This is a genomic window from Halomonas sp. 72, from assembly GCF_052379785.1.
Lineage (GTDB): Bacteria > Pseudomonadota > Gammaproteobacteria > Pseudomonadales > Halomonadaceae > Vreelandella > Vreelandella citrativorans.
This window is the reverse complement of record NZ_JBQSYY010000007.1, coordinates 57,672-140,225: the sequence shown is the minus strand read 5'-3', so window position 1 is coordinate 140,225 and position 82,554 is coordinate 57,672. Positions and strand designations below refer to the sequence as shown.

Genomic DNA, 82,554 nt, shown 5'->3' with positions numbered 1-82,554 from the left:
AAGAATCCCCCAGATGGCTGCACATATCGTAGCGCGCGGTAACGCGCCGTGAGGAACGAGCGGCAAGGCACCCGCGAATGGCGGCGGTACGACGCCCGGATGTGCCACCGCATTCAACCCCGGCAACGCTGCGCGGCGCTTACCACGCGCTACAAGAATCCCCTCAGATGGCCGCACACATCGTAGCGCGTGGTAACGCGCCGTGAGGAACGAACGGCAAGGCACCCACGAATGGCGGCGGTACGACGCCTAAAGGCACAGAATCAACCCCGGCACCGCTGCGCTCTGCTCCCGCGGGTGCGCTTCGCTTACCACGCGCTACAAGAATCCCCTCAGATGGCGGCGGTACGACGCCTAAAGGCACATAATTAACCCCGGCAACGCTGCGCGCTGCTCCCGCGGGTGCGCTGCGCTTACCACGCGCTACGAGAATCCCCCCCAAATGGCCACATATAGTAGCGCGCGGTAACGCGCCGTGAGGAACGAGCGGCAAGGCACCCGCGAATGGCGGCGGTACGACGCCTAAAGGCACAGAATCAACCCCGGCACCGCTGCGCGCTGCTCCCGCGCCGGGCCGCCGCTGCGGGTGCGCTTCGCTTACCACGCGCTACAAGAATCCCCTCAAATGGTTGCACACCGTCGCGAGATCAAAAAACGCGCTAATAGGATGCTAGCAAGCTTTCGACAGCAAACTGAGACATCCCCATGTCATAGCGTTCTTCCAGATGAGGCTTGAGTGTCGCAATACTGCGAATGGAGTGAGTAATCTCTTTTTCTCGCTTCGCCTGATCTCTTGCCTTCTTGCAATACTCCTGTAGTTTACGCTTTCTAATCTCTGGTTTGGCATCATAAAAATGCTGATAAAAACCCGCACGTATAGGAGTAACATTAATAATATCGTCACGCTGCTCCCGCAATGTCCGCGAGTAAGATTTCAGCAATTTTAGCACCTTTTTATCATCCCCCAAGTCAGCCAAGGGTGACTCGCCGACATGCTCCTCATACATTGAAAACAGCGTGAATAGATCGTTGCTGTCTCTTGCATGAGTCGCTCGCCCCATCTGCTCGCCACGTAGCTGCTTAAGATCAGCATCCAACTCTCGGTCAGGATGCAGCAGGCGAGCTAAGCGTCGAAAGATCATATTGACAGATGACTTTCCCAGCATCGCTTGCAAGGATTGTTGACCTTCTTGCTCCTGCTCTCTTTCTTGCTGCTGCTCTTGCTGCTGATGAAAGAACTCTTCAAAAAGCTCCTCTTCCAAAGCCTCAAAGCTCTCACTGTCAATATCTTCTGAGTCCTCTTGCGCATACTGAGCACCATCATTCATGCCATCTTCATTATTATTTTGATACGCGTGCCTCTGCTCCGGCGATAGCCTACTGTTATCCATATCAACGATATGCTGAAGCACCTCCTCAAGCACTTGCCTATCACAGAAAGGATTTGCCAGAAGATCGTTTAGATTTTCTTCAATCCAGCCCATCAACTCGGCGCGTTGCCACTGGGCTAATGATTTACGCGACAAAAAGGTACCTAAATGCCGGGTTTGGTCCAGTATTGCCTCTGCCGCCTGCTCTTCTGCTGGCCCGATAACCTCTAGGCATTCTTTTTCAAAGGTTTTCAAATCATCCTCAAGCCGTTCGTTACCCGCTTTCAGCTTGACAATACGCTCCCATTCCCGATGAAGCGCTTGCTCAGGCGACTGGCCCTTCTTATTTGTCCTTGCAGCCTGCTTTTGGGTAATTAAGCTCATCCGAAGCACCTTTCTCTTTACTTTAAAATCATCGTATCTTGTCCATATTATAGAAATAATAAGCGTTACTTATAAAACAACAACCCCGCAAGCCTGGGCTTGCGGGGTTGTTGTTACTAACAGAATCAGAAGCGCGTTTAGCCGAGCAGGTGCTCAACGGCTGCGCGCTCTTCACGCAGTTCTTTCTCGGTTGCTTTCATCTTCTCTTGGCTGAATTCGTCAAGCTCAAAGCCTTGAACGATTTCATACTTGCCGCCCTGGCAACGCACCGGGTAGGAGTAGATGATACCTTCGGCGATGCCGTAGCTGCCGTCAGACGGAATCGCCATGCTGACGATACCTTTGGAACCCAGCGCCCAGTCGTGCATGTGGTCGATGGCTGAAGAGGCAGCGGAGGCGGCAGAAGACGCGCCACGTGCTTTGATGATCGCCGCACCGCGCTGTTGTACCGTCGGGATAAAGTCGTTTTCGTACCAGTCACGTTCAACCAGATCAAACGCCGCTTTACCGTCAACCTTGCACTGAGCGATATCGGGGTACTGGGTTGCGCTGTGGTTGCCCCAGATGATCATGTTTTCAACGTCGGTCACGTGCTTGCCGGTTTTCTGGGCCAGCTGCGTCAGGGCGCGGTTATGGTCCAGACGCGTCATGGCAGTGAACTGACCTCTGTCCAGGTCCGGCGCGTTGCACGAAGCAATCAGCGCGTTGGTGTTGGCCGGGTTACCCACCACCAGCACTTTAACGTCACGGCTAGCGTGATCGTTCAGCGCTTTACCTTGTACAGAGAAGATCGCGGCGTTGGCTTCCAGCAGATCTTTACGCTCCATACCCGGGCCACGCGGGCGCGCACCGACTAACAGGGCGAAGTCAGCATCTTTAAATGCAACGTTGGCATCGTCAGTGGCAACAATGTCTTGTACCAGCGGGAAGGCGCAGTCGTTGACTTCCATTACTACGCCGTTCAGCGCGTCCATTGCTTGCGGAATTTCGAGCAGCTGAAGAATGACAGGCTGATCCGGCCCCAGCATATCGCCAGCGGCGATGCGGAAAATAAGAGAGTAACTGATCTGGCCGGCACCGCCGGTAATCGCAATACGTACTGGATCTTTCATCATTGCTCCTTGGTTGGTTCGCCTTCAAATGGGTCGACAGAACTCAAGATGCCAAGATGTTATGCGCAGTCATGCAAAAACTCAATCATCCATACGGTGACTTTGCCTTCATCGGGCCTGCCAATCACTCGCTGCAAGCCGTTGGTTGCGCTATTGTATCGCTGCACCTTTTTTCTTGTTCGTGTGTCGTTGCACACAGTTGCCAGGGATAGATCCCCCTTTATGCGCAAACTTCCCTCTTCTTATATGCTGGCCAGTTTACTGGTATTGGGTCTGGTCATTTGGTTAGTGCTGGGCGATTTCCAGCGCTTTCAATCCGCGCCTCCCGAGGCACAAAGTAGCTCCGTAAGCGGTCCGCGCGTTGAAGTGATGACACTCGACAGCGTGCCCTACATCCCTCAGCAAATGGTTCAAGGCCAGCTAACCGCCGAGCGTGAGGTCACCCTGCGCGCCAACGTCGGTGGGTTTGTCGTTGAAAAACCTGTTGCCCAAGGGAGCCCTGTTGAGGCCGGGGAGACGCTACTGGTGCTGGATAACGACGCCCTGCCAGAACGCTTACAGCAAGCCCGCGATGAACTTTCGCTCACTCAAGCCGAATACTCCGGCGCCCAGAATTTGCGTGATCGTCAGCTTATTTCCCAGCCCGAACTGCTACGTTTACAAGCGTCTTTAAGCGCGAGTACAGCGCAAGTCGCTCAGCTTGAAAAACAGCTTGCCGACTCACGCCCTCAAGCCCCATTTAGCGGCACGCTGGACCGTATTGAGGTTGAATTGGGTGATCTCGTTCAACCCGGCGAAGAGTGGGGGCGACTGGTAGATGATCGCCGTTTAACCGGCACCGCTTGGGTGTCTCAGCAACAAGTGGGTGACCTGGCCGTTGGCCTGCCCGTTACGGCTCGCTTGCTCAATGGCGCTCATCTTGAGGGCGAGCTGAGCTTTATTAGCCGCCGGGCCAATGAAGCAACGCGTACGTTCTATGTCGAAGCGACGTTGGATAACCCTTTGCAGCTGCCCATGTCCGGCGGTAGCGCGGAGCTTACGATTACCCTGCCGCCCCGCTCTGTACACAGCCTCTCGCCTGCTCTGCTGTCTCTTGGTCATGAAAATCAGCTGACTATCAAGCATATCAATGCCGATAACGAAGTGATTGAGACGCCGGTGGAGCTGGTTAGCGCGACGATTGAAAGTGCCTATGTAAGTGGACTACCCGATCAGGTGCGCTTAATCACGCTGGGCGCTGGCCTTGTGAATGCAGGCGAGGTTGTCGAGCCTGTTTCTGTTGACGCTGCATCCGAGGCCCGCTAATGCGCCAGTTGATTGATGCCGCGCTTCACCATACGCGCACCACGCTGTTTCTGCTGGTTAGCCTGCTGCTGGCAGGCGTGGTTGCCTGGCAGGTCATTCCCAAGGAAGCCAACCCCGACGTTACGATTCCGCTGATTTACGTTTCACTAACGCTGGAGGGCGTAAGCCCGGAGGATGGCGAGCGTCTGCTGATTCGTCCTATGGAGCAGGAACTGCGCGGCATTGCAGGACTGCGCAAGTTCACGGCCCAATCCAACGAAGGCCACGCCTCTATTTCATTGGAGTTTGACCCAGGCTTTGACCCTGACACGGCGCTTTCCGACGTTCGTGACCGCGTTGATATCGCCCGCAGCGACTTACCTTCCGAAGCGGATGAACCGCGAGTTATGGAAGTTAATGTGTCGGAATTTCCGGTACTCAGCATTGGCCTTTCCGGGCAGCTGGATGCCCGGGAACGGATTACCGTGGCGCGCCGCCTAAAGGAGGAGATTGAAGGCATCGCTGATGTGCTGGAAGTGGATATTGGTGGTGAACAGGAGGACTTGCTGGAGATCGTGGTCGACCCACTGGTGCTGGAGAGTTACGGCATCGATTTCAACGAGCTGTTTAACATCGTCTCCAATAACAATCGGCTGGTAGCGGCGGGCAGCCTGGATACTGGCGCAGGCCGTATGGCGTTGAAGGTGCCCGGCGTTATCGAGTCGCTTGAAGATGTTATGAACATGCCGGTGAAGGTGGATGAGGATCGCGTTGTTACCTTTGGCGACGTCGCCTGGATTCACCCCACCTTTAAAGACCCCGCAGGCTTTGCGCGTATTGATGACCAACCCGCCGTAGTACTGGAAATATCCAAACGCGCTGGTGCCAACATTATTGCCACCATTGCTGCGGTGCGCGAGACACTCGACCAGGCAAGTGATTTGCTGCCCGAGCAGTTAAATATCACCACCATTCTCGACCAATCGGTCACGGTTGAGGATATGCTTTCAGAGCTTCTCAATAACGTGCTGACCGCCGTAGTACTGGTCCTGATCGTGGTGGTCGCCGTGATGGGTTTGCGCATGGCGCTTCTGGTGGGCCTGACTATTCCTGGCGCCTTTTTAACCGGTATTCTGCTGGTCTGGGCGTTTGGGTTCACGCTCAACATTGTGGTGCTCTTCGCCTTGATTCTGGTCGCGGGCATGCTGGTAGACGGGGCGATTGTGGTGAGCGAGCTGGCGGATCGTCATCTGCGCGAGGGGCAATCGCCCCACCAGGCATGGCTGAACGCTGCCTCACGTATGAGCTGGCCGGTGATCGCCTCTACCGCCACGACACTTGCGGTGTTTATCCCCCTGCTGTTTTGGCCCGGTATGGTCGGTCAGTTTATGAAGTATCTGCCTGCAACCGTTATTCTCTGTTTACTGGCGTCGCTGGCCATGGCGCTGATTTTCTTACCCACGCTTGGGCGACTGTTTACCCGCACGGCCACCAAGCCAGCGCAGGGCGGAGTTCGCCCCGACCAAAGTACTCGGCTGGGCCGCGCCTACCGGCGCTTACTTTCCCGCCTACTAGCCCGCCCTGGCTGGGTACTTATCATTGCCGTGCTGCTGCTGGCATTAATTTACACAGCCTACGGGCGCCTCAATCACGGGGTCGACTTCTTCCCCAACGTTGAGCCGGACAGCGCCCAGGTGTTGGTACGCGCCCGTGGCGACTTCTCTGCCCTGGAGGCGGATGCCATTGTTCAGCGCGTGGAGGCACGGCTATCAGGGATGAGCGAAGTACAGGCGCTCTACGCGCGTTCGTTTGCCGTTCCTAACGAGCAACTGGGGAACGATGTTATCGGCGTACTCCAGTTTCAGTTTATTGATTGGTATGAGCGCCGCCCTTCCCGAGAAATTTTGGCCGATATGGCCGAACGCGCCAGCGACATTCCCGGTATTCGCCTGGAGTTTCAGGAGCAGGAGATGGGGCCTGGAGGCGGAAAGCCTATCGTTCTGGAAGTCAGCGCCATGAACCCAGCCGTTGCCGATGCAGGGGTGGACCAGTTACAAGCCATCATGCATGAGCTAGGGGGCTTCGTTGCCATTCAGGATAACCGTAGCCTGCCAGGCGTGGAGTGGCGGATCAATGTGGACCGCGAAGCGGCCGCGCGCATGGGTACTGATATCACGACCATTGGCAGTGCGGTGCAACTGCTTACCAACGGCTTACAGGTGGCCAGCTACCGGCCGCCTGACGTTAGTGATGAGGTCGATATTCGAATTCGGTTACCGGAAGGTTGGCGCTCACTCGACCAACTCGGCCGCATGACGATAAACACACCGCGCGGGCAGGTGCCTATTTCTCACTTCGTGGAGATTACTCCGGCACCCAAAGTAGGCACGCTTAATCGTATTAATGGGCGCCGAGCCATTACCGTCGAAGCTGATTTGGCGCCGGGGTATCTGGCAGATGAACGTTTAAGGGCACTGTTTCAGGAAGCGCAAGACAAGCTGCCCGATGATTTGATGGTGAATGTGGCCGGTGAACAGGAGGACCAACTGGAGGCGATGCAGTTCTTGATCAGTGCGTTCTTTGTCGCTATTGGGCTGATGTCACTGATTCTGGTGACTCAATTCAACAGCTTCTACCAAGCGATTCTAGTGCTTTCGGCCATCGTCTTCTCGACAGCCGGAATATTGATAGGGCTGCTGATCACGGGTCAGGCCTTTGGCATTGTGATGGTCGGTATGGGGGTTATTGCGCTGGCCGGTATCGTGGTGAATAACAATATCGTATTAATCGATACCTATAATGAGCTACGTCTTGAAGGGATGGCACCGGCCGAGGCCGCATTGGAAGCAGGCTGTTTGCGGCTTCGCCCTGTGCTGTTAACGGCAATCACCACGGTACTGGGTTTGATGCCGATGGTACTGGGCATGAACGTCAACCTGTTCGCACCATCACTTGGGTTCAACGCCCCTTCAGCGCAGTGGTGGACACAGATGTCGAGCGCTATTGCCGGCGGGCTTACCTTCGCGACCGCCCTCACCCTTCTGCTGACGCCCTGTATGCTGGTGCTGGGTGGCAAACTACACCGCCACAAGCCGTAGCAGCCAGACGAACATAGGGGGCCGTTTGAGCGGCCCCCTTTCTCTTATTGACTCAAGGCCAGCGTGGCGTCTTGCGGGCCATGAACCACGTCCTTGAGTTCAACATGACGGATCTCATCAATATCCGTTAGCTCATCCAGATCGAAATGGATGTAGTTAAGGCTATCGTAAGAGCGCAGGTGAAGCGTCCGCTGCTGAAGGTCAATCAGTGACGTCCAGGAGGTGTACTCCGAGGTGTAGACACGGTCATTGTTAACCCCGGGTGCCGCAATATTTTCAATCGAGTCGCGGAATCGGTTGTCGATGGTAATCCCGCGTGGCCGGTCAAAGTTATTCATGACATGGGCAAGCGTCGTGATGGCGCTGTCTGCATCTTCTGCTTTTTCAGCAAACTGGGAGTAGTAAATAGCGCGGACAAAGCGCCCAACTGACGTATTCGACGCAGGCAGCCCGGCCGTCGCAATTCCTGAGTCAGGCTGAGCAAGTTTTACTCCACTCAATTCCAGCTTTGATTGGTCAATGTTACTTAAAAACGTGTAGTTATTCAGGTTGGTCATGTGCCAGGAAAATTCTGGCCCGTTAGTCATAACCCCTAGCGGGTTGTCGATAACATTCTGTTCGTGATTGGCAAACTCAATCACGATGGATTTGCCCGTGGCATCGTGCAACGTGTAGTGAAACGGCGTATCCAGCACGCCCATCGGCAGTAGCGACGTCACCATAACAGGTTGTTCTTCTAACGCCTGCTTTACTTCGTCAACGGTAGAAAACTGAGAAAGCGCCCAAGCGCCGAGGTCGATAGCTGCCAGCACCGCCTGCGTATTGTTAACCATATCGGCGGGGCCTTCGGTGCTGGCATACGCCAGCAAGCCAAACGTCAATCCCTTGTCGTTAACGCCTTCCGCTACTTTTAAATCTTTTGATACGGGGTCCGGCACCGTAACGGCAACAAAGGCGTTTTGGCCGGTAAAGTCCAGCACGTGATGTTTATCAGCCTGCGAGCCAAAGCTAGTGCCTGCTGGAAAGTAGGACACTTTATAAGGTAGCTCCATGGGCAATTCCATGGTGCGGCCCGCATAAAATTTATCATTTGCGTCGCTATAAAGAAGGGAGGTACATGCGGCCACTGTGGGCGCGAGGGCAATACTGATCGCCGATAGGCAAAAACCTGCTAAACAAGGCTTGGAAAAACGTCGCATACTACTCTTCCTCATCTTATTAATAGTTAAACCATACTTCAGGCAAACTATAGCTTATTTATTATCAAATCAACTTATGTAAACGTCTCCTTCATAAAAAGAAACAGTATTAGGAAGCCTCAACCAAGCAGCAAGTATCGCCTAATTAAACCAGGGCGCTAGGGAAGATTAGCCGGAATAAAATACGACAAAAAGCACCTTCAAGGGTGCTTTTATCTGGCGCTAAACAACAAGCAATGAAGAGGAAAGGCTTAGCTGGGGGTATTGGCGGCGTGCAATCGGGCAATGAGCTGATCTTCTAGCGCAAAACGCTCAGTGAGACCTTTTGCCAAGCGGTCAATCCAGGCGGGTAGGCGCACCAAATGCTGCTGGCAACGCACAGGCGACTCGTAATCCTGGTCGAACTCAAGCACCATTTGCGTAGACATCTCAAGGCGCTCCAGAAGCCGTGATGCGATGTGCAGCGCACTCTCATCATCAAAGGCTTTCGCTTCTTCCGCAAGTTGGGGGTAAATCTCAAAGTGCCCCGCGCTAATATAATCCATGAGCATTTGGCTAAAGGTATCAATGCGCTCTTTGCTAACGGCGTCTAGTTCAGTGTCACAGGCTTCCTTTAGCTCGATAAAACTCGCCAAAAGCGCGCGGCGCTGCTCCAGCCAGCGGTCGATCAAGCCATGAACGCCTCCCCAGCGCTCTTGGGCATTTTTGCAATCTTCGAGCATGGGTTTCTCCTTGCTAATAGCCACCTACAACAGAGTAAGGCTCGCGTTTCCACCTTTCTCTGTCAATTCTGTTAGGGGCCGTTTCCTTGATGCTAACGGCCAGCCAAAACGCTGGCCGCACAAACAGCCATCTATCGCTTGATAGCTAGCCACAATATCCGCAGAGGTACAAGCGCCAGGATAACAAAGCCGAGGAATGTCCAGGCAGGCAGAGAAGCCCCCATAAAGGTAACGTCAATCTCGGCGCACTCTCCAGAGCCCGTCAACACCATGGCAACGACATCCTGCATGGGCAGGATATCCATCATGTAGCCAAGACCTGGGCCACAGGACGGTACCTCGTCAGCCGGGAGGGTTTGCAGCCACACATGGCGACCGGCAATAAACGCGCCGGTGGCTACCGCTATCAACCCCAACACACCGTAAATGCCTTTCCCCACACGACCGCTTGGGTTGTGGATAGCCGCAACCGCAAAGATCATACCTGCAGCAATGACCGCTACGCGCTGAAAAATGCATAGCGGGCAGGGTTCAAGACCCATAATATGCTCAAGGCCAAGCGCGACGGCCATCATCAAGACACAAAATGCCAAGCCTGCAAGGGCCACGGGGCGAAGTGCTATGGGCTTCATTGCCTCTCCTCAAGTAGTAACGCAGACAACGCGCGCGATTCACGCGCCTTGGTAAAGTACGTATCGAGGAAGTCAGTAAAACTCTCCTGGTCTGCCGCTTCTATATCTTTCTGCTGCTGATGCGAGGTCTCAATCAACTGGTCAAGCAAGGCTTCGCGTGAGCGTAGCATGGGTGTATTTTTAAGCTTTTCGCTCTGCTCCTTGGCCAGCCCAAGCAGCGTATCACTTAACGAGCCATTGCCCTCTTTCATAAGCGCCAACAGCTGAGCCGAGGGCGTCAGCGAAGGATCTCGCAAACGCGGGGCCAGCTCATTGAGTGCTGCCGCGTGAGGCGCATCGTCTTCCACAGCATCCAGCAGGCGGGCGACTTCGTTCAATTCTGCAAAAATCTGCTCGCCCCACTCACTAACCGAGGTGGTCTGGCCATTACGAATCAGCGTTAACTCTGGGTCACGGCCGCGCTCCACCACCCAACGACGGTTGTCGTCCAGGCGGTCGCACTCATCATCAGAAATCCACGGGCTATCGCTGAGTAAACACCACATCAGGAAGGTGTCGACAAAGCGCATCTGTGTCTCGGTGACACCCAGCGGGTCAAAGGGGTTCAGGTCCAAACAGCGCACTTCAATATACTCAACACCGCGCGCTTCAAGCGCCTGGCTAGGCGTTTCGTTATGCTTGGCGACGCGCTTGGGACGAATATCGCTGTAGTACTCGTTCTCTATCTGGAGAATATTGGCATTCAACTGCTGCCAGTTACCCTCTACATTAACGCCGAGTTTTTCATAATCCGGCCATGGCGTTGAGATCGCATGGCGCAACGTGTTCACATAGTTGGATAGCGAGTTAAAGCAGATTTTAAGCTGAGCCTGGACCTTATTTTGATAGCCTAGATCCGACATACGCAGCGTTGTAGCGAACGGTGCATAAAACGTATCGTCGTTGAGTGGCTTCAACTTTTCAGGCACGTTGCCGTTAGGCAAAAAGCTTTTATCTACCGCAGGCGAAGCGCCAAACAGATAAAGCAGCAGCCAGCTATGACGTCGAAAATTACGGATAAGGCCAAAATAGCGCGTCGAACGATAGTCGTTAAACGGGATATTATTCGCACCTTCCAGCTCGCGCAGCGCGTGCCACATATCATCAGGTAACGAGACGTTGTAGTGTACGCCAGCAATTGCCTGCATGATCCGCCCATAACGTACGTCCAGCCCTTTACGGTAGACGTGCTTCATGGTTCCGACGTTGGAAGAGCCGTAATCCGCAATGGGCACGCTGGCATTACCTGAAAGCCGTGACGGCATACTCCCCGGCCAGACCCACTCCTGGTCAAGGTGCTGATAAGTAAAGGTGTGCAGATCCGATAAAAAGGCCAAGGCTTCACGTGGCTGCGAATACACCGGGGTAATGTATTCAATCAACGCTTCTGAATAATCAGTGGTGATATGCGGGTGCGTTAGCTTGGAACCCAAAGCTCTTGGGTGCGGGGTTTGCGCAATATGGCCGTTTGCATCAACCCGCAGTCCTTCTTTTTCCAGCCCGCGGCGTAAGCGTCCCATGCGGCCCAAGCGCGCGCTGGGCAACAGTCGCTCAACCTGGGAGGTCAGCGAAGATGGCACAGTGAGTGGTTCAGGCAAGGTGAACACTCCTTGTCAGTAAGGCTCGTTTTGGGCGAGCCCTGGTGAAATCAGGTGGCATCGCCAGCATATCCATCAATCATAAAAGGCAGGATATGGCGGCAGCCCTTATATTTTCAAGCCACGTATTTTCAAGACATGTATTTTCAAGCCACGCAAGCCTTCAAGTTACGTTAGCACTCAACGTATGCGTCTACTTGCCCTGCTTGGCTTTCAGCAATGCCGCCCCCAGCGCCCCCATTGGCGCCGAAGTTTCCGTGCTCTTACTGGCAGGTCGTTGGCTACGTGGTGGCTTTTGCGACCCTTTATTAACGGCTGATGACGCGCGCTCTTGCTCGCGTTCCGGCTCATCATTCAGGCGCATGGAAAGCCCCACCCGCTTACGTGCAATATCCACGCTCATCACTTTTACCGACACAATATCACCCGCTTTAACTACGCTACGCGGGTCGTCAATAAAGCGATCAGACAGTGCAGAGATATGTACCAGACCATCCTGATGGACGCCAATATCTACAAACGCACCAAAGGGCGTTACGTTCGTCACGGTGCCCTCCAGCACCATGCCCAGCTTCAGATCCTTGAGCGTTTCCACGCCCTCGCGGAATTCTGCGGCTTTAAATTCAGGCCGTGGGTCACGACCCGGCTTATCAAGCTCGCTCAGAATGTCGCTGACCGTGGGCACACCAAAGCGCTCATCGGCAAAATCAGCGGGCTTTAACGCTTTCAGCGCAGCGCTATCGCCAATCAAGCCTTTAACATCACGGCCACTCTGTTTAGCGATGCGCTCAACCAGGGTATAGGCTTCCGGGTGAACGGCGCTTGCATCCAACGGGTTATCCGCATTGCTGATACGCAAAAAGCCTGCGCACTGCTCAAAGGTTTTGGGGCCCAGGCGGCTAACGTCCAGCAGTGCTTTACGGCTTTTAAACGCACCAAGGCTGTTACGCTGGGCCACGATATTCTCAGCTATCGCAGCACTTAGGCCTGCCACTCGTGAGAGCAACGCGCTTGACGCCGTATTAAGGTCAACTCCCACGGCGTTAACACAATCTTCAATGACAGCCTCCAGGCTACGCGATAGCTGTACCTGAGAAACGTCATGCTGATACTGGCCTACGCCAATCGACTTGGGCTCAATTTTAACCAGCTCAGCCAGCGGGTCTTGCAAGCGGCGAGCAATCGACACCGCGCCGCGTATTGTTACATCAAGATCCGGCAGCTCACGAGAAGCATATTCCGAAGCGGAGTAAACAGACGCCCCGGCTTCCGATACCATCACTTTGCTGACCCGATACTCAGGCGCCAATGCTTTCAGTAGCTCCCCTGCCAGCTTGTCGGTTTCACGGCTGGCGGTGCCGTTCCCAACAGCAACCAGTTGAACGCCATGCTGCTTAACGAGCTTAGCCAGTACGTTGAGCGACTCATCCCAGCGGTTTTGTGGCGCATGCGGGTAAATAGTCGCCTGGTCGATAAACTGCCCGGTTGCGTCAATGACCGCCACCTTGCAACCGGTACGCAAACCAGGATCAAGCGCCAGGGTAATTTTTTGCCCAGCGGGAGCGGCCAGCAGCAGGTCTTTCAGGTTAGCGGCAAATACTTCAATGGCAGTTTGCTCAGCCTGCTCGCGCAAACGCCCCAGCAGTTCGGTTTCCAGCGCTGTGTAGAGTTTCACTCGCCATGTCCAACGAACCACCTCGCCCAACCATTTATCAGCAGCGCGGCCCTCATCGCTAATGCCGACGTGTTTGGCAATGGCCACCTGGGCGGGATGAATAGGCGCATCATCTTCACCAGGCAAGCGAATAGCGAGGCTCAGCACGCCTTCATTGCGGCCACGGAACATGGCAAGCGCACGGTGTGAAGGCACTTTGGCAAGCTTTTCATCGTGCTCGAAGTAATCCGCAAACTTAGCGCCTTCTTGCTGCTTGCCCTCCAGCACACGGGCACTCAGTTCGCCCTCTTGCCAGAGGCGCTCGCGCAACCGACCGATTAGCTCAGGATCTTCGGCAAAGCGCTCCATCAGGATTTGTTTAGCGCCGTCCAGCGCCGCTTTGGCATCTTCAACGGCGGGGATATCCCCCTCTGCCGGGCGCAGGTAGCCGGCCGCTTCCGCTTCAGGGTCAAGCGCGGGGTTCGCCAACAGCGCATCCGCTAACGGCTCAAGCCCCGCTTCACGCGCGATTTGTGCCTTTGTGCGGCGTTTTTTCTTAAAGGGTAAATAGAGGTCTTCAAGGCGTTGTTTGGTTTCTGCCGCGTCTATGCTCGCCTTGAGCGATGCATCCAACTTGCCCTGCTCATCAATGGCTTCCAGGACAGCGGCACGGCGCTCTTCAAGCTCGCGCAGATAGCGCAACCGCTCATCCAACTGACGCAGTTGGGTATCATCTAATGCCCCGGTAATTTCTTTACGGTAACGGGCAATAAACGGCACGGTGGCACCGCCATCCAAGAGCTCTACCGTAGCCGCTACTTGCTGGGTACGCACACCTAGCTCGTCGGCTAAGCGGGAAATAATTCGCTGATTGACATCCATAAATTGCAACTAACTCATGCAGCATTTTTTAGTGCTGACAAGGTATCACAATCAGCCTACTACCGCTTTATCTGCACAAGACTCCCTTTATAGCAATGGGGATAAAAGATCGTTCAGGTCGTGGCCGCCCCTTTATTGCCATGAACAGTAACCTTCTTTCTTCATGGCATTTACTGGCAAGGAGCCTTGAAGAGATTGAGACCCAGCGATGCCGCAGCAGCCTTGACGGCGGCCTGACCACGAATGCTATTGCCAGCCTCATCCAAGCGAGGAGAAAAAGCGGCTATCGCGAGCTGCCCCGGCATGACAGCGAGAATACCCCCACCAACACCGCTCTTCGCGGGCAAGCCTACCTCATAAGCCCAGTCTCCAGAAGCCGTGTAAAGTCCCTCCATCATCATTTCAGCCAATATATAATGGACATAACGCGCATCCATGACCCGTCGCTTGGTTAACGGATTAATACCACCTGCAACAAGCGTTGCCCCCATCGTGGCAAGATCCTTGCAATTAATCAGGGTAGAGCATTGCCGTGTATAGACATCGACAGTGCGTACCGGGTCGCTATAACACGCACCAGCGCTTTCAAGCAGCCATGCGATAGCCCGATTATGGGCGTTGGTAGACTGCTCAGACGCATTAATCTCGGCACTCATGGCAAGATCTCGTCCCGCAAATTCACGCTGGCACTGGAGAATAGCTTCAAAGCATTCGTCTGCACTCTCCCCGGGCACAAGGCTTACCGTCGCGATAGCGCCGGCATTGACAAGCGGAGAGAGCGGTTTGTCGTTATTTAGCTCCAGTGCGATGATGGAATTGAAGGGCAGTCCCGTTGGGCTATCTCCAATTTTATCGCGAACAGCATCAGGGCCAATATGCTCCATGACCATCGCCAACGTAAATACTTTTGAGATCGACTCAATTGCAAACGCGTAGTCGCAATCCCCTTCGGTATAGACTTGGCCATCAGCCGTTATGATGGCAAGTGAAAACAGCTCAGGATCAACAGAGGCTAGATAGGGGATATAATCAGCGTTCTTACCTCCATGCGCTGCTCGCCCCGCCTCCATGCCTGCCTTTAACGCGCTTTCGATATCCGCTTTCATTCCAGTAGATAGCCCCATTCGCCTGCCTCTTCAATGGCATATTTCATTCAGCTCTGGACAGTTATCATGGAAGCCATTTACCGGTTCTGCTTCCATACTGAAGCATGATCATCATGCCAGAACGGTTGAGCGCAATTAGCTACCGTTGATAGCGTGGCTGCGCCTGATACTACTGCGTTAAACATCAGCTCGGAATACTCTTTTATTCTCTGTAAGTCCCATTCATTCCTTGCTTCTAAGCATTTTTTTAATCAGTAGTCTTTGAAAAACTACGTTTAAAAAAATCCGCTGAAGGATTTTTACAGTTCTCGCTAATACGTTATATCGAACTGATAGAACACTGTCGTTTAAAAAACCATAGAGGCAATTACCGCCGTACGCTGTCTCCCTGTGCGGTATTTCTCTTTACGTTATTACCTCTAGAGACCATCAACGGCATACTTAACCTTAATCATGATTAAACTTATGTCAACAATACACACTAATGAGTACCCAATGTACAGCGATACCGATAACACAATTGCAGTATTCAAGCATTGTTCAGCAAAGGCTTGCCCTTTACCCGCCGTTCATCAACGCAGAAAGCCGCCTCAAAATGAGGCGGCTTTCTGGAAGACGTGCCTTTGTACCCTACTCAATATCAACCCAACTGCGGGCCTGCCTTGAGGATCGCTTCGCTCACCCCTTCAAACTTCTTGAAGTTATCCACGAACTTAGTCGCCAGCTCTTGCAGGTGCTGGTCGTAGGCAGCACGGTCTTGCCAAGTATCGCGTGGGTCAAGCAGGCTGGAATCAACGCCGGGCACGGCGACCGGCACGTCAAGGTTCAAGCCTTCGATATGGCGCGTTTCTACATCGCGCAACACACCTGACTGAATCGCACTGATGATGGCACGCGTCGTCGGGATAGAGAAGCGTGAACCGCCTTCCCCAAACGCGCCGCCCGTCCAGCCGGTATTGACCAGGTAAACCTGAGCGTCTTTCTTATCAACACGTTTGATCAGAAGATCCGCGTACTCACGCGCCGGGCGCGGGAAGAACGGGGCACCAAAGCAGGTAGAGAACGTAGCGGCCAAGCCTTCTGAAGAGCCCATTTCGGTAGAGCCAACCTTAGCGGTGTAACCGGAAAGGAAGTGGTACGCCGCGGCCTCTTTTGAAAGCACCGACACCGGCGGCAATACGCCTGACATATCGCAGGTCAAAAAGACGATGGCATTGGGCTCGCCCGCCAGGTTTTCCGGCACGCGCTTTTCAATATGCTCAAGCGGATACGCGGCACGCGAGTTCTGGGTTAGGCTGTCATCGGCGTAGTCCGGCTCATGACGGTCATTAAGCACCACGTTTTCAAGCACGGTGCCGAACTTAATCGCGTTCCAAATAACCGGCTCGTTTTTCTCGGAAAGGTCGATACATTTGGCGTAGCAACCACCTTCCATGTTGAAGACGATACCGTCGCCCCAGGCGTGCTCGTCATCACCAATCAGGTAACGTGCCGGATCAGCGGAAAGCGTGGTTTTACCCGTACCGGAAAGACCGAAGAACAGGCAGGTTTCGCCATCTTCACCCACGTTGGCCGAGCAGTGCATAGGCAGCACGTCCGACGCTGGCAGCAGGAAGTTCTGTACCGAGAACATGGCTTTTTTCATTTCGCCTGCGTAGCGCATACCGGCGATCAGCACTTTTTTCTCGGCGAAATTGATAATGACGCAGCCGTCAGAGTTGGTGCCATCACGGTCCGGCTCGCACTCAAAATTTGCCGCGTTGAGAATGACCCACTCATCTTTACCCGCTGGGTTGTAAGCGCTCGGACGTACAAACATGGTGCGACCGAAAAGATTCTGCCAAGCCGTTTCAGTGGTTGCGCGAACCGGCAGATAGTGGGTGGAATCACTACCCACATGCAGCTCAGATACAAAATACTCACGACGGCTTAGATACTCTTCAACCCGCGCCCATAGGGCATCGAATTTAACGGCATCAAACGGGCGGTTGACGCTGCCCCAATCAATACTGTCACGCGTCGACGGCTCATCGACAATGAAGCGGTCAGCTGGCGAACGCCCCGTCCGTACGCCAGTATTGACGGCCAAGGCGCCATCCGCCGACAAGCGGCCTTCACCACGGGCCACGGCGCGCTCGATTAATTCGGCGCTGCTAAGATTCACATGGACTTGGGGAGCGGCTTGAGTCGTGGTCATTTTGATTCCTGGGCCTTGCGGCCATTTTCTCGTTACCGGGCGCTGTTAACGCCGCCAAAAAAGGTCGCCCCAACAACATACATTGTGCTGGGGGTGCTGAAGTCAGGCGCATTATTACAAAAAGAAAGCCCCCGGGAAACGGGGGCTTTGACCAAACATTTTGTAGTTAAACTACTACAAATACACAACACTCCTTGTTGCAGCGCAGTAAGTTTTCAAATGTTTTTAGGCTGGAATCGCTACAAGCGCTGTAACTGCTGCCCCTTACGAGAGAAACCTGTTAATCAGCACCTTGATAAACGACTACATAATCAGTGAATAACCGGTGATGGCGCATCCGGGTTCTCCAATAATGTCTCAACATCAGCCGCAGTGTAGTGATATTTCGTGTGACAGAAGTGGCATTGCGTATCAATAGCGCCTTTTTCACGCACAATATCGCGCAGTTCAGCAGCCCCTAACGTGATCAATCCTCCCGCCATTCGCTCCCGCGAACAGGTACAGCCAAAACGCAGGGCTTTAGGATCAAAGACCCGAACCGTCTCTTCATGATAAAGGCGATAAAGCACTTCGCGCTGCTCTAACCCCAAAAGCTCCTCAGGTTTGATCGTATCGGCCAACGCGACGCTGCGCTCCCACGCATCGACATCCTGATTTTGCGAGGCATCAGGCAGGCGCTGCAGCAGCAAGCCACCGGCACGCTCGCCGTCTGCCGCTAACCACAAGCGAGTAGGCAACTGTTCGGATTTTCCAAAATAGGCTTCCAGACAGCCACTGAGCGTTTCATGATCCAGCGCGACAATGCCCTGGTAGCGCTTACCTTCACGCGGGTCGAGCGTAATGACAATTTGACCTTCTCCGACCAATTCTCGAAAGTCTGCTCGCTCGCTGGGCAAGTGGCTGTCTTGTGCCACACGCGCAATCGCACGTAGCTCACCGCCGGGGTTGGACTCCGCCATTAGCAGCGACAGCACGCCCTGGCCACGCACTTCAATACTCAAGGTGCCGTCCAACTTAATGGTATCGGTTAGTAGCGCGACAGCGGCCAGCAGTTCCCCCAACAGCTCATTGACGGCGGGCGGATACGCGTGGCGCGTGAGCACTTCGTGGTAGGCAGTGGCTAGCGTTACGATTTCGCCACGTACGTTGGTTTGGTCAAACATAAACCGCTGAATTTGATCAGACATAACAAGGTCCTGCAGTAAAAGGGTACTTAAAGTGGGCGCTTGGCGGGCTAGCCTGCCTTAACGGTGAAGGCAGCCCCAGGCAGGAAACGTCGGCTACTCGCCGGGCTGACGCTGAAAGCGCTGTATATCGCGGCGCTGCTTTTTATCAGGCCGTTTGAGGGGGTGCTGCATGGCTTGATTAGTAAGCCTGCGGGCTTCGGTCTCACGGGCGCGGCGCTCGGCACTTTCGGTGGTCTCTGCATAGAGTTTTCGGGCTTCAGGCGCACCGCGACGCTGGTCAGAAAGCTCAATTACTTCGACCTCGTAAATATCCCAACCCTGAGGCACGCGGATAAACGCCCCCAGCTCGACATTTTTACTGGTTTTGACACGCGCACCGTCATAATGCACCTTGCCACCTTCAATGGCTTTTTTAGCGAGCGCGCGGGTTTTAAAAAACCGCGCAGCCCATAACCACTTATCCAAGCGAACGGTGTCGCTCATTAACGCTCTCCTTGCTACCCAGGTACGTTTTCTGGCAGCAGTTGGGCAAATCGATCCAGAGCGATAAACTCCTGCAGCTCTTTTTCTGGGCGCTGGCTGTCTGGCTGTTTAATACCCAGCAAATGCCGGATGCCAAATTCGCGGGCGCTTTCCAGCACGCGGGAGTTATCGTCTATAAACAGGGTACGGGCCGGGTCAAAAGGTTCGATGTCTTGCAGTGCAAACCAAAAAGCCTGCTCCTCTTTCGCTGCCCCTACATCTTCAGAGGAGATGATGGCATCCAGGTAGTTTTCCAACCCTGTTAACGGCAATTTAAGCGATAGACTGGCTCTATCAGCGTTGGTGGCCAATATCACTCGGGGATGGGCCTGCTTTAGCCACGCTAAGAAGTCGAGTGCATCACTACGTAGACCAATTAAATGCTGCACTTCCCGCTTGAGCGCAACGACGTCGACATTCAGCTCTCGGCTCCAGTACGCCAGGCTGTACCAGTTTAGCGTGCCCTGTTCGCCCATAATGCGCTGCTGGAGTGCATTTTGAGATGCTTCATCAAGCTGATGGAGCTCTCTATAACGGCGCGGGAGATGCTCCAACCAGAAGTGGCTGTCAAAGTGTAGGTCCAGCAGCGTACCGTCCATATCCAACAGCACGGTATCAATTTCGCGCCAATCAATCATTGCCGCTCCAGTCTAAAAGAGTAAGCGTGCTATTGTAGCCTAACCCTTATTTAGCAGCCATGGAGGCCCTTATGCCAGCATCTGATTCTCCCACCGGCTACCTGCGTAAGCCGCAGATACTGGCCCGTGAGAGCGTAGCCAAAAGCCGCTTGTTTCATATTGAGTCACTGGATTTACGCTTCTCGAACGGCGAGGAGCGCCAGTTTGAGCGTTTAACCGGCGCCGACCGTGGTGCGGTAATGATTGTGGCCATGCCTGACCCTGACCATGTGTTGCTGATACGCGAGTATGCGGCAGGTTTTGAAGACTACGTATTAACGCTTCCCAAAGGACTGGTGGACCCGGGCGAGGATATTATTACCGCGGCTAACCGTGAATTGATGGAAGAGTGCGGCTTTGGCGCTCACTGCATCGAGCCTTTAGTTGAGCTTTCACTGGCCCCCAACTATATGCGCCATCGCATGCAGGTATTAATCGCGACTGACCTGTATGCCAAACGGCTGCCGGGCGATGAGCCAGAACCGCTTATTGTCGAGACCCACCCCATCGAAGAGCTACCTGCCCTTTTGCTACGCGACGATTTTCATGAAGCCCGTGCCATAGCCGCCCTGTATATCGCCCGCGATAAATTACGTGACGAGAAGCGTCAGGACGCTGCTGATTTGTTGTGAGGCAATGTCGGCCCCGCCTTTCAGCGCGGGCCCCGATTTTCGAATCCAGCAAGAATCGTAGCGCGTGGTAACGTTTTGCGAGGAACGAGCAAATAAGGCACCCGCGAGTGGCGGCGCAAGCCGCCTTGGCGTTGTCGCCGTGCCTGTATCCATGCTTTGTAACGCACCACCTGGCAGCGCTTCGCACTGCTTCCGCGGGTGCGCTGGCGCTTACCACGCGCTACGAATTTGCGCTATTTTCGGATCCAGCGAGAATCGTAGCGCGTGGTAACGTTTTGCGAGGAACGAGTAAATAAGACACCCGCGAGTGGCGGCGCCAAGCCACCTTGGCGTTGTCGCCGTGCCTGTATCCATGCCTTGTAACACACCACCTGGCAGCGCTGCGCGCTGCTCCCGCGGGTGCGCTGCGCTTACCACGCGCTACGAATTTGCGCTATTTTCGGACCTTGCGAGAATCGTAGCGCGTGGTAACGTTTTGCGAGGAACGAGCAAATAAGGCACCCGCGTGAAGCGGGTGCCGACTTTCGTGTTGGGTTAAAAGTGGGGTTTAAGCGCTATCCAGCGGCGTTGGCGGTAGCTATCCTGCCCCGCTTCCAAAAGCGTCATCGAGCGTAACGCGGCTTCGATATCTACCGGTAGCGCAGCACGGCCTTGGAGAGCCTCGACGATTCCCTGGTAATAGGCCAGGTAGTTACCCGGCTGAGTAGGATGCTCATGGCTTGTCAGTGATGCCTTTTCACCCTGCCCTTCGCGCAGCGTCAACGTGCCTGGGGTATCTTCTCCCCAATTAACGGCAGGCACTTCCCCTGCCTTCAGGCGATCTTCTTGAGGGTCCAGACCGTATTTTATATAGCTGCCTTGCGTGCCATGTATCCGAAAACGCGGTGTCGCTTCGGCCACTAGCGCACTGGCGCTTAACTGAACACGCCGGTCATCGTAGGCCAGTAGCGCGAGAAAATCGTCATCGGCTTGCGCGCCCTCGCGGCGTGTGCCCAGCTCCAGCAAAATGGCGTTGGGCATCCCGAACAATTCACATGCCTGATCTAGCAGATGTGGCCCCAGATCAAACCAGAGACCGCCACCCGCCGTGGCTTTCTCGCGCCAGCGGTCACGTACTTCTGGTTTGAACCTATCAAAGCGCGACTCGAAACCGGTCACACGTCCTAGCGTGCCTGTCTCAAGCAAAGCCTTAACCGTTAAAAAATCGCTATCCCAACGGCGATTATGAAACACCGAGATCAAACGCTCTTTCACCACGGCCAGCGATTTTAACTGCTTGGCTTCTGACAGCGTCACGGTAAACGGTTTATCCACCACCACGTGCTTGCCCGCAGAAAGTGCCATTTTGGCAAGCTGAAAGTGGGTATCGTTGGGGGTAGGAATCACAATAAGGTCAATATCGTAACGCTGGCATAATGCCCGCGCCTCACTCTCGACCTCTACATCAGGCAAATCCGCCTGCACCTTAGCGGCGTCGCTTGAGGACACCGCGACCAAATCCAGGCCTTCCGTGGCCTGAATGAGCGGTACATGAAACGTTTTACTCGCGAACCCATAACCTACCAGGCCCACATTGATCGTTGCTTTCATAATGCTCCTTGCGAACGTTTAATCGAGCTTGGAAAGATCGCGCACCGCTCCTTTGTCAGCGGACGTCGCTAACAGTGCATAGGCCTTTAGCGCAGGCGTCACTTTGCGGGGGCGCTGCTCGACCGGTTTCCAAGCCTCTTTTCCTTTGGCATCCATCGCTTCGCGACGAGCGGTAAGCTCAGCATCGGAAAGCTTGACGTTAATCGTGCGATTGGGGATATCAATGATGATGGTATCGCCCTGCTCCACTAGGCCGATTGCACCGCCCGCTGCCGCTTCCGGCGATACGTGGCCAATGGACAAACCGGATGTCCCCCCCGAGAAGCGACCATCGGTCAGTAGCGCGCAGGCTTTGCCCAGCCCCTTGGATTTAAGGTATGAGGTTGGATACAGCATTTCCTGCATGCCGGGACCGCCTTTAGGGCCTTCGTAGCGGATTACCACGACATCACCCTCTTTTACCTTGCCATCCAGTACGTTGGCGACCGCCTGGTCCTGAGACTCCACCACATGAGCTGTGCCTTCAAACAGTAGAATCGAATCATCAACACCGGCGGTTTTGACCACACAGCCGTCCAGCGCGATGTTGCCATAAAGCACGGCCAAGCCGCCCTGGGTTGAGAATGCGTGCTCCAGGTTACGGATACAGCCAGTCGCTCGGTCGCCGTCCAGGCTCGGCCAGCGCGTGCTTTGCGAGAAGGCCGTCTGGGTGGGCACGCCACCAGGGCCTGCTTTAAAGAACTCAACCACTTCCGGACTGGGTGAGCGCATGATGTCCCACTCGTCCAGCGCGATTTTGAGACTATCACCGTAAACCGTGGGCACCGAGGTATCCAGCACGCCCGCGCGATCAAGCTCACCCAAAATCGCCATGATGCCACCCGCCCGGTGCACATCTTCAATGTGGTACTTTTGGGTATTGGGCGCCACTTTACACAGTTGAGGCACTTCACGGGAAAGCTGATCGATATCCGACATGGTGAAGTCGACTTCCGCTTCTTGCGCGGCCGCCAGCAGGTGCAAAATGGTATTGGTGGAACCGCCCATGGCGATATCGAGGGTCATCGCGTTACGAAAAGCGGCTTTCGAGCCAATCGCGCGAGGCAGCAGGTGCGCCTCATCGCCTTCGTAGTAACGCTTGGCCAGCTCAACAATCTTGTGGCCGGCGTTTTCAAACAGACGACGACGGTCCGAGTGCGTTGCCAGCACAGTGCCGTTACCCGGCAGCGCCAGGCCGAGCGCTTCGGTCAGGCAGTTCATTGAGTTGGCGGTAAACATGCCTGAGCAGCTGCCGCAAGTGGGGCAAGCGCTACGCTCAACTTCGGCCAGCATTTCATCATCCACGCTGTCGTCAGCCGCCATTACCATGGCGTCTACCAAATCCAGGCCATGATTTAACAGCTTGGTTTTGCCGGCCTCCATCGGCCCGCCTGAGACAAAGACGACCGGAATATTCAGGCGCATGGCAGCCATCAACATGCCAGGGGTGATCTTGTCGCAGTTGGAGATACAGACCAACGCATCGGCACAGTGCGCGTTACACATGTACTCAACGCTGTCGGCGATAATGTCGCGGCTGGGCAGCGAGTACAGCATGCCGTCGTGGCCCATCGCAATGCCGTCATCGACGGCAATAGTGTTGAATTCCTTGGCTACGCCACCGGCTTTCTCAATTTCACGCGCAACCAGTTGGCCCATATCTTTCAGGTGGACGTGACCGGGGACAAATTGGGTAAAGGAGTTGGCGACCGCGATAATAGGTTTGTGAAAATCGTCATCTTTCATACCCGTGGCGCGCCATAAAGCGCGGGCGCCAGCCATATTGCGGCCAGCGGTGGTCGTACGGGAGCGATACTCAGGCATAGTGTCCTCTACATCTTTTTTTTTGGCCCGCTGCCAACTCGGCGGTGGGCAGGTGAATCCAGCGCCCATGATTGTGGCATGAGCGCTGCCCACAGCGCCAGATGTAGTGTCCGACGAGATTAATCCGCTGACGCGTTTCTAAAATGCCACCCTGGAGGGTGGCATCTATCAGGTACGGGCGTGTTGAGGCGTTAGACGCTTAAAACTCTTCCCACTGGTCGTGCTGAGGCTGGGCGGCGAGTTTACCAAGTGCGGCATTACTGGCGGCAGGCAGTTGCCTGGTTGTTTTCTGCTGAGCCTTATGCGTAAACGAAAGCTTATCGCGGGCAGCCTTGGCACTCTCTTCTTGAAAGCCTTTTAAGCGGAACGCATCGACCACGTTGGCCAGCTCAAAGGCCTCTAGCGCCAAATTGTCAGCTGACGCCGCGATTGACTGCACTTTTGATGCATTTTGCTGTGTCACATGGTCCATTTCAGCGACGGCTGAATTAATTTGTCCGATACCGCTGCTCTGCTCATTAGAGGCTGCACTAATGGATTCCATTAACACGCTGACACGGTTTACCTGCTGCATCACATTTTCAATGGCGCGCTCTGCCTGCTCTACAGCACTCCGCCCGCCGCTGACCTCTTGAGTAGTACTGTCGATCATTTTGCGAATTTCCTGGGAAGCCGTCGCGCTCCGCCCCGCTAGATTACGCACTTCGCTGGCGACAACGGCAAAGCCACGGCCATGATCGCCCGCGCGGGCAGCCTCGACAGAGGCATTAAGCGCCAGTATGTTGGTCTGAAACGCGATGCCATCAATCACGCTGATCATTTCGGTCATTTTTTCTGCGCTTTGAGCAATGCGCTGCATACGCTCAACCAGGGCTTCCATCTGTTTGCCAGTATCGCGTGTACTGTCGGCATTTTGCATGGCAAGCTCGGTTGCCTGGCGCGCGTTTTCAGTATTCTGCTGCACGGTAGAGGTCATCTCTTCCATGCTGGCAGCGGTTTGCTGAAGCGATGATGCTTGCTGCTCGGTACGTGATGAAAGCTCTTCGTTTTCAGCAGCAATCTGCCTAACGGCCGGGGTCACGATCGACACTCGGCTATCCAGATCAGTGACGATACTGGCCAAACTAAAGCGCATGGTATCCAGTGAGTAGAGCAGCTCCCCGAGCTCATCGTGGCTAGTTTGCTTGTTGCTGGCCGCCAGGTTCCCTGCCGCAATCTGAAAGGTCAGGTGGCGCGCACCCGCTAAGCCGTTGAGTACATTGCGTAGAATAAGAAAATATGTTTTAAATCATCTACCCTCGCTCAGCCCTTCCCTGGCGTATGTTTCAATTCTTAAAGACAACGTTAGCCACGTCTTTATAGCGGTTAGCGAAGTGTACCGTCATACCTTTCTTAAGATAATCAGGGAGCTCTTCGTAATCGCGGCGGTTGGCCTCGGGCAGTATCACCTCAAATATGTCGCTACGCCGGGCTGCAATCACTTTTTCACGAATGCCGCCAACAGGAAGCACTTGACCGGTCAGGGTTAGCTCTCCCGTCATTGCCAGTGGCCGCGTAATGGGTTGATGCTTGGCAAGCGAGAGTAGTGCGGTGGTCATGGTGACACCCGCCGAAGGGCCATCCTTGGGCGTTGCGCCCTCGGGCACGTGCAGGTGAACAAACGCTGAATCAAAGAAATCAGCATCTGCACCATACTCCTGCAGGTGGCCCAGGGTGTAGCTGTAGGCAATGTTGGCAGACTCTTTCATGACATCGCCAAGCTTACCGGTTAGCTTGAATCCCCGGTCCAGCGCGTGAACTTTACCCGCTTCAATGGGCAAGGTAGCCCCGCCCATTGATGTCCAGGCAAGCCCTGTCACCACGCCTTCGCCTTTGAGGGCTTTTTCCTTACGGAAAAGAGGCGCTCCCAAAAACTCCTCCAGGTTATTGACCGAAATCTTGACGGTTTCGATCTCCTCTTCCAGGAGCTTAACCGCCGCTTTACGTACAATACGGTGAAGCTGCTTTTCGAGTTGCCGAACGCCGGCCTCACGGGCGTAGCCTTCAATAACCTGCTTTAACGCCGCCTCGGTTAAGTTGATGCGCTTTTTAGGCATGTTATTGCGCTTAAGAAGCTTCGGCCACAGGTGGTGCTTGGCAATCGCCTGCTTCTCTTCCGCGATATAACCTGAAAGGCGAATTTGCTCCATGCGGTCCAAAAGCGGGCCGGGGATCGAGTCCAGCGTGTTGGCCGTGCAGATAAACAGCACCTTGGAAAGGTCCATCCGGACATCCAGATAGTGGTCCAGGAAGTCGACATTCTGCTCAGGGTCTAACACCTCAAGCAGCGCGGAGGCCGGGTCCCCCTGGAACGACTGCCCCAGTTTGTCGATTTCATCCAGCATAATCACCGGATTCTCGACTTCGACTTCTTTAAATGCCTGCACCAGCTTACCGGGCATAGCACCCACGTAGGTACGCCGATGGCCCTTAATCTCAGCTTCATCGCGCATTCCGCCGACAGAAAAACGATAAAACTCGCGGCCCAGCGCCTCTGCGATAGAGCGGCCAATAGACGTCTTACCAACCCCTGGCGGGCCTACCAGCAGTACGATGGAACCGCCTACATCGCCTTTAAATGTGCCTTCCGCGAGGAACTCGACAATACGTTCTTTCACGTCCTGCAAACCATCGTGATCGCGGTTTAACACTTCACGCGCATGGCTTAGGTCAAGCTTATCCTGGCTGGTGACCCCCCAGGGCAATGACGTTAGCCAATCCAGGTAGTTGCGGGTCGTACCGTACTCGGGTGACCCGGTTTCCAGCACGCTTAGCTTATTCAGCTCATCATCGATACGGCTCTGGACACGCTCGGGAACGACCAGCGACTCCAAACGGCCTTTAAAGGTATCAACGTCGTTTTCGCGGTCATCCTTGGAAATACCCAGCTCACGCTGAATGACCTTTAACTGCTCGCGCAGGAAGAATTCACGCTGCCGATCCTGCATTTGCGCATTAACCTGCTCACTGATCTCGCTTTGCAGTTGCGCGACTTCAATTTCCTTACGCAGCAGTGGCAGCACCTTGTGCATCCGCTCTTCTACCGGCAACGTATTCAGCACATCCTGAAGCTCAGGGCCTTTGGCTGACGTAATCGCGGCGGCAAAATCGGTAAGGGGGCCTGGCTGATGAGGGCTAAAGCGGTTCAGATAGTGCTTTAACTCTTCGCCATACAGCGGATTAATCGGCAGCAACTCTTTGATGCCGTTAATAATCGCCATGGCATACGCACGCGTCTCCTCGTTTTCCGCATCAACAGGCTCTTTGGGATAGGTAACTTCAACGAGATACGGCGGCTCTTTAGACAACCAGCGTTTGATTTGAAAACGCTGCACGCCTTGGGCAATAAACTGAATCTGCTGGTCCTCGCCCTTTAGTTTATGCACTTTAACGGCGGTGCCAATCTCGGGAAAATCGTCGTGACCCAACGACTCCACACCGCCCTCGCCCACAAAGGCAACGCCCAATGTTTTATGAGGCGTATTGCCTACGCGACGCATGGTCTCTTCCCAGCGTTCACGATTAATGACCAGTGGCTGAACCTGGGCGGGGAAAAAAGGGCGGTTATGAATGGGCAGTAAATAAATGCGTTCAGGCAGCATATCACTGGCAGGAACCAACGAGTTTGTCCGCTCGCCATCGGAGCGATGATGCTCTTCTTCACCTATATGGTCAGTCTCAGCAGATGACGGGACATCTTCTTCCAGCCAGCCGAGATTGTCGTCATCGCGGTCGTACTCCTGGTCGCTCATATACCCTCCGGTAAACAGTGACTAGCGGATATACCGCTTAGCATTGCTTATGGAATGCGGGCAACAGGCTTAAACTTCAACCCTTGGCGCCGTCTATTGCGACCAGAGGTCCGGCATGGGACGACCGTTAACACGCCACTTCCCGCGTATAACGTCAAACTGCAGCTCACGGGTTCCTAACGGCAAGCCCAGCCATAAGGCAACTACCGTCGGTGCATCATGCCAAATAAAATCGCCGTCAAGGCGTTCAAGCCAACGGGCACGCTCTTCCTGCTTATCAAGCAAAGTGACATTGAGCTGATCCAGCTTTCGAGCATCGAAGAAGAGCGCGCCATCAGCGTCAACGCGAAGCCCCAGCAGCGGGCTATCCACATCTACGGTGATAACATCCAATCGCGGAGAGTCACTCAATATTTGCAGTAGGTCAGGTTCAAGTCGGGATAACAACCCCTCGGCCATCGGCAAGCTGGCATCTCCCCAAGCAGCCTCCTGGCGCAGCCGACGGATAGCCTGACGTATCGCATCAGCGTTAAGGCGTGATAGCTCCATGGCAATATGCCCATTAAGCAGCGCCGTATCGGGTGCCTCCGTAGGCACCATAACGTCGCCCATAATGAGTTCGCCAGTGAGACGCAATTCACTTTCATCCAGCACCATGTAGCTGTGTATATCCAGCGGTGCCAGTTTTACGTCATAGGCTGGGTAGTGAAGTGACAAGGCATCAACATGCAGATGGTCGCGCTGAGCGAAGTGGTGGGCATCTTCAATATAGGTGTAACGGCTTTCAAGCAGCAGCGGTCCCAGGGTTAACTGTGCCGCGCCATCGGTTAGCGCCAACTGGTCCATACGAACGCGTAATCGCCAATCGCCAAACACGCCCTCCAACCGCAGCCGCCCTCCACGGACCTCAAGCTCCCGCCCGCTTTGCTGAATAATAAACGGCGCCAGCGCCAGCTGTAGCTCACTATGCCCACTAAGCGTGTGGTAACGGCCTTTCCAACGTGGTGCAGAAGTGGCAGTCACCTCCCCTACCGCCTGCTGTAACGCCGAATCCAGCCGGGGCAGAAACGTACCTTCAACGTCCGTGCTTAAAATACCGTGACGTGCCCGGTAAGTAAGCTCCAACTGCCAGGGGCGTCCCAGCAAGGGGGAAAGCAGCAGGCGACCCTGAGAACTTAACCACCCCTGGCTGCGCTCGACGCGAGACACGCGCCACTCGCCCCGTGCCTCCAGGTCTTCCAGCGCTTGGCGGAGGCTGCGCTCAAACAGCACGCTGGATAGCAGTTGCCCCACCATCCAAACAATGGCTAATGCGGCCAGAATAGGGACAATTAAGCGTTCCTTGCGCATGCCATCTCCTTGAGCAACCGCACGAATAGGAAGTGAGTGTTGCCCAGTGTCACCTGCGGTTGCGTTTTAGTGCAACCAATACCATAAGTGCATGGTGCTCCAGGCATAGATCCCGGCCATGACATCATCAATCATGATGCCAAAGCCACCAGCCACTCGTCGGTCAGCCCAGCGGATAGGCCAAGGCTTAAACACATCAAAAATGCGAAAAACAATAAAGCCCCACAGCGCCGCCTCCCAGGAGAAGGGAACGGCAGCCATGGTGATCCAGTAGCCGACAAACTCATCCCAAACAATGCCGGAATGATCATGTACCCCTAAATCGTGCGATGTTTTATCACAGAGCCAAACGCCAACCACAAAGGCCACGAACACGATGCCCAAATACCAACCCAAGGGCAGTTCCGCCATAATCCAGTAGAAAGGAATAGCGGCCAACGTGCCAAAGGTGCCTGGCGCCCAGGACACCGTTCCACTGCCTAAACCAAACGCAAAAAAATGCGTTGGGCGACGCCACACACTTGGTGGTGCACGGTTCATGGCGCCCCCTCATTAAAATGCTGCCAGCCAGTCCCCAGGTTCGGTGCAATCCCTTTTACACCCAACGTGTCGTTGCATTGGCCAATCACGGTTAAGGGTAGCCCCAGCTTGCCAAGCGCGCGCTGCGCATTGGCAACGTTTTCAGCCGGCAGAGTAACCAACAGTTCATAGTCGTCCCCCCCCGAGAGCGCAGCGTTGCAGGCAGCGTCACGGCCAAGACTACTTTCCAGCGCCTCAGCTAGCGGCAGCGATGTCATATCGAGCGTCGCCCCAACACCTGATGCCTTGCGTAGATGACCAAGGTCCGCCAGCAGCCCGTCAGAAATATCAATAGCGGCGGAGGCTAGCCCTCGAAGCGCTACACCTGCGGCCAAACGTGGTTCAGGCAGGAGATAACGACGCAGCAAGGGGTGTTGAAGATCACGCTCGCCACGTTGCCAAAGGGCTAGCCCACCCGCCCCGCCGCCCAAGGCGCCAGTCACGGCGATCATATCGCCAGGCGTTGCCCCGGCGCGGGTCAAGGCATGCCCCGTCGGCGCCTCGCCCATCACGGTAACGCCAATCGTAAGCGCACCTGAGGTAACATCGCCACCGGCCAAGGTGGTGGCTTGGCGCTGACAAAGCGTATGAAACCCCTTGGCGAACGCTTCAAGCCAGGCATGAATCGCGTGATCATTGGCAAACGTACGCTGATCAAGCGTGAGCGCCATAAAGCACCAGCGAGGGTCTGCCCCCATGGCCGCCAAATCGCTTAATGCGACGGCGAGCGAGCGATGCCCCACCGTAAAGGCGGGCGCATCATGCGGGAAGTGAACATCAACGACAGAGGTATCAACGCTCACCGCTAGTTGATGACCCGCTTTAGGCACTAACAGGGCGGCGTCGTCGCCACCACCCAGTGCGACACCATCTGCCGGGAGTGGCGCTTGCGACGGCATCAGATAACGGCGAATCAAATCAAATTCAGCAAGCACAAAGGCCCCTTAACACAGTACCAGACGGCGCGCCGTTACAGACGGCGGGCGCTGACTTCGGCACTTCGCAAGCGGTTAGCCAGCTTGTCGAGAATACCGTTTACGTATTTATGGCCGTCGGTTGCGCCAAAGGATTTAGCCAGTTCAACGCCTTCATTAATCACCACGCGATACGGTACTTCCATACGGCGAGAAAGCTCGTAGGCACCCAAGCGTAGAATAGCCAGCTCGACGGCATCCAGATCTTCCAGACGGCGGTCCAGCAACGGTGATATTTCGCGATCCAGCTCGGTCTTATAGCGTGCCGTATTGTGCAAAAGCTCATGAAAGAGTGCCTTGTCGGCAATCTCCATTACCTTAACCCAGTTTTCATGGTCTTCCAGGTCGTCATCGGCGAGCTGGCTGCGGAACTCGGCTTCAACGGCGGTGATTGATTTACCCGTCATCTGCCACTGGTAAAGCCCTTGGACGGCTAGCTCACGGGCAGCATGGCGGCTCTGCTGGGCAGCAGAGGCCTTACGCTCACGGCGCTCGCTCATTGTGACTCTCCTGCCGGTAACGCGCGCAGCAGTGAGACCATCTCCATCGCCGCCATTGCAGCTTCCGTTCCTTTATTACCCGCTTTGGTGCCCGCACGCTCAATGGCCTGCTCGATGGACTCAACGGTTAAAACACCATTGGCAACCGGTGTATCAAACTCCAGCTGTAAATGGTTGATAGCCGTATTACAGCCGCCCGCCACGTACTCAAAGTGCGGCGTACCGCCACGAATAACCGCGCCCAGTGCAATCACTGCATCAGGTTTCATTACTTTCAGAACACGCTTCACAGCGAGCGGCAATTCCCAGGCGCCCGGCACGTGAACAAGGTGAATGTTTTCGGCGTCTACGCCATGACGTGTCAAACTATCAATCGCGCCTTCCACAAGGCTATCAACCACATGATGATTGAACCGGCCAACCACAATAACGTAACGACCATCGACGTCGACAAACGTGCCTTCTACTTGAGAGAGGGATTGCATCAATTTATTCCTGCTGAGAAATTGGCTCACACGTGATGTCATCAGGCCCCACAAGCTCGACCACTTCAAGGTCGAAGCCCGAGAGCGCTGAAAATTTCCACGGTGAGCTTAGTAGCCGCATCTTACCTACCCCTAGATGGCGTAGAATCTGCGAGCCAGTACCAATCGTTAAATAGTTGCCTGTGCCATCAGATTCACTGGTGCGCGGGGTGCGCACACGATCCAAGAACACATCCAACTGGTCTTTCAAATCCTGATGTGGGCGGCCATCATCAATAAGCACCAGTACACCGGCGGAAGAACCCGCGACCTCTTCCAGGGCGCGATGGGCGTTCCAGCGCCCCTGATCATCTTTCGCCAAACCAAGCACGTCACGCAGCGTATCGGCTAAATGAACGCGTACGGTCGTGGTCTGCTCGGGCGCGGGCTGCCCTTTCACCAGCGCCAAATGATGTGCGCCCTGAATACGATCACGGAAAACATGCAGCGCCAGCTCGCCCTGGGACGTCATGACCGTTGATGTTTCAACATGGTCAACGGTTTGCTCATGAACAATACGGTAATGAATCAAGTCGGCAATGGTACCGATTTTGATACCATGCTGTAGGGCAAACGCCTCAAGCTCTGGGCGGCGCGCCATACTGCCATCATCGTTCATCACTTCACAAATTACACCGCTGGGGTCACAGCCCGCCAGCGCTGCCAAATCACAGGCCGCCTCGGTATGGCCTGCACGACGCAACACACCGCCGGGCTCAGCCATTAACGGAAAAATGTGCCCCGGCTGAACAAGGTCGGTCGGTTTGGCATAAGGCGCACAGGCCGCTTGAACCGTCCGCGCCCGGTCTGCCGCAGAAATACCCGTGGTCACGCCCTGGGTTGCTTCAATAGAGAGCGTGAACTTGGTACCAAACCCTGAGCCATTGTCGCGCACCATCAACGGCAGGTTAAGCTGCTCGCACCGTTCGCGCGTCATCGGCATACAAATCAGGCCACGGGCAAACCGCGCCATAAAGTTGATATGCTCGGCCTGAACTTTTTCGGCCGCCATGATGATATCGCCTTCATTTTCGCGACCCTCATCATCCATAAGGATCACCATCTTGCCTTGGCGGATATCGTCTATCAGTTCAGCAATAGAGGCCAAGCCCCCCGAGGAAGAGTGCGCCATGGAAGCTCCTAAATATGAGTTCGCAGAGTATGCGATGCTGCGCAACACTTGGGCTGCGCACTACGTAACCATCGTGACACCACGTTGATGACAAATAAGCGGGCAACCATCAATGACCGATAGCGACCCTCTGAATTGTGACACGATTAATTGCGACACGATTAATTGCGACAGAGTACCTTGCTATCGCCGCCTGCGCTAGTCGGGCTCTGGCGAGGCAATAATACGCCAATCTCGCCCTATCGCTCGTATATCATGAATGGTTAAACGCCGCTGATCCGCCATTTGTGAGAGCCCAGGTAGCGCAAAGAGCGGCTTTGCCTCACCACCCAATAAAGTAGGCGCCACAAAAAGCTGCAGCTCATCCACCAACCTGGCGTCTAGCAGCGCCCCGGCTAACGTGGCGCCTGTCTCCACCAGCAGCTCGTTGACCTGTTCGTTTTCAGCCAGCCAACCAAGCAATTCGCCCAGCGGAAGACGCCCATCGCTCCCCGCCTCAAACACATGCACCTCTGCGCCAGCCACCGTTAACTTGGTGCGTTTTTCTGACGAGTGTGCGGGCGTGGTCATTATCAAGGTACGGCCAGGCTCACTTAAACAGGCCGCCGCTAAAGGCAGGCGCAAACGCGTATCCACAATAACGCGCAGCGGCTGACGTAACGCCACGATATCAGCATACTCTACTTGCAGTTGATCAGCCCGCAGCGTCAACCGTGAATCATCCATGATAATCGAGTCAACGCCACTCAAAATAGCGCTCGAACGCGCACGTAGGCGCTGAACATGACTGCGCGCTTCAGGACCCGTTATCCACTGCGATTCACCCGACCCCATCGCCGTACGCCCATCCAGGCTCATGGCCATTTTTAGACGCACAAAGGGCCGTTTACGCTGCATACGAGCGATAAAACCAGGATTTAACGCCCGTGCATCTTGCTCTAACAAGCCGATTTGCACATCGATACCGGCCGCCTTTAGTAGCTCAACTCCTTGCCCACTGACTTGCGGATTAGGGTCGACCATGGCGACCACAACACGTGCCACCTGGGCATTTTTAAGCGCCAACGCACATGGTCCTGTCCGCCCTGTATGGGAACAAGGCTCCAGCGTGACGTAAGCCGTTGCCCCTTTGGCTTGTTCACCCGCAGCGTTAAGCGCATGAACTTCCGCATGCGGCTCGCCCGCCCGTACATGAAAACCCTCCCCCACAATATGCCCGGGCTGGCCAGACGGCTGCTGTACAATGACGCAACCTACGCGCGGGTTAGGGTCAGTGGTATAAAGCCCTTGCCTGGCTAATTGCAAGGCACGCGCCATATAGCGGTGGTCAGCGTCACTAAACGCGGCAACGGTGCTCATTACGTATCTTCCTTGTCACGCTCCGATGGCAAAGAGGGCGCTTGGGAGAGACGATCAATTTCAGCGCGAAACTCGTCTATGTCCTGGAACTTACGATAGACCGAGGCAAACCGGATATACGCCACCTGATCCAGGTTGCTTAATGCCTGCATCACGGACTCACCAATATCACGCGCATTGATTTCACGATCGCCTCGGGCGCGCAGGGTTTGGCGAATACGCTCAACCGCCGCTTCAATGGCTTCAGCGCTGACCGGTCGCTTCTCTAAGGCGCGCAACATTCCGTCACGTAGCTTTACTTCATTAAAGCTTTCGCGCGAGCCATCCGATTTTACTACCCTTGGCATCAAAAGCTCTGCCGTTTCATAGGTAGTAAAGCGCTCCTGGCAACTGGCACACTGTCGGCGCCGACGCACCTGATCACCATCCGCTACCAAGCGCGAATCGCTCACTCGAGTATCATTAGCACCACAAAAAGGGCAATGCATAGCGGTCAACCTGTTGTCAGTCCGTGCTGTAAGCCGCACGAGTAAGCATGTTACAACCTGTTATCACTCACTGTTTTTCAGACTTTTTTCAAGACTGTTCTCAAACGCGTTTTCGTTCATCAATCGCCCCAAACATTATGCCTGCAGCGTGTAAGCGCGGACCATGATGCAATAACAGCAGTGTCTAGCCCGCCATTGTAACGATTTGACACACACGCTGCATTGGTTCAATACCTGCGTTTGCCTTTTCTTCTATCAACACGTTCACGGGGGGTTAAGGTATGCCACCAGAGCAAGCTCTGATAAGTTAGTCACCTTATTCTGGTTCTTACGCAAGGATGTTGTAATGCCGCTTACGTTTGGCACATCAAACTACTCTATTAAGTACTCTATTAAAAAACGCCCTGCTTTTACATTGTTTGCGTTTAAACTTCCTGCCTTCCAAGGCTCTGCGCTCACGCTGCCTGCCGCGCTCAGCGGCTTGATACTGTTAGCAGGCTTCAATATCAGCCAAGCTAACGAGTTACCTGCACCGGTGCAGGCATTGGCCGACCAGGGCTGGGAAATTCATGGCCAGTTTGAAGCACCAGGAGGACTAAGCGGTTTCGGTGCGAGCGCCCAGGGCCAGGAAATAGCCATTTATTTAACACCAGATGGTGAGCACGCGATTGTCGGCACGCTAACGGATCGCCAGGGCGAGAACCTGACGGAAGCCCAGTTGGACCAGCATGTCCGCGCAGTGTTGGAAGCCGAAACATGGCAACTACTCGAAGATAGTCACTGGATACAGGATGGCAGCACCGAAGCCCCCAGGGTGATATATACCTTCACTGATGCCAACTGCCCCTACTGTCAGGCATTTTGGAAGAAAACCCGCCCGTGGGTAGAGGCAGGCGAGGTACAGTTACGCCATATCATGGTGGGTATTTTAGCGCCTGACAGCCCTGCCAAAGCCGCAACGCTGCTGGCGGCTGATGACCCAAGTGCAGCCCTCAAGCGTCATGAAGAGGGGGAAGCAATAACAGCCAGCGCACAACCCCGTGATATTGAAGAGCAGGTGTACACGAATAACCAGCTGTTTGACGCATTAGGGCTTTACGCAACACCCACCAGCGCTTTTCAGCGTGAAGTAGCCAACGGCGTTGTGCGCATTGATCGCATTCAAGGAATGCCGGAGGAAGCACAGTTGATCGAACTGATGGGCAGCCCTGCGCCAGAAACACAATAACACATTAATTTTTCTTAATAAAAATAGCTAACATGCTGTTTTAAAAATGCCTGCACCGCAGGCATTTCGTTTGTGCCCCCCTCTAGAAAAATTAAATGGCCTTTCTCTTAAATACATCGCCAATTCGGCCGATATACAAGCTTCAATCATTATTTGAAAGGCTATGATAAGAACACCATGACACGATTAACCACAAATCAAAAACTCTGGAGCATCCTGGGAATTATTTGCCTTGCCATGCTAACGCTGGTTGGCTGGCTAACCTGGGAGACTCGTCAAACCATTGAGCAGGAACGTCGTAACACTATTCAAAACGTCGTTGAAAGTCTTCACTCGCAGCTAGGGGCACTTCAAGACAAGGTAGTCAGCGGCGAACTCACTCTCGCCGAAGCGCAGCAACGTGGCATTGACAGTCTAGCAAACGCCAGCTTCGCTGAAGGGGAGTACCTGTTTGCCTTTGACGACCAACTAAAGATCGTATCACATCCAAATCGACCGCTTGGCGAGGACATGAGTGGTTACCAAGACACGCAAGGCATGCATTTGTACGCCGCGTTTCTTGAAGCTGCACGCTCAGGGGGTGGGCACGTTGATTACTTTTCGCGCCGAATCTCCGGTGACGAACAGTTCCCTAAAATCAGTTATTTTGCCTATATTCCCGAATGGAACTGGGCCTTTGGCGCAGGTGTGTATGTAGATGATATTAGAACTGCTTTTGTTAGCAGTATCATTCGCTCGCTGATTGCGCTGTTAATTATTGGCATTCCTGTTGCGGTGCTGATGAGCTGGGTGATTCGTGATGTTTCTCGCCGCTTGGGCGGCGACCCGCGCTACGCGGCAACGGTGGTGCGTTATATTGCGGATGGCGACCTTACCCGTAGTACCCAGCTTTCCAGCCGTGACCAAGCGAGCCTGCTTTATAATATTAACCGTATGCGGGAATCATTGGCCGAAACGATTGGCAATATTCATCACGGTGCCGACCAGGTCAACAGTGGTGTTGAGCAAATTGTGGGCGTTAACGAAGAGCTTTCAACGCGTACCGAACAGCAGGCAGCCTCCCTTGCCGAAACAGCCTCCAGCATGGAAGAGCTCACGGCCACTGTGAAACAGAATGCTGACCATGCCGAGCATGCCCGCAAACTGGCTACAAACACGGCGAATAATGCGCAGCGCGGCAGTGATGCAATGGCCACGGTAGTCAGTACCATGGCCACGATTAACGAAAGCTCGGCAGAAATGAGCAGTATCGTGAACACCATTGATGCTATCGCGTTTCAAACCAATATTTTGGCACTGAATGCCTCGGTGGAAGCGGCACGTGCAGGCGAACAGGGCCGTGGCTTTGCAGTGGTCGCCAATGAGGTACGTCAGCTTGCCAGCCGCTCAGCATCGGCCGCTCAGGAAATCAAAAAGCTGATTGAAAACTCCGGCGCTAAAGTTGCCGAAGGCAGCCAGCAAGTCCGCAATACCGGTGACATTATCAATAGCGCGGTCACCGACATCCAACAGCTCAGTACGCTGGTACAGGAGATATCCGCCGCCACCAGTGAGCAGAGCAGCGGCATTGAGCAGGTCAACCTGGCCGTGACCCAGATGGACCAGATGACCCAACAAAACGCCGGGCTGGTGCAAGAGAGCAATCACGCGACCCAGATGCTTGCGCAGCTTAGTACCCAACTGCGCGAGCGTGTGTCTCACTTCCGAGTGGATCACCAGTCGCCCCTAACCCCCCTACCATCACGCTCATCAACGTCACGCGTTACACACGACGATAGCGATTTTTAAACCAGGCTAGCAGCAGAAAAACGCCCCCTTGGCTTTTTTGGCCACGGGGGCGTTTTTGATTGTATGCCGCCGCCTTTTCAGCGCGCTTATAGCGAATTTTATTTAGTTCGCCTTAAGTAACAGAGCATTAGGCCGATACAGTATAGTGTTCGTTACTTACCTACTTACTTAGCTGTGATAGGAAAATAATAATGCAAATAACAACAACACAAAAACTCTGGGGAACGCTGGGCATCATCTGGATCACCATGCTGCTGCTGGTGGGCTGGCTTGCTTGGGAGAATCGCCAAACGATCGAAAGCGAACGCCGCGACAGCATTCAATACATCGTCGAAAGCGTGCATAACCAGATTGAAGTGTTACAAGAAAGGGTCGCCGCTGGCGAACTGAGCCTTGAAGAAGCGCAACAACGCGCTATCGATAATATGTCCAGTGTGAGCTTTGGCGCTGATGAATATATTTTCTCTTTCAATGACGATTTAATTGTCATCTCCCACCCTAGCCGAACACCTGGCGATGATATGAGCCGCTATGAAGATGCCGGCGGCATGCTGCTGTATCCCGAACTGCTTCGCACAGCGCAAGCGGGAGGCGGCCACGTTGGCTACCATGCTCGCCGTGCCAATGGCGACGAGCAGCTACCTAAAATCAGCTATGTGGCCTACCTGCCTGAGTGGGAGTGGTCACTGGCAACCGGCGTTTATGTGGATGATATTAACGAAGCATTCATTGCCAACTTGCTGCATTCCATCATCATGCTGTTAATCATCGGCTTGCCGGCCACTCTGCTGATGGGCTGGGTCATTCGTGATGTTTCTCGCCGCCTGGGCGGAGACCCGCGTTATGCGGCAACGGTGGTGCGTTATATTGCGGATGGCGACCTTACCCGTAGTACCCAGCTTTCCAGCCGTGACCAAGCAAGCCTGCTTTATGATATTAATCGTATGCGGCAGACGTTAGCCGGAACGATTGGCGATATTCATCACGGTGCCGACCAGGTCAACAGTGGCGTTGAGCAAATTGTGGGCGTTAACGAAGAGCTTTCAACCCGCACCGAACAGCAGGCTGCCTCCCTTGCCGAAACAGCCTCCAGCATGGAAGAGCTCACCGCCACTGTGAAACAGAATGCTGACCATGCCGAGCATGCCCGCCAATTGGCCACGAACACGGCGAATAATGCCCAGCGCGGCAGCGACGCAATGACCACGGTGGTCAGTACCATGGCCACGATTAATGAAAGCTCGGCGGAAATGAGCAGTATCGTGAACACCATTGATGCCATCGCGTTTCAGACCAATATCTTGGCACTGAATGCCTCGGTGGAAGCAGCACGCGCAGGCGAACAGGGCCGTGGCTTTGCGGTGGTCGCCAATGAGGTACGCCAGCTTGCCAGCCGTTCAGCATCGGCCGCTCAGGAAATCAAAAAGCTGATTGAAAACTCCGGCGCTAAAGTCGCCGAAGGCAGCCAGCAAGTCCGCAATACCGGTGACATTATCAATAGCGTGGTCACCGATATCCAACAGCTCAGCACGCTGGTACAGGAGATATCCGCCGCCACCAGTGAACAGAGCAGCGGTATTGAGCAGGTCAACCTGGCCGTGACCCAGATGGACCAGATGACCCAACAAAACGCCGGGCTGGTGCAACAGAGTACTCATACCACCCAAAGGTTAGCGCAGCTTAGTACTCAACTGCGTCAGAAAGTTGCCCACTTCCGTGTAGATCAAAACGGCGAAGAAGCGCAAGCAGCCCTCCCGCAATACCACTAACAAGCACACAAGCCCCATTTGCTGGCTAAAGCTCCCACAATGCTCATCAAGCCTCAAGGCCAGGCAAACATTGTGGGAGCCCAGTTCCACTGGTGGTCCGACACATCGGCGAAGGAGGCCTCCGGCCTCCCGGGGTTGAACCAAACCCATCGCTGGCTAAAGCCTGCTCCCACAATGCTTATCAGGCCTTTTGGGCTAGGCAAATATTAAGAAAACCAATTCATGCAAGGTTATAAAACGTGAGCCTTGTCAAAACGTTTAAGCCGACTTTAAACGCTTGGAAAAACCTACACTGCAACTATACTTAAATTGTACTCGCTAGCAATCCCCCCTCCCCTGAGGCTAGCGAGCTACTTCGAGCCAAGCTCTTTTGCCCGCCCACCCCGGCGGGCTTTTTTACTCAATATGAATGACGACTTCGACGCGTCGATTGCGTGACCGACCTTCTGGCGTACTGTTATCTTCAAGTGGCTGAGTAGCGGCGAGCCCAACCGCTCTTAGGCGCTCAGGCGCGACGCCTTCCGCTTCTAGTGCTTCGACAATGGCAATGGCCCGTGCACTGGAGAGTGCCCAGTTTGAAGAAAACTCCTCGGTGCTAATACTCTGGCTGTCTGAGTGACCCTCTACCCACACCTCCCCTTCGTATCGCTGAATGGTTTCCAGCAGGCTGCCGACCAGTGAGCTTCCTCCACTGGTGAGCTGTGCCTCAGCGGAAGGGAACAGCAGTTGATCCTGAACGCGTAAACTAATCCCCTCCGCCACCCGGGAAACCTCAACACCTTCCAGGTCGGGCAAATAGGGGGAGACATCAACACGCTCGACCAGGGAGGCCTGAAGTACCTGGGCACTATTGATCGCATCCATGGATACTTCCTGAACATTCACCGGGGGGTGGTCTGTCAGTAGCACCATATAATCGGCCAAGGGCGTCGCTAATGCCTCATCATCCCTGCGCATTAACAGCGTGGGCAGCTCTACAGGAGGCATCCACGCTAACGGTTCAGCAACCTCTTCAGGCGGTATAACCTCCACAGGGGCAAGTGCCAGCAGTGGCGGCGGCGCTTCGGGTGTAGTCTCAGGTTCAGCAATACGATTGGGCAACCCGGCAACGCCAAGTGCCGCGCTCAGCGCGTAAGGGTCCAGCCCTCGCCGCCACACCTCAATAGTGCGCTGCTGCCGTGCATCTTCTATTGGCTCTGGAAGCGGTATGTCAAGTGCAAGGTCTGACGTTTGAGCCGCCTCTTCTGAGGATGCTTGAAACAGTTCAGGTGCCTTGGCACCCGCTGCCGCCACAATAATGACAAATAGCGCCACCAGCAGCGTCATAATATCGATGTAGCTAATCATCCATCCGCTACCACTTTCATCGGCAGGATAGGCGGACATTAGCGTATCATGGCGCGAGCCGCCGCGATGGTCTTCAAGCATGCGTGTTATCGCTCATTCAAGTTTTCAATCCCGTGGCCGATGGTTACCAAGCATGGTAAAACTAGACAAGTCTATCAAAGACCCTATGACACGATAAGGAACCTCTGGTGCAGAGCTGCTTAAGCCATTTACTAACGCCCCCATTATTCCGTATTGCCTGTGCAGGGTTTGCAAGCTTACTGCTAAGCGGCTGCTTCTATGCCAACACCTCGCAGGCCCCCATCGCCACCACCTATCCCTATACTGAGCAGCAACGTATGCAGGCCGCTCACCACTGGGAAGTACTGGCGCGCTATGAAACCAACCGCATTCTACAGCGTGAGCGCGTGCGTTTTCGGGATTTATATATTACCGAGCCTGACCACCAAGGCCTGAGCACGTATAGCGGCGGCGAATTTGAACGCGGTTTCCGCACGCTACTGACCAGCGAGCTCGTTTCGCGTGGCGCCAACCTCACTACGCTGCCAACGGCCAACACCGCCGACGTCCATATCGGCGTGGAAGTAGTTGAACACCGAGACCGGGGCTTTATTCGCCCGCCAGTCGGTACCTTTACAGCGCTAACAGCAGGCATTGCGGTCGCGACTATTCCGTATAACCACTGGACAGAACCCGCGCTTGGATTAATACCCGCCGGGATTGCTGCCGACGCCGTTAGCGGTAGCTGGACCTCTACAGGCAATGAAGAGGTGATTATCACCATTCAGATAACCGACGATGAGCGTATTCTTTACTCCTCATCGAATATCTATTACATCAATGCAGGCGACCGCCGCCAATATGCGCCGCATCGCGTTCCGCAAGCACCGGCTGTCCCCTCTATCCCGGTAACAGGTACCTGGTAACGCCATGCATTTCATACCGTCGACATCACCGCATCCGCACACGTTTCTAGCGACTAGCCGCCTGTTATTGATGGGCCTTTTGCTGCTTTTCATAGCAGGTTGTGCCACGAACAGTGCTAACACGCGCCCGCCAGAGCCCGACCTCTCTGAACTGGCGCATAAAGCCGCTCAACAGATGGTGGCTGGCAACCCGGATATCACGCGCTACAACCCCATGATTGCCGCGACCTTTGTCAACATCGACAACCTCACGCAATCCTCCACGTTTGGGCGTATCAGCTCGGAAATCATGGCCTCGGCCCTTGCGCAGCAAGGCATGCAGGTGCGTGAAGTCAAAATGCGCCACAGCATGTTTATTGAGGAGAAAGTGGGCGAGTTGATCCTTTCTCGCGAGGTACAGAGCTTAAGCTCACAATATAATGCACGCTCTATTTTGATGGGCACCTATGCCCAAGGGCAGGATTATCTCTACGTAAGCACACGTGTCGTACGTTCAAGCGATGCCATGGTATTGGGCAGTGCAGACTTTCAAGTAAAGCTGGATAATAACATGCGTAGCTTGCTGGAAGGCCAAGGGGGTTGGTAAACGCGCCCATAGTGAACACTCACTATGGGCCACCTGCCCAACTGCCCTGTATGCTTCACCGGCAATGTCGTTTTAATCGTTATTATCAGGCCCTGCAGTATGAAGATATGGAAAGATAAGTCAGGTTATTTCAAGAAGAAATCACTACAGTGGGCCAACCAAACACGCCATGAGGATATCCAGCGTGTTTTAGTGATACGCCAATGTGCTTTCGGCGACTATATGGCGGCCCGTCCCTTCCTGGTTGAATTAAAAAGGACCTTTCCTAACGCGCACGTGACGCTGGCAACCACCCGCAAATACCGCTATGCCGTGCCTGAAGACCTGGTCGATGACATTTTCATCCATGACACATCAACCGGCATTCAAGAACAGTACACATCGCTTACAACGCTTGGTAAGTTCGATATTGTGTTTGACCTTGCGGATACCTCTCGCTCAAGGGCACTCACACTATTGAGCAGTGCGCATTTAAAAATGGGGTTTCCATATCGCCCCTGGTACAACCGCTGGCTGTATGACGTTACCCTGCCCCGCTCAAACTACCATTACGAAGCCGAGGTCTTACTCGACTTCTTAAGCGTATTCGGCAACCAGCCCTCGTACCCGCTCGATTTTGCGCTGCCCGCTCACTCCCCAAGCGAGAGCGCTCGCGCTATTTACTATTTCCCCTTCGCGTCTGGAACCAATAAATCTGTTCCACAGGACGTATGGAAGGCGCTTATGTTACGCGCTGCCTCACAGTTTCCTGATTATCAGCATATTTTGCTGGAAGGGGCCAACGAGAGTGAAAAAGGGGATTTCCTGCTCGCCGAGGCCGCGCAGCACGCCAACATTACGATCCAGCACAAACTCCCCCTGGATGAGCTGACGCACACCATGGCCCAAGCAGATTTACTTGTTTGCGGCGATACGGGCGTAAGAAACCTGGCACTGGCCACGCACACGCCCACCTTGGGCATTTTTTATTCGACGCTGCCTTACCGCTATTGGCCCAGGTACGAGCCACAGCATAAGTGTTTATTTAACCAGGATGGGCGCATCCCTGACGTTGATCAAATTCTCGAAGCGATGGCGTCGTTTATCCCTCGCCCTGAGTAATCAGGCATCATTTTACTTTTACGCGTCGCTAAAACCAAAAGGCCTACACGATTTAACGTGCAGGCCTTTTTTCAAGCATGGCGTGAATTGGTGAGCCTTACGGACTAACCTGGCACTTCTCACACCCACTTATCACAACGTTACTTATAAACCGGGAAGCGGCCACATACTTCTGCCACTTTCTCTGCCACTTGTGCTTCAACGGCGCTGGTGTCTTCGCCTTTGGCCAGTACATCCAGGATGTCACTGATCCAGCCAGCAAGCTGACGGCACTCTTCTTCACCGAAACCACGTGTCGTCACCGCTGGCGTACCGATACGCAGGCCTGAGGTAACAAACGGGCTTTGCGGGTCGTTAGGCACGGCGTTTTTGTTAACAGTGATATGGGCACGGCCTAGTGCCGCATCAGCATCTTTACCGGTCACGCCCTGCTTGATTAATGAGAGCAGGAATAGGTGGTCTTCGGTACCGCCGGAAACGATATCAAAGCCGCGCTCCATAAACACACCGGCCATTACCTTGGCATTTTTAACGACCTGCTGCTGGTAGGCTTTAAACTCAGGCGACATGGCTTCTTTGAAGCAAACCGCTTTTGCCGCAATCGCGTGCATTAACGGGCCGCCCTGACCGCCGGGGAATACGGCAGACTGCAGCTTTTTCTCAATATCGGCATCGTTTTCAGCTGACAGAATCACGCCACTACGCGGACCACGCAGCGTTTTGTGTGTCGTTGAGGTAACCACGTGGGCATGAGGCAAGGGGCTTGGGTAAACGCCTGCCGCGACCAGACCCGCCACGTGGGCCATGTCGACTAGTAGGTAAGCGCCCACTTCGTCAGCGATTTCGCGGAATTTGGCCCAATCGACAATTTGTGAGTAGGCAGAGAAACCGGCAATGATCATTTTCGGCTTGTGCTCGCGGGCAAGCTCAGCGACTTGATCATAATCGATCAGGCCTTGCTCGTTTAAGCCGTACTGAACCGCATTGTACTGCTTGCCAGAAAAGCTAGGCTTGGCACCGTGGGTCAAGTGACCGCCTGCGTCCAGGCTCATGCCTAAAATGGTGTCGCCCGGCTTAACCAGCGCTAAAAATACCGCGCTGTTGGCCTGGGAGCCGGAGTGCGGCTGAACGTTCACATAGGTGGCGCCAAACAGCTCTTTTGCGTAGTCAATCGCGAGGTTTTCAGCGATATCGACAAACTCGCAGCCGCCATAGTAGCGCTTGCCCGGATAACCTTCAGCGTATTTGTTGGTCAGCTGGCTGCCTTGCGCTTCCATTACGCGGGGGCTTGCGTAGTTTTCGGAAGCAATTAACTCAATGTGCGCTTCTTGGCGGGCCACTTCTTTCTGCATGGCGTCAAACAGCGCATCATCAAATCCGGCAATTGTCATATCGCGGCTGAACATTGGCGGGAAACCTCGTAGATAAGGATCGTTCATGAAAGAAATCAGACTGCTATCATAACGCAGCCTGAGGTGACTTTCATCGCATCCGCGTCAGGTACTGCATGAATACCGTTCATCACGGGTTGCCCGATTTTGTGCGCTATAGACACCCCATAGCACAGCGAGCCAGAACGCATAGAACATGGCGCCACTGTTATGCGCAAAGAACGTTTGTGAGAGGCCAAAATCTATATAAGCAACGGACAATAACGTGCCCGCTACGGCCAACGCCCGAATTTCAAGGTTGGAATGCTGCAAACCGGAGGCAAACATGCGCAGTGGCACTAAATACAGACATAGTAATGCGGCCACCCCGAATACCCCACGCTTAGCAAACGCATCAATAAGGTCATTGTGCGCATGATCAAACGTAGAAGCAGCTAATGAAATATCACCTTCCTCGCTCAGTTTGTGCATAGCAGCCTGATACCCGGCCTCCCCCCAGCCTAATAAAGGACGCTCTGCGATCAACTGCGCTGCCCCTTGCCACATTTCAAAACGAAGCCCAAGCGAGGTATCCCTTTCTTCTCCCGTGACATAACTGCTGATATCACTGACAGCCTCGTGTACTCGCTTCTGCAAACCGGCCTCAGGCAACATATAAAGCGTTGCAAGAAGCAGTGTTACAAAACCGGCCATGCTGAGTTTAACGCGCACAGAAAAACAGTGGCCATAGCTGCGGTACAGCACCAGGCCGATAATGGGCAAGCCGACCCACCCTCCTCGGCTACCCGAAAATAACGACCCCAACATGCCGCAAAGCGCGCCGGTTAATAAGAGCGCCATCCATGTATAACGAAAGCGCTGCACAGCAGCCCAGCCCAGGCCTGCCAGGCATAGCACTCCCAATAGCATACTTAGATTGCCAAACTGTATGGGATGCAGAAACCCATCCGCCCGCCCAACGCCTTCAATGAATTTTTGCCAAGCAGCCAATGCCCCGGCGCCCATTGCACCGACTGCAATACCCGACCATAGCCACGACAAGCGCGGAGGTACACGTAGAATCAACAGCAATACGGGGACCGCCAATAAAAAACGCACCGGGCGGTCAAGCTCGCGCGTGCTCAGCTCAAGCAGAGAAAACATGCCCACGACAAGGCCATAACCACTCAATGCCGCTATCACCCATAGGTCTCGCCGCGCAAGCTTATATGGCAGAGGCTTAACCAACAGTAGCCCGCTGAGCAACAATAGCATTGCAGGGCCAATTGAATAGCCCGAGGGCACAATTAGCGCCAAAGCGCCCATTAAAAACACGATGCCACTTGTCACTTGGTACAGAGGCTTTGTAACGACCATTTAACGCTTCCAGCCAGACAATAAACAGCGAAGATAGTAGCACAACTCCCCAAGAGGGCTCGGAGGCGCCCATATTGCCCAAGCCCCATCTAATGCCTCCTTGTTGGGTAACTCTCCGGCAGAAGCTGGGCCAGTGCGCATATACGCGCCATGCCTGGCGCACAATGAAAAACGCCCTCACTCTTCAATGAGGGCGTTTCAGTCAGCTAGAAGCTACAACACCTGTTATGCGGCTAGAAATTCCGATGATAGCGGCTCAGCAACGCCGGTCACTGGCACTGCGTCAAGGTCGAGCATGTTTTGCATGTTATTGGCAACAGCGGCATCAATTCCCTCCTCGACCTCTTCGGCATAAAGCTCATCAAAGGGTGTGCGCTCACCCCGCTCTGGGAGCAATAACGCTAGCTCTGGGTCAATGGTTTCAAAACCATCCTTACCAAGCGCCTGCATGACGCCGACCATGCTCAGCACCCCCTCAAGGGTTAACGCGCTTGCTACGGCATCAAAATCAAGCGCTAACCCTTCCAGCGCTTTTAGCTCAAACTCTTCAAGTCCACGCTGTTCTATTAAAAGCGCAGGCGTACCATCCATCGCTATGCCATTACGGCCTATATTCGCCGCATCGCCGCCAGGAAATAAAGAGAGATAGCCGTAATCGAACAGTTCAACGCCCTGGGAAAGTGCTATAGCCGCCTGCTGGGCGGTGGCCGTGACAGCAGGCTCGACACCGTCATTGGTTGGCCACAGAATCGACATTGTCTCCAGCTCGCCCGTCTCATTGAGGTAGTTATTCTGGTTGTGATAATCAAGAATCAAGTCCGGCTGAAACGCTTCCAGTACGTTGCGTACGGCCAGGGTTTCAGGAATTAACGCTGGGTCAATAGCTTCATCCGAATCCCAGGTACGGTTGAGATCAATATCCGCTGAGTTACGACGCGGGTCCAGGGTTGTCTCTGGGTCGCTGTTACCAGCAACCAACTGCTCCCAACGCTCAAACCCGTCGGGATTAACCCTGGGCATAACGGTCAATGTGACCTGCTCTCGCAACGATTGCGCTGCCTCACTGTCGCCACTCATCCACTCTAGCAGATGCATCGCCGACTCCGTTCCCACTGGCTCGTCACCGTGCTGCTGGGTCACAACCATTAATTTATGCGAGCCCTCGCCTACCGTTGCGCTATATAACGGACGCCCCTCTACTGACTCGCCTGCCTGCGCCAAGCTTAACGTATCGTACGTTGCCGCCAACGCTTCCAGGTCCTGATAAAGCTGCTGGTTTGACCTGAAACCTTCCTGGACTAACGTTTGCTGGGGGTCGTAGTCTTCACTTGAAACGCTTGAGGAGTAGAACTCTGCCACCGAGGCGTAGGCGTTTAATGCCTCGGCATCGGTGTCTTGCACAGCGCTCATCATATCAAGCAAAATCGCTTGGGGAGAGTGGCCATTTTGAGCCTGTTCAGACCAATAGGACACCCCTTCAGCTTCTGCTTCACGTGCGAACAAGCGCTGGTATACCTCGTTGACCCAGCCGTTATCCTCAAGTTGAGCAAGTACTTCACGCTGTGAAGCAAACTCTTCGGACTGCAGCATCTGCTCGGCGATGCCTTCAAGCGTTAACGTATCGGTAGTGAGCTTATCGAACCAGTAAGCAAACCCTTCTGGATCGGCGGCCCGGCCAAACATTGCCAAATAGTACGATTGCAACTGCTGTGATGGCGTTAGCATTTTTGTCTCCTGACATCATCCATTACGTTCCCTGTCGCCTGTCAGCCACAACGCTACTTAAAGGGCAGTCTCTGCGTACCGCTCACTCAACGCCGTGCTTGCGTATCGTCGCTTAACCAACAGCTGATTCAGCTATAGCTTAGTTCTTGTGGCTGTGTCAATGAAGTACCTCGTGGGCGCCACCAATCCAGCAAGGTTATAACATTCCATTTATCTCACCATAAAAAGCACGGCTAAAAAGCCGTGCTCACATCAATTCTGCTGCTTCTTCTTTACAAGCGCACTCACCTTTAGTGCGTTTTTTTCTCAGGCAGCTCAGCCTTCAGCGCATTCGCATAAGCCGTGCGTGCTGTTTGAGCAATCGCTAACTGATGGTTTAAGCGCTGAATTTCCTGATCCGTTACACGTAAATTAATGACCTGATTGCGTGCGTTTTCAGATAAATCAGCAACGTTATATTCATTGCCGTCAATTGTAACTGTCTGTGCTTTTTCCTGTGCCATGAAAGGCTCCTTGGAATGACCAAAAAAAGAAGTGCTAATTATTACAGGTGTCGCATCAAATGTCGAAGTCGCGCCTTCATTTAGCCGCCTTCAGTGCGGCTGGCGGCCTTGATTCCAATGCGTGCAATAAGCGCGTGACATCTGCTGAGGAAGGCAGCCGTTGAGATACCCGATTAGGGTGACGTACTGAGAAATTTTTAAGCGTGTTGGCAGGCAAGGCGTCTTCCAACCTGGCCACTTTAAAGCGCCAAGTGAGCCGCCCCGGCGTAGCCTCTACGCCAGCCTCCACGTCACCCCAACCCACCACGCCATACCCTTTGACATATACCAAGGCGCAGTCACCTTCACGGTAATGACTCGCAGCCTTCAGGCCATGTAACTCAAGCGTTGACGCCTGCACTGGCCAATTGGCTTGCGCCCACTCCTGGGATGCCATGTGCCAGTAATAGCGTGGCGCTGGCGACGCTTGCGGTTTGTCTGGTAAGCCCTTGAGCAACTGTTGCTTGCACTCGTCTCGTGCCGTTGAATAAAGTGCCAACCGCTGGCGTAGCTGCGCAATATGTTGGTCGACGCGATTGAGGTTCACAAGGCTTTCTCGCGCTCGCACGCTCAACGCCCACGTGGGGTATCGACGGCCTCCTATTACGACGCTTTTGGGTAATTCAGACATCAAAGTGCGCTCACATCGCCATCAATAGGGTGCCGTATTCTACTCAATTCGGGTCTTTGGGTAAAAGTTGTTTTACACGTACCGGTATTGCGCACGTTGTTAACCGTTACGTGCCTTAGCACGCCCACTAAAAAGGGCTCTAACGAGCCCTTGTGCGAACATAAAACCTGATGACGCTTAGCTGTCAAAGTCGAAAGAGAAGTCGTCATCGCCTTCTTCAAACAGCTCATCTAACGACATGGGCGGCTCACCGGCAGCGCTTTCGGCGTGGTCGGCGCGGGTCATCCGGGCCAGCAGGCCATCGCGCAGGTTGTTTAGCGAAAGCAGGTGTGCGTATACCAGCGCCAAGGCACCGCTGGTGCGCAGCTTGGCCAGGGTGTCCGAGTCCAGTTTCGCCAGGGCTTTTTCATCCACCAAGCGGATACCGGCCAAGCGCTTGCCGCCCTTGCCTTCTTCGCCCACGTGAATTTCACGTGCGGCTAGCAACCCGGCAGCGTCAAGCTCGGCAACCAGCGCCAAGGTGCGGTGGTTTTCGCGCTCCAGGTTGGTGAGCACTTTTTGAATGTGCAGCAGTGTGTCGGTCGCCTCGCCTTGTTCGTTCAGTAGCGCCTTGCCATCCGGGCGCTCGAAGTGGCGTGCGGCAGCGTCGAACTGAATGACGTAGCGGCTTTCGCTGCCCTCTTCACCCGGCACCTTGGCTAGCATGAAGGGGTAACGGCGGATATGGGCGGGAATATAGCGCCCTATCCACTGGTCGGTGCCCTTTTTGACGTGCAGGTTTTCACCCTGATTCACCCCTACCAGCGCCTGGGGCAAGCCGCCGCTTTGCGGGAACACGATGGGCATTTCACGGGCAACGCGCCCGGCTTCGGCCGCGACCAGCGGAATCAGCATTTGCTCGCGGGCAAAATCAAACGGCTGGCTGGGGGTATAGCGCAGCGACGCGTGCTCGCTGGGTTGCAACGGGGTTAGCTGGCGAAACATGGCACCTCCTGAAAATACGTCAACACATGGGGGGTATTAAACCTGCCCACCAATAAAAAGGCCACCCCGAAGGGTGGCCTTAGTACGACTACTGTGCAGTCAATAAGTTGCCAATGGCAGCTTACGCGATACCTGCAAAGTTTTCGTTAACGAGGTCAGTATTGAGAACACCGTTCAGCAGAATGGTGAAATCCAGACCGTCGTTAGAGGTTACAACAGTATCGCCAGCAGCAAAATCAGCGGCTGCATAACCTTGCTCGATGTAATTTTGCTGACCTTCAGCATCCAGAACATTGTTCCAGAAATCACCCGCATCACTGATCGTGATATCAGCAGCGCTGGTAACACCCAGGTCACGCAGGTCGATGATGGACTGGTCGCTCAGACCAATGTCATTTTGATCAAACACTTGGAAGCCATCAATCTGCCAAACAACACCTTGTTCAGCTGCATCAGTGCTGAAGTCGAAGCGAGTGATGAAGTTAGTGGCATCGCCTTCTACACCGTTATCACGATCAGCACCAACAGCAACGTCAAAGCGGAAGTTGTAAGCGTTAGCTACGACTGTTGCGTTGGTACCTTCTGCGGAATCCCACTGTGCATTAACCAGGTTACCTACGTAGCCAGACAGGTCAACCAGTGTTAGTGCAGTATCAAGGTTATCGATATCAAGGGTAGAGATATCGTCGCCATCGAAGCCGCCGCCAGTCACGTTCAGAGTGCGCGCGTAGGTAGTGTCAGCGTTGGTGCCGTTCTCAGTCTCAAGATCAAGATCGAAGTCGTAGTCACCAGCTGCCAAGCCCAGGTTTACAGTGCGGTAGTCTTGAACAGACAGTTCGCTGCTGTAGTCGCCTGCAAAGTTAACGGTGATTTCGTTGCCGTTTGCACGGTCATTGGCAATCAGCGTCAGGTCTTGGTCAGCTTCGGCTGCCGCTACGTTAATCACTTCAGAGCCAGACAAGTTGATCAGCTCAGCAGCACCAGACAGACCAGCAATGCTGTACTGCTCAACACCGGATACAGCTGAAGCGTTGAAAGTACCAGCGAAGCCGCGATCTGCAATTGCAACAGCGCCTACGAACTGGTTATTAGCTGCCAGGCCCAGTTGAATGCTTTCGAAACCAGTAACGCTTGCTTGTGCATCAGTACCGTAGATAGCCAGCGTATCGGTAGTTGCTGCAGTACCGGTCAGCACGTCCGCAGCGCCGTTTAGGATGCTAGCATTCATGGCCAGATCCAGATCACCACCAAGCTCGGAACCGTTAACAACGGAGTTGCCACCAGCCATACTTGCAATGTGTAGATCCAGGTTCTGAGTACCGTCCAAGTTGACGGTGTTAACGCCAGCCAGAGCAGCATTTTGAACCAGGTTATCAACGTTACGACGACCACTAGAAGTCAGGTCCAGAACGCTTACAGCGCTGGTGCCGCCAGCAGTAGTACCGATATTGAAGTCTTCAACAGTCAGCGTGCCGTTCAAGCGTGCAGTGTTGTCGAGATCAACTTCCAGGTTGTTCTGACCCGGAATCGGACGAGTGTTCAGAACGTTAACGGTACCAACAAACTGGTCGTTGTTGTTGTTCTGAGAACCCAGTGTCTGGTTTTTGCCAGTGATGGTCAGCTCAGTATCGATACGCGCTGAAACGATATCAGTGTCGGCAGCTTCAAACACCGGGTTACCAGCGGCATCAAGTACGGGCACGAGGACCTCGTTACCATCACCATCAAGTACTGGATTGCCAACAGAATCAAGCTGAACGGTGAACTGCTGCTCGCTTTCAGTAGCAATAACGATTTCCTGACCGTCGATTGCAGTCATGTTACCGTTAACGATGTTCTGACGTGTGTCGTTGTCACCAGCAATAACCAGACGGTTAATGTTAGTGAACTCACCGAAAGCAGTTTGCGCCGCAGAGTAAGTCGCGCCAGAAGCCGCGAAGTTACCGCCTGCGTCAGCATTTGCACCCGTAGTGGTGTTGATTTCTACGGTGTTCTGATCGCCTGCTTCCAAATCAACGCTGGTAGAGTTTTTCACTGCCAGGTCAGTCAGGTTAACGCGGTCGTTGCTGTCGCCACCAACGATTTCCAGAGCGAAATCGGGGTCGGAAGCAATTTCGTTGTCAACGGTCAGGCTCAGGTTGTTGCCGCCGTCGCCCAGCAGGTAGCTGAACTGTACTGTTTCTTCAGTTTCGATGGCATCAGCCAAGTACTTGTCGAATACATCGATGGACAGTTCTGCTGCCAGCTTGATTTCAGAGCTGTAGCCAGTTGCGTCAAATACGCGAACGTCATGCAGGCCGCTGTTACCAGCACCATCTTCTTCAGTGCTGATAGAAAGACGGTCGTCGATAGTGGTAGAAACGCCCAGTGCGTCAACAGTGCGAGCACCCAGTTGGAACGTGCCTTGTGCGCCACCGTCAACGTGCGTCAGGTAAACTTCTTCCAGCTGCTGTTCGGCAGCGAAAGAGTCTACTACTGAGTTGGGGTTATTTTCAGAGCGCATGCTCTTCAGGTGGCTGCTGCGGTCAACTTCAACGTTGAATACTTCAACGCCACGGTCGCCAGACATTGCAGCGATGTTAACGTCGCCACCGCGTGAACCGTTACCCGCACCGTCAAGAATCAGTGTGGTTTGAGTCGGCTCATCCTGAGTTGCGATCTCTTGCGTGATGCTGTTGCGGATATCGATCTGCTGGTTGGTGGTCGCAGATGCGGTGAAGCCACCCTGGTCAGAGAAAGCACGGCCTTCAGAGTCAAACAGGAGGAATTGACCATTCTCGCCAAGGGTCACTTCCAGGTCGCTCAAGCCTTCTTCGGCCAGTGCTTCTACCAGTGCTGTTTCAAGCTCTTGCCACGTGTTAGCTGCGGCCATAGCGTCAGAAGAAAGGGTGATTTCTTCGCCGCCCAGCTCAAACGACAGTGAGTTAACACTGATGTTCGCCAGCTGTGCTTCGGTGTTAACCGCGCCGTTAGTCAGTTCAGCAATCTGAATGACCAGCTGAGACTCAGACGTTTGACCGCCTTCCATGAACAGCGGGTTGAAGTAAGCTTCGTAGCCAACTTCCGGGTCAGTAGACTCCATACCGAAGATAGTGTCGACAGGACGCGTACGGATGTCTTCAATGCGAACATCGGCACGGCTGTTGTCGGTCCACCACTGCTCAACGCCAGCCATTTTCTCAGCGTCGATAGTCGCTTGGTAAGTGGTGTTGTTAGCGGAGTCGTCACGCGGCTGTTGAGCGCGGACAAAAACGTTTTGGATATTGTTGGTTTCAGCAGAAATCGCAACGCCACCTACGTCATTGACAGTGCCGGTAGCAATTACGTCAGCACGCAGGGTGTTGTTGCTGTCTGTGCCACCGTCCAGTACGTCGCCAGTTTCAAAGGTGTTGGCAAGTTGGCCAGAACCGGTTTCGTTCTGAGTAACCGGGGCAACGAACGTAGTGTCTACGCCGTCTGTGCCTTCCAAGTCGTCAGCTTGTTGGGTCAGGCGGATACTTTCGTCAGTACCCGGCTGCGGAGGAAGCGGCTCAACGTTACCCAGGTCTTCTTCAACACGTGCGTTGAACTTAGCAGCGTCTTCTTCAGAAGCGGCAGAGATGAAAAGCTGCTGGAGTTCGCTGGCAGGTACGGAAGCACCGTCACCGCTAACCCAATATTCCAGGCCAGCTTCTTCCGGCTCGCGACCGAACATGTTTTCGTAAATAGCAGTTACCAGCTCTTCACGGGTACGGTCGCCGTAAAGCTCAACGTATTCCGGCTGATTGTCGTTGGCCAGGTTAGCACGCAGCTCAGACTCGCTGACGTTCGCTTCCTGCCAGTAGTTGATACCTGCCTGATCAGCAGGACGACCCAAGTAGGCCGTGTAAAGCTGCTGGATTTGGATATCTGATAAAGCCATTTATATAACTCCATATTTAAGTGTCGAATCGACATTAGCCACGCATACGCCTGTATGGCAAGCGCGGCCGTGAGCGAGGCCTCGCTCCAGAGAACTAGGCTGGTGTTTTTTTCACCAACGCTAATACTCATCCCTTGTGTTTCGGTTTAGGCTTCGCTGAATTATCGGCGAACACTTAATCCGTAACGTAATCTGGTGCTTTTCAATTACTTCACGTACCAATATTAACCGTCACTTTTTAACCGCAGCAGGCAGGGTAAGTCAATAGCACTGATCTGGTTTAAATTTTCCTTGACGGACTATTTCCTCATTGCCAAACGCCACTTTGCAACTTTAGTGGCATAATATTATTCGGCTTGGCCTCTTTTCAATGTCAAGTTTCCAATGCCAGAGTTCTTTAGACCACATGCTAGCACGCTATCTAATTTACCCTTTTCAATACGCAACATTGTGACCCTGCACATGTTTTTCCCTGCGCTTCATATACTTTTTTGCTCACTCATTATACTTTTAATGATTGCCATCAGGTGACAACTTTACCTTAGCCAACCATTTATCTTAGTTCAAGCTTGCCATATTTCACAAAAACTTCCAATAAAAAACACCGTTTCCTTCCAAGCGATTAGTCGACGTTCAGCATATCAAGTAGAGTTTGCTCCAGGGAATGCCGCACCAATTCGGGCATCCAGGCCTTTAAACGCTGAGTGCACGCTTTTAATTCTGGAATTTCATTCTGGCGCACAAAAGCAGAATTAATCTTTACTTCCAACCTATGCTGCGCTAACCCTTCCAGCATTTTGATCAGCGTATGTAATGAAACCGCTTGGCCACTTCCCACATTAAGCAGACTGCCACTGGGCGCACTTTCCGGCCATTTAGCCAGTAAGTGAGCATACACGGCGACTATATCGCGCACGTCGCTGAAATCCCGGCTCACATGAGTATTTCCCAGTTCTATGACGGTTTCGCGACGCTTGATGTGTTCAACAATTTTAGGTACCAGGAAGTGCGTCGCCTGGCCAGGGCCCGTGTAGTTGAACGGCCGGGTGATCAGCAGCGGCAGGCGCTCGCCGTAGGTTCGCGCCGTGTGCTCCATGGCGAGCTTTGAATTGGCGTAGTGGTTAACCGGTGCCGGGGGCACGTTTTCATCAATCACCGCCTGGCCATTGGCGCCGTACACGTTGGCGCTGCTGGCAACGAGCACCCGTGGGGGCGTGGGCAGTTCGCTCAGCGCCTTTAACAGGGTGTCGGTACCCAGCACATTCACCTGGTAGAAGTCCAGCGGCGTGGGGTGACCTACAAAGGAGAGCGCGGCCAGGTGGTACACCTGCTGGGGTACAACCTGGCGCACTACTTTTTGCACGGCAGGGGCGTCGTTAAGGTCTACGTGGTGGGTTTCATCCGCCCCGCAGGGCTGGCTTGCCAGGGCCACCACGCGGTGGCCTTGACGCTTTAGATGGGCGATCAGGTAGCGGCCCGTAAAGCCGCTGCCGCCCGTTACCAGACAGGTCGTCATCGCGGCCTCCTTGCAGTGAATAGCGTATGTAGGTAGCGCGTGGTGCTTAGCCGTCGATGCCGTTTTTAACACGCTCGAGGTCGGCTTCCACCATCATCTTGCAGAGCCCTTCCAGGCTGGTGGCGGGTTTCCATCCCAGCTCTTGGGTGGCTTTTGCGGGGCTGCCAATGAGCAGTTCTACTTCTGCCGGGCGGTAGAAACGCGGATTGATCACGACCACCTTGTTGTTAGTAGCGACATCCACGGCAAACTCATTTTCGTCCTGCCCCTCCCAGCGTAGTTCAATGTCTGCCGCTTTAAAGGCCAGCGTGACGAAATCGCGCACGGTTTCGGTACGGTTGGTGGCCAGCACGTAGGTGTCTGGGGTGTCGGCCTGGAGCATGCGCCACATGCCTTCCACATACTCTTTGGCATAGCCCCAGTCGCGCTTGGCATCCAGGTTGCCTAATTCCAGGCACTGCTGCTTGCCCAGCTTGATGCGTGCAACGCCATCGGTAATCTTGCGGGTCACAAATTCACGGCCACGCAAGGGCGATTCGTGATTGAACAGGATCCCGCTAGTGGCGAATATGCCGTAGGACTCGCGGTAGTTAATGGTCATCCAGTGGGCATAGAGCTTGGCCACGCCGTAAGGGCTGCGGGGGTAAAACGGGGTGGCTTCGGTCTGAGGTACTTGCTGCACCTTGCCGAACATTTCGGAGGTGGATGCCTGATAGAAGCGAATGGAACAGTCCACGATGCGGATCGCTTCGAGCAGGTTGACCGCGCCCAAACCGGTAATTTCAGCGGTAGTCAGGGGTTGGTCGAACGATACCCCAACAAAGCTTTGCGCAGCCAGGTTGTAAATTTCACGAGGCTTGCACTGCTGCACCAGGCGGATGCTTGAGGAGAGGTCGGTCAGGTCGTATTCGACCAGGTGCAGGTTGGGGTGGTTTTCGATCCCCAGTTCTTCTATCCGCCAGAAGTTGACCGAACTGGTACGGCGGTAAGTGCCGTATACAGTGTATCCCTTGTCAAGCAGCAACTCGGCAAGATAAGCGCCGTCCTGGCCTGTTATTCCTGTCACGATCGCATTCATGACGTAGTTCCTTTCTTGGTAGTAGGTGTGCATTGGCCGCGGAATTAACACGCGCGAGAGTGTAGGCTGCTCCAAGGAGCAGCCTATTAGGTTAGGTATTGTGGCGGGCCAAACCTGAGTGTCAACCTGAATTCACTCAGTCGTTTGAGCTAGCGCCCGGTCCACCAAAGCCGCACTGAGCAGCCCCTGATAGCGGGTCGCAAGCGCTGGCCAGCTACGCTGGGCCAACCATTCCTGGCGGGCGCTATGGTAGGTATTGCGCTGTGCTTCCGAGGCATTTAATACCTGTGAGATGCCTTCGGCAATGCCGTCGCTATCAAACCCTTGTGTTTGCCATACCACGTCTTTCACTTCATCGAAAATGGGCGCCGGCGTGGTGAGGATGTTGGGGCATGCAGCGACGGCTGTGCGTACCGCCGCACTGCTGGACTCTTGTGTGTATTGGTACGGCAAAACGACTGCGCTACATTCAGCCAAGCGCTGCTGGGCCTCTTCCAAGGGTAAAAAGTCGGTATACCACTCAATATAGCTTTCGATTCCCAAACGTTGGGCGGTACGCTGGCAGCGGGCCAATTCTTCTTGTGAACCTGATTCATCACGCACAGAGGTTACCAAGCGTAGCGTAGTGGCGTCGGGCACCATCTGCTTTTTACGCAGCGTCGCAAACGCCTCAATAAGCGTGTTAACCCCTTTATGGGGGAGCAGAAAGCCGAAGCTGCCGATAATAGGTGCTGGGCTTGCTTGAGCGGGTGCGGGGTAGTTTTCTGTGAACGCATCAACCCCTTGGGGTATTTGCGTGATGTTGTCAGTCACGCCAATACGTTTTAGGTAGTTAAGATCGTCTAGCGTGTGTACAAATACGCGGTCAAAGGCGGCCAAGGTGGCAGCCACCGTGCGCCGGCGTGTGGCGTCGAAGTCGATGACTGGGCGGGTGGTGTGCAGGGTAATGTATACCCGCTGGCCTTGCTGACGGCACTGCTGCACTTGCTGGTGTAGCTGGCGGTCCAACTCGTAGAACGCGAAGTGATGCTGTAGCCATACCACGTTGCCGGTGGCTTCTTGCAGGCTCGGGCTTTCGCCGCGCTGCCAACTGCGCGTGACGTTTTCGGCGGCGGCTGGCCCGTTACCCTTTTGATCAAACGTTGGGGCGTGCAGCATATAGGTGGCCGCTTCATCAACCGTTTGCAGGGCGTTTAGCAGGTGGCGGCTGTATTCAGCGATGCCGCAGGGCTCATCCCAAGTGGTGTATACGCTGAGCGAAAGTGCTTGGATAGGCTGCTGCGCGGCGGCCTGCAAGCGTGTTAACGCGGCCATTACCGAGTGGGTAGCTTTAGGTGCAAAAAAGCGTTCCTGAATGGCGCCTTGCAGCTTGGCAACGGACGCCGTGGCATCCTTGCCTTTACCCCGCAACTGGGTAATTTGCTGTTGCACTTGCTCGACAAGGCTTGCCACGCTGGGCTCTGCCCATACCGCCTGGCCTGCGCTGAAATGCGATTGGGCGTGGTCGAAGCAGTAATTGACCCACCCACTATGCGCGGCCGGGGTGAAATCCGTGTGAGCGCCGTAGCCGGTGACCACCAACGCGCGACCAAACTCGCCCGCTTCAATGGCAGGCATGTTAAGCCCTTCTCCACGCGTGGGCAGCACCACGATATCAGCCTCTTGGTACAACGCGGCCATCTGCGCGGCGTCGTAATCCTCCACGATGAGATGCAAGCGTTCACGCGCGGGCTGGCTCAGATACTGCTCTGCCCAGGCATCTACCTGGTTATGGGGGTTGGCGAAGGTTTTCAGGGTCAGGGTAATGTCGGGGTCAGCGGTGGCCAGCGTCTCGAACGCCTGAAGCAGTATATCCACGCCCTTGCGCGGAAAAGCGGAGGAGACATGCAACAGATTGACTGTTTGGTGCTGGCTTACCCGGGCCAGGTCATTTACCTGGCTGGTGGCGGCCAGGGGGTTGGCCACCAGCGGCATGGCAATCACATGAATAGGCAGCTTGCAGCCGCTGTCCATCAGCACCTTCTTGACGAACCAGGCGGTTACCATGACACCGGCATAATGGCGGTTAAGGGTGTCTACCATTTCCCTTGGCACCCAGGACTCTTCCCAGAAAAACAACGCTATCGGCAGGCCGTGGCGCGGGTCGGGTTCAATCAACGGGTAGTGGTGATAAAGCGCGACGCGCGCCTGTTCGGGCAGGGCTTGCCAAGCAGCGGGGTCGGTTAACCCGTTCAGGCGTGTGGTTTCCGCTTCCCCGCCGGGGGTGGTGCGCACACGCTCTTCCAGGCTGTTTTCGTGAGGCACCAACCACAGGGCGGGGGCGTCGGCGCTCTGCTGCAAGCGAGTGAGCAGGTGGCGATTTACCGCGGCCAGGCTGTAGCTGCCGTTGATATGGCCTTCCAGGCGGATGCCTTTCACTAGCGCATGGCGCTCAGCAAGCGGGGCGTCACGCAGGGCTGCGGCCTCAAGGCGTACAGCGGCGAGAACATCGCGGTCCAGGTTGATGAAGTCTTCATCACGGAACTGCCCTGCCCGACTGAACAAGCCTTCGCTTGCAGCCATGCGTTTTAAAACACGCACTTTCAGCGCGGGAAACCGGTTGAGCACTTTTAGCGCCAGCCGCTTCAGCCAGGGAATCTGTGCCATGCGGCGCATGAGCTTGCCACCGGACATGGATGATTGGCGCTGCAGGTGCATGACCCCGCGCAGGGGCTTGGTTATCCGCCAGGAGCGGCTGACATACACACCATTGAGCTCTTGCTGGAGACGCTCGGTCTGCTGCTGGTAGTGCTTGCGCTCCTGCTCGGCGTGTTGCAACTGAGCAAGCCGTTCGGTCTGCTCTTCTATCTTGGCGGCCAGCGTTTCCAGGCTGCCCTGCTGGGCTTCGGTGAGCTTGTCCAGGTAATCAAACCAAGGGGCGCTCGCTTCATCGGCGTGCTTGTGCGCAATCAGGGCGTAATCGGGGTAGGCGGACACCACCCAATCCATGTACTGGCGCAGCGGGGCGTCGCCTTCCGGCGGTTTGGGGCCGTTCAGGCGTAGAATATTGGCTTTGGCATAGCCTGAATCCGTGGCCACAAAGTGCAGAAGCGGTGGCGGCAACGGGTGCAGGTGAGTGGGGTCGAGGTAGAAACTCCATAGCCCGACAGAGAGGTTTTCCGGGTTGGGTGTTTCGAGTATCAGCACACCGCCGGGCACCAGCGTGCGCAATGCTTCCTGTATCAGGGTCACCAGGCTGTCAAAGGGGATGTGCTCGGCAATATGGAAACCGGTAATGGCGGCCAGGGTATCGCTTGCGGTTTGCTGAAGCGCGCTGAGCGCGTCATTGACCTCAACCACAAGGCCGCTTTCGTTACACGCCTGGGCCATGCTTTCGTTGGTGTCGATACCTTTGGCGGGCCAGCCTTTTTCCTGCATCAACTCGAGCCATTCCCCCCGACCAGAGCCTAGATCGACGACCAGGGCTTCTGGGTAGCGGGCCATGATGGGCGCCAGCAGGGGAACGTACACCTTGAGGCGTTCTTTGATGGCGTCTTTCTCGCCGCGAAAGTGGTTGGTAAATCGGGTATAGAAATCCATTACACTGACTCGTTAGGTTCTGAACTGATCGCGACGTGGCGCTCACACTCAATAGCGGGCATCACCCAACTGCTCCCTAGGAAGAAATCTTTTTCCATATTGACCATCTGGAACACCAGGGCATGGTCTACCCACTGGTAGTTATTCAATAGGTGGGTATCGCTGCTGTGCAGGGAAAGCGACACGGAGTAGCTGCCCGGCCCCAGGTTGGCATCAAAGCGCATGCGGTAGGTAAGCTCTTCCCCTTCGACCAGCTCCCGCTCTACCTGGCCGGTGTGCCAGGTATTGGTGCCGAACACCTCTTGACCAACGCGGTCTTTCAGCTTGTAGCCCACCACCAGTTCGGGCAGGTTGGCGTTAATGGCTACGGTAATGCGCAACTCTACCGCTTGGCCTACATCCACGACATCCAGCGCATTGCCGTTTTCAGCATGCAGGCTTACCTGCTTGACACTCGCTTCGCCAGAGCCGGACTGCGTTTGAATCTGGCCGCTGGCAAGCGGTGTGATCTCTACCCGGTCGTTCTCTTTTTTAGCAATGAGCGCGTTGTAGTAATCCATGATGTCCTGGGGCAGGCCATCTTCAAGCACCCTGCCCTGTTCCAGCAGGATCGCACGGTCGCACAGGCTTTGTATGGCGGCCTTGTCGTGGGAAACAATCAGCAGCGAGGTACCCTGGCGCTGGAACTCACGGATCCGGTCGAAGCTTTTATGCTGGAAGTAGGCGTCTCCCACCGAGAGCGCTTCATCAACGATGAGTATTTCGGGACGAAACGCGGTGGCTACCGAAAACGCGACGCGCATCTGCATGCCGCTTGAATAGACGCGCATGGGCTTGTCGAAGTAGCTGCCTATTTCGGCGAAGGCTTCGATGTCGGCCATGGCGGAATCTATCTGCGCGTGGGTAAAGCCCATCAGCCCGGCGGAGTGAATCACGTTCTGGCGGCCGGTCAGCTCGCCATTGAACCCCATACCGAGTTCCAGAATGGCGGCCACGCGGCCGTGGGTGCGTATATAGCCTTCGCTGGGGCGTAGCGTGCCGGTGATCATTTTCAACAGCGTACTTTTACCGGCGCCGTTCTGCCCCACGATGCCAACGGCTTCGCCCTGGGCAACATCGAAATTGATATCGCGCAGTATCCAGGTTTCATCGAGCGGCTGTACCGGGCTGAACCAGCTGGCCACGCGCATCAGCTCATTGCGGTAGCGCCGGTAGGCTTTACCCAGTTCGCGCACTTCAAGCAGTGCCTTGGGGGCTACTGTGGTCTGGTCAAGGCTCATAGGGCGTCCACCATTTCCGGGCTTGCTTTACGAAACAGCACCGCGCTGACGAGTACCAGCCCAGCGCCAAGCGCAGTCAACGCCACGAGCGCCAGCATGGAAGGCGCCTGGCCGTAGGCAAGTACATCATGATAGGCGCCAATCAAGTGAAACAGCGGGTTGAAGGCAATGATGGCCTGCAGCGATTCCGGGATAATTTCAGCCGGGTACACCACGGGGGTAAACCAGAAAAGAAACTGCAACACAATGGGCATAAGCTGCCCTATGTCGCGTATAAAAACATTAAGGATGCCAAGCGTCAGCCCTAACCCCAGCGCCAGTAATACGGTAATGCCGGTGAGCACCAGCACCCAGGGCAGCGTGTTGGGGGTGAAATGCCCAAGTGCCGCAAACACGACCAGAATGACCACGAACAGGGCCAGGTTATTGATCAGGCAGGAGCCGGTAATGATAACGGGCAAGGCAATTTTGGGAAAAACCAGTTTTTTCATTAGGTTGGCGTTTTCAATAAACACGCCAAGGCAGCGGTTGAGTATCTCGCTGAATAGGCTCCAGCCCAGCATGCCTGCAGTGAGGTAGATAGCGTAGGCGTATTGGCTTTCAATGCCGGGCAGCTTGGCCGATAGTACCGCCGAGAGTATCAGGGCGTAAATAAGTACCATGGAAAGCGGATGAATGATCATCCAGGCCCCGCCAATTCGACTGCGGGCAAATCGCGTCACGAGTTCGTGGCGTATTGATGTGGCAATAAACTGGCGATAGCGCCATGCCCCTTTTAGGGATTCAAGCATTCCGTTACCTTTTACCCATACCAGGCAGTGATTAATTCAAAGGGCGCCATGGTAAGCCAAGCACTAAGCGCACACCACCGTTACTGGCAGCCAAACGCTTGGATAGTTCAGTCTTGGCATTGTTTTAAAGGCGCTTATTCAGGGCGCTCGGACACGCTTGCAAACGTATAATATCTAGCCAATAGGTAAGTGCTCACTGCTGCGCTGGCAATCGCCGTTATCATGGCAAGCAACTGAGGCAGCGGCGTCAGCAGCAGCAACCCCAGCGCTGCGTAATTGGTGGCAAGCCCAGCAAGCGACATCAGTAAAAACCGCCGGAGCGTTGTTTGCCGTTTAAACGTTACCCGCTGGTGCCCCCAGAACGACACGCCAAACGCCACCAGCCAGGCAATGAAGTTAACAAGCGCGATATAGCGGCCGTGCAGCAGGGCAAAAAGCAGCGCTGCCACGCCCATGTGCGTGAGCGTGGCTACGCCCCCCACGACGATAAACCGCAACGCCTGCAGCGCTTCGGCATGGTTTTTACTCATACGGGGGCTTTACTCATGGTGCGTTCCGGCGCCGCGCTGGCTTGACGCTGGCAGTGGCGTTTCAGCGAGCTCCGTGGCTTCTTGCACTGATGCCTCTTGCACGACGTACAGCGGGCGGCCTTTTACTTCGATAAACAGCCGTCCGATATATTCGCCCAGGATGCCGATGGAGAGCAGCTGCATGCCGCCAAAAAACAGTACCACACTCATCAACGAGGCGTAGCCCGGCACATCACGCCCGCCTAGCAGCACGCTGGCCACGAGTATGATGATATACATAAACGCTAGAAAGGCGACCCCTGCCCCAATATAGCTCCACACCCTGAGTGGCACGGTACTGAACCCTACCAGCCCATCCAAGGCGAAGTTCCAGAGCTTCCAGAAGCTGAATTTGCTTTCCCCAGCATGGCGCGAAGGGCGCTTGTAGGGAACCCCGATGGTCTTGAACCCTGCCCAGGCGTAGAGGCCTTTCATGAACCGGTTACGTTCGGGCAGCTCAAGCAGTATGTTGACGATTCGCCGTGACATCAGGCGGTAGTCGCCGGCATTGCCAGGAATGGGTGAGTGCGTGATGCGGTTGAATAACCGGTAGAATCCCTTGGCGGTGGTACGCTTGGCGGCGGAGTCTTCCGGGCGTGAGGCGCGCACGCCGTAGGCCATGTCGTACCCTTCTTCCTGCCATAGCCGCACGAACTCAGGTATCAGCGTCGGGGGGTCCTGCAAGTCGACATCCATGGGCACCACTGCGTCCCCGGTGGCATAGAATAACCCAGCGGTAAGCGCGGCTTCCTTGCCAAAATTACGGCTGAACGACACATAGCGAATGCGCGCATCCTGCTGGTTGAGCACCTTCAACTGGGCGAGCGTGTCGTCGGTGGAGCCATCATCAATGAACAGGATCTCGAACGCGGGGGTGCATCCGGCTAGAACAGGCCCGACCTGGTCGATGAAGGGCTGCAAGGACTCATGCTCATCAAGCACAGGAACGATAATACTTAGCTTCCAATCTTCCTTACTCATCTGCCCTCCTTGAGATTGACCTTTGGATCGACCTTGAGGTCGAGCTGCCACGCAAAGGTTGCCATAGGGGTCGCCACACACTGCATGCCAGCCATGGCGCAAGCTTGTTGGGCGGTGTCCGAACGGGTAATGGCGTACACCACGCGGGGGTCGGGTTGCCCGGCCGCCAGCGCTTGCTGAGCAGGCGCTACCGCCCTGTCAATGATCGCCTGATTGATACGTGCAACATACGCGACATTCACACTCATAGCGTGCTGGCCAGCCAGCCATGCCAGCGGCAGTATGCCGACGATATCTTCTACATGGGTGATATGTAGCGACTGGCGCTGGCCGAGCGCCGCTTGCAAGCTGGGCGTTTCCCACCCTATCAAGCGGGGATCCTCCTCCATGCGGTAATCTGCCGCCTGCTGGCTACGGGCATGAAAGTAGCCATGCCAATGCTGCAAGTCAACCAGTTGAATGGCCAGTATGCATAGCGCCACCAGAACGACATTGCGCGGGCGCAAAGCGTGAGCGAGCAGCGCGCCGGCGGCGAAGATGCTCACGTACATTAGCACCCACAACATGCGCCCACTGGCGCGTAAAATAGCCTTCACCGGCTCAGGCCAAGGAATCGGCACGTGAAACGCATGAGAGGGGCCCACCACCACATGATTACTTAGCGAAAACACGAATAGGCCGACAGACAGGACTGCCAAGCTACGCACCGGCCAACGGTACACGGCGGGCACATGCACCGGGCGTATGATATACAGCAACAGCGCCATCAGCCAGAGCAGCATAATGCCCACGCCCACGTAGCTCATGCCTTCATACTGGCCGCCCATACTGGGCACCCAGGCAGGCAGGCTCAGCGCTGAAGTGGTCTCAATGCCAGGCAGAAAAGGGTACGTATTGAAATAAGCGGCCAGTTCGGCCGAGTAAAGGCCAAAACCGTCGGCGCCTGGCGAATCACCGCCGCTATGCAGGTAGCCAACGCTCCACATGAGCCACAGGATGCCAAGCGGTAAAAACACGCTGTAAACTCCCCACCCCCACCACCATTGGCGGTTATGCAGGCCTTGTTGTGCGTAACGCCGGGCAGTTATGGAAAGCCACCACAGGCTCCAAAGCAGGCCTGCCAGGATAAACAGGTAGAAATGCACCAGCACCGCCAGCGTGAGCAGTACGGTCCACTGGCTGTGGGCTTTCCAGTCGGGGTGGTGGCGAAACAGCACAAGATAGATCGCGAACAGGAATGTCCAGTGCGCCATCAACGATTCATGCCCCGCCCCGCCCGGCCCACGAAACACCACCGCGGGCATGGTACCTACCACCAGGCTGAGCGCGATGGCGGCAATGGCAGGCACTTTCATGCGGGTGAAAATAAGGCAAGCAGCGGTGGCATTGAGTACCAGGTGCATCACCGACGCTAGCCCTTGATATTGAAAGGGAGTGGGCAGCCACGCTTGAACAAGCTTCAACGGTATGGCGAACAGCGGCAACGAATCGGTAAACACGATGCTGGTACGCACTTGTGTGCCATAAGTCGTGAGCGCGCCCAGTGGCCACTGCCAGGGCTCCTGGCGGTAGTAATGCCAGCCTAGAAAATGCTGCAATATATCCCTTTCCTGCAACAACCACTCGACCTTCAAGGGGTTGAGAATTCCGCTATAGAAGTAGCTTCCAAGCACACCGGCCAAACAGGCGGCCAGCATGATGGCGGTACGGCGGTGCAGGTCCATTTGCGCCCCCTTTTTAAGATCATGCGAATAAAAATGCAGCTGACCCTATGCGGCACGGGGCCAGCCGATGAGACAACCAACCGCTCTCAACAGTGGCTATGATATGCTTCGCGCCCAGCGTTGTTGTCGTCGTGCGGGCATTATATCTACCGTTATCAGACTGCCACCAAGAGAGCATATTTGGCATGGTTTTTAGCTCACCTGAATTTCTTTTTGTGTTCTTGCCTCTTGTTTGGCTGGTCTTTCTACTGTTTTCGCTCTACGCCTCTCAGCGCTTTCTACTCGCCTGGTTAGGCGGCGCTTCACTGTTTTTCTACGCTGCGTGGGATATTACGCTCTTACCCCTTTTACTCGCCAGTATCGGTATCAACTATTGGCTGGCGGGCTACGTAACCAGGCCTGGCAGACATTGGTTGTGGCTTGGTGTGGCGTTCAACCTTGGCTTGCTGGGCTGGTTTAAATACTCGGTCTTTCTGCTTTCGGTGGCTAAGCTGCCACCGCAATCCTTCAGCCCACTGGTACTACCCTTGGGCATTTCGTTTTTCACCTTTCAGCAAATCGCCTTTTTGGTGGATGTACGCAGGGGCACCGTTCAGCGCGGGCCACTTCCACTCTATAGCGTATTTGTCAGCTTTTTTCCTCAGCTGGTTGCCGGGCCTATCGTTCACTATCGTGATTTAGCGCCACAGTTGAACCGGCTGGCACGACCAAGTGCCGCCAATATGCGGTGTGGCTTACTGTTACTGGCGCTGGGACTAGCCAAGAAGCTGATGATTGCGGACAATCTGGCACCTTATGTCAATCAGCTTTACGGCTTGCCTGCCGACGCCATGGTGGCGGGCGATACTCTGGTTGCCGGCTGGGCGTACGGCTTGCAGCTGTATTTTGATTTTTCCGGTTACGCTGACATGGCCATTGGCCTGGCGCTGTTGTTTGGTATTACACTGCCTGAAAACTTTGCCTCGCCCTACAAGGCGAGGGATATTCAGGCGTTCTGGCGCCGCTGGCATATCACGCTTTCCAACTTCCTCCGCGACTATTTGTATATTCCCTTGGGGGGAAGCCAGCATGGCCTACCCCGCCACCTGATAGCCCTGCTGGCGACCATGCTGCTGGGCGGGCTATGGCACGGTGCGGGCTGGCATTTCTTGCTGTGGGGCGGACTGCATGGCGGCTTGCTGGCCGTGGCCGTGATATGGCGGCGCTTGAGTGTTTTTCGGCTGCCTGACAGTATTGGGTGGCTATTGACCTTCGTGGCGGTGATGCTTGCCTGGGTCCCCTTTCGAGCCACCGGCCTTGAGCATACCTGGGCGTTCTACTCGGCCCTTTCGGTAGGGGGCTGGGGAGCGCTTGGTGATGTTGCCAGCAGCTTCACTCAGGGGGTAATGAGCCTGCGTACCCCTGGGGTATTGTTGATAGGGGCAACGCTGATTGTGCTGGCCCTGCCTAACAGCGTGGCATTAACTCAGCGGCTGGAGCGCTCAAAGCGCTATTTTTATCAAGGCGCGCTGGTAGGCGGGGTATTACTCCTTGCGATAAAAGCCATGCTGGACCTGCCCAGCCAGGCTTTTCTGTACTTCAATTTTTAATCGTGCGAGTGGGTAAATAGGCATGGCTAGCTTTTTGAAAGGCATCTTGGGGGGTGGCGCGCTGGTCCTGGCCCTGTGGGTGGTGCTGTGGGCCGGGCAGTTGGGCAAGGCGCATCCCAACAATCAATGGATCAATGAGGCGATTGCTTACAAGACCCAGCTAGCCCACGCACTTTCTTCCCCCAAGATTGTGGTGGTGGCCGGTTCGGGAGCCATGTTCGGCATTGATAGCGGCACGCTGGAAACCGCTTATGGCCGCCCGGCCGTGAATCTGGGCGTCAACGCTGGCATTTCACTGCCAGCCATATTGCATAACGCCATACCCGCCATTGGGCCGGGCGACCTGGTACTTCTTCCCCTTGAGTACCCACTTTATAACCGCGAGGAGAGCGTCTCAAGCTCACTGATACATTGGGCCAACAGCCACCCTGAGACGTTTATCCAACTGCCTCTCAAACGTGCACTTGACGTGTTTATACATACCTCATTCACTCGGATTCTAGAGGGGTATCGTGGTGTTCCGGCAGGATTTTCGATCAGTGGCGATTACGGCGTGCACAATCTGGATAGCCGTGGGGATCAACAGCATACCGCCCGCGCATTACGCGAAGAGCGGCACTGGAATTTCCTGAATTCGTTGCCTGACGAAACCTATGGGACCGCTCTTCAGGAAGGTCGTTTTGACGGAGGGCGGCTGCGCCGCTTTCGCGATGAGCTGCTTGCCAAAGGGGCATGCCCGGTTTTCATGCCCCCGCCTTTATTAAGGCAAGCTTCCTACAGAGATTCACTTCCAGAAGCCTTATTTTATGAAAGGCTGCCTTTCTGGGCCTCGGAGGAAGGACTTTATTGGGTGGGTAGCCCTCGACATGCCATGCGTGAAGCAAACGACTTTTTTGATACCAACTTCCACCTGGTCAATGAGGCACGTTCAGCGTACACGCAACAGATCATCGGCTGGCTGGGCAGACAGCCGATGACCAGTTGCCAGCAGTTCTACCAACAGAGTCCGAGGTAAGAAAGCGTTGGAACCTACGCCCCAGGTACGTGCTTGGCGATAAGCGATAAGATGGCGCGCGTAAAGTTAGCCGTTGCGAAGCGTTCAGCACTCTGTCGGCATATCTTGGGTGCAAATGCATTGGCATCTTGCTTCTTGCGCTGCTCAAACTCATGAACACGGGCTACCAATTCTGTGCGGGTTTGCTCCTTCGCCCATAGTGCGGTGATGTTATTGAGGGTCGTTTCGGCCAAGCCCCCCACCCCGTAGCCAATCACCGGGGCGCCTGCGGCCTGAGCTTCCACGGGCAAGATTCCAAAATCTTCTTCGGCCATGAATATGAAGGCGCGGGTGCGTTCTAGATGGTCGATCAACACGTCATCGGGCTGATAGCCCAACAGGGTCACGTTGGGGCCAGCAAGTGCCGCAAGCTTGGTATGATCCGGGCCATCGCCGATAACGACAAGCTGCTTGTCGGGCATGTGGTTAAAAGCTTCAATGACCAGGTCGATCCGCTTATAGGGCACCATGCGTGAAGCGGTCAGATAGAAGCCTTCGCGGGGCCGGTCGTGCTGGAACTTATCTACCTCTACAGGCGGAAAGACCACATCGGCTTCACGCCGATAGCAGGTATATATACGCCGCTGTATATAGCTTGAAATCCCGACAAAGTGGTCCACTCGTTGAGCGCTCAGGTAATCCCACTGGCGCAAACGGTGCAATTGCCAGCGCATCACCCAGCTCACCAGTCCTTTCTCTTTGCCCGCTTGGCGCAGATATTGGTGCTGCATGTCCCAGGCATAACGCATCGGGCTGTAGCAGTAGCAGATATGCACTGCGTTCGGATCAGAAATGACACCTTTCGCCACGGCGTGACTGCTGGACAAAATCAGATCAAAGCCTTTCAGGTCGAACTGCTCAACGGCCAAGGGCATTAGCGGTAAGTAATGGCGGTAGCGAGTACGCGCAAAAGGCATACGCTGGATAAAACTGGTATGAATGACACGCCCTTGTAACGCTGGGATATTACTTTGATCAAGGAAATTGACCGTTGTGAATATCTCTGCGTCCGGGAAGCAGCCAAGCAGCTCGGCAAGCGCTTTTTCAGCGCCTGCCCAAGTGGTTAGCCAGTCATGAATAATGGCAACTTTCATTACACCGGGTTGCTCCTATTCGCGCCCGTATTTGTCGTTATAGCGCACGATATCGTCTTCACCCAGATAAGAGCCGGTTTGGACTTCGATAAGCTTGAGGGGGATCACGCCGGGGTTTTCCAAGCGATGAACCGTTCCTAACGGAATATACGTAGACTGGTCTTCAGATAGCAGGAAGCTGCGTAGATTATCGGTATCACCATGCCCTTCGCCTTGAGTAACTCGAGCAGTGCCCTGCACGACGACCCAGTGCTCTGCACGGTGATGATGCATCTGCAAGGAAAGCTTACCACCAGGGTTAACCACAATCTCTTTAACCTGGAAGCTATCTGTTAACACCATGGTGCGATAATGCCCCCAAGGGCGATAGACTTGCTGGTGCGATTGAAACTCCTTACGACCAGCGGCTTTCAAGGCGTTAACAATAAGCTTGGTATCCTGAGCCTGACGACGGTCGGCAACCAGGACCGCATCATCGGTCTCGACAATGACCAGGTTATCAACCCCTACAGCCGCGACAAGACGAGACTCGCTATAAACCAGGCTGTTTCGGGCTTCATGTAGCATGACATCGCCGTGAATGGCATTACCATTTTCCTTATCATTGGCTGAGCGCAGCTCATGGAGAGCATCCCAAGCACCAATGTCACTCCAACCCGGCGACATGGGAACAACGGCAGCCTGCTCGGTATGCTCCATCACCGCATAGTCGATGGATTCACTGCGGCATTGGGCAAAGCTTGTCTCATCAATACGCAAAAAATCCATGTCTTCGGTACGTGCATCAAACGCTGCCTGACAGCTTTGTAAAATATCCGGTGCATACTGGCCAAGTGCAGCAAGAAAGCTGCTGGCCTTGAACAGGAAAATACCGCTGTTCCAAAAGTAGTCACCACTATTCAGATACTGCTCGGCAGCGCTGGCATCGGGCTTTTCAATAAAGGCAGACACCGAATAGCCTTGCGCCAAAGCCTGGCCTTTCTTAATGTAGCCATAGCCGGTATGCGGCGAAGAAGGTGTAATACCAAACGTCACCAACTTGCCTTCTTGGCTCAGGCGCTGGCCTTGTTCAACAGCATGGGCAAAGGCTTGCGTGTCCTTGATGACGTGGTCGGCAGGCATGACCAGCAGCTCGGCGTCGGGATTGACCATGCTGGCCGTCAAAGCGGCCAACGCCAGTGCGGGCGCCGTGTTACGCCCACAAGGTTCTAGAATAATCTTGCTGTCGTTGAATCCGACTTGGTGCATCTGTTCTGCTACCAGAAAACGGTGCTCTTCGTTACAGACGATGAGCGGCTCGCCCGAATGGGCAATACCATTGATGCGCAGTGCCGCTTCCTGCAACAGGCTGACATCTTCCTTATGCAAATTCAGAAACTGCTTGGGATAGTGCTCGCGAGAGACAGGCCAGAGCCGGGAGCCCGAGCCTCCTGATAAAATGACAGGTAAAATCATGATTCCTCCTTGAGATAAGCCATTTGGGAGGCTAACCATCCCAATCTTGCTGGTGCCAGCTGAACAGGCAGTGTCTGTTACGCCCCGAAGGTGATATACACGTGCATCGAAACTCACTCAGGGCTGGCCGTTAACAAAACCACGCGTCAGAGTCATGATCAGTATTTTGAGATCAAACCCCAACGACCAGCGTTCGATATAATACAGGTCGTACTCAACACGCCTCTCCATCAGCTTGACGTCATCAGTAATGCCCCGCAGGCCATTTACCTGTGCCCAGCCTGTCATGCCAGGCTTAACGCGATGTCGTTGCATATAGATATTGATATGGTCTTTATAATGGTCGTTATGATCCATAGCGTGTGGTCTTGGCCCTACCAGCGACATGCGGCCTTGAAGTACATTATAGAGCTGAGGCAGTTCATCCAGGCTAGTACGGCGTAAAAAGCGACCAACACGAGTCACACGACTATCGAAGTGTGAAGCCTGCTTGGTGTCCGAACTTTCATGCAGGTGCATCGTTCTAAATTTATAAATTCTGAAACGTTTACCATCCAGGCCATGACGCTCCTGCTTGAAAAGAATAGGCCCTCCCATGGTACAGCGAATAGCAATCGCCACCGCAAGCATGACAGGACTGAACATAATAAACAGCACGAACCCCAGCAAGCGGTCCTCCAACGCTTTGAAAAGCCGCATGGGGCCGCTCAATGGAGTGTAGTTAAGCTCTAAGGAGTAGAGTCCCGCGACTTGCGTGATCCGGTGATTTAATAATCGGATATCCGTTAAGTCAGGAAAAAATCGTATACTGGCTGGGATCCCGGCAAGTAACCGCATTAGATGACGAACCCGATTGCTTTGAACCAGCGGATACCCAAGCCATATCTCGTCAAATTCACGCTGAAAGATATTAGCCTTAGCAAACGCCGCCATTTTGTGAAAAAAGGCAGGGTCATTTTCGTCAACATAATGGCCTATTACGATATATCCCGCATGAGGCGTTTTGACGATCATCTCTTCCAGCAGTGCAATATTGTCTTTTTTACCCACTAATAACACGCGCTTAAGGTTATGGCCCTTGGCACGCAGGCGCTTTAAGTAGACGTAAAGCGAGGTACGCATTGTGCTGCCGACAGTGAGTATCGCCAAGGCCGAAACGCCCATCCATAACCGGGAGTAGCTTTGAGTTTCTTGAACAGCCACTAATAGCAGGCTGAGCAGCCCTAAAGTGGCTGCCCATGCGGCCAAGTAAATACCCAGCATGTTGTAAAGACTGCGGCCGCGCCAAGGTTGATAGAGACCTATTAATTCCCCAACAGCAGGCAGCAGCAAGCTGCCCACCAGGATAAGAAACAGATAGTCGTTACCCTCTACAACAACATGCGGCATTAGCCGCAGAACGGCAAGAGCAACGCCTATAGCGATCGCAGCATCGAAGCAACGCATGGCGCGTCGCAACCATTCGTTGCTTTGACTTGTTTTTATAACGGCCATAGTTGCTGACTACCGGGCTACCTGCACTGACGTAGACATCGAGGCCAGTAGCGCCATGATGCGATCCAGGTCCTGGCTCTCTAGACTGCCCACGGCTGATTGCAGCGCCAACATGTCCAGCGCATAATTACCTACCGTATCGACATACTGGATACGTTGGTCGTAGAAGCTTGCCCGTGCGTCTAGCACATCGACCAGGTCGCGCAGACCTAGCTGCTCGCCCCTTTCAGCCGCGTCCAGGAAGAGTTGGCCTGAGGCAATTGCCTGATTCAGCGCTTCCAGGCGACGCTGCCCGCCGTTCAATGCTCGAATACGGCGGCGAACTTCCTGCATGGCCAGATTGCGTTCGTTATCAACCGTTGCCTGGCCTGCTTCGATGCGTCTTTCGCCTTGGCGCACGCTGGCATTGGTATAGCCACCGCGATAAATAGGCACGCTTAGCTCAACACCGGCCCGGTAATCTTCACTTTCTCGCAAAACATCATCACTAATGCGGTCAGAGTAACTGAGGTTCAGGTTAAGCTCTGGGTAATAGCCCGCACGCCTGACACCGGTATCCGCTTGGGCAATTTTTTGCTGCTCGGTCGCCAGCAGGACATTAAGATTTTGCCCTGTACGCGCTAGCCATTGTTCTGCCTCACCCATCTCGTCATCCAACGTTACGTTGGATAACTCGCTCGGCGGGCTGCTTGCAAAGGAAGGCATCACTCCGGTCAGGCGCTCTAGCTCACTTAGCGCATTATCCAGCTCGTTTTCCGCTTCTACCGCGTCTGATACCGCCTGGTCGTAACGGGCTTGAGCCTCCAGTAAGTCAACGCGGTTCCCCACGCCCAAGTCAAAGGCGCGGCTTGCCTGGCGCACCTGCAAATCGAGCGACTCCTGCTGAGCTTCGAGCAAACCTGAGCGCTGGGCTGCCAGATAAGCTTTTATGTACGCTTCGCTAACTTGCATCGCAAGCTCTTGCTCAATAACGGCTAGCTGAAGTTCAGCGGCGCTTACCTGGGCGCCCGCAACATCGACGCTACGCCAGCGCTCAAGACTAAAGAGCGGCTGCTGTAGCTGGACCTGCCAATATGCTTCGTCTATTTCACCGGGACGTTGGGTGTTACCAAACTGATCTATCTCTTCAACGGTTTGAATATTAGTTGAGTCTTGCCACAAGTATCCGCCCGTAGCGGTTACCTGAGGCAGCAACCGTGAGCGCGCCATGGGAATTTCTTCCCGCGTGGCTTCAAGCTCAAACCGCTGGCGTGACAAATCAGAGTCGTGTTCCAGGGCACGAACGAACAAGCCCGGCAGCGAGGGCAGCGCTTGAGGCTCGCCGGTTGCATCGTTTAGCGCTTCAAATTCGTTCAGCGACTGCTGATCAACAGGCACATCGCTTTGTGAGAATGCCGCATGGCTAAACAAGGCAACCGCAATGCTGAGCGCACTTAAGGTAAAGCGTGGCGTCCGTGTCATTAGTCCTCCCGGATAGCGCGAGCCAGCATATCGGTAACAGGCTTGGCGATGTAGCTGGCAAAGGTACGCTCACCAGTACGGATCATCACTTCGGCAGGCATGCCAGACAGTAACTGCATCTGCTCAGTCATATCTTCGCGGCCTTCGTCAGTAACACGTATACGCGTTTTATAATAGCGCTGCCCAGTCGCCTCATCTTCAAAGCTGTCGGCACTTATGTGGATGATTTCGCCATCAATAACGTTAGTGAGACGCTGGTTAAAAGCCGAGAAGCGAATTTCGGCGAGCTGCCCCAAAAACAGGTTATCAATATCGCGCGTGGGCACACGAGCCTCGACCACAAACCCGTCATTGGAAGGCACAACATCCATGATAGAGTCACCTGGGCGAATAACGGCACCCACGGTATATACCTGTTGACCAACAATAGTGCCCGATACGGGCGCGCTTACTACAGTACGATTCACCTGATCGGTCAGTGAGGTAATGCGCTCTTCCGCTTCGGCGATCTGCGACTGAGCGTTACGCAACTGCTCACCCACTTCAGCCTGAAACTCCTGCTGAGTGGTCTCTTTCTGCATGCGGTTTTCACTTATTTGCGAGCGCAGCTGAGCCATATTGGCCTGGAACTCGGCGTTGTCACCTTCGTATTGCAAGATCTGGCGCTCAAGCTCACGAAGGCGCTGATTATCACCCAGCCCCTCACGGTAGAGCGAACGGAAGTCTTCGGCTTCAGAGCGCAGCGAGCTGATGCGCTGATTATTAACCCGCGTGCGTGCTTCCAAGCCATCGATCTGCTCTTGCATCTGGACGATCTGCTCATCCATGGCTTCCAAGGTGCTGAGAAGCGACTGGCGACGTGCCTGAAAGAGACCTTGCTGCACGGCGGTCACCTGCTGAGCACGCTCGTTGTCGACAGAGCTGAGCTCTTCGGGCATTTCCAGCAACGAGGCGCCTTGCTGCTCTGCCAGTAAGCGCACTTCCATTGCCCGGTTGATGTAATACTGGGATTGAGCAATTTCCAACTGTGAACGCACTTGGGTGTCGCTCAGCACCACCAGCGGCTGGCCGGCTTCTACCTTGTCGCCGTCAGACACCAGCAGCTCGCGCACGATGCCACCTTCAAGGTGTTGAACGGTGCGCTTGAACGACTCCATTGATACATTACCTGGAGCAACCACGGCAACGGCCAGGGAGGCGGTCACCGACCACACTATGAAGCCACCTAGCGCAATACCCAAAATCGCGTAGCCCAGCTTGCGATAGCCTTTATCGCTGGTAGGCAACACTTCCTGGGCTTCACCGTCAATGGTGGCGGGGCCTTGCGGGGTCACATCTATTTCGTTTTTAGCCGGAAGCTGGTCTTTACGGTTGCTCATCTTACGACTCCTCACTGCCGCCGCTACGGCCACCGGAAATAGCGGAAAGGCGTGCTGCATTCTGCTGCGCGACTTGGGGGCGTTTCTTGGCAAACTGGGCGAGCACCTGGTCTCTAGGCCCGAACATGCTTACCTGGCCCTCTTTCATGACCAGTAGCTTATCCATGGATTTGAGGACACTGGTCCGGTGGCTAATCACAAACAGAGTTGTGCCTTCGGCTTTCAAATGAGAAATCGCTTGGCCTAGTGCGCGCTCGCCTGCTTCATCCAGATTGGCATTGGGTTCATCCAGCACCACCAAGACAGGGCTGCCATAAAGCGCTCGAGCCAAACCAAGTCGCTGTCGCTGCCCTCCAGAAAGTGCGCCACTAGTAGAAGAGATAATAGTGTCGTACCCGTTGGGAAGCTCCAGCACCATCTCATGCACGCCGGCTTTTTTCGCAGCTGCAACTACTTCCGCAGAATCAATATTGCCAAATCGAGCGATGTTCTCGCTGATAGAGCCATCAAACAATTCAATATCTTGAGGCAAGTAACCAATATAAGGACCTAATTCGTCTCGGTTATAGTGATTAATCTCAGCGCCATCAAGGCGTATATCGCCAACTTGAGTTGGCCAGATACCCAGCAGCACGCGAGCCAAGGTGGACTTACCGGCCGCACTAGGACCAATAATGCCAACATGCTCGCCTTTGGCTACACTGAAGTTGATACCACGAATAGTTGCCATACGCGTGCCCGGAGGCGCTGCAGCGACGTTTTCAATATCGATAATACCTTGAGGTGCCGGTAGCGACATGCGGCGTTGATCATCAGGTATTTGGGTAAGTAAATCATTCAGCCGACTATAGGCGCCTCGTGCGGCAACAAAGCCTTTCCAGCCACCAATCATCTGGTCGATAGGTGCCAGTGCACGGCCCATCAAGATAGAGCCTGCAATCATCATGCCTGGTGTCATATCACCATTGAGCACCAGCAGTGCCCCCAAGCCAAGAATCAAGGACTGGAATAGAAGACGCATTACTTTAGATGTATTCGTTAATGCACCGGCGCGGTCGCTTGCCTGGGACTGCTTGGCAAGAAACTCATGGTGGCGCTTGGACCAGCGGCCCATGATGCCAGGCAACATGCCCATGGCATGCAGTACTTCTGCGTTTCTCAAGTTGGAGTTAGCCAGGTTTTGCGCCTGGATTTGCTCGCTATTGGCTTCTGCTAACAGGCCTTTTGTTGATTTTTCATTGACCAAGGCAAGTACGAATAAAATGATGCCAGCGCAGGTGGCAAATATGCCCAGCCATGGATGAAAAATGAACAAAATACCAAGATAGATAGGCACCCATGGAGCATCAAAAAAGGCAAACAGGCCGTTTCCCGTGAGAAACTGGCGTAAGTTTGTTAGATCATTTAACGGTTGGGCACTTTGCGTACCTGGAGCAACAATGCTGCGGCGAAACATTGCACTATACAGTCGTTGATTAATCGTGGTATCCAGCCGATTCCCAATCCTGACCAGCATCCGCGACCTTACAAGCTCTAGTCCGCCCATCACCATAAAAAGGAACACCACCACCAAGGTGAGCATGACAAGAGTGTCGAGGCTTTGGGTAGTAAGTACGCGGTCATATACTTGGAGCATATACATCGGGGGAACAAGCATCAGCAGGTTTACAAACATGCTGAAAAAACCCACCGATACAAACGAACCCTTACAGGCGCTCAATGCACGCTGCAGATCCGTTGCTTCCTGTTGCTTTGCCATGGAGGGATCACCGTTGAATCAAAGAAGTCACGCGAAGATTAATCGCGGCAGCATAACAGAAACGCCCCTGCCAAGGGTAGGGGCGTTACAAGAGCAGGATTTATATATTCAGAACGAAAATATTATCCAAATAGCAACATGCTTTCGTCAGACTCGGAAAAACCAACCATTACCGCACCTTTCTCGGCACCGTTGGCCATTTCATCAAGCCAATACTGTTTACCTGCCGCGTCTGCCGCTCGTTCGAGCACGTTGGAATACATTAGTTCAACAAAGGCGTCATCCTGTATGCCTACATGGCGCTCGTTGAACTCATCAGAGGCAATAAAGCTGTTGGCAATAGTGTCAAGGCTTGCACTCTGGCTGACGTCCAGCCAGTAGCCCAGGCCCGCGCCATCGGCATCGCGTTCAAAGGCCGCATCATACAGTCGTAGGAGAGGATCAACCGCTTCGCTGAGCACAGCGTCATCGCGGAATGCCAGGTTCTGAATGCGCAGGTCTTCGCTACTCGACGTTTCAGCTTCGCTGAACGGTGTTTCGCTATACATGGCGCCCATGTATTCGGCGAAGGCGTCTTGCTCACTCCCCTTCTCAGCGAAGTCGAACTTGCCATCCAGCTCATAGGCTTCAAGCAGATCAACGCGTTCAAGGTATCGGTCTTCTCCTAGCGGATAACCGTCGCCGCCGTCGGCCATGAAGCCCAGGGTAACGACTTTTACGGTTGCGTCTGCATCGCCGACCAAGCGCCCGTTGGCCACCAGTACGTCATGAATTTGGCCGTCTTCGTTGAGAATGGCGGCACTTTGAATACGCTGCCCTGCAGGCTGCTCCCAATCGTAGCTGTACTGAACGCCGCCCACCTGGGCAAACTGGCCTGCACTGATATCAGGGGCGGCGGCCGCTACGGCATGCTCTAACACGTCAAGCAGCGTGCTGCGGTTAACCGTCAGGATGGCCAGGTCATTATTGAAGCGCAGTGCCGAAGCGGCGTCCAACTGAGATACACCACCTGCTGGCTTGCCGATGGCATCATTGGCAGACGGTGCCTGATAGCTGGGCTCGCTATCGCCGCCTTGCACGACGACTTCGCCAATCGCTTCACGAATACCGCCGCCGTTCTTGAACGAGACCATGACATCGTCATCCAGCTGGCGGGCATACCAGAGGTTGGCGTCGGCAGTGAGGTTCCCGAGATTGGTCTCTTCGGTGCGCACCGAGCCGCGTTCTCCCACCAGATATACATCGGACAGGCCAAGAACATTGCCATCCTGGTCGGCCACGAACTCACCCACGGCACCGACAAGGTCCTGGGCAATCTGGCCTTTGGTTCCGTCAGCAAAAGCGTCTTCCAGGCTGCCCCACAGAGCTTCTACCTGCTCATCCGTCGAGGCGTAAACGCCTGAAGTAGCCTGCTCAATCGAGTCGGTGACGACGTGGCCATTTTCGTCAAATTCGACCACTAGCTGAGCGACATAGCGCCAACCGGCATCGGTGTTCACGATGACCACGTCATTACCGGAAACATCCTTGGTGAGAATCGGGTAGGTGTCATACGGCTCGCCCGCGCCAGGAAACAGACCGCGGTCAATGTCATTTTCATTGGCTAGCAGCGAGTCCGAACCACCGGCGATAACGATATCGACGCCGTCCAGCAGGGTCGCCAGTTCTTCTTCAAACTGAATTTGCTGCAAATGCGCACTCAGGATGATCTTATTGATGCCTTGCGCCTCCAGGTCATCAACCACCGGCTGAATGATAGCGGCCAGGGCCTGCATATCATTGCTGCCACCTGAGAGCACGTCTACACCGCCTATCGATGAAATACTCTCGAGAATCTGGGTGGTAACACCGATAATGCCAATCTTTTCACCGCCACGTTCAGCAATGACTGCCGGGGCAAGCTTGGGCTTGTTCGCATCAGCCAGCACTTCTTCAAGCGTCGACTGAAATGCATCGTGTGAAAATATCTCGTTGGTGGCCAAACCGCTAAGCGCTGAATCCTCTGAGAAGTCCAGGTTGGCAGATATATAGGGGAATTGGGCACCCAGCCACGCTACGTCGGCAGCACTTTCACCATTGACCACGGGCGCGAGCATGTCGGCAATCAGGTCGGTTCCCAAGTCGAACTCATGGTTGCCCAGCGCCACTGCTGCGGCATCGACCAGATCCATCAGCAGCGTTTCAACCCGCCCCGAGGCGGCTGTAATACCACTCATGGAGCCCGTTTCCAGTCCGTAAATATCCTCTACGGCGGTCTGGAACGCAGCTTGTAGGCTCTCTTCAGACGCAGCACTTAAATAGGGCCCAGGCAACACCAGATCCCCCGAGCTCACAAACAATGAGTTGGCGTACTGGTTTTCCAGGTGGTCGACGATGGAAACGAAATTGGGTGCGTTCAGTAAGTCCCCGCCACCCCCTTCCATATCAGCGGCGTGCAGAAGCTGTAGCTGAAAGTTGCTCATTGAAATCCCCTTCTTTTTTGAGTATTCGCCCCTTCAAGCGATGAGGGATGTTACTGAGCTAACAGTGACGGCTATATGACACTTTGAATAAATTCGTGCAAAAAAACGTTTTATCCAAGAGTTCAATGCTTGGGCAACGGTTTGTATCACAGCGTCAATATGGATATCTAAAACGTCACAATCATGACATACCCAAGCGTTAGGTTAGGTAATCACGTGATATTGCGAACGATGGACGCCGCATATTGACAGGGTCTTGTCATGCATGTCGCTTGCAACATGTGCATACATGACCCAAACCACAAACGAATGACTGCTTACCTGGACGGAAAATGGACATGAATAACCAGATCATTGTTAGCTCGTTGTACCAGACGCTGCTGTTACGCCAACCCGATGATCAAGGACAGCGTTACTGGGCGGGTTTGCTGGATCGCCGTGAAATAGATGTCGAGGGTGTTGCACGCAACCTGTTGGCCAGCACCGAGTTTAACGAAGTGATTCAACCGATCACCCAGCTTTATACCACTTACCTGTTGCGATCAGCCGATACAGAGGGCCTCACCTACTGGGCCAACACGCTGCGTGAAGAATTAACGCTGCAGGAGGTAACTGAAAGCTTCAAGACTTCTGCCGAGTTCCAAACGATTGCTACGTATGACGATACAGCCTGGCTTACTCAGGCGTATCAGGGGGTACTGGGACGCGTGCCGGAGCCCACTGGCGCTGACTACTGGCTGGAATTACTTTCTACTGGCGCTTCACGTGAAAACATTCTACAAGCCATCGAGGCGAGCAACGAAAGTCAACAGTTAGCGCCGTCCAGGATGCTGCAATCTCTCGCGGGTGAAGGTGACAATGCAACTGATACTAGTTTCGATACATTGCTAGGCCATCTGATTAACCAAATCGAGGACGAGGCAACCCAGCCTGAACCCGAAGAACCGGAACAGCCTGTAGAACCGGAGCAGCCCGAAGAACCGGAGCAGCCCCAAGAACCGGAGCAGCCCGAAGTACCGGAGCAGCCCGAAGTACCGGAGCAGCCCGAAGAACCGGAACAACCCGAAGTACCGGAACAGCCCGAAGTACCGGAACAGCCCGAAGAACCTGAGCCGGGAAAAACACCCCAACCCGATTTTCAGCTTGGCGAGCGCTACTACCAGGGCGCATCAGACGCATCAGCAGCCATTGCCATTGATGAGCAACTAATGCTGGTCGCGGACGATGAAGATCAGACCCTACGCCTTTATGACCGCGAAACGGGCGGCGCGCCGCTTGTGGCAATTAACCTGAACGATGCGCTGGGTCTCAGCGATAGCCAGGAAGTGGACCTCGAAGCCGTGGCCACCTACCAGGGAGTTCAATACTGGCTAGGCTCGCATCAAAGCGGCCAGCGCTCGATGATATTCACTACAGAAGTGGCCGGTGATAGCGCTGACACATTCGATATCAGCGTGACCGGCCAGTTTACCGATCTAGCCAAACAGCTCGCTGCCTGGGATGCGAACAACGAGCATGGTTTAGGGGATAACGCGCTGAAACTGGAGCTGGGAATAAATGTTGAAGGTGCGGTGTTTATCGACGAGACCCTTTACCTTGGCCTGCGGGCGCCGTTGGACGACGATTTCGCCCAACTGTTACCAGTCTCCAACGCTATCGACTTGGTAAATGGCAGCGCTACCCAAGCATCATTTGGCGAGCCGCTGCGGCTGGATCTTGATGGCCGGGCCGTGCGCGCCATTGAGCCTGCTGGAGAAGAAGGTTACTTGATTCTGGCAGGTCCTGTAGATGATGGCGATGACGCTGGTTTTGGACTCTATTTATGGGACGGACACCATGCTGCTCGCGAAATTGACGGCATCGATCTAAACACCATTCCTGAGGCGCTCACCGCAAAACCCGAAGCGCTTTTTGACGTAAAAATGAGCGATGCAGGTATTTCAGCCAGCGTGCTTTTTGATAGCGGTACGGTCGACTGGTTTGATGATGGCCGGTCTTCGAAAGACCTTCCAGATAGCCAGCAGCAGTTTATCGGTACGGATATTATGTTTGACGCGCTGCCGGATATGGCCCCGCGTGCAGGCGATATCGCCGTTACGGCCGTTAGCGGTAGTGACAAAGAGTTTCAGTTTGTTGCACTACACGGTATCGCCGAAGGGGCAGAAATTACCTTTACGGATTCCGGCTGGACGGGTGATGGCTTCCGAGCCAATGAAGGTGCAGTGAAATGGACAGCGCCTGCAGGCGGTGTTGCCCCAGGCACAGTGATTTCTCACACTCAAAACGCTGACCAGTTCTCTAATGCCAACAGCGCGGCGGTAGGTAATGGCAGTTTCAACCTTTCCGTGGGTGGCGACCAGGTTATTGCGTTTGTGGGTGAAGATACAAACCCTACCTTTATCTATGCCATTCAAACCAATAGCAGTGAGTGGCAGGAAACCGCCACAAACTCCAATAACTCGGCCCTGCCGCCAGGCCTGGAAAATGGCACGACGGCCATTGCCGTTGGCAGCGCGCGTAACGCGGCCTTTACCGCCGATGGTTACGGTACGGCAGACGCGCTTTTAGCAGCGATTGGTAATCCAGATAACTGGACCTTCGAGCGCAATGCCCTGCCCGATAACGCAACGATGGAATTTCGTATTGGCACGATGGAGGCGCCTTATGTGCCGGGTGAAAGTGACATTGGCCTAGTCATTACCGAGATCTGGCCAGGGCAAGCCGGTACGGATATCACCGAAGACTGGTTTGAAATCACCAACCGTTCTGGTGACACTCTGGACTTTGCTGAATCTCCGCTCTACTACGACGACGACAGCGCCAACCCGCAAGATGCCGTGCTTATCGAAGGCCTGACCACGCTGGCACCGGGCGAATCCTCCATTGTGATCGTCGATGGTGGCATTGATGCCGTGGCCCAGTTCCGTGAGGCCTGGAGCAACATCAGTAACATCGACAGCCTGAAAGTTGGCTTTGCCGACAATGCCGCCGGTTTGGGCAGCGGTGGCGATGCCGTCACCCTCTGGCAGGGCGACCCGCGTATTGATGGCAATAAAGTTGCCTTTGAAGCCTACCCCGACACGTCAGATAACGACGCCGCTTCGTGGAACGTGGACCGCCAAGCGTTCACGCAGACAGATGAAGAGAGTGCAGCTAGCTCTTCTGCCGCGGGGGGTAATAGTGGCGACGTACCCGCCCTCGCCTATCCTGGCGTTGCCATCAAACCGGAGCCCGAAATTACGCTGATTTCGACGGTTCAGGGTGAAGGCGGTACCAGCGCGCTAAATGACGAGAATGTCACGCTAGAAGCGATCGTTACCATGGTGACGCCCGGTATGGATGGCTTCTTTCTGCAAGAAGAAGATGAGGACAACGACGATAACCCGCTGACCTCCGAAGGAATCTTCGTTTATGCAGGGAGTGGCAGCAGTGAATGGCTTGAGCAGCTCTCTGCGGGCGACCAGATCCGTATTGGTGGCACCGTTTCAGAATTTTATGACAAGACTCAGCTTACCGCTGACCGCTCCAGTCTCGACATTCTGGCTCGCGAGCAGCCTCTGCCCCAGAGC

The 82,554-nt window shown here is 54.5% G+C and carries 60 protein-coding genes (1 of these 60 cut by a window edge); 12 read left to right on the top strand and 48 right to left on the bottom strand.

Annotation, left to right across the window (positions count from 1 at the left end; genetic code table 11):
• Positions 1-163 precede the first annotated feature (163 nt).
• The 3 genes from ACT3T6_RS09455 to ACT3T6_RS09445 all read right to left on the bottom strand — a co-directional run bounded on the left by ACT3T6_RS09455 (position 164) and on the right by ACT3T6_RS09445 (position 2,866).
• Positions 164-604: a hypothetical protein gene (locus ACT3T6_RS09455; protein WP_444625943.1), complete on the bottom strand. Its 441-nt coding sequence runs from the start codon at positions 602-604 to the stop codon at positions 164-166.
• A 55-nt stretch (positions 605-659) separates the two neighbouring features.
• The gene (locus tag ACT3T6_RS09450; RefSeq protein ID WP_193055062.1) at positions 660-1,754 is read right to left on the bottom strand and encodes a hypothetical protein; all 1,095 of its coding nucleotides are present in this window, start codon (positions 1,752-1,754) and stop codon (positions 660-662) included.
• A 137-nt stretch (positions 1,755-1,891) separates the two neighbouring features.
• Complete coding sequence (locus ACT3T6_RS09445; RefSeq protein WP_226913676.1) at positions 1,892-2,866, bottom strand: malate dehydrogenase; 975 nt, start codon at positions 2,864-2,866, stop codon at positions 1,892-1,894.
• 222 nt (positions 2,867-3,088) lie between these two features.
• On the opposite strand from ACT3T6_RS09445, the gene ACT3T6_RS09440 reads away from it, so the two are divergent.
• Positions 3,089-4,171, top strand: a complete 1,083-nt coding sequence (locus ACT3T6_RS09440) for an efflux RND transporter periplasmic adaptor subunit (protein WP_193055060.1) — start codon at positions 3,089-3,091, stop codon at positions 4,169-4,171.
• Positions 4,171-7,248, top strand: coding sequence for an efflux RND transporter permease subunit (locus tag ACT3T6_RS09435; RefSeq protein ID WP_193055059.1), 3,078 nt, complete (start codon positions 4,171-4,173; stop codon positions 7,246-7,248). Before ACT3T6_RS09440 ends, ACT3T6_RS09435 begins: the two co-directional genes overlap by 1 nt.
• 44 nt (positions 7,249-7,292) lie before the next feature.
• On the opposite strand, the gene ACT3T6_RS09430 is transcribed toward ACT3T6_RS09435, so the two are convergent.
• The 10 genes from ACT3T6_RS09430 to yrfG all read right to left on the bottom strand — a co-directional run bounded on the left by ACT3T6_RS09430 (position 7,293) and on the right by yrfG (position 19,624).
• The gene (locus tag ACT3T6_RS09430; RefSeq protein WP_193055058.1) at positions 7,293-8,447 is read right to left on the bottom strand and encodes a linear amide C-N hydrolase; all 1,155 of its coding nucleotides are present in this window, start codon (positions 8,445-8,447) and stop codon (positions 7,293-7,295) included.
• A gap of 251 nt (positions 8,448-8,698) precedes the next feature.
• Positions 8,699-9,169, bottom strand: a complete 471-nt coding sequence (gene rsd, locus ACT3T6_RS09425) for a sigma D regulator (RefSeq protein ID WP_193055057.1) — start codon at positions 9,167-9,169, stop codon at positions 8,699-8,701.
• Between the two features lie 131 nt (positions 9,170-9,300).
• The gene (locus ACT3T6_RS09420) at positions 9,301-9,801 is read right to left on the bottom strand and encodes a disulfide bond formation protein B (RefSeq protein WP_193055056.1); all 501 of its coding nucleotides are present in this window, start codon (positions 9,799-9,801) and stop codon (positions 9,301-9,303) included.
• On the bottom strand, positions 9,798-11,438 hold the full coding sequence (gene gshA, locus ACT3T6_RS09415) for a glutamate--cysteine ligase (protein ID WP_193055055.1): 1,641 nt from the start codon (positions 11,436-11,438) through the stop codon (positions 9,798-9,800). Before gshA ends, ACT3T6_RS09420 begins: the two co-directional genes overlap by 4 nt.
• Before the next feature lie 193 nt (positions 11,439-11,631).
• Entirely contained in the window at positions 11,632-13,974 is a 2,343-nt protein-coding gene (locus ACT3T6_RS09410; RefSeq protein WP_193055054.1) for a Tex family protein, read from the bottom strand.
• 170 nt (positions 13,975-14,144) lie between these two features.
• Positions 14,145-15,098 carry a glutaminase A gene (gene glsA / locus ACT3T6_RS09405; protein WP_226912233.1) on the bottom strand — a complete coding sequence of 318 codons (954 nt, stop codon included), beginning with the start codon at positions 15,096-15,098 and terminating at the stop codon, positions 14,145-14,147.
• Between the two features lie 622 nt (positions 15,099-15,720).
• The gene (locus ACT3T6_RS09400; RefSeq protein ID WP_193055053.1) at positions 15,721-17,277 is read right to left on the bottom strand and encodes a phosphoenolpyruvate carboxykinase; all 1,557 of its coding nucleotides are present in this window, start codon (positions 17,275-17,277) and stop codon (positions 15,721-15,723) included.
• Between the two features lie 311 nt (positions 17,278-17,588).
• Positions 17,589-18,464, bottom strand: a complete 876-nt coding sequence (gene hslO / locus ACT3T6_RS09395) for an Hsp33 family molecular chaperone HslO (RefSeq protein WP_193055052.1) — start codon at positions 18,462-18,464, stop codon at positions 17,589-17,591.
• A 93-nt stretch (positions 18,465-18,557) separates the two neighbouring features.
• Complete coding sequence (gene hslR / locus ACT3T6_RS09390) at positions 18,558-18,947, bottom strand: ribosome-associated heat shock protein Hsp15 (RefSeq protein ID WP_193055051.1); 390 nt, start codon at positions 18,945-18,947, stop codon at positions 18,558-18,560.
• Between the two features lie 14 nt (positions 18,948-18,961).
• On the bottom strand, positions 18,962-19,624 hold the full coding sequence (gene yrfG, locus ACT3T6_RS09385) for a GMP/IMP nucleotidase (RefSeq protein WP_172116167.1): 663 nt from the start codon (positions 19,622-19,624) through the stop codon (positions 18,962-18,964).
• 71 nt (positions 19,625-19,695) lie between these two features.
• Here yrfG and nudE point away from each other — a divergent pair, with 71 nt between their 5' ends.
• Positions 19,696-20,295, top strand: a complete 600-nt coding sequence (gene nudE, locus ACT3T6_RS09380) for an ADP compounds hydrolase NudE (RefSeq protein WP_193055050.1) — start codon at positions 19,696-19,698, stop codon at positions 20,293-20,295.
• A gap of 534 nt (positions 20,296-20,829) precedes the next feature.
• On the opposite strand, the gene ACT3T6_RS09375 is transcribed toward nudE, so the two are convergent.
• From ACT3T6_RS09375 to nrdR, 12 genes are all read right to left on the bottom strand, one after another.
• Positions 20,830-21,885: an oxidoreductase gene (locus ACT3T6_RS09375; RefSeq protein ID WP_193055049.1), complete on the bottom strand. Its 1,056-nt coding sequence runs from the start codon at positions 21,883-21,885 to the stop codon at positions 20,830-20,832.
• An 18-nt stretch (positions 21,886-21,903) separates the two neighbouring features.
• Positions 21,904-23,748 carry a dihydroxy-acid dehydratase gene (ilvD, locus tag ACT3T6_RS09370; RefSeq protein WP_172116164.1) on the bottom strand — a complete coding sequence of 615 codons (1,845 nt, stop codon included), beginning with the start codon at positions 23,746-23,748 and terminating at the stop codon, positions 21,904-21,906.
• Between the two features lie 199 nt (positions 23,749-23,947).
• Complete coding sequence (locus tag ACT3T6_RS09365) at positions 23,948-24,883, bottom strand: methyl-accepting chemotaxis protein (protein WP_406565412.1); 936 nt, start codon at positions 24,881-24,883, stop codon at positions 23,948-23,950.
• 190 nt (positions 24,884-25,073) lie between these two features.
• Positions 25,074-27,539 (bottom strand): endopeptidase La, encoded by a 2,466-nt coding sequence (gene lon, locus ACT3T6_RS09360; RefSeq protein ID WP_193055048.1) that lies wholly within the window; start codon positions 27,537-27,539, stop codon positions 25,074-25,076.
• A gap of 93 nt (positions 27,540-27,632) precedes the next feature.
• Positions 27,633-28,889, bottom strand: coding sequence for a DUF945 family protein (locus ACT3T6_RS09355; protein WP_193055047.1), 1,257 nt, complete (start codon positions 28,887-28,889; stop codon positions 27,633-27,635).
• A gap of 66 nt (positions 28,890-28,955) precedes the next feature.
• The gene (locus tag ACT3T6_RS09350; protein WP_193055046.1) at positions 28,956-29,429 is read right to left on the bottom strand and encodes a phosphatidylglycerophosphatase A family protein; all 474 of its coding nucleotides are present in this window, start codon (positions 29,427-29,429) and stop codon (positions 28,956-28,958) included.
• The gene (gene thiL / locus ACT3T6_RS09345; protein WP_193055045.1) at positions 29,426-30,403 is read right to left on the bottom strand and encodes a thiamine-phosphate kinase; all 978 of its coding nucleotides are present in this window, start codon (positions 30,401-30,403) and stop codon (positions 29,426-29,428) included. Before thiL ends, ACT3T6_RS09350 begins: the two co-directional genes overlap by 4 nt.
• A gap of 35 nt (positions 30,404-30,438) precedes the next feature.
• Positions 30,439-30,942 carry a transcription antitermination factor NusB gene (nusB, locus tag ACT3T6_RS09340; RefSeq protein WP_192527974.1) on the bottom strand — a complete coding sequence of 168 codons (504 nt, stop codon included), beginning with the start codon at positions 30,940-30,942 and terminating at the stop codon, positions 30,439-30,441.
• Complete coding sequence (gene ribH, locus ACT3T6_RS09335; protein WP_193055044.1) at positions 30,939-31,427, bottom strand: 6,7-dimethyl-8-ribityllumazine synthase; 489 nt, start codon at positions 31,425-31,427, stop codon at positions 30,939-30,941. Before ribH ends, nusB begins: the two co-directional genes overlap by 4 nt.
• Before the next feature lie 4 nt (positions 31,428-31,431).
• Entirely contained in the window at positions 31,432-32,598 is a 1,167-nt protein-coding gene (gene ribBA, locus ACT3T6_RS09330; RefSeq protein ID WP_193055043.1) for a bifunctional 3,4-dihydroxy-2-butanone-4-phosphate synthase/GTP cyclohydrolase II, read from the bottom strand.
• A 198-nt stretch (positions 32,599-32,796) separates the two neighbouring features.
• Positions 32,797-33,957, bottom strand: a complete 1,161-nt coding sequence (gene ribD / locus ACT3T6_RS09325; RefSeq protein ID WP_193055042.1) for a bifunctional diaminohydroxyphosphoribosylaminopyrimidine deaminase/5-amino-6-(5-phosphoribosylamino)uracil reductase RibD — start codon at positions 33,955-33,957, stop codon at positions 32,797-32,799.
• Positions 33,957-34,445 (bottom strand): transcriptional regulator NrdR, encoded by a 489-nt coding sequence (gene nrdR, locus ACT3T6_RS09320; protein ID WP_087105677.1) that lies wholly within the window; start codon positions 34,443-34,445, stop codon positions 33,957-33,959. The genes ribD and nrdR overlap by 1 nt, the downstream gene beginning before the upstream one ends.
• A 346-nt stretch (positions 34,446-34,791) precedes the next feature.
• Here nrdR and dsbG point away from each other — a divergent pair, with 346 nt between their 5' ends.
• From dsbG to ACT3T6_RS09305, 3 genes are all read left to right on the top strand, one after another.
• A complete protein-coding gene (gene dsbG / locus ACT3T6_RS09315) occupies positions 34,792-35,673 on the top strand; it encodes a thiol:disulfide interchange protein DsbG (protein ID WP_193055041.1) in 882 nt (293 codons plus the stop codon).
• Between the two features lie 177 nt (positions 35,674-35,850).
• On the top strand, positions 35,851-37,461 hold the full coding sequence (locus tag ACT3T6_RS09310; RefSeq protein WP_193055040.1) for a methyl-accepting chemotaxis protein: 1,611 nt from the start codon (positions 35,851-35,853) through the stop codon (positions 37,459-37,461).
• Between the two features lie 188 nt (positions 37,462-37,649).
• Positions 37,650-39,230: a methyl-accepting chemotaxis protein gene (locus tag ACT3T6_RS09305; RefSeq protein WP_193055065.1), complete on the top strand. Its 1,581-nt coding sequence runs from the start codon at positions 37,650-37,652 to the stop codon at positions 39,228-39,230.
• A gap of 396 nt (positions 39,231-39,626) precedes the next feature.
• On the opposite strand, the gene ACT3T6_RS09300 is transcribed toward ACT3T6_RS09305, so the two are convergent.
• Positions 39,627-40,658 carry an OmpA family protein gene (locus ACT3T6_RS09300; protein ID WP_193055039.1) on the bottom strand — a complete coding sequence of 344 codons (1,032 nt, stop codon included), beginning with the start codon at positions 40,656-40,658 and terminating at the stop codon, positions 39,627-39,629.
• A 107-nt stretch (positions 40,659-40,765) separates the two neighbouring features.
• On the opposite strand from ACT3T6_RS09300, the gene ACT3T6_RS09295 reads away from it, so the two are divergent.
• The 3 genes from ACT3T6_RS09295 to ACT3T6_RS09285 all read left to right on the top strand — a co-directional run bounded on the left by ACT3T6_RS09295 (position 40,766) and on the right by ACT3T6_RS09285 (position 43,190).
• The gene (locus ACT3T6_RS09295) at positions 40,766-41,503 is read left to right on the top strand and encodes a hypothetical protein (RefSeq protein WP_319022152.1); all 738 of its coding nucleotides are present in this window, start codon (positions 40,766-40,768) and stop codon (positions 41,501-41,503) included.
• Positions 41,504-41,507: 4 nt separating this feature from the next.
• Positions 41,508-42,089, top strand: coding sequence for a FlgO family outer membrane protein (locus ACT3T6_RS09290; RefSeq protein ID WP_193055038.1), 582 nt, complete (start codon positions 41,508-41,510; stop codon positions 42,087-42,089).
• A gap of 99 nt (positions 42,090-42,188) precedes the next feature.
• Entirely contained in the window at positions 42,189-43,190 is a 1,002-nt protein-coding gene (locus ACT3T6_RS09285) for a glycosyltransferase family 9 protein (protein WP_193055037.1), read from the top strand.
• 140 nt (positions 43,191-43,330) lie between these two features.
• Here ACT3T6_RS09285 and glyA read toward each other — a convergent pair whose 3' ends face one another.
• The 15 genes from glyA to ACT3T6_RS09210 form a co-directional block, all read right to left on the bottom strand.
• Positions 43,331-44,596, bottom strand: a complete 1,266-nt coding sequence (gene glyA, locus ACT3T6_RS09280; protein ID WP_193055063.1) for a serine hydroxymethyltransferase — start codon at positions 44,594-44,596, stop codon at positions 43,331-43,333.
• 90 nt (positions 44,597-44,686) lie between these two features.
• The gene (locus ACT3T6_RS09275) at positions 44,687-45,937 is read right to left on the bottom strand and encodes an O-antigen ligase family protein (RefSeq protein ID WP_193055036.1); all 1,251 of its coding nucleotides are present in this window, start codon (positions 45,935-45,937) and stop codon (positions 44,687-44,689) included.
• A gap of 225 nt (positions 45,938-46,162) precedes the next feature.
• Positions 46,163-47,662 carry a M14 family zinc carboxypeptidase gene (locus ACT3T6_RS09270; protein ID WP_193055035.1) on the bottom strand — a complete coding sequence of 500 codons (1,500 nt, stop codon included), beginning with the start codon at positions 47,660-47,662 and terminating at the stop codon, positions 46,163-46,165.
• A gap of 290 nt (positions 47,663-47,952) precedes the next feature.
• Positions 47,953-48,165, bottom strand: a complete 213-nt coding sequence (locus ACT3T6_RS09265) for a DUF6447 family protein (RefSeq protein WP_193055034.1) — start codon at positions 48,163-48,165, stop codon at positions 47,953-47,955.
• A gap of 76 nt (positions 48,166-48,241) precedes the next feature.
• Complete coding sequence (locus tag ACT3T6_RS09260) at positions 48,242-48,751, bottom strand: hypothetical protein (RefSeq protein WP_193055033.1); 510 nt, start codon at positions 48,749-48,751, stop codon at positions 48,242-48,244.
• Positions 48,752-49,012: 261 nt separating this feature from the next.
• Positions 49,013-49,819, bottom strand: a complete 807-nt coding sequence (locus ACT3T6_RS09255; protein WP_193055032.1) for a SapC family protein — start codon at positions 49,817-49,819, stop codon at positions 49,013-49,015.
• Positions 49,820-49,940: 121 nt separating this feature from the next.
• Entirely contained in the window at positions 49,941-53,720 is a 3,780-nt protein-coding gene (locus ACT3T6_RS09250; RefSeq protein WP_193055031.1) for a DUF4214 domain-containing protein, read from the bottom strand.
• A gap of 622 nt (positions 53,721-54,342) precedes the next feature.
• On the bottom strand, positions 54,343-55,236 hold the full coding sequence (locus ACT3T6_RS09245) for an NAD-dependent epimerase/dehydratase family protein (protein ID WP_193055030.1): 894 nt from the start codon (positions 55,234-55,236) through the stop codon (positions 54,343-54,345).
• A gap of 46 nt (positions 55,237-55,282) precedes the next feature.
• Positions 55,283-56,314 carry a GDP-mannose 4,6-dehydratase gene (gmd, locus tag ACT3T6_RS09240; protein ID WP_193055029.1) on the bottom strand — a complete coding sequence of 344 codons (1,032 nt, stop codon included), beginning with the start codon at positions 56,312-56,314 and terminating at the stop codon, positions 55,283-55,285.
• A 132-nt stretch (positions 56,315-56,446) separates the two neighbouring features.
• Entirely contained in the window at positions 56,447-59,893 is a 3,447-nt protein-coding gene (locus ACT3T6_RS09235) for a glycosyltransferase (RefSeq protein ID WP_193055028.1), read from the bottom strand.
• Positions 59,893-61,173 carry an ABC transporter ATP-binding protein gene (locus ACT3T6_RS09230; RefSeq protein ID WP_193055027.1) on the bottom strand — a complete coding sequence of 427 codons (1,281 nt, stop codon included), beginning with the start codon at positions 61,171-61,173 and terminating at the stop codon, positions 59,893-59,895. The genes ACT3T6_RS09235 and ACT3T6_RS09230 overlap by 1 nt, the downstream gene beginning before the upstream one ends.
• On the bottom strand, positions 61,170-61,964 hold the full coding sequence (locus tag ACT3T6_RS09225) for an ABC transporter permease (protein WP_193055026.1): 795 nt from the start codon (positions 61,962-61,964) through the stop codon (positions 61,170-61,172). Before ACT3T6_RS09225 ends, ACT3T6_RS09230 begins: the two co-directional genes overlap by 4 nt.
• Positions 61,965-62,098: 134 nt before the next feature.
• A complete protein-coding gene (locus tag ACT3T6_RS09220; RefSeq protein ID WP_193055025.1) occupies positions 62,099-62,494 on the bottom strand; it encodes a GtrA family protein in 396 nt (131 codons plus the stop codon).
• Between the two features lie 9 nt (positions 62,495-62,503).
• On the bottom strand, positions 62,504-63,514 hold the full coding sequence (locus tag ACT3T6_RS09215) for a glycosyltransferase family 2 protein (protein ID WP_193055024.1): 1,011 nt from the start codon (positions 63,512-63,514) through the stop codon (positions 62,504-62,506).
• On the bottom strand, positions 63,511-65,238 hold the full coding sequence (locus tag ACT3T6_RS09210; protein ID WP_193055023.1) for a DUF6311 domain-containing protein: 1,728 nt from the start codon (positions 65,236-65,238) through the stop codon (positions 63,511-63,513). The genes ACT3T6_RS09215 and ACT3T6_RS09210 overlap by 4 nt, the downstream gene beginning before the upstream one ends.
• A 185-nt stretch (positions 65,239-65,423) precedes the next feature.
• Between ACT3T6_RS09210 and ACT3T6_RS09205 the strand changes: the two genes are divergently transcribed.
• Together ACT3T6_RS09205 and ACT3T6_RS09200 are read left to right on the top strand one after the other, a co-directional pair.
• Complete coding sequence (locus ACT3T6_RS09205; RefSeq protein ID WP_193055022.1) at positions 65,424-66,827, top strand: MBOAT family O-acyltransferase; 1,404 nt, start codon at positions 65,424-65,426, stop codon at positions 66,825-66,827.
• Positions 66,828-66,849: 22 nt separating this feature from the next.
• Entirely contained in the window at positions 66,850-67,842 is a 993-nt protein-coding gene (locus tag ACT3T6_RS09200; RefSeq protein WP_193055021.1) for a hypothetical protein, read from the top strand.
• 14 nt (positions 67,843-67,856) lie between these two features.
• Here the strand turns inward: ACT3T6_RS09200 and ACT3T6_RS09195 are convergent, their stop codons facing one another.
• The 7 genes from ACT3T6_RS09195 to ACT3T6_RS09165 all read right to left on the bottom strand — a co-directional run bounded on the left by ACT3T6_RS09195 (position 67,857) and on the right by ACT3T6_RS09165 (position 78,985).
• On the bottom strand, positions 67,857-68,975 hold the full coding sequence (locus tag ACT3T6_RS09195) for a glycosyltransferase (protein ID WP_193055020.1): 1,119 nt from the start codon (positions 68,973-68,975) through the stop codon (positions 67,857-67,859).
• Between the two features lie 15 nt (positions 68,976-68,990).
• The gene (locus ACT3T6_RS09190; protein WP_193055019.1) at positions 68,991-70,430 is read right to left on the bottom strand and encodes a mannose-1-phosphate guanylyltransferase/mannose-6-phosphate isomerase; all 1,440 of its coding nucleotides are present in this window, start codon (positions 70,428-70,430) and stop codon (positions 68,991-68,993) included.
• Positions 70,431-70,547: 117 nt separating this feature from the next.
• The gene (locus ACT3T6_RS09185) at positions 70,548-71,876 is read right to left on the bottom strand and encodes an undecaprenyl-phosphate glucose phosphotransferase (RefSeq protein ID WP_193055018.1); all 1,329 of its coding nucleotides are present in this window, start codon (positions 71,874-71,876) and stop codon (positions 70,548-70,550) included.
• Positions 71,877-71,933: 57 nt separating this feature from the next.
• Positions 71,934-73,385: a TolC family outer membrane protein gene (locus tag ACT3T6_RS09180; RefSeq protein ID WP_193055017.1), complete on the bottom strand. Its 1,452-nt coding sequence runs from the start codon at positions 73,383-73,385 to the stop codon at positions 71,934-71,936.
• A complete protein-coding gene (locus tag ACT3T6_RS09175) occupies positions 73,385-74,764 on the bottom strand; it encodes an HlyD family type I secretion periplasmic adaptor subunit (protein ID WP_193055016.1) in 1,380 nt (459 codons plus the stop codon). Before ACT3T6_RS09175 ends, ACT3T6_RS09180 begins: the two co-directional genes overlap by 1 nt.
• A 1-nt stretch (position 74,765) precedes the next feature.
• Positions 74,766-76,523, bottom strand: coding sequence for a type I secretion system permease/ATPase (locus ACT3T6_RS09170; RefSeq protein WP_193055015.1), 1,758 nt, complete (start codon positions 76,521-76,523; stop codon positions 74,766-74,768).
• A gap of 122 nt (positions 76,524-76,645) precedes the next feature.
• A complete protein-coding gene (locus ACT3T6_RS09165; RefSeq protein ID WP_193055014.1) occupies positions 76,646-78,985 on the bottom strand; it encodes a DUF4214 domain-containing protein in 2,340 nt (779 codons plus the stop codon).
• Positions 78,986-79,323: 338 nt separating this feature from the next.
• Between ACT3T6_RS09165 and ACT3T6_RS09160 the strand changes: the two genes are divergently transcribed.
• Positions 79,324-82,554: the 5' portion of an ExeM/NucH family extracellular endonuclease gene (locus tag ACT3T6_RS09160; protein ID WP_193055013.1), read on the top strand. The gene runs 1,449 nt beyond the window's last position; only the first 3,231 of its 4,680 coding nucleotides appear in the window; the start codon lies at positions 79,324-79,326; its stop codon lies off the right edge, out of view.

Coding starts and splice junctions, on each gene's coding strand:
- ACT3T6_RS09450 (WP_193055062.1), bottom strand. CDS start 1,754: ATGAGCTTAATTACCCAAAAGCAGGCTGCAAGGACAAATAAGAAGGGC.
- ACT3T6_RS09445 (WP_226913676.1), bottom strand. CDS start 2,866: ATGAAAGATCCAGTACGTATTGCGATTACCGGCGGTGCCGGCCAGATC.
- ACT3T6_RS09440 (WP_193055060.1), top strand. CDS start 3,089: ATGCGCAAACTTCCCTCTTCTTATATGCTGGCCAGTTTACTGGTATTG.
- ACT3T6_RS09435 (WP_193055059.1), top strand. CDS start 4,171: ATGCGCCAGTTGATTGATGCCGCGCTTCACCATACGCGCACCACGCTG.
- ACT3T6_RS09430 (WP_193055058.1), bottom strand. CDS start 8,447: ATGCGACGTTTTTCCAAGCCTTGTTTAGCAGGTTTTTGCCTATCGGCG.
- rsd (WP_193055057.1), bottom strand. CDS start 9,169: ATGCTCGAAGATTGCAAAAATGCCCAAGAGCGCTGGGGAGGCGTTCAT.
- ACT3T6_RS09420 (WP_193055056.1), bottom strand. CDS start 9,801: ATGAAGCCCATAGCACTTCGCCCCGTGGCCCTTGCAGGCTTGGCATTT.
- ACT3T6_RS09410 (WP_193055054.1), bottom strand. CDS start 13,974: ATGGATGTCAATCAGCGAATTATTTCCCGCTTAGCCGACGAGCTAGGT.
- glsA (WP_226912233.1), bottom strand. CDS start 15,098: ATGGGGCTATCTACTGGAATGAAAGCGGATATCGAAAGCGCGTTAAAG.
- ACT3T6_RS09400 (WP_193055053.1), bottom strand. CDS start 17,277: ATGACCACGACTCAAGCCGCTCCCCAAGTCCATGTGAATCTTAGCAGC.
- hslO (WP_193055052.1), bottom strand. CDS start 18,464: ATGTCTGATCAAATTCAGCGGTTTATGTTTGACCAAACCAACGTACGT.
- hslR (WP_193055051.1), bottom strand. CDS start 18,947: ATGAGCGACACCGTTCGCTTGGATAAGTGGTTATGGGCTGCGCGGTTT.
- yrfG (WP_172116167.1), bottom strand. CDS start 19,624: ATGATTGATTGGCGCGAAATTGATACCGTGCTGTTGGATATGGACGGT.
- nudE (WP_193055050.1), top strand. CDS start 19,696: ATGCCAGCATCTGATTCTCCCACCGGCTACCTGCGTAAGCCGCAGATA.
- ACT3T6_RS09375 (WP_193055049.1), bottom strand. CDS start 21,885: ATGAAAGCAACGATCAATGTGGGCCTGGTAGGTTATGGGTTCGCGAGT.
- ilvD (WP_172116164.1), bottom strand. CDS start 23,748: ATGCCTGAGTATCGCTCCCGTACGACCACCGCTGGCCGCAATATGGCT.
- ACT3T6_RS09365 (WP_406565412.1), bottom strand. CDS start 24,883: ATGCGCTTTAGTTTGGCCAGTATCGTCACTGATCTGGATAGCCGAGTG.
- lon (WP_193055048.1), bottom strand. CDS start 27,539: ATGAGCGACCAGGAGTACGACCGCGATGACGACAATCTCGGCTGGCTG.
- ACT3T6_RS09355 (WP_193055047.1), bottom strand. CDS start 28,889: ATGCGCAAGGAACGCTTAATTGTCCCTATTCTGGCCGCATTAGCCATT.
- ACT3T6_RS09350 (WP_193055046.1), bottom strand. CDS start 29,429: ATGAACCGTGCACCACCAAGTGTGTGGCGTCGCCCAACGCATTTTTTT.
- nusB (WP_192527974.1), bottom strand. CDS start 30,942: ATGAGCGAGCGCCGTGAGCGTAAGGCCTCTGCTGCCCAGCAGAGCCGC.
- ribH (WP_193055044.1), bottom strand. CDS start 31,427: ATGCAATCCCTCTCTCAAGTAGAAGGCACGTTTGTCGACGTCGATGGT.
- ribBA (WP_193055043.1), bottom strand. CDS start 32,598: ATGGCGCACTCTTCCTCGGGGGGCTTGGCCTCTATTGCTGAACTGATA.
- ribD (WP_193055042.1), bottom strand. CDS start 33,957: ATGAGCACCGTTGCCGCGTTTAGTGACGCTGACCACCGCTATATGGCG.
- nrdR (WP_087105677.1), bottom strand. CDS start 34,445: ATGCATTGCCCTTTTTGTGGTGCTAATGATACTCGAGTGAGCGATTCG.
- dsbG (WP_193055041.1), top strand. CDS start 34,792: ATGCCGCTTACGTTTGGCACATCAAACTACTCTATTAAGTACTCTATT.
- ACT3T6_RS09310 (WP_193055040.1), top strand. CDS start 35,851: ATGACACGATTAACCACAAATCAAAAACTCTGGAGCATCCTGGGAATT.
- ACT3T6_RS09300 (WP_193055039.1), bottom strand. CDS start 40,658: ATGCTTGAAGACCATCGCGGCGGCTCGCGCCATGATACGCTAATGTCC.
- ACT3T6_RS09290 (WP_193055038.1), top strand. CDS start 41,508: ATGCATTTCATACCGTCGACATCACCGCATCCGCACACGTTTCTAGCG.
- ACT3T6_RS09285 (WP_193055037.1), top strand. CDS start 42,189: ATGAAGATATGGAAAGATAAGTCAGGTTATTTCAAGAAGAAATCACTA.
- glyA (WP_193055063.1), bottom strand. CDS start 44,596: ATGTTCAGCCGCGATATGACAATTGCCGGATTTGATGATGCGCTGTTT.
- ACT3T6_RS09275 (WP_193055036.1), bottom strand. CDS start 45,937: ATGGTCGTTACAAAGCCTCTGTACCAAGTGACAAGTGGCATCGTGTTT.
- ACT3T6_RS09270 (WP_193055035.1), bottom strand. CDS start 47,662: ATGCTAACGCCATCACAGCAGTTGCAATCGTACTATTTGGCAATGTTT.
- ACT3T6_RS09265 (WP_193055034.1), bottom strand. CDS start 48,165: ATGGCACAGGAAAAAGCACAGACAGTTACAATTGACGGCAATGAATAT.
- ACT3T6_RS09255 (WP_193055032.1), bottom strand. CDS start 49,819: ATGTTTCGCCAGCTAACCCCGTTGCAACCCAGCGAGCACGCGTCGCTG.
- ACT3T6_RS09250 (WP_193055031.1), bottom strand. CDS start 53,720: ATGGCTTTATCAGATATCCAAATCCAGCAGCTTTACACGGCCTACTTG.
- ACT3T6_RS09245 (WP_193055030.1), bottom strand. CDS start 55,236: ATGACGACCTGTCTGGTAACGGGCGGCAGCGGCTTTACGGGCCGCTAC.
- gmd (WP_193055029.1), bottom strand. CDS start 56,314: ATGAATGCGATCGTGACAGGAATAACAGGCCAGGACGGCGCTTATCTT.
- ACT3T6_RS09235 (WP_193055028.1), bottom strand. CDS start 59,893: ATGGATTTCTATACCCGATTTACCAACCACTTTCGCGGCGAGAAAGAC.
- ACT3T6_RS09230 (WP_193055027.1), bottom strand. CDS start 61,173: ATGAGCCTTGACCAGACCACAGTAGCCCCCAAGGCACTGCTTGAAGTG.
- ACT3T6_RS09225 (WP_193055026.1), bottom strand. CDS start 61,964: ATGCTTGAATCCCTAAAAGGGGCATGGCGCTATCGCCAGTTTATTGCC.
- ACT3T6_RS09220 (WP_193055025.1), bottom strand. CDS start 62,494: ATGAGTAAAAACCATGCCGAAGCGCTGCAGGCGTTGCGGTTTATCGTC.
- ACT3T6_RS09215 (WP_193055024.1), bottom strand. CDS start 63,514: ATGAGTAAGGAAGATTGGAAGCTAAGTATTATCGTTCCTGTGCTTGAT.
- ACT3T6_RS09210 (WP_193055023.1), bottom strand. CDS start 65,238: ATGGACCTGCACCGCCGTACCGCCATCATGCTGGCCGCCTGTTTGGCC.
- ACT3T6_RS09205 (WP_193055022.1), top strand. CDS start 65,424: ATGGTTTTTAGCTCACCTGAATTTCTTTTTGTGTTCTTGCCTCTTGTT.
- ACT3T6_RS09200 (WP_193055021.1), top strand. CDS start 66,850: ATGGCTAGCTTTTTGAAAGGCATCTTGGGGGGTGGCGCGCTGGTCCTG.
- ACT3T6_RS09195 (WP_193055020.1), bottom strand. CDS start 68,975: ATGAAAGTTGCCATTATTCATGACTGGCTAACCACTTGGGCAGGCGCT.
- ACT3T6_RS09190 (WP_193055019.1), bottom strand. CDS start 70,430: ATGATTTTACCTGTCATTTTATCAGGAGGCTCGGGCTCCCGGCTCTGG.
- ACT3T6_RS09185 (WP_193055018.1), bottom strand. CDS start 71,876: ATGCGTTGCTTCGATGCTGCGATCGCTATAGGCGTTGCTCTTGCCGTT.
- ACT3T6_RS09180 (WP_193055017.1), bottom strand. CDS start 73,385: ATGACACGGACGCCACGCTTTACCTTAAGTGCGCTCAGCATTGCGGTT.
- ACT3T6_RS09175 (WP_193055016.1), bottom strand. CDS start 74,764: ATGAGCAACCGTAAAGACCAGCTTCCGGCTAAAAACGAAATAGATGTG.
- ACT3T6_RS09170 (WP_193055015.1), bottom strand. CDS start 76,523: ATGGCAAAGCAACAGGAAGCAACGGATCTGCAGCGTGCATTGAGCGCC.
- ACT3T6_RS09165 (WP_193055014.1), bottom strand. CDS start 78,985: ATGAGCAACTTTCAGCTACAGCTTCTGCACGCCGCTGATATGGAAGGG.